Origin of the sequence: Cupriavidus sp. OTU4054, from assembly GCF_038440175.1 — a bacterium.
Taxonomy (GTDB): Bacteria; Pseudomonadota; Gammaproteobacteria; order Burkholderiales; family Burkholderiaceae; genus Cupriavidus; species Cupriavidus pauculus_D.
The window spans coordinates 172,362-284,136 of sequence record NZ_JASATF010000005.1 but is presented as its reverse complement, the minus strand read 5'-3'; the positions used below and the strand labels follow the sequence as shown (position 1 = coordinate 284,136).

Annotated in this window: 112 protein-coding genes, 1 tRNA gene and 1 other RNA gene (2 of these 114 only partly in view); 59 read left to right on the top strand and 55 right to left on the bottom strand. The window is 66.2% G+C overall.

Annotated features, from left to right (window positions below; all coding sequences use genetic code 11):
- The 4 genes from AAHB16_RS09235 to hemW all read left to right on the top strand — a co-directional run.
- On the top strand, positions 1-41 hold the final stretch of the coding sequence (locus AAHB16_RS09235; RefSeq protein ID WP_342050677.1) for a PP2C family protein-serine/threonine phosphatase. 874 nt of this gene lie to the left of the window's left edge; 41 of the gene's 915 nt are visible here — the last part of the coding sequence; its start codon lies off the left edge, out of view; the stop codon is at positions 39-41.
- Between the two features lie 74 nt (positions 42-115).
- Complete coding sequence (rph, locus tag AAHB16_RS09230) at positions 116-832, top strand: ribonuclease PH (protein WP_150371055.1); 717 nt, start codon at positions 116-118, stop codon at positions 830-832.
- A gap of 17 nt (positions 833-849) precedes the next feature.
- Positions 850-1,464, top strand: coding sequence for an RdgB/HAM1 family non-canonical purine NTP pyrophosphatase (gene rdgB / locus AAHB16_RS09225; RefSeq protein ID WP_150371054.1), 615 nt, complete (start codon positions 850-852; stop codon positions 1,462-1,464).
- Entirely contained in the window at positions 1,461-2,699 is a 1,239-nt protein-coding gene (hemW, locus tag AAHB16_RS09220; RefSeq protein ID WP_342050676.1) for a radical SAM family heme chaperone HemW, read from the top strand. Before rdgB ends, hemW begins: the two co-directional genes overlap by 4 nt.
- 19 nt (positions 2,700-2,718) lie before the next feature.
- Here hemW and AAHB16_RS09215 read toward each other — a convergent pair whose 3' ends face one another.
- Positions 2,719-3,231 carry a glycine zipper 2TM domain-containing protein gene (locus AAHB16_RS09215; RefSeq protein ID WP_342050684.1) on the bottom strand — a complete coding sequence of 171 codons (513 nt, stop codon included), beginning with the start codon at positions 3,229-3,231 and terminating at the stop codon, positions 2,719-2,721.
- Positions 3,232-3,473: 242 nt separating this feature from the next.
- On the opposite strand from AAHB16_RS09215, the gene AAHB16_RS09210 reads away from it, so the two are divergent.
- The 3 genes from AAHB16_RS09210 (at position 3,474) to AAHB16_RS09200 (ending at position 6,283) form a co-directional block, all read left to right on the top strand.
- Positions 3,474-3,563: transfer RNA gene (locus AAHB16_RS09210), tRNA-Ser, on the top strand.
- 198 nt (positions 3,564-3,761) lie between these two features.
- Positions 3,762-4,514: a FadR/GntR family transcriptional regulator gene (locus tag AAHB16_RS09205; RefSeq protein ID WP_150371051.1), complete on the top strand. Its 753-nt coding sequence runs from the start codon at positions 3,762-3,764 to the stop codon at positions 4,512-4,514.
- 191 nt (positions 4,515-4,705) lie between these two features.
- Positions 4,706-6,283, top strand: coding sequence for an aldehyde dehydrogenase (NADP(+)) (locus AAHB16_RS09200; protein WP_150371050.1), 1,578 nt, complete (start codon positions 4,706-4,708; stop codon positions 6,281-6,283).
- Positions 6,284-6,352: 69 nt separating this feature from the next.
- Here AAHB16_RS09200 and AAHB16_RS09195 read toward each other — a convergent pair whose 3' ends face one another.
- The 4 genes from AAHB16_RS09195 to AAHB16_RS09180 are packed head-to-tail and all read right to left on the bottom strand — an operon-like array spanning position 6,353 to position 9,876.
- Positions 6,353-7,501: an osmoprotectant ABC transporter ATP-binding protein OsmV gene (locus AAHB16_RS09195; protein WP_150371049.1), complete on the bottom strand. Its 1,149-nt coding sequence runs from the start codon at positions 7,499-7,501 to the stop codon at positions 6,353-6,355.
- Entirely contained in the window at positions 7,498-8,148 is a 651-nt protein-coding gene (locus tag AAHB16_RS09190; RefSeq protein ID WP_342050675.1) for an ABC transporter permease, read from the bottom strand. Before AAHB16_RS09190 ends, AAHB16_RS09195 begins: the two co-directional genes overlap by 4 nt.
- A 25-nt stretch (positions 8,149-8,173) precedes the next feature.
- Positions 8,174-9,148 carry a glycine betaine ABC transporter substrate-binding protein gene (locus tag AAHB16_RS09185; RefSeq protein WP_342050674.1) on the bottom strand — a complete coding sequence of 325 codons (975 nt, stop codon included), beginning with the start codon at positions 9,146-9,148 and terminating at the stop codon, positions 8,174-8,176.
- A 14-nt stretch (positions 9,149-9,162) separates the two neighbouring features.
- Positions 9,163-9,876, bottom strand: a complete 714-nt coding sequence (locus AAHB16_RS09180) for an ABC transporter permease (protein WP_150371046.1) — start codon at positions 9,874-9,876, stop codon at positions 9,163-9,165.
- Positions 9,877-10,395: 519 nt separating this feature from the next.
- Between AAHB16_RS09180 and AAHB16_RS09175 the strand changes: the two genes are divergently transcribed.
- From AAHB16_RS09175 to AAHB16_RS09150, 6 genes are all read left to right on the top strand, one after another.
- Complete coding sequence (locus tag AAHB16_RS09175) at positions 10,396-11,322, top strand: pirin family protein (protein ID WP_342050673.1); 927 nt, start codon at positions 10,396-10,398, stop codon at positions 11,320-11,322.
- Positions 11,323-11,576: 254 nt separating this feature from the next.
- Positions 11,577-13,142 carry an ABC transporter ATP-binding protein gene (locus AAHB16_RS09170; protein ID WP_342050672.1) on the top strand — a complete coding sequence of 522 codons (1,566 nt, stop codon included), beginning with the start codon at positions 11,577-11,579 and terminating at the stop codon, positions 13,140-13,142.
- Positions 13,135-14,229: an ABC transporter permease gene (locus AAHB16_RS09165; RefSeq protein WP_342050671.1), complete on the top strand. Its 1,095-nt coding sequence runs from the start codon at positions 13,135-13,137 to the stop codon at positions 14,227-14,229. The genes AAHB16_RS09170 and AAHB16_RS09165 overlap by 8 nt, the downstream gene beginning before the upstream one ends.
- Before the next feature lie 16 nt (positions 14,230-14,245).
- Complete coding sequence (locus tag AAHB16_RS09160; protein WP_150371042.1) at positions 14,246-15,166, top strand: ABC transporter permease; 921 nt, start codon at positions 14,246-14,248, stop codon at positions 15,164-15,166.
- A gap of 34 nt (positions 15,167-15,200) precedes the next feature.
- Positions 15,201-16,340 (top strand): BMP family ABC transporter substrate-binding protein, encoded by a 1,140-nt coding sequence (locus tag AAHB16_RS09155; RefSeq protein ID WP_150371041.1) that lies wholly within the window; start codon positions 15,201-15,203, stop codon positions 16,338-16,340.
- A gap of 95 nt (positions 16,341-16,435) precedes the next feature.
- A complete protein-coding gene (locus tag AAHB16_RS09150; protein ID WP_121490629.1) occupies positions 16,436-16,729 on the top strand; it encodes a YkvA family protein in 294 nt (97 codons plus the stop codon).
- Positions 16,730-16,772: 43 nt separating this feature from the next.
- On the opposite strand, the gene AAHB16_RS09145 is transcribed toward AAHB16_RS09150, so the two are convergent.
- The 3 genes from AAHB16_RS09145 to AAHB16_RS09135 are packed head-to-tail and all read right to left on the bottom strand — an operon-like array spanning position 16,773 to position 18,921.
- On the bottom strand, positions 16,773-17,156 hold the full coding sequence (locus AAHB16_RS09145) for a methylglyoxal synthase (protein ID WP_150371040.1): 384 nt from the start codon (positions 17,154-17,156) through the stop codon (positions 16,773-16,775).
- A gap of 17 nt (positions 17,157-17,173) precedes the next feature.
- Positions 17,174-17,962 (bottom strand): SDR family oxidoreductase, encoded by a 789-nt coding sequence (locus AAHB16_RS09140; protein WP_150371039.1) that lies wholly within the window; start codon positions 17,960-17,962, stop codon positions 17,174-17,176.
- 38 nt (positions 17,963-18,000) lie between these two features.
- On the bottom strand, positions 18,001-18,921 hold the full coding sequence (locus AAHB16_RS09135; RefSeq protein ID WP_150371038.1) for a DMT family transporter: 921 nt from the start codon (positions 18,919-18,921) through the stop codon (positions 18,001-18,003).
- A gap of 176 nt (positions 18,922-19,097) precedes the next feature.
- Between AAHB16_RS09135 and AAHB16_RS09130 the strand changes: the two genes are divergently transcribed.
- Both AAHB16_RS09130 and upp read left to right on the top strand, forming a co-directional pair.
- Positions 19,098-20,120 (top strand): Bug family tripartite tricarboxylate transporter substrate binding protein, encoded by a 1,023-nt coding sequence (locus tag AAHB16_RS09130; RefSeq protein WP_150371037.1) that lies wholly within the window; start codon positions 19,098-19,100, stop codon positions 20,118-20,120.
- A gap of 148 nt (positions 20,121-20,268) precedes the next feature.
- On the top strand, positions 20,269-20,919 hold the full coding sequence (gene upp / locus AAHB16_RS09125) for a uracil phosphoribosyltransferase (RefSeq protein WP_150371036.1): 651 nt from the start codon (positions 20,269-20,271) through the stop codon (positions 20,917-20,919).
- 52 nt (positions 20,920-20,971) lie between these two features.
- On the opposite strand, the gene AAHB16_RS09120 is transcribed toward upp, so the two are convergent.
- Together AAHB16_RS09120 and AAHB16_RS09115 are read right to left on the bottom strand one after the other, a co-directional pair.
- The gene (locus AAHB16_RS09120; RefSeq protein WP_150371035.1) at positions 20,972-22,078 is read right to left on the bottom strand and encodes a porin; all 1,107 of its coding nucleotides are present in this window, start codon (positions 22,076-22,078) and stop codon (positions 20,972-20,974) included.
- Positions 22,079-22,414: 336 nt separating this feature from the next.
- Complete coding sequence (locus AAHB16_RS09115; RefSeq protein WP_342050670.1) at positions 22,415-23,968, bottom strand: helicase HerA-like C-terminal domain-containing protein; 1,554 nt, start codon at positions 23,966-23,968, stop codon at positions 22,415-22,417.
- Between the two features lie 146 nt (positions 23,969-24,114).
- On the opposite strand from AAHB16_RS09115, the gene AAHB16_RS09110 reads away from it, so the two are divergent.
- The 12 genes from AAHB16_RS09110 (at position 24,115) to AAHB16_RS09055 (ending at position 34,904) form a co-directional block, all read left to right on the top strand.
- Positions 24,115-24,840, top strand: a complete 726-nt coding sequence (locus tag AAHB16_RS09110) for a YebC/PmpR family DNA-binding transcriptional regulator (RefSeq protein WP_109580443.1) — start codon at positions 24,115-24,117, stop codon at positions 24,838-24,840.
- Between the two features lie 83 nt (positions 24,841-24,923).
- Positions 24,924-26,192: a phosphoribosylamine--glycine ligase gene (purD, locus tag AAHB16_RS09105; RefSeq protein ID WP_150371033.1), complete on the top strand. Its 1,269-nt coding sequence runs from the start codon at positions 24,924-24,926 to the stop codon at positions 26,190-26,192.
- A gap of 147 nt (positions 26,193-26,339) precedes the next feature.
- A complete protein-coding gene (gene hemF, locus AAHB16_RS09100) occupies positions 26,340-27,269 on the top strand; it encodes an oxygen-dependent coproporphyrinogen oxidase (RefSeq protein ID WP_342050669.1) in 930 nt (309 codons plus the stop codon).
- On the top strand, positions 27,266-27,997 hold the full coding sequence (locus AAHB16_RS09095; protein ID WP_342050668.1) for a nicotinate-nucleotide adenylyltransferase: 732 nt from the start codon (positions 27,266-27,268) through the stop codon (positions 27,995-27,997). The genes hemF and AAHB16_RS09095 overlap by 4 nt, the downstream gene beginning before the upstream one ends.
- Positions 27,998-28,010: 13 nt before the next feature.
- Positions 28,011-28,790, top strand: coding sequence for a ribosome silencing factor (gene rsfS, locus AAHB16_RS09090; RefSeq protein ID WP_191002174.1), 780 nt, complete (start codon positions 28,011-28,013; stop codon positions 28,788-28,790).
- A 39-nt stretch (positions 28,791-28,829) separates the two neighbouring features.
- Entirely contained in the window at positions 28,830-29,306 is a 477-nt protein-coding gene (gene rlmH, locus AAHB16_RS09085) for a 23S rRNA (pseudouridine(1915)-N(3))-methyltransferase RlmH (protein WP_150371030.1), read from the top strand.
- Positions 29,307-29,345: 39 nt separating this feature from the next.
- Positions 29,346-29,966, top strand: a complete 621-nt coding sequence (locus AAHB16_RS09080; RefSeq protein ID WP_150371029.1) for a Maf family protein — start codon at positions 29,346-29,348, stop codon at positions 29,964-29,966.
- 45 nt (positions 29,967-30,011) lie between these two features.
- The gene (gene rng / locus AAHB16_RS09075) at positions 30,012-31,475 is read left to right on the top strand and encodes a ribonuclease G (protein ID WP_150371028.1); all 1,464 of its coding nucleotides are present in this window, start codon (positions 30,012-30,014) and stop codon (positions 31,473-31,475) included.
- Positions 31,476-31,537: 62 nt separating this feature from the next.
- Positions 31,538-32,386: a phosphonate ABC transporter ATP-binding protein gene (gene phnC, locus AAHB16_RS09070; protein WP_342050667.1), complete on the top strand. Its 849-nt coding sequence runs from the start codon at positions 31,538-31,540 to the stop codon at positions 32,384-32,386.
- A gap of 68 nt (positions 32,387-32,454) precedes the next feature.
- On the top strand, positions 32,455-33,456 hold the full coding sequence (gene phnD / locus AAHB16_RS09065) for a phosphonate ABC transporter substrate-binding protein (RefSeq protein ID WP_150371027.1): 1,002 nt from the start codon (positions 32,455-32,457) through the stop codon (positions 33,454-33,456).
- 76 nt (positions 33,457-33,532) lie between these two features.
- The gene (gene phnE / locus AAHB16_RS09060; RefSeq protein ID WP_150371026.1) at positions 33,533-34,333 is read left to right on the top strand and encodes a phosphonate ABC transporter, permease protein PhnE; all 801 of its coding nucleotides are present in this window, start codon (positions 33,533-33,535) and stop codon (positions 34,331-34,333) included.
- 34 nt (positions 34,334-34,367) lie between these two features.
- The gene (locus tag AAHB16_RS09055) at positions 34,368-34,904 is read left to right on the top strand and encodes a phosphonate degradation HD-domain oxygenase (protein ID WP_342050666.1); all 537 of its coding nucleotides are present in this window, start codon (positions 34,368-34,370) and stop codon (positions 34,902-34,904) included.
- Positions 34,905-34,918: 14 nt separating this feature from the next.
- Here AAHB16_RS09055 and phnN read toward each other — a convergent pair whose 3' ends face one another.
- The 4 genes from phnN to phnF form a co-directional block, all read right to left on the bottom strand.
- Entirely contained in the window at positions 34,919-35,512 is a 594-nt protein-coding gene (gene phnN / locus AAHB16_RS09050) for a phosphonate metabolism protein/1,5-bisphosphokinase (PRPP-forming) PhnN (protein WP_342050665.1), read from the bottom strand.
- Positions 35,509-36,228, bottom strand: a complete 720-nt coding sequence (locus AAHB16_RS09045) for a DUF1045 domain-containing protein (protein ID WP_342050664.1) — start codon at positions 36,226-36,228, stop codon at positions 35,509-35,511. Before AAHB16_RS09045 ends, phnN begins: the two co-directional genes overlap by 4 nt.
- 11 nt (positions 36,229-36,239) lie before the next feature.
- Positions 36,240-37,451, bottom strand: a complete 1,212-nt coding sequence (locus AAHB16_RS09040) for an alpha-D-ribose 1-methylphosphonate 5-triphosphate diphosphatase (protein WP_342050663.1) — start codon at positions 37,449-37,451, stop codon at positions 36,240-36,242.
- Positions 37,452-37,541: 90 nt separating this feature from the next.
- Positions 37,542-38,276 (bottom strand): phosphonate metabolism transcriptional regulator PhnF, encoded by a 735-nt coding sequence (phnF, locus tag AAHB16_RS09035; protein WP_342050662.1) that lies wholly within the window; start codon positions 38,274-38,276, stop codon positions 37,542-37,544.
- A 191-nt stretch (positions 38,277-38,467) separates the two neighbouring features.
- Here phnF and phnG point away from each other — a divergent pair, with 191 nt between their 5' ends.
- From phnG to AAHB16_RS08995, 8 genes are all read left to right on the top strand, one after another.
- Positions 38,468-38,974 carry a phosphonate C-P lyase system protein PhnG gene (phnG, locus tag AAHB16_RS09030; protein ID WP_342050661.1) on the top strand — a complete coding sequence of 169 codons (507 nt, stop codon included), beginning with the start codon at positions 38,468-38,470 and terminating at the stop codon, positions 38,972-38,974.
- Between the two features lie 34 nt (positions 38,975-39,008).
- Positions 39,009-39,644, top strand: a complete 636-nt coding sequence (gene phnH, locus AAHB16_RS09025; RefSeq protein WP_342050683.1) for a phosphonate C-P lyase system protein PhnH — start codon at positions 39,009-39,011, stop codon at positions 39,642-39,644.
- 1 nt (position 39,645) lies between these two features.
- Positions 39,646-40,839 (top strand): carbon-phosphorus lyase complex subunit PhnI, encoded by a 1,194-nt coding sequence (locus tag AAHB16_RS09020; protein ID WP_342050660.1) that lies wholly within the window; start codon positions 39,646-39,648, stop codon positions 40,837-40,839.
- The gene (locus tag AAHB16_RS09015; RefSeq protein WP_342050659.1) at positions 40,836-41,741 is read left to right on the top strand and encodes an alpha-D-ribose 1-methylphosphonate 5-phosphate C-P-lyase PhnJ; all 906 of its coding nucleotides are present in this window, start codon (positions 40,836-40,838) and stop codon (positions 41,739-41,741) included. Before AAHB16_RS09020 ends, AAHB16_RS09015 begins: the two co-directional genes overlap by 4 nt.
- Positions 41,738-42,514, top strand: a complete 777-nt coding sequence (gene phnK / locus AAHB16_RS09010; protein ID WP_342050658.1) for a phosphonate C-P lyase system protein PhnK — start codon at positions 41,738-41,740, stop codon at positions 42,512-42,514. Before AAHB16_RS09015 ends, phnK begins: the two co-directional genes overlap by 4 nt.
- 5 nt (positions 42,515-42,519) lie before the next feature.
- Positions 42,520-43,254, top strand: a complete 735-nt coding sequence (phnL, locus tag AAHB16_RS09005) for a phosphonate C-P lyase system protein PhnL (RefSeq protein WP_342050657.1) — start codon at positions 42,520-42,522, stop codon at positions 43,252-43,254.
- 22 nt (positions 43,255-43,276) lie between these two features.
- Entirely contained in the window at positions 43,277-44,491 is a 1,215-nt protein-coding gene (locus AAHB16_RS09000; protein ID WP_342050656.1) for an alpha-D-ribose 1-methylphosphonate 5-triphosphate diphosphatase, read from the top strand.
- A 227-nt stretch (positions 44,492-44,718) separates the two neighbouring features.
- Positions 44,719-45,141, top strand: coding sequence for a hypothetical protein (locus tag AAHB16_RS08995; protein WP_223851468.1), 423 nt, complete (start codon positions 44,719-44,721; stop codon positions 45,139-45,141).
- A 13-nt stretch (positions 45,142-45,154) separates the two neighbouring features.
- Here AAHB16_RS08995 and AAHB16_RS08990 read toward each other — a convergent pair whose 3' ends face one another.
- Both AAHB16_RS08990 and msbA read right to left on the bottom strand, forming a co-directional pair.
- Positions 45,155-45,766 carry a peroxidase-related enzyme gene (locus tag AAHB16_RS08990; RefSeq protein WP_342050655.1) on the bottom strand — a complete coding sequence of 204 codons (612 nt, stop codon included), beginning with the start codon at positions 45,764-45,766 and terminating at the stop codon, positions 45,155-45,157.
- Between the two features lie 64 nt (positions 45,767-45,830).
- On the bottom strand, positions 45,831-47,588 hold the full coding sequence (msbA, locus tag AAHB16_RS08985; protein ID WP_150373709.1) for a lipid A export permease/ATP-binding protein MsbA: 1,758 nt from the start codon (positions 47,586-47,588) through the stop codon (positions 45,831-45,833).
- A gap of 191 nt (positions 47,589-47,779) precedes the next feature.
- Here msbA and AAHB16_RS08980 point away from each other — a divergent pair, with 191 nt between their 5' ends.
- Positions 47,780-48,565: a glycosyltransferase family 2 protein gene (locus AAHB16_RS08980; RefSeq protein ID WP_342050654.1), complete on the top strand. Its 786-nt coding sequence runs from the start codon at positions 47,780-47,782 to the stop codon at positions 48,563-48,565.
- On the opposite strand, the gene AAHB16_RS08975 is transcribed toward AAHB16_RS08980, so the two are convergent.
- Positions 48,495-49,745 (bottom strand): glycosyltransferase, encoded by a 1,251-nt coding sequence (locus tag AAHB16_RS08975; protein WP_342050653.1) that lies wholly within the window; start codon positions 49,743-49,745, stop codon positions 48,495-48,497. The two genes, AAHB16_RS08980 and AAHB16_RS08975, sit on opposite strands and share 71 nt — an antisense overlap.
- Positions 49,738-53,262, bottom strand: a complete 3,525-nt coding sequence (gene dnaE, locus AAHB16_RS08970; protein WP_150371010.1) for a DNA polymerase III subunit alpha — start codon at positions 53,260-53,262, stop codon at positions 49,738-49,740. Before dnaE ends, AAHB16_RS08975 begins: the two co-directional genes overlap by 8 nt.
- A gap of 164 nt (positions 53,263-53,426) precedes the next feature.
- On the opposite strand from dnaE, the gene AAHB16_RS08965 reads away from it, so the two are divergent.
- Positions 53,427-54,278: a sulfurtransferase gene (locus AAHB16_RS08965; RefSeq protein WP_150371009.1), complete on the top strand. Its 852-nt coding sequence runs from the start codon at positions 53,427-53,429 to the stop codon at positions 54,276-54,278.
- Positions 54,279-54,293: 15 nt separating this feature from the next.
- Here AAHB16_RS08965 and AAHB16_RS08960 read toward each other — a convergent pair whose 3' ends face one another.
- The 5 genes from AAHB16_RS08960 to rpsP form a co-directional block, all read right to left on the bottom strand.
- Positions 54,294-54,977: a CoA pyrophosphatase gene (locus AAHB16_RS08960; protein ID WP_342050652.1), complete on the bottom strand. Its 684-nt coding sequence runs from the start codon at positions 54,975-54,977 to the stop codon at positions 54,294-54,296.
- A 115-nt stretch (positions 54,978-55,092) separates the two neighbouring features.
- Complete coding sequence (rplS, locus tag AAHB16_RS08955) at positions 55,093-55,485, bottom strand: 50S ribosomal protein L19 (RefSeq protein WP_150371007.1); 393 nt, start codon at positions 55,483-55,485, stop codon at positions 55,093-55,095.
- Positions 55,486-55,557: 72 nt separating this feature from the next.
- Positions 55,558-56,340: a tRNA (guanosine(37)-N1)-methyltransferase TrmD gene (gene trmD, locus AAHB16_RS08950; RefSeq protein WP_150371006.1), complete on the bottom strand. Its 783-nt coding sequence runs from the start codon at positions 56,338-56,340 to the stop codon at positions 55,558-55,560.
- Between the two features lie 16 nt (positions 56,341-56,356).
- Complete coding sequence (gene rimM, locus AAHB16_RS08945; protein WP_342050651.1) at positions 56,357-57,019, bottom strand: ribosome maturation factor RimM; 663 nt, start codon at positions 57,017-57,019, stop codon at positions 56,357-56,359.
- Between the two features lie 17 nt (positions 57,020-57,036).
- A complete protein-coding gene (rpsP, locus tag AAHB16_RS08940) occupies positions 57,037-57,294 on the bottom strand; it encodes a 30S ribosomal protein S16 (protein WP_150371004.1) in 258 nt (85 codons plus the stop codon).
- A 507-nt stretch (positions 57,295-57,801) separates the two neighbouring features.
- Here rpsP and AAHB16_RS08935 point away from each other — a divergent pair.
- Together AAHB16_RS08935 and AAHB16_RS08930 are read left to right on the top strand one after the other, a co-directional pair.
- Entirely contained in the window at positions 57,802-58,233 is a 432-nt protein-coding gene (locus AAHB16_RS08935) for a hypothetical protein (RefSeq protein WP_150371003.1), read from the top strand.
- A 101-nt stretch (positions 58,234-58,334) separates the two neighbouring features.
- Positions 58,335-58,847, top strand: a complete 513-nt coding sequence (locus AAHB16_RS08930; protein ID WP_342050650.1) for an NINE protein — start codon at positions 58,335-58,337, stop codon at positions 58,845-58,847.
- Positions 58,848-58,859: 12 nt separating this feature from the next.
- Here the strand turns inward: AAHB16_RS08930 and AAHB16_RS08925 are convergent, their stop codons facing one another.
- On the bottom strand, positions 58,860-60,062 hold the full coding sequence (locus tag AAHB16_RS08925) for a PA0069 family radical SAM protein (RefSeq protein ID WP_342050649.1): 1,203 nt from the start codon (positions 60,060-60,062) through the stop codon (positions 58,860-58,862).
- Between the two features lie 77 nt (positions 60,063-60,139).
- Complete coding sequence (locus tag AAHB16_RS08920) at positions 60,140-60,646, bottom strand: Lrp/AsnC ligand binding domain-containing protein (protein WP_150371000.1); 507 nt, start codon at positions 60,644-60,646, stop codon at positions 60,140-60,142.
- Positions 60,647-60,765: 119 nt separating this feature from the next.
- Here AAHB16_RS08920 and AAHB16_RS08915 point away from each other — a divergent pair, with 119 nt between their 5' ends.
- Positions 60,766-62,070 (top strand): D-amino acid dehydrogenase, encoded by a 1,305-nt coding sequence (locus AAHB16_RS08915; protein WP_150370999.1) that lies wholly within the window; start codon positions 60,766-60,768, stop codon positions 62,068-62,070.
- A 72-nt stretch (positions 62,071-62,142) separates the two neighbouring features.
- On the opposite strand, the gene AAHB16_RS08910 is transcribed toward AAHB16_RS08915, so the two are convergent.
- From AAHB16_RS08910 to AAHB16_RS08880, 7 genes are all read right to left on the bottom strand, one after another.
- On the bottom strand, positions 62,143-63,912 hold the full coding sequence (locus AAHB16_RS08910) for an acyl-CoA dehydrogenase (RefSeq protein WP_342050648.1): 1,770 nt from the start codon (positions 63,910-63,912) through the stop codon (positions 62,143-62,145).
- A gap of 91 nt (positions 63,913-64,003) precedes the next feature.
- A complete protein-coding gene (locus AAHB16_RS08905) occupies positions 64,004-64,939 on the bottom strand; it encodes an electron transfer flavoprotein subunit alpha/FixB family protein (RefSeq protein ID WP_342050647.1) in 936 nt (311 codons plus the stop codon).
- Between the two features lie 17 nt (positions 64,940-64,956).
- The gene (locus AAHB16_RS08900) at positions 64,957-65,706 is read right to left on the bottom strand and encodes an electron transfer flavoprotein subunit beta/FixA family protein (protein ID WP_342050646.1); all 750 of its coding nucleotides are present in this window, start codon (positions 65,704-65,706) and stop codon (positions 64,957-64,959) included.
- Positions 65,707-65,962: 256 nt separating this feature from the next.
- Entirely contained in the window at positions 65,963-66,763 is an 801-nt protein-coding gene (locus AAHB16_RS08895) for a MetQ/NlpA family ABC transporter substrate-binding protein (protein WP_342050645.1), read from the bottom strand.
- A gap of 37 nt (positions 66,764-66,800) precedes the next feature.
- Complete coding sequence (locus tag AAHB16_RS08890; RefSeq protein WP_109580407.1) at positions 66,801-67,457, bottom strand: methionine ABC transporter permease; 657 nt, start codon at positions 67,455-67,457, stop codon at positions 66,801-66,803.
- On the bottom strand, positions 67,447-68,481 hold the full coding sequence (locus tag AAHB16_RS08885; protein ID WP_150370994.1) for a methionine ABC transporter ATP-binding protein: 1,035 nt from the start codon (positions 68,479-68,481) through the stop codon (positions 67,447-67,449). The genes AAHB16_RS08890 and AAHB16_RS08885 overlap by 11 nt, the downstream gene beginning before the upstream one ends.
- 168 nt (positions 68,482-68,649) lie before the next feature.
- Complete coding sequence (locus AAHB16_RS08880; protein ID WP_150370993.1) at positions 68,650-69,573, bottom strand: histone deacetylase family protein; 924 nt, start codon at positions 69,571-69,573, stop codon at positions 68,650-68,652.
- Positions 69,574-69,667: 94 nt separating this feature from the next.
- Between AAHB16_RS08880 and mltB the strand changes: the two genes are divergently transcribed.
- Positions 69,668-70,804: a lytic murein transglycosylase B gene (mltB, locus tag AAHB16_RS08875; RefSeq protein ID WP_342050644.1), complete on the top strand. Its 1,137-nt coding sequence runs from the start codon at positions 69,668-69,670 to the stop codon at positions 70,802-70,804.
- A gap of 12 nt (positions 70,805-70,816) precedes the next feature.
- Here mltB and cysM read toward each other — a convergent pair whose 3' ends face one another.
- The 3 genes from cysM to AAHB16_RS08860 form a co-directional block, all read right to left on the bottom strand.
- Positions 70,817-71,719 carry a cysteine synthase CysM gene (cysM, locus tag AAHB16_RS08870; protein WP_150370991.1) on the bottom strand — a complete coding sequence of 301 codons (903 nt, stop codon included), beginning with the start codon at positions 71,717-71,719 and terminating at the stop codon, positions 70,817-70,819.
- Between the two features lie 100 nt (positions 71,720-71,819).
- Positions 71,820-73,139, bottom strand: a complete 1,320-nt coding sequence (locus tag AAHB16_RS08865; RefSeq protein WP_150370990.1) for a solute carrier family 23 protein — start codon at positions 73,137-73,139, stop codon at positions 71,820-71,822.
- A 106-nt stretch (positions 73,140-73,245) separates the two neighbouring features.
- Positions 73,246-73,665, bottom strand: coding sequence for a ComEA family DNA-binding protein (locus AAHB16_RS08860; protein ID WP_342050643.1), 420 nt, complete (start codon positions 73,663-73,665; stop codon positions 73,246-73,248).
- 338 nt (positions 73,666-74,003) lie between these two features.
- Here AAHB16_RS08860 and AAHB16_RS08855 point away from each other — a divergent pair, with 338 nt between their 5' ends.
- From AAHB16_RS08855 to AAHB16_RS08820, 8 genes are read left to right on the top strand one after another with little or no spacing between them, the layout of a single operon-like run.
- On the top strand, positions 74,004-75,146 hold the full coding sequence (locus AAHB16_RS08855; RefSeq protein WP_191002223.1) for a branched-chain amino acid ABC transporter substrate-binding protein: 1,143 nt from the start codon (positions 74,004-74,006) through the stop codon (positions 75,144-75,146).
- A 48-nt stretch (positions 75,147-75,194) separates the two neighbouring features.
- A complete protein-coding gene (locus AAHB16_RS08850) occupies positions 75,195-76,124 on the top strand; it encodes a branched-chain amino acid ABC transporter permease (RefSeq protein WP_150370988.1) in 930 nt (309 codons plus the stop codon).
- Positions 76,125-76,128: 4 nt separating this feature from the next.
- Positions 76,129-77,298 (top strand): branched-chain amino acid ABC transporter permease, encoded by a 1,170-nt coding sequence (locus tag AAHB16_RS08845; RefSeq protein ID WP_150370987.1) that lies wholly within the window; start codon positions 76,129-76,131, stop codon positions 77,296-77,298.
- Positions 77,295-78,077: an ABC transporter ATP-binding protein gene (locus tag AAHB16_RS08840; RefSeq protein ID WP_150370986.1), complete on the top strand. Its 783-nt coding sequence runs from the start codon at positions 77,295-77,297 to the stop codon at positions 78,075-78,077. Before AAHB16_RS08845 ends, AAHB16_RS08840 begins: the two co-directional genes overlap by 4 nt.
- Positions 78,074-78,781, top strand: coding sequence for an ABC transporter ATP-binding protein (locus AAHB16_RS08835; protein WP_150370985.1), 708 nt, complete (start codon positions 78,074-78,076; stop codon positions 78,779-78,781). Before AAHB16_RS08840 ends, AAHB16_RS08835 begins: the two co-directional genes overlap by 4 nt.
- Before the next feature lie 48 nt (positions 78,782-78,829).
- On the top strand, positions 78,830-80,119 hold the full coding sequence (locus AAHB16_RS08830) for an amidase (protein ID WP_342050642.1): 1,290 nt from the start codon (positions 78,830-78,832) through the stop codon (positions 80,117-80,119).
- A 49-nt stretch (positions 80,120-80,168) separates the two neighbouring features.
- Positions 80,169-81,497 carry a M20 family metallo-hydrolase gene (locus AAHB16_RS08825; RefSeq protein ID WP_342050641.1) on the top strand — a complete coding sequence of 443 codons (1,329 nt, stop codon included), beginning with the start codon at positions 80,169-80,171 and terminating at the stop codon, positions 81,495-81,497.
- Complete coding sequence (locus tag AAHB16_RS08820; protein WP_342050640.1) at positions 81,484-82,155, top strand: helix-turn-helix domain-containing protein; 672 nt, start codon at positions 81,484-81,486, stop codon at positions 82,153-82,155. Before AAHB16_RS08825 ends, AAHB16_RS08820 begins: the two co-directional genes overlap by 14 nt.
- Before the next feature lies 1 nt (position 82,156).
- Here AAHB16_RS08820 and rfaD read toward each other — a convergent pair whose 3' ends face one another.
- From rfaD to gyrA, 14 genes are all read right to left on the bottom strand, one after another.
- Positions 82,157-83,164: an ADP-glyceromanno-heptose 6-epimerase gene (gene rfaD / locus AAHB16_RS08815; RefSeq protein WP_150370982.1), complete on the bottom strand. Its 1,008-nt coding sequence runs from the start codon at positions 83,162-83,164 to the stop codon at positions 82,157-82,159.
- 48 nt (positions 83,165-83,212) lie between these two features.
- Entirely contained in the window at positions 83,213-84,151 is a 939-nt protein-coding gene (rfaE1, locus tag AAHB16_RS08810) for a D-glycero-beta-D-manno-heptose-7-phosphate kinase (RefSeq protein WP_150370981.1), read from the bottom strand.
- Positions 84,152-84,165: 14 nt separating this feature from the next.
- Positions 84,166-85,539 (bottom strand): UDP-glucose dehydrogenase family protein, encoded by a 1,374-nt coding sequence (locus AAHB16_RS08805; RefSeq protein WP_150370980.1) that lies wholly within the window; start codon positions 85,537-85,539, stop codon positions 84,166-84,168.
- A 42-nt stretch (positions 85,540-85,581) separates the two neighbouring features.
- Positions 85,582-86,832: a lipopolysaccharide assembly protein LapB gene (lapB, locus tag AAHB16_RS08800; RefSeq protein WP_342050639.1), complete on the bottom strand. Its 1,251-nt coding sequence runs from the start codon at positions 86,830-86,832 to the stop codon at positions 85,582-85,584.
- Between the two features lie 3 nt (positions 86,833-86,835).
- Complete coding sequence (locus AAHB16_RS08795; protein ID WP_150370978.1) at positions 86,836-87,183, bottom strand: LapA family protein; 348 nt, start codon at positions 87,181-87,183, stop codon at positions 86,836-86,838.
- A 179-nt stretch (positions 87,184-87,362) separates the two neighbouring features.
- The gene (locus tag AAHB16_RS08790) at positions 87,363-87,785 is read right to left on the bottom strand and encodes an integration host factor subunit beta (RefSeq protein ID WP_150370977.1); all 423 of its coding nucleotides are present in this window, start codon (positions 87,783-87,785) and stop codon (positions 87,363-87,365) included.
- Positions 87,786-87,818: 33 nt separating this feature from the next.
- Positions 87,819-89,513 (bottom strand): 30S ribosomal protein S1, encoded by a 1,695-nt coding sequence (rpsA, locus tag AAHB16_RS08785; RefSeq protein ID WP_150370976.1) that lies wholly within the window; start codon positions 89,511-89,513, stop codon positions 87,819-87,821.
- Positions 89,514-89,668: 155 nt separating this feature from the next.
- On the bottom strand, positions 89,669-90,328 hold the full coding sequence (gene cmk, locus AAHB16_RS08780) for a (d)CMP kinase (protein WP_150370975.1): 660 nt from the start codon (positions 90,326-90,328) through the stop codon (positions 89,669-89,671).
- 59 nt (positions 90,329-90,387) lie between these two features.
- On the bottom strand, positions 90,388-91,701 hold the full coding sequence (gene aroA, locus AAHB16_RS08775; RefSeq protein WP_342050638.1) for a 3-phosphoshikimate 1-carboxyvinyltransferase: 1,314 nt from the start codon (positions 91,699-91,701) through the stop codon (positions 90,388-90,390).
- A gap of 32 nt (positions 91,702-91,733) precedes the next feature.
- Entirely contained in the window at positions 91,734-92,633 is a 900-nt protein-coding gene (locus AAHB16_RS08770; protein WP_150370973.1) for a prephenate dehydrogenase, read from the bottom strand.
- 12 nt (positions 92,634-92,645) lie between these two features.
- Positions 92,646-93,785, bottom strand: coding sequence for a prephenate dehydratase (pheA, locus tag AAHB16_RS08765; RefSeq protein WP_150370972.1), 1,140 nt, complete (start codon positions 93,783-93,785; stop codon positions 92,646-92,648).
- A 76-nt stretch (positions 93,786-93,861) separates the two neighbouring features.
- Entirely contained in the window at positions 93,862-95,034 is a 1,173-nt protein-coding gene (gene serC, locus AAHB16_RS08760) for a 3-phosphoserine/phosphohydroxythreonine transaminase (protein WP_342050637.1), read from the bottom strand.
- A gap of 144 nt (positions 95,035-95,178) precedes the next feature.
- Positions 95,179-95,763: a DUF2059 domain-containing protein gene (locus AAHB16_RS08755; protein ID WP_150370970.1), complete on the bottom strand. Its 585-nt coding sequence runs from the start codon at positions 95,761-95,763 to the stop codon at positions 95,179-95,181.
- Positions 95,764-95,915: 152 nt separating this feature from the next.
- Positions 95,916-98,660: a DNA gyrase subunit A gene (gyrA, locus tag AAHB16_RS08750; RefSeq protein WP_342050636.1), complete on the bottom strand. Its 2,745-nt coding sequence runs from the start codon at positions 98,658-98,660 to the stop codon at positions 95,916-95,918.
- 434 nt (positions 98,661-99,094) lie between these two features.
- Between gyrA and ompA the strand changes: the two genes are divergently transcribed.
- The 4 genes from ompA to ssrA all read left to right on the top strand — a co-directional run bounded on the left by ompA (position 99,095) and on the right by ssrA (position 101,681).
- A complete protein-coding gene (ompA, locus tag AAHB16_RS08745) occupies positions 99,095-99,754 on the top strand; it encodes an outer membrane protein OmpA (protein ID WP_109580381.1) in 660 nt (219 codons plus the stop codon).
- 79 nt (positions 99,755-99,833) lie between these two features.
- Positions 99,834-100,574, top strand: coding sequence for a bifunctional 2-polyprenyl-6-hydroxyphenol methylase/3-demethylubiquinol 3-O-methyltransferase UbiG (gene ubiG / locus AAHB16_RS08740; protein WP_150370968.1), 741 nt, complete (start codon positions 99,834-99,836; stop codon positions 100,572-100,574).
- A gap of 5 nt (positions 100,575-100,579) precedes the next feature.
- Positions 100,580-101,242 (top strand): phosphoglycolate phosphatase, encoded by a 663-nt coding sequence (gene gph, locus AAHB16_RS08735; RefSeq protein ID WP_342050635.1) that lies wholly within the window; start codon positions 100,580-100,582, stop codon positions 101,240-101,242.
- 81 nt (positions 101,243-101,323) lie between these two features.
- Positions 101,324-101,681: a transfer-messenger RNA gene (gene ssrA, locus AAHB16_RS08730) on the top strand.
- 308 nt (positions 101,682-101,989) lie between these two features.
- On the opposite strand, the gene AAHB16_RS08725 is transcribed toward ssrA, so the two are convergent.
- From AAHB16_RS08725 to AAHB16_RS08700, 6 genes are all read right to left on the bottom strand, one after another.
- On the bottom strand, positions 101,990-103,153 hold the full coding sequence (locus AAHB16_RS08725; protein WP_342050634.1) for a hypothetical protein: 1,164 nt from the start codon (positions 103,151-103,153) through the stop codon (positions 101,990-101,992).
- Positions 103,154-103,325: 172 nt separating this feature from the next.
- Complete coding sequence (locus AAHB16_RS08720) at positions 103,326-103,766, bottom strand: LacI family transcriptional regulator (protein WP_342050633.1); 441 nt, start codon at positions 103,764-103,766, stop codon at positions 103,326-103,328.
- Positions 103,763-105,124 carry a recombinase family protein gene (locus AAHB16_RS08715; protein ID WP_342050632.1) on the bottom strand — a complete coding sequence of 454 codons (1,362 nt, stop codon included), beginning with the start codon at positions 105,122-105,124 and terminating at the stop codon, positions 103,763-103,765. The genes AAHB16_RS08720 and AAHB16_RS08715 overlap by 4 nt, the downstream gene beginning before the upstream one ends.
- A complete protein-coding gene (locus AAHB16_RS08710) occupies positions 105,121-105,633 on the bottom strand; it encodes a DUF2924 domain-containing protein (RefSeq protein ID WP_342050631.1) in 513 nt (170 codons plus the stop codon). The genes AAHB16_RS08715 and AAHB16_RS08710 overlap by 4 nt, the downstream gene beginning before the upstream one ends.
- A 504-nt stretch (positions 105,634-106,137) precedes the next feature.
- Positions 106,138-107,052 carry an ImmA/IrrE family metallo-endopeptidase gene (locus AAHB16_RS08705; protein ID WP_342050630.1) on the bottom strand — a complete coding sequence of 305 codons (915 nt, stop codon included), beginning with the start codon at positions 107,050-107,052 and terminating at the stop codon, positions 106,138-106,140.
- Positions 107,049-107,372: a helix-turn-helix domain-containing protein gene (locus AAHB16_RS08700; RefSeq protein WP_047840202.1), complete on the bottom strand. Its 324-nt coding sequence runs from the start codon at positions 107,370-107,372 to the stop codon at positions 107,049-107,051. Before AAHB16_RS08700 ends, AAHB16_RS08705 begins: the two co-directional genes overlap by 4 nt.
- A 207-nt stretch (positions 107,373-107,579) precedes the next feature.
- Here AAHB16_RS08700 and AAHB16_RS08695 point away from each other — a divergent pair, with 207 nt between their 5' ends.
- The 6 genes from AAHB16_RS08695 to AAHB16_RS08670 form a co-directional block, all read left to right on the top strand.
- Entirely contained in the window at positions 107,580-108,809 is a 1,230-nt protein-coding gene (locus AAHB16_RS08695) for a hypothetical protein (protein ID WP_047840201.1), read from the top strand.
- Positions 108,772-109,779 (top strand): hypothetical protein, encoded by a 1,008-nt coding sequence (locus AAHB16_RS08690; protein WP_342050629.1) that lies wholly within the window; start codon positions 108,772-108,774, stop codon positions 109,777-109,779. The genes AAHB16_RS08695 and AAHB16_RS08690 overlap by 38 nt, the downstream gene beginning before the upstream one ends.
- A gap of 182 nt (positions 109,780-109,961) precedes the next feature.
- On the top strand, positions 109,962-110,174 hold the full coding sequence (locus AAHB16_RS08685) for a helix-turn-helix domain-containing protein (RefSeq protein WP_082193712.1): 213 nt from the start codon (positions 109,962-109,964) through the stop codon (positions 110,172-110,174).
- Positions 110,171-110,641 (top strand): hypothetical protein, encoded by a 471-nt coding sequence (locus AAHB16_RS08680; RefSeq protein WP_342050628.1) that lies wholly within the window; start codon positions 110,171-110,173, stop codon positions 110,639-110,641. The genes AAHB16_RS08685 and AAHB16_RS08680 overlap by 4 nt, the downstream gene beginning before the upstream one ends.
- Positions 110,642-110,646: 5 nt before the next feature.
- A complete protein-coding gene (locus tag AAHB16_RS08675; protein ID WP_034379030.1) occupies positions 110,647-110,961 on the top strand; it encodes a hypothetical protein in 315 nt (104 codons plus the stop codon).
- Positions 110,958-111,775 carry the 5' portion of an ATP-binding protein gene (locus AAHB16_RS08670; protein ID WP_342050627.1) on the top strand. It continues 58 nt past the right edge of the window, so 818 of the gene's 876 nt are visible here — the first part of the coding sequence; it begins with the start codon at positions 110,958-110,960; its stop codon lies beyond the right edge, outside the window. Before AAHB16_RS08675 ends, AAHB16_RS08670 begins: the two co-directional genes overlap by 4 nt.

Below are 111,775 nucleotides of genomic sequence, written 5' to 3'. Positions count from 1 at the left end.
TCCGCGCCGCCATCGACAAGACCAGCAATTTCATGCGGTAAGCGGCCTCTGGCAGCACGCATACCCGGGCGGCGTTAGAATCGCGGTCTCAATCGATTCCACGAAAGACTCCCCCATGCGACCGAGCGGCCGCGCAGCCGATGCGCTGCGACCTGTCACCCTGACCCGTCATTACACGCGCCACGCCGAAGGCGCCGTGCTGTGTGCTTTTGGCGATACCAAGGTCCTTTGCACGGCCAGCGTGCTCGCCAAGGTGCCGCCGCACAAGAAGGGCTCCGGCGAAGGCTGGGTCACCGCCGAGTACGGCATGCTGCCCCGCGCCACGCACACGCGCTCGGACCGCGAGGCCGCGCGCGGCAAGCAGACCGGCCGCACGCAGGAGATCCAGCGCCTGATCGGCCGCGCGATGCGCTCCGTGTTCGACCTCGCCGCGCTCGGCGAGTACACCATCCACCTCGATTGCGACGTGCTGCAGGCCGATGGCGGCACGCGCACGGCCGCCATTACCGGCGCGTTCGTGGCCGCGCACGACGCCGTGAGCAAGATGCTGGCCGCCGGCCAGATCGCCGCGAGCCCGATCCGCGACTTCGTGGCGGCGGTGTCGGTCGGCATGGTCGATGGCATGCCCGTGCTGGACCTCGACTACGCTGAGGACAGCACCTGCGATACCGACATGAACGTGGTCATGACCGGCAGCGGCGGTTTCGTCGAGGTCCAGGGCACGGCCGAAGGCGCGCCGTTCGTGCGTGCCGATCTCGATGCGATGACGCGGCTCGCGGAAGCCGGCATCGCCGAACTGGTCCGCCATCAGCGCCAGGCGCTGGGACTCTGAAACGCGTGGGAGGCAACATGCAACGTCTGGTCCTCGCTTCGAACAACGCCGGCAAGCTTCGCGAGTTCGGCGCCCTGCTCGCGCCGTTCGGCTTCGACGTGGTGCCGCAGGGCGAGCTCGGCATTCCCGAGGCCGAGGAACCGCATGCGACGTTCATCGAGAACGCGCTGGCCAAGGCGCGCCATGCCAGCCGCCTGGCCGGGATGCCCGCCCTTGCGGACGACTCGGGCATCTGCGTCGATGCGCTCGACGGCGCGCCGGGCGTCTACTCGGCGCGCTACGCGCAATGCGTGGGCAAACCCAAGTCGGACGCGGCCAACAACGCGCACCTGATTTCGCAACTGGCGGGCAAGCTCAACCGCCGCGCGCAGTACTACTGCGTGCTGGTCCTCGTGCGGCATGCCGACGACCCGCGTCCGCTGATCGCGGAAGGCACGTGGGCCGGCGAGGTCGTGGATGCGCCGCGCGGCAGCGGCGGCTTCGGTTACGACCCGCACTTCATGCTGCCCGGCATCGGCAGGACCGCCGCCGAACTCAGCGCGGAAGAGAAGAACACCGTCAGCCATCGCGCGCTGGCGCTGCAGGGGCTGGTGGCCCGCCTGCAGACGCACGGCATGCGGATCGGTACATGATTCCGATCGTTCCCGCTGGCAGCGCAAAGCCCGCGACGCTCTCCCCCGCCGACAATCAGCAGCTGTGGCTCAAGCCCGGGCAGATCGCCCTGCCGGGGTCGCCGCCGCTGTCGCTGTACGTGCATATCCCCTGGTGCGTGCGCAAGTGCCCGTACTGCGATTTCAATTCGCACGCGGCACCGGGCGGCACGCACGAGATTCCCGAGGCGATGTACCTCGACGCGCTGCGCGCGGACCTCGAGCAATCGCTGCCGCTCGTTTGGGGCCGCCCCGTGCATACGGTGTTTATCGGCGGCGGCACGCCGAGCCTGCTGTCGGCTGCCGGCATGGACCGCCTGCTGTCCGATATCCGCGCGCTGCTGCCGCTGGACGCGGACGCCGAGATCACGATGGAAGCGAACCCCGGCACGTTCGAGGCCGAGCGCTTCGCGAGCTTCCGCGCGAGCGGCATCAACCGGCTGTCGATCGGCATTCAGAGCTTCAGCGACCGGCATCTGCAGGCGCTGGGCCGCATTCATGGCGAGCGCGAAGCCCGCGCGGCGATCGAGATCGCGTTGCGGCACTTCGACAACGTCAATCTGGACCTGATGTACGCGCTGCCGCAGCAGACGCTGGACGAGTGCCTGCACGACCTCGAGTCGGCGCTGGGCTACGGCACCACGCATCTGTCGATGTACCACCTGACGCTCGAGCCGAATACGCTGTTCGCGAAATATCCGCCCGCGCTGCCGGACGAGGACATCGCGTACGAGATGCAGGACCTGATCGAGGCGCGCACGGCGCAGGCCGGCTTCCGCCACTACGAGACGTCGGCGTATGCGCAGCCGCATCGCGAGGCGCGGCATAACCTCAACTACTGGCGTTTCGGGGATTACCTCGGCATTGGCGCGGGCGCGCACGGCAAGCTGTCGTTTCCGCATCGCGTGCTGCGGCAGATGCGCTACAAGCATCCGGCCACGTATATGGAGAAGGCGCTCGCGGGCGAGGCCGTGCAGGAATCGCGCGACGTCGACGCTAAGGAACTGCCGTTCGAGTTCATGCTCAATGCGCTGCGGCTCACCGACGGTGTGCCCGCATCGAGCTTCCACGACTACACGGGATTGCCGCTGCATGCCATCAGCAAGCAACTGGCGGCGGCGGAGAAGAAGGGACTGCTCGAGGCGGACCTGACGACGATCCGCCCGACCGAGCTGGGACGGCGCTTTCTGAACGACCTGCAGGAGATGTTCCTGTAGGCCGTCCGGGCGCTGACGGTCAGTAAGGCATGGCCATGTCGTTGGCCACGCGCGCGCGATCGCCGATGCGCAGTGCGCCGACGTCGCGCTGCGTCACGCTGGCCATGCGGCCATCGTCCAGACGCACGTTGACGCGATACACGGTGCTCGTATTGCTGCCCGTGCGCTTTTCCACCTGATTGCCGGCGACGGCACCCACCACGGCACCGCCGATGGTGGCCGCGGTACGCCCGCGTCCGCCGCCGATCTGGTTGCCCAGCAGACCGCCGGCCGCACCGCCGATCACCGTGCCGAGAATACCCGAGCTGTTCTGTTCGGTCGTGATCGGCTCGATCGACTCCACGCGGCCCGTGAACACGGAGCCCGCGGGGGCCTGATAGGTCGCCGGTCCCTGTTGCTGGTAGCCGGGCTGCTGGCCATAGCCGGGCTGGTTATAGCCGGGCTGGTTGTATCCCGGCGGGGGCGGCGCGTTGTAGGCCGAGTTGCCGTAGCCGCCCGGCTGGGCGCAGCCGGCGAGCGCGGCGGCGGCCATGACGGTGGCGATGATGGCGCCATGCCGATAGGCGCCGTGTCGATGGGTCTTGTTGGAAGTGCGCATAAGGGATCCCTCCTCTGTCATTGATCGATGCGTAACCCATTCAGGGGTCCACGTCGGGTAAGAGACCTTCGCACACCACAAGGTTCCGCGCTGTCCGACGGAGACTGACACGGCGGAAGCGTCGTTTTATTCATGCGCATGATTGTATAATGCGCGCTCTTCTCTGCAGTCCCGATGGAAGCGTGGCCGAGTGGTTTAAGGCAGCAGTCTTGAAAACTGCCGATGGGGTGACCCATCCGTGAGTTCGAATCTCACCGCTTCCGCCAGCCTTCCGCCACCTGTCTTCCGGCATTTCCCGAGTCGTCCCACCGTTGCCATAATCCTTGCCAACCGGCAAGATCGCGCATACGCTAGGTGTGCGTTATCGGTCGTCGTATGACCTATGACAACGTATAATGGAGCGTCGTCTCCGCCGTCTGAACGCCCGCTTTCGTCGAATCTCCGCCGAATCTCCGCTGAATATCATGTCCAACGCCACGATCGCCCCTCCCGCACCGCTGCGCCGCCGCGGCCGCACGCTCGCCGAGGAAGTGGTCGGCAATCTCTCGGAAAGCATCCAGCAGGGCCAGCTCAAACCCGGCGACAAGCTGCCGACCGAATCCGAGATCATGGCGACGCTGGGCGTGAGCCGCACCGTGGTGCGCGAAGCGCTGTCGCGGCTGCAGGCGAGCGGCATGGTCGAGACCCGTCACGGCATCGGCACGTTCGTGCTGGCGCGTGCGGCCGAAACCCACTCGCCGTTCCGCATCGATCCGTCCGCGATGATCACCGCGATGGACGTGCTCGCGATGCTCGAGTTCCGCGTGAGCCTCGAGGCCGAGGCCGCAAGCCTGGCTGCGTCGCGCCGTACCGACGAGCATCTGGACGCGATGCGCCGCGCGCTCGACGAACTCAAGCGCAATGCGGCCGCGGGCAACGATGCGGTGCGCTCGGACTTCGAATTCCATCTGTCGATCGCACGCGCGACCGGCAATCGCTATTTCACGGACATCATGGGCCATCTGGGTACCATGGTGATCCCGCGCAGCCGGCTGCAGGTGAATACGCCGGAGCGCGAGCAGTATCTGGAGCGCGTCAATTTCGAGCACGAGAGCATCTACGATGCCATCGAGCGGCGCGATCCCGAGGCGGCCAAGGCCGCGATGCGCATGCACCTTACCAACAGCCGCGAGCGGCTGCGCAAGGCGTCGTCGATGGCCGCCGGGACGGGCGCCTGAATGCGCGCGGCGCGGCCCCGGCCGCGCGGTTGCGATCCGGCCCGCCATGTCATATGATGTCCTATGACGACCGTCCCATGTCGATAATGCAAAGCTGATTTTCCCGGGGCGCGCCGCATGCGCCTGTATGCTTGCCTCCCACGCGGAACGCTTCCGATTTCCTCCCCTTCTTTCCAGCAGGACTTCCCATCATGACGATTACCGGCGAATTGCTGATCGGCGCCAGCGCAGTGCGCGGCACCGCAGACACGTTCCAAGCCATCAACCCGGCCACCGGCGAGGCGCTGACCCCGACGTTCCATGGTGGCGGCACCGCCGAGGTGGACCGCGCCTGCACGCTGGCCGAAGCCGCGTTCGACACGTTCCGCGCGACGTCGCCGGAACAACGCGCCAAGTTTCTCGAGCTGATCGCCGACAACATCGAGGCGGTGGGCGACGAACTGCTCCAGCGCGCCAATGCCGAGACCGCGCTGCCGCTGGCGCGCCTGACCGGCGAGCGTGGCCGCACGACGGGCCAGCTGCGCCTGTTCGCACGCCTGCTGCGTGACGGCCGCTGGCAGAACGCCACGCTCGACAGCGCGCTGCCCGAGCGTACGCCGCCGCGTCCGGACCTGCGCATGCAGAAGATCGCGATCGGCCCCGTGGCCGTGTTCGGCGCCAGCAACTTCCCGCTGGCCTTCTCGGTGGCCGGCGGCGATACCGCTTCCGCGCTGGCCGCGGGCTGCCCCGTCGTCGTGAAGGCGCACCCGGCGCATCCGGGCACGTCCGAACTCGTGGGCCGCGCGATCCAGAAGGCCGTGGCGGACGCGGGCCTGCCCGAAGGCGTGTTCTCGATGGTCGGCGGCGCGAGCATCGCGGTCGGCACCGCGCTCGTCGCACACCCGGCCATCCAGGCCGTGGGTTTCACGGGCTCGCGCGTCGGCGGCCTCGCCCTGACGCAGGTCGCCAACAACCGTCCGCAGCCGATTCCGGTCTACGCCGAGATGAGCAGCATCAACCCCGTGTTCCTGCTGCCCGAAGCACTGGCCGCGCGTGGCGAGTCGATCGCGAAGGATCTCGTGGATTCGCTGGTCATGGGTGTGGGTCAGTTCTGCACGAACCCCGGCCTGCTGCTCGCGATCGAAGGCCCGGCACTGGACAAGTTCCGCGCGGCGGCCACCGCGGCGATCGGCGGCAAGCCCGCCGCGACGATGCTGACCCCGGGTATTCACGGCGCATTCGAGAAGGGTGTGGCCAAGCTGGCCGATATCAACGGCCTGTCGCAGGTCGGCTGCGGCCTCGAGGCCACGGGCCCGAACCAGGCGCGTCCGGCGTTCTTCGAAGCATCGGCCCAGCAGTTCCTGGCCGACGAGCGCATGCACGCCGAAGTGTTCGGTCCGTCGACCGTGCTCGTGACCTGCCGTAACGCCGACGACCTCGTCGCCGTGGCGCGTGCCGTCGAGGGTCAGCTGACCGTGACGGTGCAGGCCGACGCCGGCGACCACGCCCTGGCCGCCCGCCTGCTGCCCACGCTCGAGCGCAAGGCGGGCCGTATCCTGTTCAACGGCTATCCGACCGGTGTGGAAGTGTGCTTCGCGATGGTTCACGGCGGCCCGTTCCCGGCCACGTCGGACACGCGCACGACCTCGGTGGGCACCACCGCGATCGATCGCTTCCTGCGTCCGGTCTGCTATCAGAACGTGCCGGCCGACCTGCTGCCGGAAGCCGTGAAGGATGGCAATCCGCTGAACCTGTGGCGCCTGAAGGATGGCGAACTGGGTCACGCATAAGCGACCCTCGGCGGGCCCTAGCGCGACGCCTCGAAGCCCCGCTTCCTCACGGAAGCGGGGCTTTTTGCATCATGCGGCCATCGCCAGCTTTGCGCCGCGCGACTTGCCCGAGCTCAGGTAGTCGGCAATCGACTCCTGCGTGACCTCGCCGAGGTACGTGCCATCGGCATCCACCACCGGCAGCCAGCTCGTGTTGTGCTGATACATGCGCGACAGCACGATGCGCAGATGCTCGTCGAACGCGGCCGTTGCCGCGAACGGCCGCAGCACCTCCGCACAGGTCCCGCCGCCGGTCATGCCCGCGCGCGCGTCGCGCCGCGAGACATATCCCACCGCCCTGCCCGCCTCATCGACCACCGGCAGATGCCGCACGTCGGCGTCGTCCATCACGCCGAACGCCTGCGCGAGCGTGGTGCCCGGTGCCGCGCTCGGCGGCATCGTGGCCGCATCGCCCGCGCGCACCAGCAGCAGGCGCTTGAGCGTGTTGTCGTGGCCCACGAACGCCTGCACGAAATCGTCCGCGGGATGCGCAAGCAGCGCGTCCGGATGATCGAACTGCACGAGCTGGCCGCGACGGAACACGGCAACCTTGTCGCCAAGCTTGATCGCTTCGTCGATATCGTGCGACACCATGATCACGGTCTTGCCAAGTTGCCGCTGCATCTGGAAGAACTCGTTCTGGATGCTCTCGCGGTTGATCGGATCCACCGCGCCGAACGGCTCGTCCATCAGCAGCACGGGTGCATCGGCCGCGAGCGCGCGGATCACGCCGATACGCTGCTGCTGGCCGCCCGACAGCTCGCGCGGATAGCGGCCAAGCATGCGGTCCGGGTCGAGCTGCACCATGGCCATGAGCTCGCGCGCGCGCTCGCGGCTGCGGCGCTTGTCCCAGCCCAGCAGGCGCGGCACGACCATGATGTTTTCCTCGATGGTCATGTTCGGGAACAACCCGATCTGCTGGATCACGTAGCCGATCTTGCGGCGCAGCGCCACGCCGTCGATCGCGGCGGTATCCTCGCCATCGATGCGCACGGTGCCCGACGTCGGCTCGATCAGCCGGTTGATCATCTTGAGCGTGGTGGTCTTGCCGCAGCCGGACGGACCGAGGAACACACAGATTTCCCCGCGCGGGACCTCGAGCGAGACGGCATCCACGGCATTGGAGCGCGTGCCGTCCTTCTGCACGAATGTCTTGGTGAGTTTGTCGAGTTCGATCATAGTCGGATTCCTTTCGGTGTCAGCGCGCGCTGCAGGCGCTGCAGGCACAGGTCGGCGACGATGGCGAGCACGCTCACGAGCGCCGCGCCGACCGCAAGCTTGCTCATGTTGCTCTGGCTGATGGCCTGGAGGATCAGCACGCCGAGGCCGCCCGCGCCGATCAGCGCGGCGATCGTCGTCACGCCGATGTTCATCACCACGGCCGTGCGCACGCCGCCGAGGATCACGGGCACCGCGAGCGGCAGATCGACGAGACGCATGCGCTGCCACGTCGTCATGCCGATACCGCGGCCCGCCTCCTGAATGCCGGCGTCGACATTGACGAGCGCGGTGTACGTATTGCGCATGATCGGCAGCAGCGAGTACAGGAACACGGCGGTCACGGCCGGCAGATAGCCGAGCGCGTGGCCGAAGCGCGCGAAGATCGGGATCATCAGCCCGAACAGCGCGATGGAAGGCAGCGTGAGCACGATGGTCGCCAGCGCGAGCAGCGGCGTGGCGAGCCAGCGATGGCGCGTGATCAGGATGCCGAGCGGCACGCCGATCACGATGGCCAGCGTCACGGCGGCACCGACGAGCGCGAGATGCTGCCCCGTGAGCCGCAGCAGCGTGGGCCAGCTGTGTTGAAGGTAGGCAATCAGGTCCATGGGTTCCTCATGTCACGTCGTCACGTCAGATCAGGCCGTTGGCGCGCAGGAAATCCCCGGCCACCTTGTCGACGGGCTGCTGCCCGATATCGACCTGATAGTTCATCTCGGTCATCGCGGCGTTGTCGAGCTTCGACGACAGCGCGTCGAGCAGCCCCGCCAGTTCCGGATGGGCGTCGAGCACCGCGCGGCGCACCACGGGCACCGCGTTGTAGGGCGGGAAGAAATGCAGGTCGTCCTCGAGCAGCGCGAGGTCGAAGCCCTTGACGCGGCCATCGGTCGTGTAGACGAGGCCCAGTTCCACCTGATCGTTCTTGAGCGCCGTGTACACGAGGCCCGGATCGAGCTGGATGACATCCTTGCGTGTGAAGGGCAGCTGGTAGGCGGCCTTGAGCGGCTCGAGACCGTCGGGGCGCGCCGCGAATTCCATATCCACCGCGAACGGATGCTTGTCGTCGGGGCTGGCGCGCATCTTCGCGGCAAGCGCCGACAGCGTGGTCACGCCGGCCGCCTCCGCCCGCGCGCGCGGCATGGCGAGCGCATAGGTGTTGTTGATACGCGAAGGCGCGAGCCACACGAGGCCCTTCTCGCCGTCGAGCGCCTTCACGCGCGCATAGCTCTCGGGGCCATCGAGCTTCTCTTCCACGTGGTTGAAGACGATCAGCGCGGTACCGGTGTAGTCCCACACCACGTCGAGCTGCCCCGACTCGAGCGCCTGCCGCATCAGCGTGCTGCCGAGGCCCGACGTCAGTTCGGCGCCGAAGCCCTTGGCGCGCAGGTACTGCGTGGTCATCGAGGACAGGATCAACTGCTCGGTGAAGTTCTTGCCGCCCACGCGCAGGGGCGTGGCGTTTGTGGCGGCGTTCGCGTTGGTGCCCACATCGGGCTGCGACGCCTGCGCGTGCGCCGGCGCGGTGCCGAGCAGCAGCGCGGCGAAGATCGCTCCAACGATCGCGAAGATCCAGAACGTCTTGCGCTCCGTTTCCGGATTCCATGCCATGAGTACCGACTCCTTCAATTCGCCAGCCCGCGGCGACGCAGATACACGTGCCCCGCATACGCGAACAGCGCATCGAGCACGAGCGCGAGCAGCGCGGTGGCCGCCGCGCCAAGCAGCAGCAGCGACTGGTTGTTCAGGTAAATGCCCGGGAAGATCAGCTCGCCCAGGCTGTTCGCGCCGATCAGGAACGACAGCGGCACCGTGCCGACATTGATCACCAGGCTGATGCGCACGCCCGCGAGCACCACGGGCAGCGCGTTCGGGAATTCGACGCGCGCGAGACGCTGCAGCGGCGTCATGCCGATACCGCGCGCGGCTTCGCGCAGCGCGGGCGACACGTTGCGCAGCCCTTCGTACGTATTGCGCACGATCGGCAGCAGCGACGCGAGCCACAACGCGAGGATCGCGGGACGCTCGCCGATGCCGAGCACCGCGAGCGCCAGGGCCAGCACGGCCAGCGACGGCACCGTGTTGCCGATGTTGAAGACCTGCATCAGCCGGTCCGCCCAGCGGCGCATGCACGGCCGGGAGAGCGCGATGCCCGCGGGAATGCCCGTGGCAAGCGCGAGCACCATCGAGATCGCCACGAGGCGCAGATGATCGGCAAGGTCGTACAGCAGGCGATCGCGATGGGCGGCGATGACGTCCGGGCCGATCCAGGCGATCAGGCCGGCCAGTGCAATGGCAATAAGCCCACCCCATGCGAGGCGAGCGGCTTGTCTGGTCATGGGGTCCTTTTCCTTGAAGCCAAAGGTGGTCCATGGCACTCCATGAGCACGGAGCGCCACACGACGACAGCGAAAAACAATAGGTCCGAGGCGGACATGTCCGCCGGAGCCAGGTCAGATTGCATTGCCGCCATGACCGGCATGGGCGCCGGCGGACGGACTATCGGGGCTTCGCCTCAGGGTCTTGGGCGGAGCACCTCTTTGGATGGAGCGGCCACAGGGCAGCGTGGTCGTTCCGGTAGCGGCGCAAGAAGCCGGGCAGCACACGTGGTTGTGGTCGGTGCGCCGGCCTCGATGGCCATCGGGATTGTTGCGATCTCTGCGCAACGTGTGACAAACAGGCGGCTATTCTACACAATTTCTGCAATCCTGTCGAACGACCGGATTCGCCCCGCCCGCCGGGCCACGTTGCTGCCCCGTTCCGCCAACGGAACAATCTTTTGCCCTTGAGGCCTCTACCGGATTTCCGCCAAACCCTTACATTGCATGGGTATGCAAGCACCTCAACCGGAGAACGACATGGAAACCCGCACCCCCGCCACCGCCGCAGAGACCGTTACGCGCTCGCGCACGGTCGATCGCGTCGTGCGCGGCATTGCCACGTCCGACGGCGCCGGCGTCAAGCTGACCCGCGTCCTCACGCAGAACCTGCAACGCCGCCTGGACCCGTTCCTGATGCTCGACGCATTCGGCACGGACAACCGCGACGACTATATCGGCGGCTTCCCCGACCACCCGCACCGCGGCTTCGAGACCATCACGTACATGCTGGCCGGCCGCATGCGCCATCGCGACAGTGCGGGCCACGAAGGCCTGCTCGAGAATGGCGGCGCGCAATGGATGGTCGCGGGCTCGGGCGTCGTGCACTCGGAACTGCCCGAGCAGGAAGACGGCCGCATGGAAGGCTTCCAGCTCTGGCTGAACCTGCCCGCCGCCGACAAGATGACCACGCCGTGGTACCGCGACGTGCCATCGCGCGATATCCCGACCGTCGCGCTGCCCGGTGGTGACACGGTGGGCGGCACGGTACGGGTGATCGCCGGGTCGTCGCATGGCATCGCGGGCGCCGTCACGCGACCCGTGACCGAGCCGCTGTACCTCGACGTCCATCTGCCGGCCGGCGCGCGCTTTGCGCAGACGCTGCCGGCGGGGCACAACGCGTTCCTCTACGTGTATCGCGGAGAGGTCACGGTTGGCGATGGAGAGAACGCCGCCGTCGTGGAAGCGCAACGCATGGGCGTGCTCGACAATGCGGGCGTGAGCGACGGCGTGGTGATCCACGCCACCGCCGAAGCGCGCTTCCTGCTGATCGCGGGGCAACCGCTGAACGAGCCCATCGCGCAGTACGGCCCGTTCGTGATGAACACGCAGGACCAGATCTACCAGACGCTGGCCGACTACCGCGACGGCCGCTTCGCGAAGATCCCGGCCGAGAATCACGGCTGACGTATCTCCTGCGTGCTTTCCCCAAGGCCACGGCGCAATGCCGTGGCCTTTTTTGTTTCCGGCATGCGACTTGCAACCTCCCGCCAGCCGTTGCAGGGCGCGGCAAGTCGTGCAAAACGCGCGGCCAGACCCCTGCACACTTATATAATCCGGAGCAAATATTGGGCATACGTCAACCATGATGATGGCGCGCGTGTCCGGCCCTAGGTTTCTGACCTAGGAAAGTTGCTGCCACAACAATTCGAGCCGCCTCAGTGACATTACAAACCCCTCCCAGGCTGGCGCTTGCCCACATCACCAAGCGCTATCCCGGCGTGACCGCCAACGACGACGTCAGCCTGTCCGTCGCGCCCGGCGAGATCCATGCCGTGCTCGGCGAAAACGGCGCCGGGAAATCGACCCTCATGAAGATCATCTTCGGCGCGGTAAGGCCCGATGCCGGCGAGGTGCACTTCAACGGGGCGCCGGTCTCGATCGCCAGCCCGCACGATGCGCGCAACCTGGGCATCGCGATGGTGTTCCAGCATTTCTCGCTGTTCGACACGCTCACGGTCACCGAGAACATCGCGCTGGGCCTGCCGCCCAGGGATGCCGGCAACATGAAGCAGCTGGCCGCCCGCATCCGCACGACGGCGGAACGCTACGGCCTGCCGCTCGAGCCGCAGCGCCACGTGCACACGCTCTCCGTGGGCGAGCGGCAGCGCGTGGAGATCGTGCGCGCGCTGCTGGCCAATCCGCAGCTGCTGATCCTCGACGAGCCGACCTCGGTGCTGACCCCGCAGGCCGTGGAGACGCTGTTCGTCACGCTGCGCCAGCTTGCGGCCGAGGGCACGAGCATCCTGTACATCAGCCACAAGCTCGACGAGATTCGCGCGCTGTGCCATCGCGCCACCGTCATGCGCATGGGCCGCGTGACGGGCGTGTGCGATCCGCGCGAAGAAAGCGCGGCGTCCCTCTCCCGCCTGATGATCGGCGGCGAACCCCCGCGTGAAGCGCGCGTGGCCGCCGAACGCGGGCCGCTGCGGCTCACCGTTCGCGACCTGTCGCTCCCGCGCTCGCACGCCTTCGGCACCGCGCTGGAACGCATTGCGCTCGACGTGCATGGCGGCGAGATCGTCGGTATCGCCGGCGTGTCCGGCAACGGCCAGCAGGAGCTGCTCGCGGCCCTGTCCGGGGAGGATGGACGGCAAACGGGCGGCGCGGTGCAGATCGACGGCCGCGCGGTGGGCCGGCTCGGCGCGCGAGAACGCCGCCGCGCGGGCCTCGCCTTCGTGCCCGAAGAACGCCTTGGCCGCGGCGCCGTGCCCGGCATGAGCCTCGCCGCGAATACGCTGCTGTCGCACCAGTCGCCGCCGTTCGTCCGCGGCGGGCTGATCTCGCCCAAGGCCGCGGCGGGACTCGCGGCCACCGTGATCCAGCGTTTCCGCGTCAAGGCCAACGGTCCGGAAGCGCTCGCGCGCAGCCTGTCCGGCGGCAACCTGCAGAAATTCATCGTGGGGCGCGAGATTGCTTCGGGCCCGAAGGTGCTGATCGTCGCGCAGCCGACGTGGGGCGTCGATGTCGGCGCGGCCGCGCAGATCCATAACGAGATGCTCGCGCTCAAGGCAACGGGCTGCGCGGTACTGGTCGTCTCCGAAGAACTCGACGAACTGTTCGCGATCTGCGACCGGCTGCACGTGATCGCCAAGGGCCATCTGTCGCCGTCGATGCCCGTGGAGACCGCCACGCGCGAACAGGTGGGCCTGTGGATGAGCGGGTTATGGCCCGGCGGGCCCGCGACCGAGCGGGACAAGGCCAACGCGGAGGTGAGCCATGGCTGAGTTCCGCCTGCCGTTGTCGCTCGTGCCGCGTGGCACGCCCTCGCGCGCGATGGCCTATGCCTCGCCGTTTATCGCGCTCGCGCTCACGTTGCTGTTTGGCGCGCTACTGTTCGTGGCTCTCGGCAAGGATCCCGCGTCCGCGCTGAAGGTGTTTCTCGTCGATCCGCTGCGCGACAAGCGCGCGATCGGCGAGGTGCTGCTGAAGACCGTGCCGCTCGTGCTGTGCGCGCTCGGCCTGGCCGTCTGCTATCGCGCCAACGTCTGGAATATCGGCGCGGACGGACAGCTGATTCTCGGCGGCATCTTTGCCGGCGCCACCGTGCTCTACTTCGACGTGCCCGGTCATACGATCGGCGGCCTGCCGATACTCGTGCTGGCGTCGCTCGCCGGCATCATCGGCGGCATGCTGTGGGCCGCGATCACCGCGCTGCTGCGGGACCGCTTCAATGCCAACGAGATCCTCGTCTCGCTGATGCTCACGTATATCGCGCAGCAGCTCATCCTCTGGGTCGTCAACGGTCCGCTCAAGGATCCGCAGGGCATGAACTTTCCGCAGTCCAAGGTGTTCTCGTCCGAGTTCCTGCTGCCGAACCTGCTGTCGGGCTCGCGCCTGCACGCGGGCTTCGCGGTGATGCTCGTGCTCGTGGCCATCATGACCGTGTTCGTGTTCCGCAGCTTCGCGGGCTACCGGCTCCAGGTCGGCGGCACCGCGCCGGCGGCCGCGCGCTACGCGGGTTTTTCCGCGCGCGGGTCGCTCTGGAGCGCGCTGCTGATCTCGGGCGCCACGGCGGGCCTCGCGGGCGCGTTCGAGGTAACGGGGCCGATCGGCCAGCTGCTGCCATCGATCTCGCCGGGGTACGGATTCACGGCCATCATCGTCGCGTTCGTCGGCCGCCTGCATCCCGTGGGCACCGTGTTCGGCGGCATCGTGATGTCGCTGTTCTATATCGGCGGCGAGATGGCGCAGTCGCGCATCGGCCTGCCCTCGGCACTCGGCTGGGTGTTCCAGGGCATGCTGCTGTTCTTCCTGCTGGCGTGCGACACGCTGATCGACAACCGCCTGCGCTGGCGCGCCACGGCCGCCTGAGGGAGTTCACAAGAACATGGAACAACTCGCTCCCCTGATCGCCACCGCGATCAATGCCGGTACCCCGCTGCTGCTGGCCGCGCTGGGCCTGCTCGTCAACGAGCGCGCCGGCGTGCTCAACCTCGGCGCCGAGGGCATGATGCTCGTGGCCGCGGCCTTCGGTTTCATGGTCGGCTACCAGACGCAGTCGCCGATGCTCGGCTTTATCGCCGGCGCCGGTGCCGGCATGCTGATGGCCACGCTGTTCTCGTGGCTCGCGCTGGTCCTCGCCACCAATCAGGTCGCCACCGGCCTCGCGCTGTCGATCTTCGGCACGGGCCTCTCCGCGTTCATGGGCCAGCGCTTCGTCGGCTACGCGATGCCCGCGCAGGCGAAGGCCGTGCCCGGCCTCGCGGACATCCCGTTCATCGGCCCCGCGTTCTTCCAGCAGCACTGGATGGTGTACTTCAGCCTGCTGCTGTGCGCGGCCATCATGTGGTTCCTGTTCCGGACGCGCGCGGGCCTGACGCTGCGCGCAATCGGCGAATCGCCCGAGTCCGCGCACGCGCTCGGCTATCCCGTGCGCTGGATCCGCTTCGGTGCGCTGCTGTTCGGCGGCGCCTGCTGCGGACTGGCGGGCGCGTATCTGTCGCTGGTCTACACGCCGATGTGGGTGGAGAACCTCGTCGCGGGCCGTGGCTGGATCGCGCTGGCGCTGACGACGTTCGCGACCTGGCGTCCGGGCCGCGTGCTGATCGGCGCGTGGCTGTTCGGCGGCGTGACGATCCTGCAGTTCTATCTGCAGGGCGTGGGCATCGCGGTGGCGCCGCAGTTCCTGTCGATGCTGCCCTATGCCGCGACGATCGTCGTGCTCGCACTGATTTCGCGCAATCCGGCCTGGATCCGTCTCAACATGCCGGCATCGCTGGGCAAGCCGTTCCGCCCTGGCAATGCATAAGAAGTCTTATCACAACATCACATAAGGAGAGATCATGAAGATCACACGCAGAACGACGCTGGCGGCCCTCGCGGCGACCACCGTGCTCGCGCTTGCGGGCTGCGGCAAGAAGGAAGAAGCGCCGGCCGCCTCGGCGGGTCCCGCTTCCGCCCCCGCTGCCGCGGCAGGCGAGCCGCTCAAGGTTGCGTTCGTCTACATCGGCCCGGTCGGCGATGCGGGCTGGACCTATGCGCACGACGCCGGCCGCAAGGCGGTGGAAGCAAAGTTCGGCGACAAGGTGAAGACGTCGTTCGTCGAGAACGTGCCCGAGTCCGCTTCGGACGCCGAGCGCGTGTTCCGCGATCTGGCCAGCCAGGGCAACAAGCTGATCTTCGGTACCACGTTCGGCTATCAGGAGTCCATGCTCAAGGTGGCGAAGGAATTCCCGGACGTGAAGTTCGAACACGCCACGGGCTTCAAGACCGCCGACAACCTCGCGCAATATGACGTCCGCACCTACGAGGGTGCGTACCTCGCCGGTCTGGTCGCGGGCAAGATGAGCAAGAGCGGCAAGATGGGCGTGGTGGCTTCGGTGCCCATTCCCGAGGTCATCCGCAATATCGATGCGTTCACGCTCGGCGCGCGCAGCGTGAATCCGAATGCGACGGTCAAGGTGGTGTGGGTCAACAAGTGGTTCGATCCGGGCAAGGAACGCGAGGCCGCGACCACGCTGATCGGCCAGGGCGTGGACATGCTGATGCAGAACACCGACTCGGCGGCCGTGGTCCAGACCGCGCAGGAGAAAGGCGTCTACGCGTTCGGCTGGGACAGCGACATGAGCAAGTTCGGCGAGAAGGCACACCTCGCGGCGTCCGTGATCGACTGGGGCGTGTACTACACGAAGGTCGTCGATGACGTGCTGAAGAACCAGTGGAAGAACAGCACGATCTGGTGGGGCCTGAAGGAAGGCATGATCGACCTCAAGGGCTTCAACGCCGTCGTGCCGGCGGACGTCAAGGCGCTCGTGGAAGAACGCAAGAAGGGCATCGCCGACGGCTCGGCACCGATCTGGAAGGGTCCGATCAAGGACAACGCCGGCAAGGAACAGGTTGCCGCGGGCCAGACGGCCGACGACGCGTTCCTGCATAACGTGAAATTCTATGTGGAAGGCGTGGAGGGCAACGTGCCGGGTTGATACCGCGCGCGGAACTTGAAGCAGTGAAGAACGGCCCAAGCTAATTGCCTGGGCCGTGTGCTTTGCACGGTCCGCGTGATCGAGGAGGCCCTTCCATGTGGAAACGTTTTTCCGCCTTGTGGACTATGATCCGCCGCGACGGGCGGATGCTCTGGTTTGCGCTGCGGCACCCTGACGCGCCCGTATGGCTGCGTCCGGCGACCATCGCGCTGCTGGTCTATGCGGTGTCGCCGATCGACCTGATTCCCGACTTCGTCGCGGGCCTCGGCATCGTCGATGACGTGGTACTGATTCCGCTCGCCGTTCATCTGATGCTGAAGCGCCTGCCGCCTCACATCCTGCGGCAGGCCAGCCTGCGCGCGACCGCCACCACGGTCAGGCCGCGCTAATACCGCTAATACCGCGCTAATACCGCGCTGGGCCCCGCTCCCCTCAGTGACTGTCCTGCGAGAGCTGCGCGATCAGCAGCTCCGCGGTGGCGAGGTTCGTCGCGCACGGCACGTTGTGCACGTCGCACGCGCGCACGAGCGCGTTGATATCGGGCTCGTGCGGCTGCGGTGTCATCGGGTCGCGCAGGAAGATCACCGCGGTGACGCGCCCTTCCGCCAGCTGCGCGCCGATCTGCAGATCGCCGCCCCACGGTCCCGACAGCATGCGCGTGACGGTCAGGCCCGTCTCGTCGGCAATGCGGCCGCCGGTGGTGCCGGTGGCCAGCAATTCGCATTGCGCGAGGAACGCGCGATGCCGCCCCGCGAACGCCACGATGTCGTCCTTCTTGTGATCGTGCGCGATCAGCGCGATACGTGGACGTGCCATCTCGTTCCGCTCCTGCGTCACATGGTCCCGGGGAACGCGCCGCCGTCGAGCAGCAGGTTCTGGCCCGTAATGAAGCCCGCCTGCTTGCTGGCGAGGAAGGCGCAGGCCGCGCCGAACTCGGCCGGCTCGCCGAAGCGGCGGGTCGGGTTGGCGGCCGCACGGCGCGCCGACACTTCGTCGATGGTCAGGTTGGCCTTCTTGGCCGCGCCTTCCATCGTCTTGTACAGGCGATCCGTATTGAACGGCCCCGGCAGCAGGTTGTTGATCGTCACGCCATGCTGCGCCACTTCGCGCGAGAGGCCGGCGATAAAGCCCGTCAAACCCGAGCGCGCGCCATTGGACAGGCCCAGCACGTCGATCGGCGCCTTGACCGCACCGCTCGTGATATTGATCACGCGACCCCACTTGCGCGCGATCATGCCGTCGATGGTCGCCTTGATCAGCTCGATCGGCGTCAGCATGTTGGCGTCGATCGCGGCGATCCAGTCGTCACGCTCCCAGTCGCGGAAGTTGCCCGGGGGCGGGCCGCCGGCGTTGTTCACGAGGATATCGAGCTGTCCGAGCTTGGCCACCGCGTCGAGCGCCAGCTTGCGGCCCTCGGGCGTGGTGATGTCGGTCGCCACCGCGATCACGCGGCGGCCGTGGCGCGCGCGCAGATCGGCCGCGGCCTTCTCCAGTGCTTCGGCACCGCGCGCGACGATGACCACATCGACGCCTTCCGCCGCGAGCGCGTCCGCGCACGCAAAGCCGAGACCCTTGCTGGCGCCGCACACCAGCGCATGCTTACCGCGCAATCCGAAATCCATGTCTTCTCTCTCCGTTGGGTGTTGTCTGGTGAAACAAATCAGGCTTTGCGCGCGGACAGCAGGTACATGCCGCCGAGCACGAGCGCGCTCCCCGCAAGCTGCACGCCGGTGACGGGCTCGCCGAGCAGCCAGAACGCCAGCGCGAGCGTGGACACCGGGCCGATCATGCCAGCCTGCGAGGCCATGGGCGCGCCGATGCGCGCCACCGCGACCATCGTCATCGAGACGGGCAGCACGGTGCAGAACACGGCATTCACGACGGACAGCCAGAGGACCGGCGCGGGCTGCGCCAGTTCGGCCAGCGGCCGGCCCAGCACCACGTACTGGATCGCGCAGCACGCGGTGGATACGCACATCGCATACGCGACGAGCCGCAGCGATCCCACGCGCTGCACGAGCTCGCCGCTCAGAATCAGATACACACCATACGACAACGCACTGCCGAGCACCAGCCCGCCGCCGAGCCAGACCTGCGACCCGCTCACGTCGAGGTCGTGCGCGAACACGAGCACGATGCCCGCATAGGCCAGCAGCAGCGAGATCCACTGCCGCGCGTGGATGGGCCGCCGGAACAGGAACGCGGTGGTCAGCAGCACGAACGACGGCGTGAGGAACAGGATCAGCCGCTCGAGCCCCGCCGTGATGTATTGCAGGCCGACGAAGTCGAGGAAGCTCGACAGGTAATAGCCGATAAAGCCGAGGAACACCACGCGTCCGCGATCGGCCCACGACAGCGCGGGCAGCTTGCGCGCCTGCCACCAGCCGATGGCCATGAACAGCGGCACCGCGAACAGCATGCGCAGCGTGATGACCATGACGGCATCCACGTTGTAGCGGTACATGAGCTTGGCGACGATCGCCTTGGCGGAGAACAGCACGGCGCCGACGGCGGCGACGGCCAGCCCATAGCGCTGCGCGGCGGGGACATCGAGGGGAAGGGTTTTCTGGGAAGCGGGCACGGGCGGCGTTCGGTCAGGCGGGCCGGCGCCGGGTAGGCCGGGGCGCCGGGACCCGCCGATTGTATGTCAAAAGGCGCAAGCACGAGGGCGGCCCGATCCCCTACAATGGCTCGCGCCCGGCCCGCGTCACAAGCGCGGCCCGGCGCCAAGACAACTATCCAGGAGACATTCGAGTCATGCCGTACACCCTTCGCCCGGCGCACCGCCGCGCGCGCGTCCGCCGCACGCTGATCCAGTCCGCCCTCGCCCTGCCCGTCGCGCTCGCGCTGCCCTTCTCCGTCCTGACCGCGCGCGCCGCCGACGCCTATCCGGCCAAGCCGATCCGCTTCGTCGTGCCCTACGCGGCCGGCGGCACCACCGACCTCGTCGCACGCACGGTGGGCCAGCGCGTGGCCGAGAAGCTGGGCCAGCCGGTGGTCATCGAAAACCGGCCTGGCGCGGGCGGCAATATCGGCATGGACGCGGTGGCCAAGGCCGCGGCCGACGGCTACACGATCGGCTTCGGCGCGATCTCGACCAACGCGCTGAATCCGCATATCTACAAGCATGTGCCGTTCGACCCGCGCAAGGACTTCACGGCGATCAGCCTGCTGGGCACCTCGACCATCGTGCTCGAGGTCAGCGAGAGCCTGCCCGTGAAGACCGTGCCCGAGCTGGTCGCCTACGCGAAGGCGCATCCGGGCCTGACGTACGCGACCGCCGGCACCGGCACCTCGATGCACCTCGCCGGCGCGATGTTCTCGCAGATGACGCAGACAGGGCTCGTGCACGTGCCGTACAAGGGCAGCAGCCCGGCCATCAACGACATGCTCGGCGGCCACCTGCAGGTGATGTTCGACAACCTGCCGGCCTCGCTGCCGCATATCCAGGCGGGCAAGCTGCGCGCGCTGGCGGTGGCGGGCAAGACGCGCTCGCCGTCGCTGCCGAACGTGCCGACGCTTGCCGAGGCGGGCCTGGCCGGTTACTCGGTGGAGCCGTGGTTCGGCGTCTACGGGCCGGCGAACCTTCCCGCGCCGGTGGTTCAGGCGCTCAACGCCGCGTTCGTGGAGGCGCTGGCGCGGCCGGACGTGCGCGACAAGCTGGTGGCGGCGGGCTTCAATCCGAAGGGATCGAGCGCGGCCGAGCTGCAGTCGCTGACGCAGACCGAGTACGAGCGTTTTGGCAAGGTCGCGAAGGAAGCCGCCATTACCGTGGACTGAGCGGTGGACCGGGCGTCCGGTGGCGCGGTTGTGACCGTCCGGCGGTCAATGCCATTACAATCGCGCTGCATCGGGTCCGCGCCGGCATGCCGCGCGGCGCCCGCTCCTCATTAGCCGAGTCCCCTCGGCGGGACTCCAGACTGCCAGCATGAAACAAGATCCGCGCTTCCCCAACCTGTTCATCCTCGACCACCCGCTGATCCAGCACAAGCTCTCGCACATGCGCGACAAGGAAACGTCCACGCGCACGTTCCGCGAACTGCTGCGCGAGATCACGCTGCTGATGGGATACGAGATCACGCGCGACCTGCCGCTGACCACGCGCCATATCGAGACGCCGCTGACACCGCTGGAAGCGCCGGTCATCGCCGGCAAGAAGCTCACGATCGTCCCGGTACTGCGCGCGGGCGTGGGCATGAGCGACGGGCTCGTGGAACTGGTGCCGTCGGCGCGTATCGGCCATATCGGCGTGTATCGCGACGAGCAGCACCGCCCCGTGGAATATCTGGTGCGCCTGCCCGATCTCGAGGACCGCAGCTTCATCCTCTGCGATCCGATGGTCGCCACGGGCTACTCGGCCGCGCATGCGGTGGACGTGCTCAAGAAGCGGGGCGTGAAGGATGACGCCATCACGTTCGTGGCGCTCGTGGCCGCGCCGGAAGGCGTGGAGGTTTTCCAGAAAGCGCATCCGGGCGTCAAGCTGTTCGTGGCATCGCTGGACAGCCACCTGGACTCGCACGCCTACATCGTGCCCGGCCTCGGCGACGCCGGCGACCGTCTGTTCGGTACGAAAAACTAGCATCGCGCGGGCGAGCGGCCACATCCCGCCTGCCCGCGCCGACCTCAGGCCATCAGAACTTGTGGCGCAGGCCGATGGTCGAGCCGAACTGGCTCTGGCCGATGGCGGCCGACCCGTAACCGCTGCCGCCGATGCCCACACCTGCCACGCCCATCGTGGACCGTTCGCGGTTCATCGCATAGCTGAGGTTCCAGTACATGTCCGTGCGCTTGGAGAACGCGTAGTCGCCGGACACGACGAAGGTCCACGGATCGGAACCCGAGCCGCGCACGTCCTGATAGTAGGCAGCGCCCGTCAGCGACAGGGCCGGCGTGACCTGATACCCCAGGCCCAGCCAGTACAGGTTCGATGCGTTCTTGCCATCGGTACCCGGCAGCGTGGCGAAGCTGTAGGCCTTGGCCCAGCGATAGCCCGCATACATCTTGACCGGACCGATCGCGTACGACCCGCCCAGCGCCGCGCGGCGGATCTTCATGTCTTCCGAATTCGGCATCCGGGCAACCGTACCATTGGGCTGACCCACGTTGAGCTGGTCCACGACCGCGCCCACGGCAAACGGGCCCGACGCATAGCCGAGGCCGAGGCTCGTCTCCGCGCCCAGCTTCGCCTTGCCCGGCACTTCGCCCCAGCCGCCGCCGCCCGTGTTCGCGCCAAAGCTGTAGAGCGCGCTCACGGTCAGCCCGTTGAAGTTCGCCGCGTACTTGACGGCATTGTCGGCACGGCCCGCGAACGCGCCGTCCTGCGTGGCCAGCGAGTAGTTGGCGAGCCCCATCGGATCGAACTGCAACGCAAAGTCGAAGGCCGGAGTTTCCTGACGGCCCAGGGTCAGCTGGCCCCAGTTGCCGGCCAGGCCCAGATAGGCCTTGCGGCCGAAGAGGCGGTTGTTCTGGCCCGATTTCCCGGTGTCGATATCGAAGCCGCTTTCCAGCACGAAGACGCCCTTCAGCCCACCGCCGAGGTCTTCCACGCCGCGCAGGCCCCAGCGGCTGCCGGCGAGGCCGCCGGACGTCATGCCGAGCACGGACTTGCCGCCCACCGGCGTGTTGGTACGATATTCGATGCCCGCATCGAGCACGCCGTACAGCGTAACGCTCGACTGCGCGAATGCCGACGTGGAAAGCAGGGCTGCGGCAGCAATAGGCAGAACCTTCAATTTCATAAATATGCTCTCTTATATTTTCGCAAGCCAATTCTTGCGAGCGAGCCAATTATGAAATCATCGATTTGATATGCTCAATGGCATCCGGGGCCATTGTTGCATCCGGACAAACCGCTTTTATCTAAATTTATTCCTTACAAATCAAGGATATGGATCTATATAAACGAAAATAAGACAAAGCGTTTCACTTAAATAAGGTTTGGCTTATTCATTCCGCGCCACAAGGAAAATACGATTCGCTTCGGGCATTTTCATCGATGCTCAACTTTCCTTGCAGCAAAAACAAGGGCCGCCCGAAAGGCGGCCCTTGTTCCATTTGGCGAAGCGGATGTCGCGCTATTTCTTGCGCCCCGATCCCAGCAGGCTGCCCAGCACGCCGCGAATCAGTTCGCGGCCCACCTGCGACCCGACCGTGCGCGCCGCGGACTTGGCCATCGACTCGAGGATGGAATCGCCGCGGCCGCTCTTGCCCGTGCCGCGCGTCAGCGTGCCGAAGATATCGCCGGCCTGGCCGAGCCAGCCGCCTTCCTCGGACGGGGCTTCCGGCGGGGTGCCGGCGGTCGTGCCGGCGGGCGCTTTCGCGGACGGCGCGGCGGTCTTGCCGCGGCCGCCATTGGCCGCTTCCCCACGCAGCTTCTCGTACGCCGACTCGCGATCGATCGCCTGCTCGTAGACGCCCGCCACGAGCGACGTGGCGATCAGCTGCTTGCGCTCGTCGTCGTTGATCGGGCCGATACGGCTGCCCGGCGCCAGCACCCACGCGCGCTCGGTGATGCCCGGCGTGCCCTTGGCATCGAGGCACGAGACCAGCGCCTCGCCCACGCCGAGCTCGCCGATGGCCTGTTCCAGCGACAGCTTGGGGTTCGCGCGCATCGTCGTCGCGGCCACCTTCACGGCCTTCTGGTCGCGTGGCGTGAACGCGCGCAGCGCGTGCTGGACGCGATTGCCGAGCTGGCCGAGCACCGTATCGGGAATATCGAGCGGGTTCTGCGTGACGAAGTACACGCCAACGCCCTTGGACCGCACGAGCCGCACCACCTGTTCGATCTTGTCGAGCAGCCCCTTGGGCGCGTCGTTGAACAGCAGATGCGCCTCGTCGAAGAAGAACACGAGCTTGGGTTTTTCCAGATCGCCGGCCTCGGGCAGCTTCTCGAACAGCTCCGACAGCATCCACAGCAGGAACGTCGCGTACAGGCGCGGGGCGTTCATCAGCTTGTCGGCGGACAGGATATTGACGACGCCCTGCCCCTTTTCGGTCTGGATGAAGTCCTCGAGGTTCAGCATCGGCTCGCCGAAGAACTGGTCCGCGCCCTGCGACTCGAGCGCGACGAGGCCGCGCTGGATCGCGCCGATGGACGCCGCGGAGATATTCCCGTACTCGGTGGTGAACTGCGCGGCGTTGTCGCCCACGTACTGGAGCATCGCGCGCAGGTCCTTGGCGTCGAGCAGCAGCAGGCCGTTGGCGTCGGCAATGCGGAACACGAGGTTCAGCACGCCCTGCTGGGTGTCGTTGAGCTCGAGCATGCGCGACAGCAGCAGCGGCCCCATGTGCGAGACCGTGGCGCGCACGGGATGCCCCTTCTCGCCGAAGACGTCCCACAACGTGGTCGGGCAGCCGCCCCATACCGGCTCCGGCAGGCCATGCTCGGCCAGCCGCGCCTTGAGTTTCTCGGATGCCTGTCCGGGCTGGGATATGCCGGTCAAGTCACCTTTGACGTCGGCCATGAACACTGGAACGCCCAGCCGCGAGAACCCCTGCGCGAGCGTTTGCAGGGTGACGGTCTTGCCGGTGCCCGTGGCGCCGGTGATCAGGCCATGCCGGTTGCCCATTTCGGGCAGCAGCACCAGTTCGTGCTCGGCATTCTTGGCAAGGAGGATGGGATCGGCCATGGCAGTCTCTGGAAGCACGTGCGGCCGTCAGGGAGAGTTGGCCGCGTGATAAAATCCTGCGCTGATTATAGCCAGCAGATTGGCACATCCATCACATGGCGCGCTGGCCGCGCCGTCACGCGTTTCCGCCTCGGAGAGAAGAAATCATGGCCGGTCATTCCAAATGGGCCAACATCAAACACAAGAAAGCCGCCGCTGACGCCAAGCGCGGCAAGGTCTGGACGCGACTCATCAAGGAAATCACCGTGGCCGCCAAGCTCGGCGGCGGCGATGCCGATTCCAACCCGCGCCTGCGCCTGTCGATCGACAAGGCCATGGACGCCAACATGCCCAAGGACAACATCCAGCGCGCGATCCAGCGCGGCGTGGGTGGCCTCGAGGGTGCCAACTACGAAGAAATCCGCTACGAGGGCTACGGCCTGGCCGGCGCGGCGATCATCGTGGACTGCCTGACCGACAACCGCACGCGGACCGTGGCCGAAGTCCGCCACGCCTTCTCGAAGCACGGCGGCAACATGGGCGCGGAAGGCTCCGTGGCCTTCATGTTCACGCATTGCGGCCAGTTCCTGTTCGCCCCGGGTACGCCCGAGGACAAGCTCATGGAAGCGGCGCTCGAAGCCGGTGCCGACGATGTGGTCGGCAACGAGGACGGATCGATCGAAGTCACCTGCCCGCCCAACGATTTTTCGGCGGTGAAGGCGGCGCTGGAAGCCGCGGGCTTCAAGGCCGAGGTGGCGGACGTCGTGATGAAGCCGCAGAACGAGGTGAGCTTCACGGGCGACGATGCCGTGAAGATGCAGAAGCTGCTGGACGCCATCGAAAATCTGGACGACGTGCAGGAAGTCTTCACCAACGCGGTCATCGAGGAGTAACGCCTCGGCGCGACTCGACCCCCGAAAACTCCCGAAACGGCCGCAGTCCCTCCGCGCATCCGTTTCTTATCTGGCAGTGGAACATGAAAGTATTGGTAGTCGGCTCCGGTGGCCGTGAACATGCGCTGGCCTGGAAGTTGGCCCAGTCGCCCAAGGTGCAGGTCGTCTACGTGGCGCCCGGCAATGGCGGGACGGCGCTCGACAAGCGCCTGCAGAACGTGCCGCTGACCGACCCGGAAGTGCTTGCCGCATTCGCCGAGCGCGAAGGCGTGGCCTTCACCGTGGTGGGCCCCGAGGCGCCGCTGGCCCGCGGCATCGTGGACGTGTTCCGCGCGCGCGGCCTGCGCATTTTCGGGCCCACGCGCGCGGCGGCGCAGCTCGAGTCGTCGAAGGACTTCGCCAAGGCCTTCATGCACCGCCACAACATTCCCACCGCCGCGTACGAGACGTTTTCCGACGCCACGCGCGCGCATGCCTATATCGATGCGCAAGGCGCGCCGATCGTGATCAAGGCCGACGGCCTGGCCGCGGGCAAGGGCGTGGTCGTGGCGATGACGCTCGAAGAAGCGCATTCGGCCGTGGACATGATGCTGGCCGACAACAAGCTCGGCGATGCCGGCGCGCGTGTCGTGATCGAGGAATTCCTCGAGGGCGAGGAAGCGAGCTTCATCGTGCTGGTCGATGGCAAGAACGTGCTCGCGCTGGCCACGAGCCAGGATCACAAGCGCCTGCTGGACGCCGATGCCGGCCCCAACACGGGCGGCATGGGCGCCTACTCCCCCGCGCCGGTGGTCACGCCCGCGCTGCATGCGCGCGCGCTGCGCGAGATCATCATGCCGACCGTGCGCGGCATGGAGAAGGATGGCATTCCGTACACGGGCTTCCTGTACGCGGGCCTGATGATCGACAAGGACGGCAACCCGAAGACGCTCGAGTTCAACTGCCGCATGGGCGATCCGGAAACGCAGCCGATCATGGCGCGCCTGAAGACCGACCTCGTGGACGTGATGGAAGCCGCGGTGACCATGCGCCTCGACGAAGTCGAGCTCGACTGGGACCGCCGGACCGCGCTGGGCGTGGTGATGGCCGCGTACAACTATCCCGACACGCCGCGCAACGGCGACGAGATCACCGGTATTCCGGCCGAGACCGCCGACGCCGTGACGTTCCATGCGGGCACCACCCTCCAGGACGGCAAGCTGCTGACCTCGGGCGGCCGCGTGCTGTGCGTGGTGGGCCTCGCGGACACCGTCAAGGCCGCGCAGAAGAACGCCTACGCGGCCGTGGAACAGATCCGGTTCGACGGCATGCAGTACCGGACCGACATTGGCTACCGCGCCATCCGCCGCTGAGGCGGCCGGACACCTTCCCGACCGGCGAGCGCTCCACGGCACGTGGGGCCAGCCCAGCCGGTACAATCGTGACACCACGATGACCGCCGACGCAGTGGATGCCATCCGTCGGCGGTTTTGTTACCGGCCCCTACGATCTTTTCGATCATGATCGATACTCAGGCAGTCCGTGCCTATCTGCTCGGTCTGCAAGACCGCATCACCGATGCCATCGCGGCCGTGGATGGCCAGGCGTTCCTGACCGACGCCTGGGAGAAACCGCCCACCGAACGCCTGCGTGGCAGCGGCCGGACGCGGATTCTCGAAGGCGGCGCCGTGATGGAACGCGCGGGCGTGGGCTTTTCCGACGTGCGCGGCGACACGCTGCCCCCTTCGGCCACGGCCAACCGCCCCGAACTCGCGGGCCGCAGTTTCGAGGCCACCGGCGTTTCGCTGGTGTTCCATCCACGCAATCCGTACGTGCCGACCGTGCATATGAACGTGCGCTGCTTCGTGGCCGTGAAGCCCGATGCGGAACCGGTCTGGTGGTTCGGCGGCGGCATGGACCTGACGCCCTACTACGGTGAAACCGACGATTGCGTGCATTTCCATCGCACGTGCGAACGCGCGCTCGCGCCGTTCGGCGACGACCTGTATCCGCGCTTCAAGCAGTGGTGCGACGAGTATTTCTTCCTGCGCCACCGCGGCGAGGCGCGCGGCATCGGCGGCGTGTTCTTCGACGACTTCTCCGCGCTCGGTTTCGACCGCAGCTTCGCGATGATGCAATCGGTGGGCGACGCGTTTCTGGATGCCTATCTGCCGATTCTGACCGCACGCAAGGACACGCCCTATGGCGAGCGCGAGCGTGAATTCCAGGCTTATCGCCGCGGCCGCTATGTGGAGTTCAATCTCGTCTTCGACCGCGGCACGCTGTTCGGGCTGCAATCGGGCGGACGCGCGGAATCGATCCTGATGTCGATGCCGCCGCAGGCGAGCTGGCGCTACGACTGGCAGCCGGCGCCGGAAACCCCCGAAGCCGCGCTATACAGCGACTTCCTGCCCCCGCGAGACTGGGCGGCACTGGGCGCGGTGCGATGACCCATCCGAATTCCGCATTGCAGCGTCCCGCATTGCAACGACCCTACCGTCTCGGCATTCTCGGCGGCACATTCGATCCGCCCCATCGCGGCCACGTCGCGCTCGCGCAACTGTTTATCGAACACCTCGGGCTCGACGAGCTCGTCTGGATTCCCACGGGCCAGTCGTGGCAGAAAGGCGACGATGTGACGCCCGCCGCCGACCGGTTCGCGATGACGGAACTGGCCGCCGCGGCCGTGGGCGAGACCGCCGCCGTGGTCGGCGTGAGCCGCATGGAGGTCGATCGCGCGGGCCCCAGCTACACCATCGATACCGTACGGCAGCTGCGCGAGCAGTACGGCCCGGAAGCGTCGATGTCGTGGCTCATGGGCGCCGACCAATTGCTGCGCCTGCACACGTGGCACGGATGGGAAGACCTGTTCGAACACGTGCACCTGTGCGTGGCCACACGGCCGGGATTCGACCTCGCCACGCTCGAGGGACCGGTGCGCGCCAGCATGGGCGCACGGCTGGCGGACAGGCACCTGATACAATCCACGCCCTCCGGCCACATGTGGCTCGATCAGACGCTTGCCGTCGATCTGTCGTCCACCGGCCTGCGCGCCCGTCTGGCCAGTGGTGACACTGCGGATGACCAGTTACCGGACGGCGTGGCACACTACATCGCGAGTCACGGTCTTTACCACAAGGCCCGGAGCGACTCGCCTCCCAACTCGAATCAAGGCTGAACAAGAACACACCATGGATATTCGCAAACTGCAACGCGCCATCGTCGACGGGCTCGAGGATGTCAAAGCGCAGGACATCAAGGTGTTCGACACCACTCACCTGACCGAGCTGTTCGACCGGGTGGTGATCGCCAGCGGCAGTTCGAATCGGCAGACGAAGGCGCTGGCCGCCTCGGTCCGCGACACGGTCAAGGATGCCGGCGGCCATATCGTGGCCGTCGAGGGCCTGGAAACGGGCGAGTGGGTACTGGTGGACTGCGGCGACGCGGTCGTCCATATCCTGCAGCCGCAGCTGCGCCTCTACTACAACCTCGAGGAAATCTGGGGTGACAAGCCGGTGCGCATGAAGCTCGCGAGCGGCAAGGGCCTGGCCAAGGCCAGCGAGCCGATGGACGAGGACGACGAGGACACCGCCGAGCGTGCGCCGCGCGCCAGGCGTGCGACCAACCTCAAGCCGGCGCTGGCGCGCCTGCCCGAGGGCATGAAGGAACCGTCGCCGCCGATGGGCCACGAGGACACCGATCCGGACGCCCTGGCGACGATGGGCCGCAGGCCCGTCACGCGCAAGGCCTCGACGGGCGTGCCGGTCAAGGGACCGGTGACGGCGCCGGCGCGGAAGGCGGCCGGCAAGACGGCGGGCACCCCGGCACGCAAGACGGCGACGAAGACCGCGACCAAGACCGCCACCAAGACGACGGCGGGCACGGCCACGCGCAAGACGGCCACCAAGACGGCAACCAAGACAGCCGCCAAGGCACCGGCCAAGACGGCCGCACGCAAGCGTACGGCCTGACCGAACAGGCGGCATCCGTAACGATCGGGCGACTTCCGCATGCAACTCGTGATCGTGGCCGTCGGCCACAAGATGCCTGCCTGGATCGAATCGGGCTTTGCAGAATATGCCAAGCGGATGCCGCCCGAGCTGCGTATCGAACTGCGCGAGATCAAGCCGGAAGCGCGTTCCTCGAGCAATAACGCCGCCACGGTGATGCAGCGCGAGGCGGCCCGCATCGAGGCCGCGCTGGGCGCGCTGACGCGCCCGCGCATCGTCGCGCTCGACGAACGCGGCAAGGACCTCACCACGGTCAAGCTGGCCGAGCAACTGACCGGCTGGCAGCGCGAGGGCGGCGACGTCGCCTTCCTGATCGGCGGTGCCGATGGGCTCGATCCGGCTTTGAAGGCGCGCGCCAGCACGCTCATCCGCCTGTCGAGCCTGACGCTGCCGCACGGCATGGTGCGCGTGCTGCTGGCCGAGCAGCTGTATCGCGCGTGGTCCGTCACGCAGAACCACCCCTATCATCGCGTTTGAGGCGCCGTGCCCGACCGGCATGGTGCCAGGCCTCTTCCCATGCCCATCGACCTGTCCCTCTACGACATTCTCTACCTCGCCTCCCAAAGCCCGCGCCGCCGCGAACTGCTGACGCAACTGGGCGTGCGCTATGAACTGTTGCTGGCCGATGCGGCCGAAGATGCCGAGGCGCTCGAGGCCGTGCTGCCTGGCGAGTCGCCCGACGCCTATGTCCAGCGCGTGTGCGCGCTCAAGGCCGAGGCCGCGTTGCAGCGCCGTCAGCGACGGGGCCTGCCCGCGCGGCCGATCCTGACTTCGGACACCACGGTCTGCCGCGGCGGCGACATTCTCGGCAAGCCCGCGGACGCCGCCGAGGCGACCGCGATGCTCGCCGCGCTCTCGGGCACCACCCACCGCGTGCTGACCGCGGTATCGGTGGTATCGGTGGCCGGCACGCGCCATGCGCTGTCGATCTCCGACGTCACTTTCCGCAAGCTCGGCGCCGACGAGATCGAGCGCTACGTGGCGAGCCGCGAACCGCTCGGCAAGGCCGGCGCATATGGCATCCAGGGCCGCGCCGCCGAGTTCATCGAACGTATCTCGGGGAGCTATTCGGGTATCATGGGCCTGCCCCTGTTCGAGACGGCCGCGCTGTTGCGCGAGGCAGGATTGCGGTTCTGAGACTTGCGGTCTGAGACTTGCGGTTCTGACACGTTTCCCATCGCCATGACTGAAGACATCCTAGTCAACATCACACCGCAGGAAACCCGCGTCGCCATCGTGCAGCAAGCCGCCGTCCAGGAGCTGCACGTCGAACGCACGCTCACGCGCGGGCTCGTCGGCAACATCTATCTGGGCAAGGTCGTGCGCGTGCTGCCTGGCATGCAGTCGGCCTTCATCGATATCGGACTGGAACGCGCGGCGTTCCTGCACGTGGCCGATATCTGGCACCCGCGCGACCCCGACAACAAGAACGGCGTGCAGCTCGCGATCGAGAAGACACTGTACGAAGGCCAGGCGCTGATGGTGCAGGTCATCAAGGACCCCATCGGCACCAAGGGCGCGCGGCTGTCGACGCAGGTCAGCATCGCGGGCCGCACGCTCGTGTATCTGCCGCAGGACCCGCATATCGGTATCTCCCAGCGCATCGAGGGCGAGGTCGATCGCGAGGCGCTGCGCGCGCGCGTGCAGGGCCTGGTCCCTACCGACGAGCGTGGCGGCTTTATCGTCCGCACGATCGCGGAGGAAGCCAGCAACGACGAGCTCGGCAACGATATCGCGTATCTGCGCAAGATCTGGTCGGCGATCAAGCTCAACGCCACGACGCTGCCGGCGCCGAGTCTGCTTTATCAGGATCTGAATCTCGCGCAGCGCGTGCTGCGCGATTTCATCAGCGAGGCCACGGGCTCGATTCAGGTGGACTCGCGCGAAAACTACCTCAAGCTCGTCGAGTTCGCGCAGGAGTACACCCCCGCCGTGCTGCCCCGCCTGTCGCACTACACGGGCGAACGGCCGATCTTCGATCTGTTCAATATCGACGCCGAAATCGAGCGCGCGCTGTCGCGGCGCGTGGACCTGAAGTCCGGCGGCTACCTGATGATCGACCAGACCGAGGCGATGACGACGATCGACGTCAACACGGGCGGCTACGTCGGCGCGCGCAATTTCGACGACACGATCTTCAAGACGAACCTCGAAGCCGCGCACACGATCGCGCGGCAGCTGCGCCTGCGCAATCTCGGCGGCATCATCATCATCGACTTCATCGATATGGAGAACGCCGAGCATCGCGAGCAGGTGCTCTCCGAACTGAAGAAGGCGCTCTCGCGCGACCGTACGCGCATCACGGTCAACAACTTCTCGCAGCTCGGCCTCGTCGAGATGACGCGCAAGCGCACGCGCGAATCGCTCGCGCACGTGCTGTGCGAGCAATGCCCGGTTTGCACCGGCAAGGGGCAGGTCAAGACGCCGCGCACGGTCTGCTACGACATCCTGCGCGAGATCATGCGCGAGTCCCGCCAGTTCAACCCCCGCGAGTTCCGCATCCTCGCCTCGCAGGAAGTCATCGACCTCTTCCTCGAGGAAGAAAGCCAGCATCTGGCGATGCTCGGCGATTTCATCGGCAAGCCCATCTCCCTGCAAGTGGAGTCGACGTTTCATCAGGAACAGTACGACATCATCCTGATGTAGCCGTCATCGTTCTGTCATCCGCTCCCTCCAGAATGCGCCGTGTCATTCAACGAGGAGTGGACATGACGCATGCCATCGAGGTCCGCGGACTCTCGAAAACTTTCCGGGCCGACCGCAAGGCGCTCGACGACGTCACGCTGCAGGTTGCGCCCGGCGAAATGGTGGCGCTGCTTGGCGCTTCGGGGTCCGGCAAGTCAACCCTGCTGCGGCACGTGGCCGGATTCATCACGGGCGATGCCGGCGCGGGCGAGATTCTCGTCAATGGCCGCATCGTCCAGCGCAATGGCCGCCTGGCGCGCAATGTGCGCAGCGTGCGCGCCGAAATCGGCTTCGTATTCCAGCAATTCAATCTGGTGGGCCGTCTGCCCGTGCTGACCAATGTGCTCGTCGGCATGCTCACGCGTGTGCCGAAGTGGCGCAGCCTCCTGCGCATTTTCCGTGCCGCAGAAGTGCAGGCCGGCCTCGATGCCCTTGCTCAGGTTGGTATAGACGACTATGCGTTTCAGCGGGCATCGACGCTGTCGGGCGGACAGCAGCAGCGCGCCGCCATTGCCCGCACGCTCGTGCAGAACGCCAACGTGATTCTGGCCGACGAGCCCATCGCCTCGCTCGATCCCGAGTCCTCGCGCCGTGTAATGACGCTGCTCTCGCAGATCAATCGCACGCGCAAGGTGGCCGTGGTCGTTTCGCTGCATCAGGTGGACGTGGCCATGCGCTACTGCCCCCGCGTGGTGGCGCTGCGCCAGGGCAAGGTGGTCTACGACGGCCCTTCCGCCGCGCTGACCGCGTCGATGCTGCGCGATCTCTACGGCACGGAAGCCGACGAGCTGCTGCACGACACGCACCACGGTGCCCATGACGGCAAGGCCGGCGCCGACGAACGCGTGCCCGCCGCTGTGATGGCCGTCTGATCGATGGCCGCCTGAACCAGCTTCTTTTCCTGCGCTTTTACCCCAACGTTTTCACACCGGAGTCACCCATGCTTCGCAGAACCTTCTTCGCCGCGGCCGCGGCCGTGACCGTCGTGATGGCTGGCACCGTTGCCACGCCCGCGCTGGCACAGGACGCCAAGGTCCTGAACATCGGCTTTATCTCGACGGAGTCGTCGTCGAACCTCAAGAATGCCTGGCAGCCCGTGATCGACGACCTGAGCAAGGCGCTCGGCGTGCAGGTCAAGCCGTTCTTCGCATCGGACTATGCCGGCATCATCGAAGGCATGCGCTTCAACAAGGTGCAGGTGGCCTGGTTCGGCAACAAGGCCGCCATCGAAGCGGTGGACCGCGCCAACGGTGAAGTGTTCGCGTCCGTGATCGACAAGGACGGCAATCCGGGCTACTGGTCGGTGCTGCTCGTGAACAAGGACAGCGAGCTGAAGTCCGTCGAGGACGTGATCCGCCGCGGCAAGGACCTGTCGTATGGCGCCGGCGATCCGAACTCGACGTCGGGCACCGCGGTGCCGGGCTACTACCTGTGGGCCGCCAACAAGGTCGAGCCGAAGACGCTGTTCAAGGCCGTGCGCATCGCCAACCATGAAACCAATCTGCTGTCGGTGATGAACAAGCAGGTGGACGTGGCGATCGCCAACACCGAGGCGATCGAGCGCTATCGCATCAGCACCGGCAAGAACGCGCTCGACCAGGTGCGCGTGCTGTGGAAGTCGCCGCTGATCCCGGCGGATCCGCTGGTCTACCGCAAGGATCTGCCGGCCGATACCAAGGCCAAGATCAAGTCGTTCTTCGTGAACTACGGCAAGGGTCCCGACGCCGCGCGCGAGAAGCAGCTGCTTGCCACGCTGACGTATCAGGGCTTCCGTCCTTCCACCGACGCCCAGCTGGTGCCGATTCGCCAGCTCGACCTGGCCAAGGAAAAGGCCAGGATCGAGCAGGATGGCTCGCTCGCCGCCGCCGACAAGGACAAGCAGCTGGCCGACGTCTCCCGCCGCCTGGCCGAGCTCGACAAGCTCGCCGCCAGCGCGCAGTAACGCCGCCATCGGGCGTGGCGCCGCGTTGCGCCGCGCCCGATGTGCGCTGATTCACCCGAATCCCCCCACTCCCGCCATGTCCCTGACCGCCACGCCCACCAATCCCCCGACGGCCCGCCCGCCGCGCACGTCGCTCGCCGTGATGCTGATCTGGGCCATCCTGCTGGCGACGCTCGTCGTATCGTGGAATGGCGCGGACATGCGTCCGCTCGACCTGCTGAACGACTCCGGCAACATGGCGAAATTCGCCGCCGACTTCTTCCCGCCGGACTTCCGCGATTGGCGCCACTACCTCGACGAGATGTTCGTCACGGTGCAGATCGCCGTCTGGGGTACCGCGCTCGCCGTCGTGCTGGCGGTGCCGCTGGGCCTGCTGTGCGCGGCCAATATCGTGCCGCCGTGGATCTACCAGCCGGCGCGTCGCCTGATGGATGCGTGCCGCGCGATCAACGAGATGGTCTTCGCGATGCTGTTCATCGTCGCGGTGGGCCTCGGCCCGTTCGCGGGCGTGCTGGCCATCTGGGTCCATACGACCGGTGTGCTGGCCAAGCTGTTCGCCGAGGCCGTCGAGGCCATCGATCCGCGCCCCGTGGAAGGCGTGCGCGCCACCGGCGCCGGCCCGATCGAAGAGATCGTCTACGGCGTGATCCCGCAGGTGCTGCCGCTGTGGCTCTCGTTCGCGCTCTATCGCTTCGAGTCCAACGTGCGCTCGGCCTCGGTCGTCGGCATCGTCGGTGCCGGCGGCATCGGCACCGTGCTGTGGGAAATCATCCGAAGCTTCCAGTACGGGCAGACCTGCGCGGTGATGATCATCATCGTGCTGTTCGTGACCGCCATCGACATGCTGTCCGCGCAGATCCGCAAGGTGCTCGTGTAACCCACGCCATCGCGCAACAAGAACCAACGTCCCCATGCTGACACTCGACCAGATCGAAACGCTGTTCGCCAACCACGGCACCAACTACTACGGCGACGAGGCCATCAGCCAGACCGCGCATGCGCTGCAATGCGCGCAGCTGGCCGAGCAGGCCGGCGAGCCCGAGGCGCTGATCGTCGCCGCGCTGCTGCACGACGTGGGCCACCTGATGCTCGCCGAGAGCTCGACCACCGATATGCGCCATCAGGAAGCCGCGGCGGGCGCGCTCGCCGAACTGTTCGACGACGCCGTGACGGAGCCCGTGCGCCTGCATGTGGCCGCCAAGCGCTATCTGTGCGCGCGCGATGCCGGGTATCACGACACGCTGTCGCCGGCATCGGTGCACAGCCTGGTGCTGCAAGGCGGGCCGTTCGACGCGGCGCAGGCCGACGCGTTCGCGCGGCAGCCGCATGCACTGGCCGCGGTGCGCCTGCGCCGGTATGACGATCTCGCGAAGATCGTCGATCTGCGGACGCCGCCGTTGTCGCACTACATGGAGATGGCCGCGCGCTGCGTGCGCGCTTCGGCCTGACGCGTCGGGAGAAGTCAGCTGGCGACGATCGTCGCCAGCCGCTCGACAGCGTCGTCGAGATTGCCACTGTTGTCGAGCTCGACGAGCCAGCACTCCGCCGGCACATCGAACGGCTGCGTCGCGCGCGCCAGGCGCGCCGCGATCGCATCCTCGGACTCGCGGCCGCGCTGGCGCAGCCGCTTGCCCAGCACCTCGGGCCGCACGCGCACATGCACCGCGCACAACGCCGGATAGCGCGCCACCGCATGGCGCAGATATTCGCGCGAACCATTGACGACGACACGCAGGCCCTGCGCGAGCCATGTCTCGATCTCGATGCCGATGCCGTAGTGCAGGCCATGGCTATGCCAATGCAGCGCCATGCAACCGAGCGCCTCGCGGCGATGAAACTCCTCGGGCGACAGCGCGACCGATGCCTCGTTGGCATCGGCCTCGCGCGTGATATAGCGATGCGCGATCACGATACGGTCGTCGTGGCCGAGCCGCTCGCGCAGCGCGCGCAGCAGCGAGTCCTTGCCGCTGCCCGACGGGCCCATGACGTAGAACAGCCCACTGCCCCGGCTCGGACCCTGCATGGGTGCGGCGACCTGCCGCGCGGCACCCGTCATGACACCATGTACGCGGCGCCCGCGCCATCGGTCACGGCGCCGTCGAACGCGTAGTGCCGCGCGATCGTGAAGTCCTCGCCACGCTGCGGCTGCACGAAGATCGCAATGCCATCGACATGCAGCGGCACACCGCGCAGCGGTGCCGTCAGGCGCTCGAGCAGCGCCATCGCATCGCGCTGCTCCGCTTCCGGCACCATGCCGGTCAGCGTGATATGGAACGTGAACGTCTCGAACAGATAGGGATAGCCCCACTGCGCGAGCATCGCGCGCTGGGCGTCGTTCAGCAGTGCCGGATTGCGGCGCGCGAGTTCCGCTTCGGTGGCGGGCGCGCGAAAACGCTCGAATGCGCGCACCGCATCGTCGGCCAGCGCATGCATGGGCTGAACGCCATGCTCGCCGAGGCACCATGCGATAAAGCCGCGCAGCGCGTGCAGTTCGAGCGAGGCGTCGAACGCGGTGCGCCCGTGCGCGAACGCGCGCGCGGCGGCGTCGAGCATCGTGGCATCGGTGCCTTCGGCGAGCCGGAATGGCGGCTTCAGCGTGGCGTGCAGCCCGTAATGCGCGGGCGCCTCCACCCATGCCGCGCGGCGCGGGTCGTCGAACGCCGGCGTCAGGCCTGCGCGACCCGCATCGGGGCAACGGCCGAGCCACTGCGCGCCAATCGTGCGATACGGTTCCGCGGGCGCGAGATAGATCGCGTAGCGATGTGCCTGCATACCGCCCTCGCTCAGGCCGCGAGGCTGGCGGTACCGTCGGCGATCGCGCCTGCTTCCACGAGCGGCAGCGGCAGCGTCGCGTGGCGCAGCTGGCCCCCGACGATGGCGGCGCACACGCGCGGGAGGCCGGGCTGGCTGTCATCGACGAGGATCGCATCGGCACGCAGGCCGGGCAGCAGCACGCCACGATCGGTCAGGCCGCCCGCGCGCGCGGGATTGCGCGACACGAGGTTCCAGGCGCCGGCGAGGTCCACGACGCCAAGCTGCGCAAGCTTGAACGCGGCCTGCAGCGGCGCCGGGTAGTAATAGTCGGAGGCCAGCACCGTGCACAGCCCCGCGCCGACCATCTCTGTCGCATTGGGGGCACCGGTGTGGCTCTGCCCCCGCATGACGTTCGGCGCGCCGAACACGGTCTCGTTGCCAAGCTGGCGCGCCGTGCGCGCGGCATCGACGGTCAGCGGGAACTCGGCGATCGCGCAGCCCTGCTGATGGTAGTGCTGCCGCGTGGCCACATCGGGATCGTCGTGCGAGGCCACGGGCAGGCCGGCCGCGCGCGCGGCGGCGATCAGGCGCGACATCGCCGCCGGTACGTCGGGGGCATGGCGGCTGGCCGTGCGCAGGCGCTCGCGGAACGTCTCCACATCGCACTCGGCGCGATCGGCGTACTGGGCCATCTTGCGCTCGTCCGTCATGCGGCGCGCCGTCGTCGGCAGGTGATCGTTGATCGCGAGCAGGCCCACGCGGCCATCGGCAATCCACGACATGGCGGTGTCGAGGCCGGACAGGTGATACGCCTCGAAGCGCAGATGCACGCGGTGCGAGGCACCGAGCACGTGCTGCAGCTGCGCCAGCGCATCGAACATGCGCAGCGCATAGGCTTCTCCACGCAGTCCGCCCTCCCACGACAGCGTAACGCCGTGGAACTCGGTCGTGATGCCGTGCGCGAGCAGCTGGCGATCGACGTCGATCAGCGCGCTCGCGTACGGAAAGCTCACACCGGGCCGCGGCATCACCGCGCGCTCGAACGCATCGCCGTGGATATCGACGATGCCGGGCAGCACGAGCAGGTTGCCCGCATCGATGCAGGCACCGCCGCGCGCGGGCTGCTCGGCGAGGCGCGTGCCGTCGATACCGAGCGTTGCGGGGCCAATGCCGCCGGTGCCAAGCACGCGGCGGCCCGTGATGCCGGCAAGCGGCTGATGGGTGTAGGAGGTCGTATGCATGAACGTCACGTTATTCCTGAGACATGACAAGCAGATGTCTAGACCAATATGCCGGGCATGCAGCACATGCCGCGCGCCCGCAAGGCGTTTCTACTCGGTGTCGCTGACGGTCAGCTGCACCCAGTCTCCCGCAAAGCGGGTCATGCTGTACTGCAGCGGCTGGCCGTCGAGATCGACGTTGAGTGCCTCCACCTGCAGTACCGGCCGCGTCTTCGGCTGGCTCAGCAGGCGCGCGACGGGCGCGGAAGGCATGGCCGCCGTGATGCGCGACCATTTGCGGGTGTAGTCGGCAATGCCGTAATGCGCGAGCGCGCGCGAGATCGAGTTCGTCTCGTGCAACCGCTCCGCAAGCCCGGGAAACCGTGCGGGATCGAAGTAGTGTTCGGCCACATCGATCGTCCGGTCCTCGGCCTTGCCGATCATCTGCACATGCAGGACCTGCGCGGTACGCGGAAGCCCCAGATGCCTGGCCACTTCCGGCGCGCGCAGCAGCTGCGACTCGACGATTTCGAGATGCCCGCGCATGCCCTGCGCGGCAAGGTTGCGCGAGAAGCGCGTGCGGCGGCCGATCGCATAGTCGATCGCATGCTCCTGCACGAACGTGCCGCGCCCCTGCTCGATGCGGACCAGCCCGCTCAGCTCCAGCTCGCCCATGGCGCGGCGAATCGTGTGGCGATTGACCGAGAAGCGCGTGGCCAGCTCGGGTTCGGGCGGCAGCTGCTCGCCCGGCCCGTAAAGCTTGTTGCGAATGTCATCCGCCAGCGCTTCGCCTATCTGGCGCCACACGGCCACACCCGAGCCGCGTTCGACTTCCCGTTCAGACATCTCGTCCCGCCTCGTGTCATCAAGCATTCATCAAAACCATGCGATTGTGCCTCAGCGCGGCGACGGCCGCGAGCCGGTGTGCGGGGTGGAAAGGATCGTCGGGCGCGTCATCAAAGCGTCATCCCTGTGTGGTCTAGTAGCGCCCAGTTGTGATAGTGTACATCTAAACGTATAGACGTATAGGGGTAAGAATGAAGACCCAAGATTCCGGCGATACCAACGTGGCGAATGCAGCGAATGCCGCCCGCGCCGCATGGATGCGCACGCTCGCGCTGTCGGGCCCGGACGCACTGGACACCGCATGGGACCGCCTGCTCGCCGACGGCGCGCAGATGCCCGCCTACCGCTTCCTGCGCAAACCCGAGAGCGGGATGACGATGGTCCGCGCGCGCGCCGGCGGCACCGGGGCGCAGTTCAACCTCGGCGAGATGTCCGTCACGCGCTGCGCCGTGGTGCTCGACACCGATGGTGTCGCGGGCGTGGCCTATCTGCAAGGCTGCGGCGGCCGTGGCGCGCGCCATGCGGAGCGCGCGGCGGTGCTCGATGCATTGCTGCAACTCCCCGCGTGGCATGACCGTATCCACGCGTCGGTGATCGCGCCGCTCGACGCGGCACTTGCCGCGCGCGCCGCGCGCGAGGCCGCCGAGGCCGCGCGCACGCGCGTGGAGTTCTTCACGATGGCACGCGGCGAGGACTGACATGACCCCTATCGATACCCACGACACCACCACGATGGCCTCCCTGTCCGCTCGGGTCGATGCCACGACGGGCCCGTCGCTGCTGCCCGGCTTCGACAACCCCGTCGACGACGCCCAGCAGGTCTTCCGCGCGGCGCTCGACGCGTTTGCCCATCCCGGCACGCTGCAGGCCCTGCCCGCCGCCAGCACGGGACTGCCGGACGGCCTGTCCCCGGCCATGACCGCCCTGCTGCTCACGCTCGCGGACAGCGACACGCCCGTCTGGCTGCCCGCCGATATCGGCTCGGCCGCGCGCGCGTTCCTGCGTTTCCACTGCGGCTGCCCGCTGGCGGAGACCCTGGGGCAGGCGACCTTCGTGTGCGTGCCCGCGGGCCACGCCGTGCCGCCGCTCGCGCAATGCGCGCAGGGCGACCCCGCTTACCCCGATCGCTCGGCCACGCTGCTCGTGGAAGTGTCGTCCCTCGCGAACACGGCCGCGCCCGACGACACGTTCGTGCTGCGCGGCCCCGGCATCGAGATCACGCAAGCGCTGTACGCGAGCGGCCTGCCCACCGATTTCCCCGCGCAATGGCGCGCCAACAACGCGGGCTTCCCGCTCGGCGTGGATCTGTTGCTGACCGCTGGCGACCGCTTCTGCGCGCTGCCGCGCACCACGCATCTGGAGGCCTGACATGTACGTAGCCGTCAAGGGTGGCGAACGCGCCATCCTCAACTCGTACCGCCGGCTCGACGCCTATCGGCGCGGCAACGTCGCGGTTCCCGAACTCACGCTCGCGCAGATTCGCGAGCAGATGCCGCTCGCGGTCTCGCGCGTGATGGCCGAAGGCTCGCTCTACGATCCGCACCTGGCCGCACTGGCCTTGAAACAGGCGGCCGGCGATCAGGTCGAGGCAATCTTCCTGCTGCGCGCCTATCGCACCACGCTTGCGCGCTTCGGCTATACGCAACCGCTCGATACGGGCGCGATGCGCCTGCACCGCCGGATCTCGTCGACGTTCAAGGATGTGCCCGGTGGACAGGTCCTCGGGCCGACCTACGACTACACGCAGCGGCTGCTCGATTTCTCGCTGGAAGTCGAAGGCAATGCCGAGCCCCATATCGAAGCCGGCACCGCTGCTGCCACCGCTGCTCCCACCACTGTCGCGACCGGCAAACCCGCCGCCTCCATGCCGCGCGTCACGACGCTGCTCGAAGCCGAATCGCTGGTGGAGATCGATGCGATTCCGCCCGGCGATCCCGCACCGCCCGACCTCACGCGCGAACCGCTTACGCTGCCCGCCGGCCGCGCCGCGCGCCTGCAGAACCTCGCGCGCGGCGACGAAGGCTTTCTGCTGTCGATGGGCTACTCGACGCAGCGCGGCTACGGCAATACGCATCCGTTCGCGGCCGAGATCCGCTATGGCAACACCGAGGTCGAACTGTTCGTCGAGGAGCTCGGCTTCGCCGTGACCATCGGCGAGATCGAAGTGACCGAATGCCAGATGGTGAGCCAGTTCGCGGGCAGCGCCAACGAGGCGCCCCGCTTCACCCGCGGCTATGGCCTCGTGTTCGGCTATGGCGAGCGCAAGGCCATGTCGATGGCACTGGCCGACCGCGCGATGCGCGCGGCGGAGCTCGGCGAAGCCGGCGACGCACCGGCCAACGATATCGAGTTCATGCTCTATCACAGCGACAACGTCGAGGCCTCGGGCTTCGTCCAGCATCTGAAGCTGCCCCACTACGTCGACTTCCAGGCCAACCTCGAACTGCTGCGCCGCCTGCGCGCGGAACAGGCCGACGCGTCGGCGCCGGCCTCGCGGCAACCGCTCGCGGCCGACACCGACACCCCTATCGCTCCCCAGCCGCAAGAGGAGACGCTCGCATGAGCCAGTCCGTGAATCCGTTCAGCGACCGCGAAGCCGCCGCCACCAAGGTGGCGCGCGACGACCACTACAACTTCGGCTACCTCGACGAATCGACCAAGCGCATGCTGCGCCGCGCACTGCTGAAGGCCGTGGCCATCCCGGGCTATCAGGTGCCGTTCGGCAGCCGCGAGATGCCGCTGCCGTATGGCTGGGGCACCGGCGGCATCCAGGTGACCGCCGCGATCATCGGCACGCGCGATGTGCTGAAGGTCATCGACCAGGGGTCCGACGACACCACCAACGCCATCAACATCCGCCGCTTCTTCGGCCGCGTGACGGGCGTCGCCACCACGGAACGCACGCACGACGCGACGATCGTGCAGACGCGCCACCGCATTCCCGAAACGCCGCTGCGCGCGGGACAGGTCATGGTGTTCCAGGTGCCGATTCCCGAGCCGCTGCGCTGGCTCGAGTCGAGCGAAGCGGAAACGCGCACGATGCATTCGCTGGCCGAGTACGGCGCGATGCACGTCAAGCTCTACGAGGACATCTCGCACCACGGCCATATCGCGACGACGTACGACTATCCGGTTATCGTCAACCAGCGCTACATGATGCGTCCCTCGCCGATTCCCAAGTTCGACAACCCCAAGCTGCACAACAGCCCGGCGCTGATGCTGTTCGGCGCGGGCCGCGAGAAGCGCGTCTACGCGGTGCCGCCCTATACGTCGGTCAAGAGCCTCGACTTCGTCGATCACCCGTTCACGGTCGAAAAGTGGTCGAGCTGCTGCGCGCAGTGCGGCGCCACCGACAGCTATCTGGACGAGATCATCACCGACGACGCGGGCACGCGCATGTTCGTGTGTTCGGACACCGAGTACTGTGCGGAACGCCGCCAATCCATCGAAGGAGCCGCAGCATGAGCGCGACGCCCCTCCTCTCGGTCCGCGACGTGAGCCGCACGTGGGACGGCATTCACGGCTGCCATGACGTCAGTTTCGATCTCTATCCGGGCGAAGTGCTCTGCGTGGTCGGCGAGTCCGGCTCCGGCAAGAGCACGCTGCTGCAGGCACTGTCGATGCAGGCCGCCCCGCAGCGCGGCAGCGTCTGGTACGACGTACGCGAACAAGGGCTGACCGATCTGGCCACGCTGTCGAGCGCGCGCATGCGATTGCTCGCGCGCACGGACTGGGGCTTCGTTCGCCAGCATGCGCGCGATGGGCTGCGCATGCAGGTCAGCGCGGGCGCGAATATCGCCGAGCGCCTGATGGCCGTGGGCGAGCGCCACTATGGCGACCTGCGCGAAATCGCCGGTGCGTGGCTGGAGAAGATGGAGATCGACCTCGCGCGTCTCGACGACATTCCCGCGACGTTCTCGGGCGGCATGCAGCAGCGCCTGCAGATCGCGCGCAACCTCGTCACGCATCCGCGCCTCGTGTTCATGGACGAACCCACCGCGTCGCTCGACGTCTCGGTGCAGGCGCGCCTGCTGGACCTGCTGCGCCGGCTCGTGAACGACCTCGGGCTCGCCGCCATCCTCGTCACGCACGATCTCGCCGTGGCGCGCCTGCTCGCGCACCGGACCATCGTGATGCAGGGCGGCCGCGTGGTCGAGCAGGGGCTGACCGACCAGATTCTCGACGATCCGCAACACCCGTACACGCAGCTGCTCGTGTCCTCCATCCTGCAAGGCTGATCGCAATGCACGACGACTCCCAACGCATGTTCGAGGTCCGTGGCCTCGGCAAGATGTTCACGCTGCACAACCAGGGCGGCATCCGCCTGCCCGTGCTGCAGGCGATCGACTTCGATGCGGCCCGCGGCGAATGCCTCGTGCTGTCCGGCCCCTCGGGCACGGGCAAGAGCACGCTGCTGCGCTGCCTCTATGGCAACTACCTGGCCACGGAAGGTTCCATCCGCCTGCGCGACACCGCGCAGGAAGGCGCCCCGTGGATCGAGCTGACCGATGCGCCCGAGCAGCACGTGCTGCGCCTGCGCCGCGACGTCATCGGCTACGTGAGCCAGTTCCTGCGCGCGATTCCGCGCGTCAGCACGCTCGACGTGGTGGCGGAGCCGCTGCAGCAGCGCGGCACGGCCCTGCCCGAGGCGCGCGAACGCGCCGCGGCACTGCTCGCGCGGCTCAACGTGCCGCGCCGCCTGTGGGACCTGCCGCCCGCGACGTTCTCGGGCGGCGAGCAGCAGCGCGTGAATATCGCGCGCGGCCTGATCGGCAACCACCCGATTTTGCTGCTCGACGAGCCGACCGCATCGCTGGACGCCGACAACCGCGCGGTCGTGGTGGCGCTTATCCGCGAAGCGCTCGACGCGGGCCGCTGCCTGATCGGCATCTTCCACGACGAAGCCGTGCGCGACGCCGTGGCCACACGCCTGCTGCCGTTGCAGCCCGCCGTGCATGCCACCGGCGCGGCGGCCTGACCCCTTCTTCGGACCTTCCGACATGTCCACAAGCTACCTCACGCACGCCACGCTCGTGCTGCCGGACCGGCTGCTCGCCGACAGCGCGCTGCTGATCGACGACGGCCATATCGTCGCCATCGAACCCGATGCCGCACAGGTGCCGTCGCGCGCCAGCGTGATCGACCTGCGCGGCCATACGGTCATGCCCGGCCTGATCGACGTGCACTGCGACGCCATCGAGAAGGAAGCCGAACCGCGCGCGGGCGTGCTGTTTCCGCTCGACTTCGCCGTGGCGCAGGTCGATCGCCGCAACGCGGCGGCCGGCATCACCACGCCGTATCACGCGCTGTCGTTCGCGAGCAACCAGTTCGGCGTGCGCAACAACGACACGGCCGCGACGCTCGTACGCACCGTGGCCGCATTCAACGCGCACAGCCTCGTCGATAACCGCATCCACTGCCGCTACGAAGTCACCGATCCGGCCGCCGTACCCGTGCTCGAGGCGCTGATGGACGAAGGCGCGGTCGATCTGCTGTCCGTCATGGACCACTCGCCGGGACAGGGCCAGTTCAAGACGCTGGATGCCTACCTGGCGTACATGATGGGCAACCACGGCATGACGCGCGAGGAGGCGGCGGACGCCGCCGCGAAGAAGCAGGCCGAACTCGAGGGCGCGCCCGAGCGCGTCAACCGCCTGCTGGACCGTGCGCGCCTGCACGGCATTCCGACCGCGAGCCACGACGACGATTCGCCTCAACGCATCGCCGCCATGCATGCGCTCGGCGTGCGGATGAGCGAGTTCCCGATCAACGTGGACACGGCGCGCGCCGCGAGGGATGTGGCGCTGCCCACGATCCTGGGCGCGCCCAATGTGCTGCGCGGCAGGAGCCAGAGCGGTTCGATGCGGGCGCTCGATGCGATTCTCGCGGGCGTGGCCAGCATCCTGTGTTCGGACTACCAGCCTTCGACGCTGATCGCGGCCGCGTTTGCGGCGGCGCGTCAGGCCGAACTGCCGCTCGACGCGGCACTGGCACTGGTCACGGCCAACCCGGCCGATGCCTGCGGGCTGGCGGACCGCGGCCGCCTGCGCGCCGGCGCACGCGCGGACGTCATCGCGGTCAGGACGGTGGCCGGGCAGCCGCTGGTCACGCATACGTGGTCGGCGGGACGGCTGGTGTTCGCGGCGGGATATCCGAACGAGCGTATGGAAAGCGAAAGCGTTCGGCAACGGGAGTCGCAGGCGGCTGTCGCCTGACGTCGCCGGCGCATCCTCTGACTATAGACGGCTACCCTGACGCCGCCTCTAGGATAATCACCGACGCCGGCACCCATCCCATTCCCCGGCGCGCCCCCTATAACTGATCATGTAGGGGCCGTCGAGGAGTCGTCATGCCATCCCGTCTTACCGCGCCAGCCGTGCTGCTGGCCACGCTGCTCTGCGCCGCGTGCACGCCGCCGATGCTCGCCGACCGCTCGAAGCCCATGCAGGGCCCGAGCGCGCCCAAGACTTACCCACCCGCGCCCGAAACCCGGTCGACCCCGATTCCCGCCCGCGTCATCGACATGGCCGGAGACTGCAAGCGGACCGAAGAAGACGGCTTTCGCGAGGACGCCATGATGCGCATCTCGCACAACGACGTGAAGACGCTGAGCTGGAAGCTATGGGTGTCGAAGCGCGGCTCGTGCGAATTCAATCTGTCCGAATTCAAACAGACGCAGCAGACACCGCATATCGAACTCGTCGCGCTCGATGGCAGCGGCTGCAAGCTGATGGTCTGGCAGGATCCGCGGCGCGTCACACTCGCGCATGCGCGCTGCGAAAAGCATTGCACGGCCGGCATCTACGAGCAGGCGTGGCCCGTGCTGTTCGACCCGCGCAGCGGCAACTGCGCGGACATCAAATAGGACGGCGCACCGGCTACTTTGCCTTGGGCACGCGCCCCATGAGGTAGAACTCGTCGTTCGGACGCATGGCGATCGTATTGGCCATGCGGTTGGAGAGCCCGAAGAACGCCGTGATGGCCGCGATGTCCCACGCGTCCTCGTCGCTGAAGCCGTGTTCCCGCAGCGCATCATAGTCGGCTTCCGAAACGCCGCGCGAGTCCTCGCAGACCTTCATCGCGAAGTCGAGCATCGCGCGCTGGCGCGGCGAAATATCGGACTTGCGGTAATTGGTGGCCACCTGATCCGCGATCAGCGGCTTTTTCTCGTAGATGCGCAGCAGCGCGCCATGGGCGACCACGCAGTAGAGACATTGATTGGCGCCCGACGTGGCCACCACGATCATCTCGCGGTCGCCCTTGGTCAGGCTGCCCGTCTCCTTGAGCATCAGCGCGTCGTGGTAGGCGAAGAACGCGCGAAACTCGTCGGGACGGTGCGCGAGCGCCAGAAAGACGTTGGGGACGAAGCCCGCCTTTTCCTGCACCTCGACGATCCGCGCGCGGATATCGTCGGGCAGGTCCTTCAGTTCGGGGACGGGAAACCGGCTAACGGGAAATCCGCTAACAGGAAGTGGGCTGATGGCGGTCATGCGAGTCTCCTCGGGGTATGGTCCCCGTCTGAAGCCGCATCTTACCGCCATCCGGCGCGGAGGCTTACTGCGACGTCGCGAACTGAATCCGATGCAGCCCCGCATAGAGGCCGTTGGCCGCCAGCAGTTCCGCATGGCTGCCCTGCTCGGCCACACGGCCATGTTCGAGCACGACGATGCGATCCGCGTTCTCGATGGTGGAGAGCCGGTGCGCGATCACGAGCGTGGTGCGGCCGACCATCAGCGACTCGAGCGCGGCCTGCACCTGGCGCTCGGACTCCGAGTCCAGCGCCGACGTGGCTTCGTCGAGGATCAGGATCGGCGCATCCTTGTAGATCGCGCGCGCGATGGCCAGACGCTGGCGCTGGCCGCCCGACAGTTTCATGCCGTTGTCGCCGATATTGGTCTCCAGACCTTCCGGCAGACCGCTGACGACATCCGTCAGGTAGGCCGCCGCCAGCGCGCGCTCCACGCGCGCCATGTCGATCTGCTCGCCCGGATGCACGCCATAGGCAACGTTCGCGGCGACGGTGTCGTTGAACAGCACCACGTCCTGGCTCACGAAGGCAATCTGGCGGCGCAGATCGGCCAGCGCGAACGCGTCGATCGACTGGCCGTCCAGCAGGATGCGGCCTTCGGTCGGATCGAAGAAGCGGGGCACGAGGTTGACCAGCGTGGTCTTGCCGCTGCCCGAAGGCCCGACCAGCGCCACGACTTCGCCGGCCGAGGCCCGGAACGCGACGTTCGACAGCGCCGCGCGTCCCGCATCGCCATAACGGAAGCCCACGTTCTCGAACGCGAGATCGCCCTTGGCGCGCGCAAGCGGCAGTCCGCCCTGCTGCGGCTCGATCGGTTCGTCGATCAGCCCGAAGATCATCTCCGCGGCCGTCACGCCGCGCTGCAGCGGCTGGTTCAGGTCGGTCAGGTGCTTGAGCGGCGAGATCAGCAGCAGCATGGCCATCACGAAGCCCGTGAAGCCGCCCACCGTGGTCTGGCTGGCCTGCGACTGCACCACGGCGATAGTCAGGATCACCGACAGCGCCAGCGACGCCAGGAATGCCGTCACGGGCTGATTCAGGCCGCCCGCCACGGCCATGCGCATCGAATAACCGCGCAGGCGCTCCGCCATGGTCTGGAAGCGATCCATCTCGTACGCCTCGCCGCCGTGCAGCTTGACGACCTTGTAGCCGCCGGCCGCTTCCTCGACCACATAGGCCGCGGTGTTTGTCATCGCCTGGTGTTCGCGATTGAGCTTGCGCAGGCGACGATTCACGCGCGACATCACGAAGCCGATGGACGGCAGCAGCACGGCCACCACGAGCGTCAGGCGCCAGTTCGTGTAGAACAGGTAGATCAGCAGCGCGAGCACGGTCAGCGAATCGCGCACGAGCGTGATGAGCACGCCTGTGAGAATCTGCATGACCTGGTTGACCTCGAACACCACCGCGTTGATCAGCGAGGCCGCGGTATTGCGGTGATAGAACAGCGCCGGCGCATGGAGCATGCGCTCGAACATCTGCAGCCGCATCGTCTTGAGCACGTTGTTGGACACGCGGCTCAGCAGGTAGCCCGACGTGAACTGCGCCACGCCGCGGATCAGCGCCACGCCAGTCAGCAGCGCCGGCACGTGCCAGAGCTTGCCCGCGTACGCGCCGCCAAAGCCCTTGTCGAGCAGGTCGTTGACGATCTTCGGGATGATGCCCTCGCTGGCCGCCACCACGCCCATCGCCAGAATCGCGAGGAGGAAGGTACGCAGCTCGGGCCGCAGGTAGGTCCAGACGCGGCGGAGCGTATCGCGCTCCTGCAGCGACGTCTTGACCAACGATGATTGTGCTTGCTTGTCTTTCACATTGACTCCACCCCGTTTGCGCGGGGAGTGCTTCTTAATCCGGGGGCATCGGCCGAAGGCCGATCGCAGGGGCGCGGTGGAGGACACAAGTCCCGCTAGAATAGCGGGTCTGTGGGAGCGCCCTCGCCGAACCGGTCGGGCCGGGCTCCATCGCCACCATCTCTATGAAAATCTCTGCCGTCCTGATCACCAAGAACGAGGCTCACAACATCGCCGAGTGCCTGGCGTCCGTTTCCTGGTGCGACCGCGCGATTATAGTGGATTCGGGTAGCACGGACGGCACCGTGGAGATCGCGCGCTCGCTCGGCGCGGACGTCTATCAGACCGATACGTGGCCCGGCTTCGGCCCGCAGAAAAACCTCGCGCTGTCGAAGGTCCAGACCGAATGGGTGCTGTCGATCGATGCGGACGAGCGCGTCACGCCCGAACTGCGCGATGAAATCCTCGCCGCGATCGAATCCGGCAGCGCGGATGCCTATGAAATGCCGCGTCTTTCCCGGTTCTGCGGCCGCTTTATCCGCCACGGCGGCTGGTATCCCGACTATCTGACGCGCGTGTTCCGCGTGGGCAAGGCCCGCTTCACCGACGACCTCGTCCACGAGAACGTGGTCGCCGACCAACCCGTGGCAAGGCTGCGCACGCCGCTGCTCCACTATACCTACGACGATTTCTCGCAGGTCCTGCGCAAGATCGACCAATACTCGACCCTGGGCGCCCAGCAGGCGTTCCGCCGCGGCAAGACGGCCACGGTAGCCAGCGCGCTCGGCCACGGCGTCTGGGCGTTCCTGCGCACGTGGGTATTCCGGCGCGGCTTTCTCGACGGCGCGCAGGGGCTCGGCGTGGCGCTGATGAACGGCCAGGCCAGCTACTACAAGTACGTCAAGCTGTGGCTGCTGTGCCGGCAGGCGCGGCAACCGGACGACCGGTCAGCGACGCCACCACGCGGCTGAACGCCTCGGCGGTCGGCGCCAGGCCCAGGCCCGCGACAAACCCGCGCGCGTGGTCCAGCAGCGTCTGACGCAGCGCCGCATCGCGCAGCGCGCGCGTCATGGCATCGGCCAGCGCATCGACGTCGCCCACGGGCACCAGCAGCCCCGCGCGGCCATCGTCGAGCATTTCGCGCGGCCCCACGGGGCAGTCGGTGCTCACCACCACCTGATCGAGCGCCAGCGCCTCCACGAGGACATTGCCCAGCCCTTCCATGCGCGAGCTGAACGCCATCAGCCTTGCATGACGCATCCATGGGAAAGGATTGGACTGAAAGCCCGCGAAGCGCACGCGCTCGGCGAGGCCGAGCTCGCGCGTCAGTGCCTCCAGTTGCGCGCGCGACGCGCCCTCGCCGACGATGACGAGATCTTCGGCGACCCCATCGCGCACGAGCCGGGCATAAGCCTTCAGCAGCGTCGTGAAGTCCTTCTGGCTCTCTTCCAGCCGTCCCACGGAAACGATGTACGGCGCCGTCGGCAACTCGGGCAGCGCCACATCGCCCAGCGAGCGGATACGCGAGAGATCGAATGCGTTGTAAAGCTTCACGAACTTGTCGGCGGCTTCGGGAATCAGCCGCTTCGCGTCCGCGAGCATGCTCTCGTTGAGCATGACCACGCGATCGTAGTCCACGCGGCACTGGTGCCGGAGCTTGCGCAGCTTGCGGCCATGGCCCTGCGCGAGGTGCGCCACGCTGAAATGCTGATAGCCGATCATCGGCACGGGCAGGCGCCCAGTCAGCCGCGACAGCGACATGTCGTAGTCCACCACGACCTCGTACGCCCGGTCGGACAGGGTCTTCCGGAAGCGGCGATTCATCAGCGGCTTGCGCACCGGCGGCAGCAGCACCTCTTCGTACAGCTTGCCGAGCGGCCCGAGCTTGCGTGCCTTCTTGAGCTGACGGCAATGCGACAGCCAGCGTTCGGGGGCAAGCACGTGCACCTTCACATGCGAAGGCAGCCGCGCGCGAAAGTGGTTCTCCAGCGCGTCCGACGGATAGGTCACGGTCAGTCCGACGTCGAAGCGAGCCGGATCGAGCGAAGCAAGCAGCGAGACCAGCGCGGTCTCGATACCGCCATGCAGGAAGTGCGTGACGTGGAACAGGATGCGTGTGCGGGGGTCGCGATGGCCCAATGCGTCAGCCATAGATCATCCGCACGCCGTCGCCACCATCGTTGGAGAGCGCATTGCGGAAGCTCGTCAGCGCATCGTCGGACGGCGTGATCTGCCACTGCGCGCCGAGCGTCGCCTCGCACTGCGCATTGCGATTGGTATAGCGAATGCGCACGGGCACGCCGGGCGTGCGCGATACGTTCGCCAGATACGGCGTCAGCAGTTCGCGCAGCCGCTCGGTCGAGGCATTGCCATTGAAGGCCAGGCAGACCGCATCGGCGTATTCGGCGCGCGCGGACACGAGGTCCATCACGGACTCGGCCGTGAAGCGCACACCGCCCGTGAACGTATCGTGGCGCGCATTGCCCTTGGCGATCAGCAGTTCGTCCTCGCGGAACATATGCCGGTTGGCGTCGAACAGCTCGTTGAACACCGTCATCTCGACCTGCCCGGTGCCGTCGTCGATCACCACGATCAGCATCTTGCCGCGCTGCGTCATCTGCGTGCGGATGCCCGCGATCACGCCCGCGATGGTCTTGCCGCGCACGTCGCGGCCGTAGCCGCCGCCGTTGCCCTGCACCTCCTTCTCGAGGTTGCCGAGCGTGCCCTTGACGAAGCGGCGCACTTCCTCGCGCCATGCATCGAACAGGTGGCCGGAGAAGTAATAGCCGAGCGCCTGCTTCTCTTCCTGCAGCGTGCGCTTCATCGACCAGCGCGGCTCATCGACGAGCTCGGGCCGGTGCGCTTCCGCGGACGCGTCGTCCATCAGGTCGAACAGCGAGACCTGGTTGGCCGACTCCGCCTTCTGCTCGGCCGCTTCCATGGCGATGGACACCGACGCCAGCAGTTGGCCGCGATTGTCGTTGAGGCTGTCGAACGCGCCCGCGCGGATCAGCGCTTCGATCGTGCGGCGGTTCACCTGCCGGCGATCGACGCGCTCGCAGAAATCGAACAGGTCGCGGAACGGCGCCTCTTCGCGCGCGCGCAGGATATCCTCGATGGCGCCCTGCCCCGATCCCTTGATGCCGCCCAGGCCGTAGCGGATGGTCTTGGCATCGGTCGGCGCGAAGCGGTACTCACTGGCATTGACGTCCGGCGGCAGCACCTTGATGCCGTTGACGCGGCAGTCCTCGTACAGGATCTTGACCTTGTCCGTGTCGTCCATGGCCAGCGACATGTTGGCCGCCATGAATTCGGCCGGATGATGCGCCTTGAGCCACGCCGTGTAGTACGCGAGCAGCGCATACGCGGCCGCGTGCGACTTGTTGAAGCCGTAGCCCGCGAACTTCTCCATCAGGTCGAAGATATCGTCGGCCTGCTGCGACGAGAGGCCGTTCTTGGCGGCACCCTCGCGAAACAGTTCGCGATGCTTGGCCATTTCCTCGGCCTTCTTCTTGCCCATCGCGCGGCGCAGCAAATCGGCGCCACCGAGCGAGTAGCCGCCGATGATCTGCGCCATCTGCATCACCTGCTCCTGGTAGACCATGATGCCGTAGGTCTCCTTGAGCACGGGCTCCACGCGCGGATCCGGATACTCGACCTTCTCGCGGCCGTGCTTGCGCGCGCAGAAGCTCGGAATCAGATCCATCGGGCCCGGACGATACAGCGCCACGAGCGCGATGATGTCCTCGAAGCGGTCGGGCCTGGCGTCCTTGAGCATGCCCTGCATGCCGCGGCTTTCCAGCTGGAACACGGCGACCGTGTTGGCCGTCTTGAGGATGTCGAACGCGGGGCCGTCGTCGAGCGGAATATGGCTGCAGTTCCAGTCGGCCTTCGATGGATCGAGCCGGCGGATATAGCGCTCGGCCCAGTCGAGGATCGTCAGCGTGGTCAGGCCCAGAAAGTCGAACTTCACGAGGCCGGCGGCTTCGACGTCGTCCTTGTCGTACTGGCTCACCACGCCGCTCATGCCGTCGTTCTGCGCGCCCTGCGTGTACAGCGGGCAGAAATCGGTGAGCTTGCCCGGGGCGATCAGCACGCCGCCCGCGTGCATGCCGACGTTACGCGTCATGCCCTCCACGCGCTGCGCGAGCTCCAGCAGCTGGCGGACTTCTTCCTCGTTGTTCTCGCGCTCGGTCAGCAGCGGCTCTTCCTTCTTGGCCTCCTCGATCGTCACGAGCTTGCCGGGCTTGAACGGAATGAGCTTCGCGACGCCATCGACGAAACCGTAGCCGAGGTCGAGCACGCGGCCCACGTCGCGCACCGCGGCCTTGGCCGCCATCGTGCCGAACGTCGCGATCTGCGATACCGCGTCCTTGCCGTACTTCTCCTTCACGTACGTGATCACGCGATCGCGGCCGTGCTGGCAGAAGTCGATATCGAAGTCGGGCATCGAGACCCGTTCCGGGTTCAGGAACCGCTCGAACAGCAGCGCGTACTTGAGCGGATCGAGGTCGGTAATGCCAAGCGCGTATGCCACGAGCGAACCGGCGCCCGAACCCCGGCCGGGCCCGACAGGCACGCCGTTGTTCTTCGCCCAGTTGATAAAGTCCGCCACGATCAGGAAGTAGCCCGGGAACCCCATCTTGATGATGGTGCCGGTCTCGAAGTCGAGCCGCGCGTGGTACTCGGCGCGCTTGGACTCGCGCACCGTTTCGTCGGGGTACAGCACCTCGAGCCGGCGCTCGAGGCCTTCGCGCGCCATCAGCACGAGGTAGTCGTCCAGCGACATGCCGTCGGGCGTCGGGAACAGCGGCAGACGCGGCTTGCCGAGCTCCAGCGTCAGGTTGCAGCGCCGCGCGATCTCCACGGCGTTCTGCAGCGCGGACGGGATATCGGCGAACAGTTCGCACATCTCGTCCTGCGTCTTGAAATACTGGTCCGTCGTGAACTTGCGCACGCGGCGCGGGTTCGCGAGCAGCTCGCCCTCGGCGATACACACGCGCGCCTCGTGCGCGGTGAAATCGTCGGGCGTCATGAACTGGACCGGATGCGTGGCCACCACGGGCAGCTGCATCGATGCGGCCAGCTGCACGGCCTGCTGCACGTAGGCATCGGTGCCGGGCAGGCCCGCGCGCTGCAGTTCGATGTAGAAGCGCTGCGGGAACACGCGCGCCCAGTGCTGCGCGGCGCGCCGCGCGCCTTCCACATTGGCGTTGGCCAGCGCGAGGCCGATATCGCCGCCCATCGCGCCGGACAGCGCGATCAGGCCCGTGGAGAGCGGCAGGCCCTCTTCGCCCGGCTCGTCGAACCATCCCGCCTCCAGCTCCGCGCGGCCGCGGTGCTGATTGCCGAGCCATGCGCGCGACAGCATCGTGCACAGGTTCAGGTAGCCGCGCTTGTCCTGCACGAGCAGCAGCAGCCGCGACGGCTTGTCGCGGTCGTCGCCATTGGCGATCCAGACGTCGGCGCCGACGATCGGCTTGACGCCGCCGCCGCGCGCTTCCTTGTAGAAGCGGATCAGGCCGAAGGCGTTGGCGAGGTCGGTCAGCGCGAGCGCGCCCATGCCGTCGGCGGCGGCGGCCTTGACGGCATCCTCCAGGCGGACGATGCCGTCCACGATGGAGTATTCGGAATGCAGGCGGAGGTGTACGTAGCGGAGCGCGGACATTGGCGGGCAGGGAATCTCAGGCCGACATTGTACCGGCAGCCCCCGCCCGCGGGGACCGCGATTTTTGTCCCCGATCATGCGGCGGGCGCGCCCGAAGCGTATAATTTCGCGTTTCCAATCAGGCAGTTACTACGTGCGCAGGCTCGTGGTCGAGCAGTGTTCCCATGCAGATCGTCAACATTTCCGCTTACAAATTCGTCTCCATCGACGATATCGAACCGCTGCGTTCGGAAATGCGCGCGCGCTGCGAGGCGCTCTCGCTCAAGGGCACGATCCTGCTGGCGCCCGAAGGGATCAACATGTTCCTGGCCGGCCCGCGCGAGGCCATCGACGGCTTTATGGCGTGGCTGCACGCCGATGCGCGCTTCGCGGACATCGCGCCGAAGGAAAGCCTGTCCGAGAACCAGCCGTTCAAGCGGATGCTGGTCCGGGCGAAGAAGGAAATCATCACGATGAAGATGCCGCTGATCCGGCCCGAAGCCGGACGCGCGCCGTCTGTCAGCCCCGTCGATCTCAAGCGCTGGCTCGACCAGGGCCACGACGACGCCGGGCGCCCCGTGGTGATGCTCGACACGCGCAATGCGTTCGAGGTGGCCGTGGGCACGTTCGAGGCCGCCGTCGAGTACGACATCGCCAAGTTCAGCGACTTCCCGCCGGCCGTCGCCGAGCACCGGGCCGATTTCGAAGGCAAGACCGTGGTGTCGTTCTGCACGGGCGGCATCCGTTGCGAGAAAGCCGCGATCCATATGCAGGAAGTCGGCATCGAGAACGTCTACCAGCTCGAGGGCGGCATCCTCAAGTATTTCGAGGAAGTCGGCGGCAGCCACTATCGCGGCGACTGCTTCGTGTTCGACTATCGGACCGCGTTGAACCCGAACCTCGAGCCGTCCGGCCCGGTCCAGTGCTTTGCGTGCCGCGCCGTGGTGACGGCCGAGCAGCAGCAGGATCCCGCGTATGTGGTCGGCAAGAGCTGCCCGCAGTGCGCCTCGGTCGCAACCGCCGGCGCCGCAGCCTGAACCTGAACCTGAGCTTCAGGCGGCCAGCAGCAAATAAAGATTCCGCAGCATCGCCGCGGTGGCGCCCCAGATAAAGCGGTGGCCACCCTCCTCGCGCGGATACGGCATCGCGTAGAACTTCCGCTCGCCATCGACCCAGCGCAATAACCGGCGCTCGTGGCGCGCCGGATCCATCAGGAACGCGAGCGGCACCTCGAAGACTTCCGCCACCTCGCCCGCATCGGGGCGCAGCACGTAGCCGGGACGCATCAGCCCGACCACGGGGCTCACGTGATAACCGGTACCCGTGATGTAGTCCGGCAGCGTGCCGAGCACCTCGACGTAATCGGGGCCGACGCCGATTTCTTCTTCCGTCTCCCGCAGCGCCGTGGCCACGCGATCGGCATCGTATGCCTCCTGCCGTCCACCGGGAAAACTGATCTGCCCCGCATGCGCGTTGAGGTTGGCATTGCGCTGCGTAAAGAGGACCCAGAGCCCATCCTCGCGCGCCACCAGCGGTACGAGCACGGAGGCATTGCGCAGCGCGCGCGATTTGTCGTAGACGCGCGATTCGTCCGTCAGCAGCGGCTCCCAGGCCGGTGGCGGGGACTGCAGCCGGCGCCGGATGAATTCCGGCTCCATGCGGGCGTGGGAAAGGGGAATGCCGCGGATGTCGGTGTCGATGACAGGCAGCGTTTCGGGATCGAATATCGGGCGCATAACGGAGCAAGTATGACAGAGCGCCGCGCGCGGTGCAGGGACCAACAAAAAAGGCACCCGAAGGTGCCTTTCGCAACGCCATGCGCCGCCGGTTGCCCGGCGGGGATGCCGGTCCTTACTGTGCAGCCTTTGCAGCGGCAGCAGCCTTCGACACCAGCTTTTCCTTGATACGCGCGGACTTGCCCGAGCGCTCACGCAGGTAGTACAGCTTCGCGCGACGCACGTCGCCGCGACGCTTCACCTCGATGCCAGCGATCAGCGGCGAGTACAGCTGGAACGTACGTTCCACGCCTTCGCCCGACGAGATCTTGCGCACGATGAACGACGAATTCAGGCCACGATTGCGCTTGGCAATCACGACGCCTTCATAAGCCTGCACACGCTTGCGGTTGCCTTCGACCACGTTCACGCTGACGATCACGGTATCGCCGGGGGCGAATGCCGGAATGGTCTTGTTGGCGGTCAGACGGGCGATCTCTTCCTTCTCGATCTGCTCGATGATGTTCATCGTTTTCTCCTTGACCATCGTGCCGGCGTTAAATGCCCCGGATTTTCCGGGCCCCGGCAGAGGATGGGGTTATCACTTGGCGGGAGCAGGCTCCCGCCCTTCTTTCGCAGCCCATTCCGACAGGAATTTCTCGTCGGCACGGGTCAGCAAACCTTGCCCGCGCGCGGCCTCGATCAGGTCGGGACGCTTGCGCACGGTATTGGCCAGCGCCTGCTGGCGCCGCCATTTCTCGATCTCGGCATGATGGCCGCCCAGCAGTATATCGGGCACCCTCACACCTTCATATTCTTCCGGCCGCGTGTAATGCGGGCAGTCCAGCAGTCCGTTGACAAAGCTGTCCTGCACGGCCGACTGCGCATCGCCGAGTACCCCCGGCAGATGCCGCACCACCGCGTCGATCAGCGCCATCGCGGGCAGTTCGCCCCCGGACAGCACGAAATCGCCGAGGCTGATTTCCTCGTCCACGCGGCGGTCGATCAGACGCTGGTCGATCGCCTCGTAGCGCCCGCACAGCAGCACCAGTCCGGGCCGTTGTGCCAGCGACATCACCTTTGCATGCGTCAGCGGCGCACCCTGCGGCGACATCAGCACCACATGGGGCTTGTCCACGCCGGCCTGCGACTGCGCCGCGCCAGCCGCGTCAATCGCGTCCTCGAGCGGCCTGGCCAGCATGACCATCCCGGGACCGCCACCATACGGCCGATCGTCGATCGTACGGTAGTTGTCTACGGTAAAGTCGCGTGGATTCCACGTGCGCAGCGCGTAACGCTGCTGCTTGGCCGCCCGGCTGGTGATACCCCAGTCGGTCAGCGCACGAAACATCTCGGGAAACAGCGTGATCACATCGAACTGCATCCGCGCCTCCCTTGCTTCAGTAGTCGAGTCCCCAGTCCACGACGATCCGCTTGCCGGCAATATCGACGGTACGCAGATAGACGTCCACGAACGGGATCAACCGCTCGTCGGCACTGCCATCGGCACCTTGATACGCCACCTGCAGAATCTGGTGGGCACCGTTGTCGATCAGGCCCGACACTTCGCCAAGCGCCTCGCCCTGTTCGTTGAACACGGCGCAGCCGATCAGATCGACCCAGTAGAACTCGTCTTCTTCCGGTGCCGGAAAGTCCGACCGCCGGATCCAGACACGGCGGCCCTTGAGCGCTTCGGCCACATTGCGGTCCGAGACACCCGTGGCCTGGGCCACGACGGTACCGCTGTGCTCGCGCGATTGCGCGATCTTCAACGCGACCCTGACACCGTCGGGTTGCGGGGTTGCCGGCAGCAACCACCAGCGCCGCGCATGGAGCAACGCGGAGGCGTCGTCCGCATGCGGCTGAACCTTGATCCAACCCCGAATGCCATACGCGGCGGCGACGTAGCCGACCTCGATGAGATCATCGGGCAACGGCTCCGTGTACAACAGTGCCTGCGGTAATGCTTTCGGCTGACCGCCTGCGCGATCCTCGCCCGCGGACGACCGGGGCGGCAGATTCAGTGGCTTGCGCGCGGGGCGCCCACTTTCCGAAGCCGACACGTACGCGCCTTGATCAATCAGGCAGCGACGGTGGCCTTGGCGGCTTGCTTCACCAGACGGGCAACGGTCGGCGACAGTTGCGCGCCAACGCCTTCCCAGTACGTCAGGCGGTCTTGCGCGACGCGCAGGCTTTCTTCCTTGCCAGCGGCCAGGGGATTGTAGAAGCCGATGCGTTCGATGAAGCGGCCGTCACGACGGTTGCGCGAATCGGTAGCAACGATGTTGAAGAACGGGCGCTTCTTGCTGCCGCCGCGAGCCAGACGGATTACGACCATGGGTTATTCCTCGAAAAAAACGGGGGGTGTGCGAACACGAAACGCAAGAGTATAGCCCATTAACCGACCCCGAACAAACAAATAGCCGCCCCGGCGTCAAACGCGCCGGCCCGTGCGGCGCATAGCCGACAACGCGGGTCTGGATGTCGCGCCGGGTGTAGCGCCGGTGTGGCGTAGGAACGACGGGCCGGCCGCACGCGCGCCGCCTGCCATGTTTCGGCGGAATCGGCGCCCCGCACTGCCGTCGAAACGGTCGCCGAAACGGCCGCCGAACGCCCGCCCAAACGCCCGCAGAAACGCCCGCCGAAACGCGTCCTGCCGCGGCCTTGCCATCGATCGTGAAACCGGCCACCACGGCGCGATTCCGGTGCCTCCGGCAACGGGGAAACAATCCGTTACACCGGTAACGGGATTGGCATAGGCGGTCACGCGGACGCATGCGTAACATGAACCCATCGCCCGGTTTTTTCATTTTGGATATCTGTGTTCGGGCTTACTGGATTTCGCATGTTTGACCGCTCTCGCCTTCGCAGACTGGTGGCGGGCAGCCTGGTCGCCACCGGGCTGCTCGGCGGAATTGCCGCCAGTCATGCGCAAGTCTCCTTCTGGCAACACCTCCGCCACGCCGCGGGGGGCAATACCACGCACGGCACCGCGCACGGTCCCCGCGTGGCCGGTGGCATGGAGGTCGCCAGCGTGCGCGCCGAAAGCCGCGACCATGTGCGCGCGCAAATCGAACGCATGGAAGCGCGCGCACGCGCCGACGACCGTCTGAGTGGCCGCCCCGATCCGGACCGCCGCGACGATGGCCGCGGCGACGGACGTGCCGCGCGCGCGCCGGACCGCTCGGCGCAGGCCGATGCGCAAGGCGGCAACGACCCGCGCCCCACGGGCATGGGCCCCGGCTGGCAGGCGCGCAGCCGCGACGGCGGGCGGTAGTCCGATCCCGCGCCATCCCTGCATCCCGTGCGGCGCCCGCGGGCGGCCGGCGTACAATGTGCGCCAATGCCGCTCTGGGCGGCGCTTCCCTCGCCGCAACGATGCCTGTCGCCAGCCCCCGCCCTTCCGGTGCGCCTTCCGGTGCGTCCCCCGCGTTCGCGCCGGCCGTCCAGCCCCGCGGAAAATCCAAGCTGATCACCGTCGCGCTGGCCTTCGTGGCCGGCAGCCTGGGCGCGCATCGTTTCTATCTGAAGGGTGTTGGCGACAAGTTCGGCTGGCTCCATCTGCTCGCTACGGTGGCCGGCGCGATCGGCTTCGCCTCGCTGCTGCTCGACACCGGCAATCCCGCAATGAACTGGACGTTCGCCGTTGCCGGCGGCATCTCCGTGATCAGCGCATTCCTGACGGCCATCGTGTTTGGCCTGCGCCCCGACGAACAATGGGACGCACGCTACAACCCGCATGGCCAGCCGACCCGCTCGGGCTGGCCCGTCGTGATCCTCGTGATCCTGTCGCTGCTGATCGGCACCGGCCTGCTGATGGCCGGGCTCGCGATCAGCTTCCAGACGTTCTTCGAATCGCAGGTGGAAGCCGCCAAGGCGCTGTCCCAGTAATCGAGACGGCCGCTAGAACAACGACCCCTGCGCGCCGTCAGCGGCGGCCTGCGGCGCGCGCACCGGCGCCTTGGTGACGGTTGGCGGCCGGAACAACGTGGTATCGAGTCCGTAGCGGTCGTAGCGAAAGCCGAGCTTGTCCGCGGCCTTGTAGAAACGCTGCCGCATGAGATCGGCCCAGATCCCGCTGCCCCGCATGCGCGTGGCGAAATCCGCGTTGTACGCCTTGCCGCCGCGCATATCGCGGATGCGGTTCATCACGCGTTCCGCACGGTCGGGAAAATGCGCCTGCAACCATTGCTCGAACAGCGGTTGCACTTCCCAGGGCAGCCGCAGCACGATGTAGTTCGCATACACCGCGCCCGCCTCGCGCGCGGCCTCGAGAATGCGCTCCAGATCGGGCTCGGTGATAAAGGGGATGACGGGCGCCACGCTCACGCCCACGGGTATGCCCGCTTCCGACAAGGTGCGAATCGCGCGCAGCCGGCGGCTCGGCGTGGCCGCACGCGGTTCCAGCGTGCGGGCGATCTCGGCATCGAGCGTGGTGATGGTCAGCGCGGCCACCGCGAGCCGCTTCCGCGCCATCGGCGCCAGCAGATCGATATCGCGCTCGATCAGCGAAGACTTGGTGATCAGCGCGACCGGGTGGTCGCACTCGTGCAGCACCTCGAGAACGCCGCGCGTAATGCGATGCTCGCGCTCGATCGGCTGGTACGCATCGGTGTTGACGCCGAGCGCGATGGTCTCGCATCGATAAGACGGGCGGGCCAGCGTGTCGCGAAGCCGTTCGGCCGCGTTGGTCTTGGCGAATAATCGGGATTCGAAGTCGAGGCCCGGGGACAGGTCCAGGTACGCATGGGTGGGGCGCGCAAAACAGTAGATGCAGCCATGCTCGCAGCCCCGGTAGGGATTGAGCGAAGTATCGAACGGGATATCCGGCGACGCATTATGCGTGAGAATCGATCGCGCGCGTTCGATGGACACCTGCGTGACGAGCCGCGGCGGCGTATTGCCGTTGCCATCGCCGTCGCCATTGCCCCCGCCGCCCTCCGCTTCCGCCCAGCCGTCGTCGAACCGCTCGCGCTGGTCGCGCTCGAACCGCCCCTGCACGTTGGCCACCGCGCCGCGCCCTTTACGAGGCACCTCACGGGGAACGGGCGCCGCGGCGTAGGTATCCGGCGGGGGAAATTCGTCATGCTCGTCATGCGCGTCCATGCACCGATGATACTGTATATTTATACAGTATCCAAGCCATCGCGCGCGATTGCGCAATTGGTGCGATTGCAATCTCCTCAGCCCTGCGGACTGTCGCGCCCTTCCACCATGATCTCGAGCGTCTCCTTGATCTCTTCCATCACCACGTAGCTCTTCGACTGCGCCGCGCCGGGCAGCTGCAGCAGGATGTCGCCGAGCAGCCGCCGGTATTCCGCGATCTCCCGGATGCGCGCCTTGATCAGGTAATCGAAGTCCCCGGACACCAGATGGCATTCCAGCACCTCCGGAATGCGCAGCACCTCGCGCCGGAACTTGTCGAACATGTTCCCGGCCTTGTTGCCGAGCGAGATCTCCACGAATACGAGCAGCCCGCTGCCGAGCAGCGTCGGATTGAGCCGCGCGTAATACCCCATGATCACGCCGTCGCGCTCCAGCCGCTTCACGCGCTCGATGCACGGCGTGATGGTCAGTCCCACGGCCTCGGCCAGGTCCTTCATCGACATCCGCCCGTCGCTCTGCAGGAGCGTGAGGATGCGCCGGTCGAGTTTATCGAGGCTACGTACGGGTTGACGGCTCGTTCTCATGAACTATTCCTGTTTCCTTGATAAATACGGTAACTCTGACTGGGTTGAACTCAATAATATAGAGATGTTTCCTAAATCCATCCATGAAAGCCTGACAGCCTGGTCGGGGAGAGAAAAAAATGCGAGTTCTGGTCCTTGGCAGTGGTGTGATTGGCGTCACGAGCGCCTGGTATCTGGCCCGCGCGGGTCACGAGGTAACCGTCATCGATCGCGAGGCCGCACCCGCGCTCGGCACGAGCTTTGCCAACGCCGGCCAGATCTCTCCGGGCTACGCCTCGCCCTGGGCCGCGCCCGGCATTCCGCTAAAGGCGATCAAGTGGATGTTCCAGGAACACGCGCCGCTCTCGATCAAGCCGGACGGCACGCTGTTCCAGCTGCAGTGGATGTGGCAGATGCTGCGGAACTGCACCGAGGACCGTTACGCGGTGAACAAGGAGCGCATGGTGCGTCTGGCCGAGTACAGCCGCGACTGCATCCGCACGCTGCGCGCCGAGACCGGTATCTCCTACGAAGGCCGCCAGCAAGGCACGCTGCAACTGTTCCGCACGGCCGAGCAATACGAAGGCGCGGCCAAGGACATCGCGGTGCTCGAGGAAGCCGGCGTGCCCTACGAACTGCTGACCCGCGAGCAACTCGCCGCCTGCGAGCCCGCGCTGGCCGCGGTGAGCGGCAAGCTGGCCGGCGGCCTGCGCCTGCCGAACGACGAAACCGGCGACTGCCAGCTCTTCACGCAGCGCCTGGCCGCGATGGCCGCGTCCATCGGCGTGACGTTCCAGTACAACCGCTCGATCGACGGTCTGCTGACCGAAGGCGATGCCATCACGGGCGCGATGATCGAAGGCAAGCCGATGCAGGCCGATGCCGTCGTCGTGGCGCTCGGCAGCTGGTCGACGCCGTTCGTGCGGCATGTGCTGCCGGGCCTGTCGAACCTGCCGGTCTATCCGCTCAAGGGTTTCTCGATCACGGTGCCGATGACCGACGCGTCGCGCAGCCCCGTCTCGACGGTGCTCGATGAAACCTACAAGGTGGCCATCACGCGTTTCGACGATCGTATCCGCGTGGGCGGCATGGCCCAGATCGTTGGCTACGACCGCACGCTCGACCCGGCCAAGCGCCGCACGCTCGAGCATGTGGTGACCGATCTGTTCCCGGGCGCCGGCGATGTGAGCCGCGCGACGTTCTGGACCGGCCTGCGTCCGATGACGCCCGATGGCACGCCCGTCGTCGGGCCGGCCGGTATTCGCGGCCTGTGGCTCAATACGGGCCACGGCACGCTGGGCTGGACCATGGCATGCGGCTCGGGCAAGCTGCTCTCGGATCTGGTGTCCGGCACGCGCCCCGCGATTCGCGCCGACGATCTGTCGGTGGATCGGTATCGCAAGGTGCCGCGCTCGCAGGGCAATCTGCGTCCGGTACCGGCCTGATTGCCTGCCCGATCGCACCCGCCGAATGACAAAGGGCCCCTTGCGGGGCCCTTTGTCTTTGGGGCGCGCGCCTCAGAACTGGTCTTCGGTCAGCGCGTTGACCGAAGCCGCGCCCTCGACGATCGCATCGCGCAACGCCGTCGCCTGCGGCAGCAGATGCTGCGCATAGAACTGCGCGGTGGCAATCTTGGCATCGTAGAACGACGGATCGTCGCCCCGGCGCGCTTCGGCGGCCAGCAACGCACGCGCCATCTGCCAGCCCGAGAACACGATGCCGCACAGCCGCAGATACGGCACGCTGCCCGCGAACACCGCATTGGGATCGGCCTTCGCGTTCTCCACCACGAACGCCACCACATCGGCCAGCGCCTCGCGGCCACGCGCGAGTTGCCTGCGCACGGCCGGATGCCCGCTTAGCGCGGCCTCCGTCTCGGCGATGCGCGACAGGATGTCACGCGCCACCGCGCCGCCGTCGCGCAGCGTCTTGCGGCCCACGAGGTCGTTGGCCTGGATGGCCGTCGTGCCTTCGTAGATCGGCAGGATGCGCGCGTCGCGATAGTGCTGCGCCGCGCCCGTCTCCTCGATAAAGCCCATGCCGCCATGCACCTGCACGCCGAGGCTCGTCACGTCGATCGACATCTCCGTGCTCCACCCCTTGATGACCGGCACGAGGAATTCATAGAACGCCTGGTTGCGCGCGCGTTCGTCGGCATCGGGATGATTGTGCGCGGCATCGCTTGCGGCGGCGCCCACATAGGCCACCGCGCGCGCGCCTTCGGTCAGCGCGCGCATCGTCATCAGCATGCGCTTGATATCGGGATGATGGACGATGGTCACGGCCTGGCGCGCCGAGCCATCGACAGGCCGGCTCTGCACGCGTTCGCGCGCATAGGCCGCGGCCTGCTGGTACGCGCGCTCGGACACCGCAATGCCCTGCATGCCCACCGAGAAGCGCGCGGCATTCATCATGATGAACATGTACTCGAGGCCGCGATTCTCCTCGCCGACCAGCGTGCCGATCGCGCCGCCATGATCGCCGAACTGCAACACCGCAGTCGGGCTCGCCTTGATGCCGAGCTTGTGCTCGATCGACACGCAATGCACGTCGTTGCGCGCGCCGAGGCTGCCGTCAGCGTTGACGAGGAACTTCGGGACGATAAACAGCGAGATGCCCTTGACGCCCTCGGGCGCGTCGGGCGTGCGGGCGAGCACCAGATGCACGATGTTCTTCGCCATGTCGTGCTCGCCGTACGTGATGAAGATCTTGGTGCCGAACAGCTTGAACGTGCCGTCGCCCTGCGGCTCCGCGCGCGTGCGTACCGCGGCGAGGTCGGAGCCGGCCTGCGGCTCCGTGAGGTTCATCGTGCCGGTCCACTCGCCCGAGATCAGCTTCGGCAGGAACGTCGATCGCTGCGCCTCGGTGCCGGCGGTCAGCAGGGCCTCGATCGCGCCATCGGTCAGCAGCGGGCACAGCGCGAACGACAGGTTCGCGGTGTTGAGCATTTCGTTGCACGGCGTCGCCACGAGCTTCGGCAAACCCTGTCCGCCGAATTCGGCCGGATGCAGCACGCCCTGCCAGCCGCCCTCGCCGAACTGGCGGAACGCATCGCGAAAGCCGGGCGTGGTCCGGACCTCGCCGTCCTTCCAGCTGCTCGGATCGGTGTCGCCGATGCGGTTCAGCGGCGCCACCACCTGTTCGTTGAAGCGCGCGGCTTCCTCGAGCACGGCCTGCACGGTATCGGGCGTGGCCTCCTCGAAGCCCGGCAGCTGGCTCACGGCCTCGAGCCCCGCCAGCTCGTTCATCACGAACAGCATGTCCTTGAGCGGTGCGCGGTAGGTCATCGATGTCTCCTCGTCCTCGGTATGAACGTATAAAAAAGCCGCTCGCGGGACGCGCCCGGAACGGCTATTTTTTTCTTCTTGTGCCGGTGGATCAGCCCAGCGCGGACACCAGCTCCGGCACCACGGTGTTCAGGTCGCCCACGAGGCCGTAGTCGGCCACCGAGAAGATCGGGGCTTCGGCGTCCTTGTTGATCGCGACGATCACCTTGGAGTCCTTCATGCCGGCCAGATGCTGGATCGCACCCGAGATACCCACCGCGATATACAGCTGCGGCGCGACGATCTTGCCGGTCTGGCCGACCTGATAGTCGTTCGGCACGAAGCCCGCGTCCACGGCCGCGCGCGAGGCGCCCAGCGCCGCGTTCAGCTTGTCCGCCAGCGGCGTCAGCACCTTGGTGTAGTTCTCGCCCGACCCCACGCCACGGCCACCGGACACGATGATCTTGGCGGCGGTCAGTTCAGGACGATCGCTCTTGGTGACTTCGCGCGACACGAATTGGGAGATGCCCGCGTCGGCCACGGCCTGCAGCGTATCCACGCTGGCCGAGCCGCCTTCCGTCGCGGCCGGGTCGAACGCCGTGCCGCGCACGGTGATCACCTTGATCTTGTCGGCCGACTTCACGGTGGCAATCGCGTTGCCAGCGTAGATCGGACGCTCGAACGTGTCGGGCGAATCCACCCTCGTGATATCCGACAGCTGCGCGACGTCGAGCTTGGCGGCCACGCGCGGCAGGATGTTCTTGCCGTACGCGGTTGCCGGCGCCAGGATGTGCGAATAGTCGCTGGCGATCGCGAGCACCTGCTCGGCCACGTTCTCGGCCAGGCCGTCGGCGAAGTACGGCGCGTCGGCCAGCAGGACCTTGCTCACGCCCGCGATCTTCGCGGCGGCGTCGGCGGCGGCCTTGGCATTGGCGCCGGCGACGATCACGTGAACGTCGCCGCCGCACTGGGCGGCAGCCGTCACGACGTTGAGCGTGGCGGCCTTGATCGATTGATTGTCGTGTTCAGCAATGACGAGTGCAGTCATGTTTTCTCTCTCCGCGCTCAGATAACCTTGGCTTCGTTCTTCAGCTTTTGCACCAGCGTCGCGACGTCCGGCACCATCACGCCCGCGCTGCGCTTGGGCGGCTCCACGACCTTCACGGTCGAGAGGCGCGGCTTGACGTCCACGCCGAGGTCTTCCGGCTTGACGGTTTCGAGCGGCTTCTTCTTCGCCTTCATGATGTTGGGCAGCGTCACGTAGCGCGGCTCGTTCAGGCGCAGGTCGGTGGTCACCACGGCCGGCAGCTTCACCGAAATGGTTTCGAGACCGCCATCCACTTCACGCGTCACGGAAGCCTTGCCGTCCGCGACCACGACCTTCGAGGCGAACGTCGCCTGCGGCAGGCCGGCCAGCGCGGCCGCCATCTGGCCAGTCTGGTTGGAGTCGTCGTCGATGGCCTGCTTGCCCAGGATCACGAGCTGCGGCTGTTCCTTGTCGATCAGCGCCTTGAGCAGCTTGGCCACGGCCAGCGGCTGCAGGTCTTCGGCGGATTCGACCAGAATGCCGCGGTCGGCGCCGATGGCCATCGCGGTACGCAGCGTTTCCTGGCACTGCGTCACGCCGCACGACACGGCGATCACTTCGGTCACCACGCCGGCTTCCTTCAGACGGACCGCCTCTTCCACAGCGATCTCGTCGAACGGGTTCATGCTCATCTTCACGTTGGCCAGGTCAACGCCCGAGCCATCCGACTTCACGCGGACCTTCACGTTGTAGTCCACCACCCGCTTGACTGCGACGAGTACTTTCATGCGCTCACTCCACTGATTGCTGGATAGTCAAAGATTTGAAATCGCCCGCCATTATACCCACCGGCTTCAGGCCGATCCGGTTTTCCGAACGATCGTACTATTTTTCCGGCTAAGATTGCCGGGCATCGCCCGGCAGATCCAGATTCGCCGACCATTGTGCCGCAGGTTCCGGCCCGTGGACAGCGTTTCGACGAAAACCTCGGTTGCCTTCAGGGAAAACCCGAGGGCCCGAGGCATGCCGCTCGCCGGTGACGGATCACCAGGCCGCGATGACCGATTCCTTGAACGTCGTCGTGATGTACTGCTTCACTTCCGGCGAGTGGTAGGCCTTGACCAGCCTGGCGACCCACGGCTTGTCCTTGTCCGCGGTGCGCACGGCCAGCAGGTTCGCGTACGGGCCCTTCGGACCTTCCGTGGCGATCGCGTCGCGCGTCGGCGAGAGGCCGGCCGATTCGGCGTAGTTGCCGTTGATCGCGGCGGCGTCGAGGTCATCCAGCGAACGCGGCAGCTGCGCGGCGTCCAGTTCGACGATCTTGATCTTGCGCGGGTTCTCGACGATATCGAGCGGCGTGGCCTTCAGGCCCGCGTCCGGACGCAGCTTGATCAGGCCCTTGGCCTGGAGCAGCAGCAGGCCGCGGCCGCCGTTGGTCGGGTCGTTGGGCACGCCGACGCGCGCGCCGTTCTTGAGCTGGTCGAGCGACTTGATCTTCTTGGAGTACACGCCCATCGGGAACGTCACCGTGAAGCCCACGTTGCTGAACTTGTAGCCGCGGTCCTTGATCTGCGCCTCGAGGTACGGCAGATGCTGGTAGCTGTTGGCATCGAGGTCGCCGGCCTGCAGCGCGGCGTTCGGCTGGATGTAGTCGCTGAACTCGACCACCTGGATATTGAGGCCGTCCTTGGCGGCGACCTTCTTCACCTGCTCCATGATCTGCGCGTGCGGACCGCCTGTCACGCCGACCTTGATCGGCTTTTCCTGCGCGTTCGCGCCCGTGGACAGCACCAGCGATGCCGCGCCCAGCGCGACGACGGTCTTCAGCATGTTGCGACGTTGCATGTCGATTTCTCTCTAGCTTGATGATGTGATGCGTTGATCAGCGATGACTGATGCGGCGAACCAGCCAGTCACCGAAACTCTGCACGGCCTGCACGAAAACGATCAGGATGATCACCACCGCGACCATCACCTCGGTGATATAGCGCTGGTAACCGTAGCGGATGCCGAGGTCGCCCAGACCGCCACCGCCGATCGCGCCGGCCATCGCCGAATAGCCGACGAGGCTCACGAACGTGATGGTCAGTCCCGCGACGATGCCGGGCATCGCCTCGGGCAGCAGCACCTTCCAGACGATCTGGCGCGTGGTCGCGCCCATGGCCTGCGCGGCCTCGACGAGGCCCTTGTCCACTTCGCGCAGCGCCGCTTCCACGAGGCGCGCGATAAACGGCACCGCAGCGATGGTCAGCGGCACGACCGCGGCCGTGGTCCCGATGGAGGAGCCCACGATAAAGCGCGTGAACGGAATGACGACCACCAGCAGGATGATGAACGGAATGGAGCGCACCGCGTTGACCACCACGCCGATGGTGCGGTTGAACAGCGGGTGCGACAGCACGCCGCCGCGGTTGGTCAGGTGCAGCAGCACGCCGAGCGGAACGCCGAACAACGCGCCGACCACGCCCGAGATGCCCACCATCAGCAGGGTCTCGCCGAACGATCCCAGAAACAGGTCCAGCAATTCTTCAGACCACATGATCGATCTCCTCCACCACCACGCCCTGCGTGCGCAGGTATTCCATGGCCGCCCGCACATCCTCGGGTTCGCCGGTCGCCATGATCGCGAGCGAGCCGAAGGCCTGGCCCTGGATCTCGTCGATATGGCCGTGCAGGATATTGAAGTCGAGCCCATGCTGGCGAATCGCCTGCGCGAGCACGGGCTGATCGACGTTCTCGCCCGTGAAGGCCAGGCGATAGACGTGGTCGCGCCCATTGCCGAGCCGCGACTCCACGCGCTTGAGCACGCTCTGGGGCAGCTCCTGCGCGATCACGTCGCCGATCATCGCGCGCGTGACCTCGTGCTGCGGCCGCAGGAACACGTCGATCACGCGGCCCGTCTCGACCACGCTGCCGGCCTCGAGCACGGCCACGCGATCGCAGACCTGCTTGATGACCTCCATCTGGTGCGTGATCATCACAATGGTCAGACCCAGCTCGCGATTGATCTTGCGCAGCAGTTCGAGAATCGAGCGCGTGGTTTCGGGGTCGAGCGCGGACGTGGCCTCGTCGGAGAGCAGCACCTTGGGCTTGCTGGCCAGCGCGCGCGCGATACCCACGCGCTGCTTCTGCCCGCCGCTGATCTGCGCGGGATACCGGTCGCGCAGCGCGGACAGGCCGACGAGCTCGAGCAGCGGCAGCACCGTCTCGGCGATCTCGCGCTTCGACTTGCCCGCCAGCTCCAGCGGCAGCGCCACGTTGTCGTAGACGGTGCGCGACGACAGCAGGTTGAAGTGCTGGAAGATCATGCCGATCTCGCGCCGGGCTTCGCGCAATGCGGCCGTGTCCAGCGCGGTCAGGTCCTGGCCGCCGACGATCACGCGGCCCGCGGTCGGGCGGTTCAGCAGATTGATGGCACGCACGAGCGTGCTCTTGCCCGCGCCGCTGCGGCCGATGATGCCGAAGATCTCGCCCGCGGCAATGCCGAGGCTGACATCCCGTAGCGCATGGACTTCACCGGACCCGCCGGGGAAGCGCTGCGAGAGTCCTTGCAGTTCGATCATGAGAAATGAAAACGGCAACAGGCGAGACGGGCTCGAGCGCTGTTGCCGCACTTGGATTTGGCGAAGCCCGCATTTTATGCGAACGCCTTCATACCTCAAACGAGATTTTTTCGATGCCCTTATGCATAGATGGCATATAAAACACCATAAAGTGCTTTATATGCATCTTTAGGTTTCCAGCAGGACCTTCAGGTGGGCCAGCACGCTGCGGCCCAGCGCGCTGAGGTTGTAGCCGCCCTCCAGACAGCTGACGATCCGGCCGCGCGCATGGGTCCGCGCCACGGCGATCAGCTGCGCGGTGATCCATGCATAGTCCTGCTCCACGAGCCCCATCTGGCCGAGGTCGTCCTCGCGGTGCGCATCGAAGCCGGCGGAGATAAACAGCATCTCGGGCTTGAATTCGTCGAGCCGCGGCAGCCAGATCGTTTCCACCACCTCGCGCACGGCCATGCCGTTGCTATACGCGGGCAGCGGAATGTTCGACATGTTGGGCGCGACGTTGTCCGTGCCGCTGTACGGATAGAACGGATGCTGGAAGAAGCTGCACATCAGCACCTGCGGATCGTTGCGGAACGCGGCCTCGGTGCCGTTGCCGTGGTGGACGTCGAAGTCGATGACCGCGACGCGCTTCAGCCCATGGGCCGCCAGCGCATGGCGCGCGGCGATGGCCACGTTGTTGTAGAAGCAGAACCCCATCGCGCGGCCGGGCTCGGCGTGATGGCCCGGCGGGCGGACGCAGCAGAACGCGTTCTCGAGCTCGCCCGCGATCACCGCGTCGGTGGCCGCCACGGCCGCGCCGGCCGCATGGGTGGCGGCGGTCAGCGTATGGCGGTTCATCGCGGTATCGGGATCGATCTGGAAATACCCCTCGGCGGGGCTGATCGACGCCAGCCCGCTCACGTAGTCGGGCCGATGCACGCGCTCGATCTGCTCGCTGGTGGCCGCCGGCGCCTCGCGGTGGTCGAGCAGGCCGTCCACCGCGTGCGAGATCAGGTGGTCCTCGATCGCCTGCAGCCGCTCCGGGCATTCGGGATGGAAATGCCCCATCTCGTGCAACAGGAACGCCGGGTGAGTGTAATAGCCCGTTGGCATCGTGTTTGTGGGTTCAAGTTTGTCTCCGAACGTTACGTTAGCACAGGACGTCGGATGGGTCCGTTATACTCGTCCGCGACTGGCAAAGGACAACATGAACGAGAAACAGCGAACCCCGCGACGCCCGTCTCATCGACGTACCTCTCATCGACGGACGTTATTGGGCGCCGCGCTCGGTGCGGCCGCAATGGGCCTCTCCGGCCTCTCTCCTACCCTGCTGGCCGCCGGCAAGCGCCGCGTCAGCGTACGGGAAGAGGAGATCGATCCGGGCCGTTATCAGAATCATCCGCAGGCTCGGGCGTTTATCGACGATATGGTCGCGCGCAACGGCTTCGCGCGCGCGGACATCGAGGGCTGGTTTGCCCAGACCGCGTACTCCGCCACCGTGGCGCGGCTGATCATGCCGCCGACCACGCCCGGCAAGAAGAGCTGGCGCGCGTACCGTTCCCGCTTTATCGAACCCATCCGCATCAATGCCGGCGTCCGGTTCTGGCAGCAGAACCGCGAGACGCTGCGCCGCGCGGAAGCCGAGTTCGGCGTGCCCGCCTCCGTCATCGTCGGCATTATCGGCGTCGAGACGATCTACGGCCGCGACATGGGCTCGTTCCGCGTGATGGACTCGCTCTCGACGCTCGCGTTCGACTATCCCGACACGCCGAATCGCGACGCGCGCACGAAGCTGTTCCGCGACCAGCTGGCCGACTACTTGCTGTGGTGCCGCGACACGCGCACCGATGTGTTCTCGGTGACGGGCTCGTACGCGGGGGCCATCGGCATTCCGCAGTTCATGCCGACCAGCCTGCGCGAATACGCGATCGACTACGACAACGACGGGCATATCGACCTGCGCAACAGCCCGGTCGATGCGATCGGCAGCGTCGGGCGCTTCCTGCAGCTGCATGGATGGGAACAGGGCCGGCCCGTGGTCTGGCGCATCGCCGGCGACGACGGCAGCCGCGGCGTGGCGATTGCCGCCGCCGACGGCGAGCCGTGGCCCACGCGCACGCTGAATCAGCTCACGCGCGCGGGACTGCGGGTGGACGAGCCGATCGATACGGCGCGCGAAGGCGAGACCGGCGTGCTCGTGGTGGACCTGCCCACGCCGGACCAGCCCACCGAGTACATGATCGGCCTGCGCAATTTCTATGTGCTGACGCGGTACAACCGCAGCTTCTTCTATGCGCTGGCCGTCTACCAGCTGGGCGAAGCCGTCAAGGCCGCGATGGCCTGATCGGGCCGCCGATCAGGCCGGGAACACGCCCGTGGAAAGGTAACGGTCGCCGCGGTCGCACACGACGAACACGATCGTCGCGTTTTCCACTTCCTCGGCGACCCGCAGCGCCACGCATAGCGCGCCCGCGGCCGAGATGCCGCAGAAGATGCCTTCCTCGCGCGCCATGCGGCGGGCCATGTGCTCGGCATCGGCCTGGCTCACGGGTTCCGTGCGATCGACGAAAGTCGCGTCGTAGATCTTGGGCAGGTACGCTTCCGGCCACTTGCGAATGCCCGGAATGCGCGAGCCTTCGGCCGGCTGCGCGCCGACGATCTGGATCGCCGGATTCTTTTCCTTCAGGTAACGCGACACACCGGTGATGGTGCCGGTGGTGCCCATCGCCGACACGAAATGCGTGATGCGGCCTTCGGTATCGTTCCAGATCTCGGGGCCGGTCGTCTCGTAATGCGCGAGCGGATTGTCGGGGTTCGCGAACTGGTCGAGGATCACGCCCTTGCCATCGCGCTCCATCGAGTCGGCGAGGTCGCGCGCGTATTCCATACCGCCCTTGACGGGGGTGAGGATGATTTCCGCGCCGTATGCGGCCATGCTCTGGCGGCGCTCGAGGCTCAGGTCCTCGGGCATGATCAGCACCATGCGGTAGCCGCGGATCGCTGCCGCCATGGCGAGCGCGATGCCCGTATTGCCCGACGTCGCCTCGATCAGCGTGTCGCCGGGCTTGATGCGGCCGCGCTCCTCGGCGCGGCGAATCATCGAGACCGCGGGACGATCCTTGACCGAGCCTGCGGGATTGTTCCCCTCCAGCTTGCCAAGGATCACATTGCCGCGCGCTTCGAGCGCGGCACCAGGAATGCGTTGCAGCCGGACCAGCGGCGTGTTGCCGATGGTGTCCTCAATCGTCTTGTAGGCCATGTGATGCGCTATTTGGGGGTTCGGCGGCCATTGTAATGCACCACAAACACCCCCGCAGCCAGCACGGATATGTGGCCCACAGCGCGACCTACAGCACGACCTACAGCGCGGCGTCCTTCGCCGACTTGCCTTCGCCCAGCACGTGATACAGCAGGATGGCCCCGAACGTGGCCGTGCCGATGCCGCCGAGCGTCAGCCCGCCGAGCCGCAGCGTGAGGTCGCCGGCCGCCACGGTGAGCGTGGCGCCCACGGTGATCAGGTTGCGCGAGCTCGAGAAGTCCACGTTGTTCTGCACCCAGATGCGGCCCGCGGTGGCCGAGATCAGGCCGAACACGACGATCGTGAGCCCGCCGATGACCGCACCCGGAATCGTCAGGATCAGCGCGCCGAACTTCGGCGAGAAGCCGAGCAGGATCGCGACGATCGCGGCGACGATAAAGATCAGCGTCGAGTAGATGCGCGTCACCGCCATCACGCCCATGTTCTCGGCGTAGGTGGTCACGCCGGTACCGCCGCCGCTTGCGGACAGCATCGTCGCCACGCCGTCGCCGATGAACGCGCGGCCGATGTACGGGTCCAGATTGCGGCCCGTCATCACGCCGATGGCCTTGATATGGCCGAGGTTCTCGGCCACGAGCACGACCGCGACGGGCGCGATCAGCAGCATCGCGCCCGCATCGAACACGGGCGCCGTAAACGCCGGCATGCCGAACCACGCGGCCGATGCCACGCCCGAGAAGTCGATCGGCTTGCCCATGCCCATCAGGTTCGTCGCCACGAAGTAAGCGAGGTAGCCGGCCAGGCCGCCGAGCAGCACAGGCAGCCGGCCCGCCATGCCGGGCGCGCGCACCGCGACCAGGCCCACGGCCAGCACGGTCAGCAGGCCGATCCATGTGTCGAGCGGCGCGGCGCTGACGGCCTTGACCGCCACCGGCGCCAGATTCAGGCCGATGGCCGCGACGATCGCGCCCGTCACCACCGGCGGCATCAGGCGCTCGACCCAGCCATAGCCCACGGCCTGCACGATCAGGCCGATGACCGTATATAACGCCCCGGCCGCGATGATGCCGCCGAGCGCGAGCGGGATATTCGCGTTGGGACCGCTGCCGCCGTAGCCCGTGGCCGCGATGACCACCGCGATGAATGCGAAGCTCGAGCCCAGGTAGCTGGGCACGCGGCCGCGCACGCAGAGGAAGAAGATCAGGGTGCCGATGCCCGAGAACAGGATGGCGATATTGGGCGCGAAGCCCATCAGGATCGGCGCGATCGCCGTGGAACCGAACATCGCCACCACGTGCTGGATACCGGCCAGGATGGTCTGCCCCGCGGGCAGGCGCTCATCGGGCGCGATCACGCCTTCTGTCTTGAGCCGCCATGTCGGCAGGAACCCGCCGTCGTCTGCACGCTCGCCATTGCTCATGTTTTTCTCCCTGTCTTCGCTGGCTATGGTTATGGCGCTGTCGGGCGCGGAGGATCGCCCCGGCCGTCAGCGCCCGCATGATACCGCGCGTCCGGACATCGGCACATCAGCGCTTGCCGGCGGCCGAGGTCCCGCCCCTCCCTTCGCTCCTCCCGTCGCTCCTCCCTTCGCTCCTTGCCGCACCCTTCCCCGGTGGCGCCGCGCCGGTCTTGCCGAAGGTCAGCCCCGCAGCCTGCAGGTTCGCCGCGGACTTCGGCCCCACACCGGCCACGCGGTCCACGAGGTCGTCGGCATCGCGAAAGGCCCCGCCCTGCGCGCGCGCCTCGACGATGCGCCGCGCCATGGCCGGGCCAATGCCGCGCACATCGGTCAGCGCGGCCTCGGTGGCCGTATTCACGTCCACGCCCGCGAATGCCGGCACGGCGGGCCCAGCGCACGACAGCACCATGGCCGCCGCCAGCCGGCACAACTGCCGCGTTGCCAGCTGTTTTGCCAGCTGTTTTGCCAGCGTCAGCCTCTTGCTCATATCGAACATCGGAACGTTCTCCTTGCATTGGATTGAACGAGGGCGCACGACAGCATAGGTCCATGCCGCGCGATCGGACGCGTCCGACACAAACTGCCACGCAGGCGATGTGGATAGGTGTCTGCCCGAGACTGGTGCGCGCTGCACTGCGCGCGCGTCGCATGCGTGCAGAACATGGTGCAAAACGCGGGCGACCGCGTGGCACGCTTGTTGCGACCCCTGCCATTCAAGTGACTTGAATGCCTTGAATGTCCCTGTACTTCAGCGCAAGTCGCTTGAGTCCATTCTCGATCAAGGGGAGCAGCGTGCGAAAGATTCAATACGGAGTTGCGGCGGCGATGCTGGGTACGTCGGTGGCACTGGCCATCGCGTCGATGCCGGTGTCGGCCAAGGAAGTCGTCAAGATCGCGTTCGTCGGGCCGCTCACGGGCGGCGTGTCGTCGATCGGCCTGGGAGGCCGCAACTCGGCGGACCTCGCGGTGAAGCTGCGCAATGCCGATCCACAGACCAAATACACCTACGAACTCGTGACGCAGGACGACGAGTGCAAGCCCAACGTCGGCGTGCAGGTGGCCACCAAGATCAGCGCGGACCGCGGCATCGTGGCCGGCGTCACGCATTTCTGCTCCGCGGTGGCGATGGGCACGGTGGGCGTCTACAACCGCTTCGGCCTGCCTGTGGTGGTCTGGGGCGCGGTGCTGCCGGACATCACGTACGGCAACAACTTCAAGGAGATCCATCGTGTCAACGGCACGATGATCAACCAGAGCGAAGTGGCCGCCAAGTTCATGACGGGCCTCGGCTACAAGAAGTGGGCGATCATTCATGACACCACCGATTACGGCAAGGGCCACAACAAGTACTTCAGCGAATTCCTGAAGCGCGACGGCGGCACCGTCGTCGGCACGTTCGGCGTGACCGCCGACCAGCAGGACTTCACGAGCGAGCTGACCAAGATCCGCGAACTCAAGCCCGACGTCGTCTACTTCGGCGGCCTGACGCCGCTCGGCGTGCGCATCCGCACGCAGATGGAGAAGCTCGGCATCAAGGCGCAGTTCGAAGGCACCTCCGGCATCAAGTCCGATGCGTATATCGAAGGCACGGGCAAGCAGCTGTCCGAAGGCTCGCTCGCATTCATCGAAGGCGCTCCGTGGGAGAAGCTGCCCGGCGGCCTGTTCTTCACGGGCAAGTACCAGCAGCAGAAGTACGGCGAGCCGCCCGAGGCCTATGGCGTGTTCGCGTTCGCCGCGACGAACCTGATCATCGATGCCATCGAGAAGGTCGGCCCGGACCGCAAGAAGGTGCGTGACGTGCTCAACGGCACGCGCGACGCGGACACGGTCATCGGCAAGGTCACGTTCGACGACCATCGCCAGAACGTGGTGCCGCTGGTCACCAAGTATGTCGTCGAGGACGGCAAGTGGGTGATCTGGGAAGACAGCAGCTACGGCAAGGGCAAGAAGAAGCTCGCCGGCCTGTAAATCGATCCACCGGGCGGCCTTGCGCCGCCCCACCCTACCGGAATTCCGATGAGCCTGATTGCCCAATACGTGTTCAACGGCCTGATGCTCGGCATGATCTACGCGATGGTCGCCGTTGGCTTCACGCTGTTCTTCGGCGTGCTCGACGTCATCAAGTTTTCGCACGGCGACACGCTGATGGTCGGCGCGTTCGCGGGCCTGGCCGCATCGGCCGGCATGGTGATGCTGCATATCGATGCGCCATGGCTGCAGCTGCTGGCCGTGGTCGTCTGCGCGGTCTGCGTGACCGGTCTGCTCGGCGCCGTGATCGCGCGCTTCCTGATCCTGCCGCTGCGCAAGGCGCCGCCGCTCAATACGTTGCTGGCCACGCTGATGCTGGGCACGGTGCTGCGCGAATGCGTGCGGCTGTTCTATCCCGACGGCTCGAACCCCAAGCCGTTTCCGCCGCTGCTGCCCACCGCGTCGATCGACCTCGGCGGCTTTGCACTGCGCGCGGACAACGTGATCCTGCTGGGCACGGGCATCGCCATCATCGCGGGCGTGCATCTGCTCATCACGCGCACGCGCTTCGGCATGGCCATTCGCGCGGTGGCGCAGGATGGCGAGACCGCGACGCTCATGGGCATCAACTTCGAGGCCGTGGTGCTGCTGACCTTCGCGCTGGGCTCGTCGATGGCCGCGCTGGCCGGCGTCATGAACGGGCTCTATTACAACGAGATCAACTTCAACGTCGGGCTGCTGCTCGGCGTCATCGGCTTCGCCGCGGCCATCCTCGGCGGCCTCGGCAATATCTACGGCGCCATCATCGGCGGCTTCCTGTTCGCGGCGCTGCAGGTCTTCGGCAGCGCGCTGCTGCCCGCGCTCGTCCCCGACATCCCGAGCGCGTACAAGGACGTGTTCGCGTTTGCCGCGGTCATTCTGCTGATGGCGTGGAAGCCCACCGGGCTGATCGCCGAAAAATCCAGTGAACGGGTCTGACATCATGCGGACATCCCTGCGTTCCCCCAAGACCGTGCTCGCGCTGGCAAGCGTCGTGCTCACGGTGTACCTGTGGTCGTTCCTGCATGCCGAATCGCAGCTCGCGGTCGGCGTGCTGCTGGCAGTGGCCGTGGTGGCCACGCTGGCCGGCCGCCGCGTCGGCGCCATCGCCGCCATCGAGCAGGCCGGCGCCCGGCATCCGGGCCTGGCCGCGCTGTGGGCGCTCGGCGGCGCGCTTGCGCTGATCGCCGCGTTCTTCGATACGCACTTCGCGCTGCTGATGGTCTGCACGGTGCTGCTCTACACCACCGCGTGCCTGGGCCTCACGCTGCAGTTCGGCTTCTCCGGCGTGGCCAACTTCGCCGGCGCCGCGTTCTTCGGTATCGGCAGCTACGCCACCGCCGTGCTCGCCACGCATACGGGCCTGCCGCAGCTGCTGATCATCGTGATCTCGGGCCTGCTCGCGGCGCTCGTGGGCTCGCTGCTGATCACGCCCGTGCTGCGCACGCGCGGCCATTACGCGGCACTGGTCACCATCGCGTTCGGCATCCTGTTCCGCACGTTCATCGAGGTCAACGACGTGCTCGGCGGTCCGCAGGGCATGCAGGTGCCTGGCATGACGACGTTCGGCTATGCGTGGAACGACGGCTTCACGCTGTTCGGCGTGGAAGCCTCGTTCTACGTGAGCTACGCGCTGCTGAGCCTCGGCATCTGCGCGGGCGTGTTCGCGCTCGTGAAGTCGCTCGAGCGGTCGTGGGTCGGCCTGGCCATGGATGTCGTGCGCACGGACGAGACCGCGGCCGCGACGTTCGGCCTGCATATCGCGCGCTGGAAGGTCGTGGCCTTCATGCTCGGCAACTTCTTCGCCGGCGTGGCGGGCAGCGTGTACGGCATGGTCACGGGCTTCGTCGCGCCGAACAACTTCACGTTCGCGGATTCGCTGCTGATGCTGTCGATCGTGATTCTCGGCGGGCTCGGCAATGCGGTGGGCCTCATCCCCGCCGCAATCATCGTGCTCGTCCTGCCCGAAAAGCTGCAGTTCATCCAGGAGTACCGCTTCCTGTTCTACGCGGCGCTCGTGATCGTCATCCTGCTGTTCCGCCCCGACGGGCTGCTGCCGCGGCGCACGCGGCTGTTCTTCGGCGCGCGCGCGCCGCGAGGAGAATCGCAATGACCCAGACCCTGGCGGAAGTCCGCGACCTCACCATGCGCTTCGGCGGCCTGACCGCGCTCGATGGCCTGAACATGTCCATCCGCACGGGCGAGGTGCTCGGCCTGCTCGGCCCCAACGGCTCCGGCAAGACCACGTTCTTCAATGTCCTGACCGGGCTCTACAAGGCCACCAGCGGCACCATTGCCTATGACGGCAGCAATATCATCGGCAGGACGCCGCAGGAGGTCTACCGCGCCGGGGTTGCGCGCACGTTCCAGCGTTCGCGCCTGTCGCTGCCGCTGACCGTGTTCGACAATATCGTCATCGGCGACTACCAGCGCATGGATCACGGGCTCGTGTTCAATCTGCTGCGCCGCAAGGCGTTCCGCGCGCAGTACGACATGTACGTGGAGAAGGTGCTCGGGCTGTTGCGCATCTTCAGCCCGCCGCTGGCCGAGCGGCTGTTCGAACCGGTGGAAACGTTCAGCATGATCGACCGCCGCCGCATCGAGGTCTGCCGCGCGCTGATCAGCCAGCCGCGCCTGCTGCTGCTCGACGAGCCGTCCGCCGGCATGACGCACGACGAGACGCATGCGCTCATGCGCGACATCCTCGATGTGCGCGCGAAGCTCGGCAACCTGACCGTCGTGCTGATCGAACACGAGATGAACGTGATCGAACGCATCACCGACCGCTGCGTGGTGCTCAACTACGGCCGCAAGATTGCCGAAGGGACCTACGCGGAAATCACGGCGGACCCGGCCGTGCAGACCGCCTACCTCGGGGAGGATGCCGCATGAACACGCTCAGCGTCCGTGGACTGACCACGGGATATGACAAGGTCAACGTGCTGCACGATGTGTCGATCGACGTGCCCGATGGGAAGATCACCTGCATCCTCGGCGCCAACGGCGCGGGCAAGAGCACGCTCATTCGCGCGATTCTCGGCCTGACGCCGCCGCGCGCGGGCCAGGTCATGTGGGACGGGCAGGATCTGGCCGGCCGCCGCACGCACGACATCATCGCGCGCGGCATCTCCTGCATTCCCGAAGGCCGCAAGGTGTTCCCGCGCATGACCGTGGCCGAGAATCTCGCGCTCGGGGCATTCCTGGAGAAGGATGCTCCGCGCGTGCGGGAACGGCTCGAGCAGGTGTACGAGATCTTTCCGCGGCTGCGCGAGCGCGCGAAGCAGCTCGCGGGTACCATGTCCGGCGGGGAGCAGGCGATGGTGTCGATCGGCCGCGGCCTGATGGCGCAGCCGCGGCTGCTGGTGATCGACGAGCCTTCGCTCGGCCTCTCGCCGCTGTACGTGAAGGAAAACTTCAAGGTGATCGAGCGCATCAACCAGCTCGGCATCACGGTGCTGCTCGTGGAGCAGAATGCGCGCCAGACGCTTGCGATCTCGCACTACGGTTACGTGCTGTCGCAGGGCCGCGTGGTCGCGCACGATACCTGCGACGCGCTCTCGCGCAACGATGAAGTGCGCGCCGCTTATTTTGGCTGAACCGGATTTGGCTGAACCGGCTTTGACGGAACGTAGACGAGGAACGCCATGGATGATCTGCTGACCCTGCCCGCCCGCATGCTTGCCATCCGCCTCGCGCGGCGCGAACTGCGCGCCGAGGACGTGGTGCGCGCGCACCTGGACCGCATCGCGGCGCGCGAACCCGATGTGCGTGCCTGGACCGCGATCGATGCCGACGGCGCGCTCGCGGCCGCGCGCCGGCTCGATGCGGGTCCCGTGACGGGCGCGCTGCACGGGCTGCCCGTCGGCGTGAAGGACCTGATGGACACGGCCGATCTGCCGACCGCCTATGGCTCGCCGATCTACGCCGGCCATCGGCCGCAATACGACGCGGCCATCGTGGCCGCCACGCGCGAGGCGGGCGCGGTGATCCTCGGCAAGACCGTGACCACCGAGTTCGCAACCTATCAGCCCGGGCCCACGCGCAATCCGCGTGCCCCCGCCGATGCCCCGCATACGCCCGGCGGCTCGTCGAGCGGATCCGCCGCGGCCGTTGCCGCCGGCATGGTGCCGCTGGCCTTCGGCACCCAGACCGCCGGGTCGATCATCCGCCCGGCCGCGTTCTGCGGCGTGGTCGGGTACAAACCCACGCACGGCACGCTGCCGCTCGCGGGCATCAAGCCGCTGGCGCCGAGCCTCGATACCGTCGGCGTGCTCGCGCGCGGCGTGGACGATGCCGCGTTCTTTATCGGCACGCTCGCGCGGCTGCCGCTGACGCCTCAGGCACCGCGGTCGCTCCGTGTGGGGCTGTTCCGCACGCCACACTGGGATCGCGTCGACGCCAGCGGCCGCGGCGCGTTCGAGACCGCCGCGCGCGCGTTCGAACGCACGGGCGCGACGGTCGCCGATCTGACGATTCCGGCCTTTACCGCCGACCTGACACAGGCGCAGATCGACATCATGGCGATCGAGGCGGCCGCCGCCTTTGCGCCCGAGGCGCGCGCGCACGCGGACGGCTTCAGCACGGGATTTGCGTCGCTGCTCGCCAGCGGCAACGCGCTCGAGGGCACGCGCCATGCCGCCGCTCGCGCGCATGCGGCCGAGGTGCGGCGCGCGCTGGCCGAAACGTTCGCGCAGGTCGATGTGATCGTCGCCCCGAGCGCGCCCGGTGAAGCGCCTGCCGGGCTCGAGGCCACCGGCGATCCGCTGTTCAATCGCATGTGGACCTTGCTCGGCGTGCCGTGCGTGCACGTGCCGACGGGCGTCGGCGCCACGGGCATGCCGGTCGGCGTCACGGTCATCGCGCCAGCCCATGGCGATGCCGCCGCGCTATCCGCCGCGTACGCGCTGGAGCGCGCGCTCGCGCACGACCTTTGATGCCATCCCCGACACGACCACGCCTCACCGTCACCCACGGAGTCCCGGCTTGAATTCCCCCCGCATTCCCGCTTCCTCCGCCAGCACCGGCGCCTCGTCCGATCTCGCCGCCGCGCGCGCGCAGGACCACGTCGATGACGCCCGCCTGCAGCGCGCCATCGCCGACCTCGCCGCCTTCGGGGCGCGCGACGACGGCGGCGTATCGCGCCAGACGCTGACGCCCATCGACCTCGCCGCGCGCCGCCACCTGATCGATCGTGCGCGCGCGCTCGGCTGCGAAGTCGGCATCGACGCGTGCGCAAACCTGTTCTTCCGCCGGCCCGGTCTCGACGACACGCTGCCGCCGGTCCTCACCGGCAGCCATGCCGATACCCAGCCCGTGGGCGGCAAGCTCGACGGCGCATATGGCGTGATCGCGGGACTCGAGGTGATTGCCGCGCTCAACGATGCGGGCATCCGCACGCCGCGTGCGATCGAGGTCGTGGCGTGGACCAACGAGGAAGGCAGCCGCTTCGGTCCGGGCTGCATGGGGTCGAGCGCGTTCGTCGATCCGGCCCGGCTCGACGGCTTCCGTGCGTCGGCCGATGGCGACGGCGTGCGCTTTGGCGACGCGCTCGATGCCGCGCTTGCCGAGGTGCCGGACGTACCGGTGCTGCCGATGGCGCGTCCGATGGCGTCCTGCGTCGAACTGCATATCGAACAGGGCCCCGTGCTCGAGCGCGCGAACGTGCCGCTCGGCGTCGTCACCGGCATCCAGAGCGTGCGCTGGTATCGCGTGACCTGCATGGGCCAGATGGCGCATGCGGGCACCACGCCGATGGACGAGCGCGCCGACGCCATGGCCCGCGCGGTCTCGCTCGCGCATCGGCTCTATGCCCATGCCGCGGCCGAGGCCGCCACGCAGTTGCGCCTGACGCTGGGCCGCTGGCTGGTGGCACCGAATTCCGTCAACACGATTCCCGGCAGCGTCACGTTCACGGTCGATGCGCGCTGCGTCGATGAAGCCGTGCTCGATCGCTTCGAGCAGGCATTGCACGCGGCCATCGCCGAGGTCCGCACACCGCGCCAGGACATCACGGTCGAAGGGTTCTTCCGGCAGGCGCCGACGCATTTCCCGGCCGCGATGCAGACGCTCGTCGAGGCCGCCTGCACGCGCGCGCTGGCGCAAGGGGGACATGGCGCGCCGGTGCGGCTGACGTCGGGGGCGTTCCACGACGCGATGTACCTCGCGGGGCATTGCCCCACGGCGATGATCTTCGTGCCGAGCCGCAATGGCATCAGCCACAACGCGGCGGAGTTCACCGACGCGCCGTCGCTGCTGCTCGGCGCGCAGGCACTTGCCTATACCGTGACGGCGCTTGCCTATGCCGACCGTTAAGCCCTCGCCGACATCCGCGGCCAAATCCGCGGCGAAATCCACGGCCGGATCCGCACCGGCACGCAAGCCCGCCGCAAGGAAACCGCGGGCGCCGACAGCGGGGCCCGCACCGAGCCCGACCGCGACGCTCGGCCTGCGACTCAAGCACGCGCGCCTCGTGGCCGGCCTCACGCTGCTGCAGGTCGCGCGCAAGGCCGACTGTTCGGAGAGCCTGCTCTCGAAACTCGAACGCGGACTGGCCACGCCATCGCTCGCGATGCTGCACCGGCTCGCGGTCGCGCTCGATACCAATATCGCCGCGCTCACGAGCGAGGAGGCCCCGCTCGACAGCCCGATCCGCCGCGCCGGCGAGCGGCACGTGATCCGCGCGGGCGGCATCGCGCTGGAGCGGCTCGTGCTGCCGCAGCGCGGCGGCCTGCTACAGGCGAATATCCATATCGTGTCGCCCGGCGAGGCGAGCGACGGGCAGATCGTGCATGCGGGGGAAGAAGTCGGCTACGTGCTGGAGGGCACGCTCGAGCTGATGCTCGGCGACGAGACGTACGTGATTCAGGCGGGGGACGCGTTCCACTTCCCGAGCCACGTCGCGCATGGGTATCGCAACGTGGGCACGGGTATCGCGCGCGTCCTGTGGGTCAATTCACCGGCAACGTTCTGAATCAGGCCGCGCGTTCGAGCAGCCACTTGCAGTAACGCGCCACGCCTTCCTGCACCGTGAGGAACGGCGCCTCGTAGCCGGCCGCGCGCAGGCGCGACACATCGGACTGCGTAAAGCACTGGTACTTGCCGCGCAGCGCGTCGGGGAACTTGATGTATTCCACCAGCCCTTCCTGCACCATGTCGTCGAGCGACAGGGGCGGCTTGTCGTCGGCTTCGCGCAGCGTGTTGACCACGGTCTGCGCAATATCGTTGAACGGCTGCGCGCGGCCCGTGCCGAGGTTGAAGATGCCCGACTTGCCCGGATGGTCCAGGAAGAACAGGTTGACCTTCACCACGTCCTCGACGGACACGAAGTCGCGGCTGTGCATGCCGGGGCCGTAGCCGCCGTACTCGCCGAACAGCTTGACCGTGCCTTCCGCGCGAAACTGGTTGAAGTTGTGGAACGCCACGGACGCCATGCGGCCCTTGTGCGCCTCGCGCGGACCGTAGACGTTGAAGTAGCGGAAACCCACCACCTGCGACATGCCCGTCGCGCGCGCCGACGCCAGCCGCCGGCGCACCACCTGATCGAACAGGAACTTCGAGTAACCGTACACGTTGAGCGGACGCTCGAACTCGCGCTCCTCGCGGAACGTGGTCGAGGCACCGTACGTGGCCGCCGACGACGCGTACAGGAACTGCGTGGCCTGCTCGAGGCAGCTCTCCATCAGCGCCAGCGTGTAGCGGTAGTTGTTCTCCATCATGTAGCGGCCGTCGGTCTCCATCGTGTCGGAGCACGCGCCCTCGTGGAACACCGCGCGGACCTTGCCGAAATCGCCGCGCGCGAAGCGCGCGAGGAATTCCTGCTTGTCCACGTAGTCCGCAATCTCGCAGTCCACGAGGTTGTTGAACTTCTCGGCGCGCGTGAGGTTGTCCACGGCGATGATGTCGGACTCGCCGCGGTCATTGAGACCCTTGACGAGGTTGCTGCCGATCAGGCCGGCGGCACCGGTGACGATGATGGTCATGATGAATGCTTGAGTGAACCGAACAGCCTTGTTTAACCGAACAGCCCTTTAACCGAACAGCTCGGGATAGGTGACAACGGCGGTGCCGAGCTTGCCGACGACGATACCGCCCGCGCGGTTGGCATGCTGCACGGCTTCCTTGAGCGGCACGCCCGCGCCGAGCATCGTGGCCAGCGTGGCGATCACGGTATCGCCCGCACCCGATACATCATAGACCTCGCGCGCCTGCGCCGACACGTGCAGCACTTCGGCCTCCGTGTACAGCGTCATGCCTTCTTCCGAGCGCGTAAGCAGCAGCGCTTCCAGCTGCAGCGCGCGCCGCAGGTTCTGCGCGCGAATGGTCAGGTCCGCTTCGGTCTTCCACGCGCCCACCACCGCGCGCATCTCGGCGCGGTTCGGGGTAATCAGCGTGGCGCCGCGATAGCGCGAGTAGTCGTCGCCCTTAGGGTCGATCAGCACGGTACGGCCCGCGGCCCGGCCCGCCTCGACCATACGGCCGACGTGCGTCAGGCCACCCTTGCCGTAGTCGGACAGCACGAGCACCTGATAGTCGCCGACGAGCGCCTGAAAGCGATCCTGTACCGAAGCGAGCACCTCGGTCGCCGGCGCATTCTCGAAATCGACGCGCAGCAGCTGCTGCTGATGCGCGACCACGCGCAGCTTGATCGTGGTGTTGAGCGTCGGGTCGCGATGCAGGTAAGGCTGCACGTGGCTTTCCGCGAGCAGCGTCTCGAGCGTATGGCCGGGCTCGTCGTCGCCGATCACGCCCAGCATGCCCACCTGTGCACCGAGCGCCGCCGCGTTGCGCGCCACGTTGGCCGCGCCGCCCAGGCGCTCCTCGCTGCGCTTGATCTGCACCACGGGCACCGGCGCTTCCGGCGAGATGCGGTCCACGCTGCCGAACCAGTAGCGGTCCAGCATCATGTCGCCGACCACCAGGACCTGTGCCTGCTGAATCTGTTCCTGCGGGATTTGGATTCTGCTCATGCGATGTCCGCGTATCAGCGCGTCAGGGTCGGACGCCCGATCGCGTGGTATTCGATGCCGGCCTGGACCATGGCATCGGGTTCATAGAGATTGCGGCCATCGAAGATGACCGGCTCCTTGAGCTGGCTCCGGATCTGCGCGAAGTCGGGGCTGCGGAATACCTTCCACTCGGTAACGATCACGAGCGCGTCGGCACCGTCGAGCGCATCCATCTGCTGCTGGCAGAAGTGTACGCGCGCCATGCCACCGGCGATGTCGGCCAGATCCGTTTCCAGCACGCGCCGCGCCTCTTCCATCGAGACGGGATCGTGCACGCGCAGCGACGCGCCGCGCGACACCAGCTCGCGCGCGAGCACGCGCGACGGCGCTTCCCGCATGTCGTCGGTGTTCGGCTTGAACGCCAGGCCCCACACCGCGAACGTGCGGCCGCTCAGGTCCTCGCCGAAGCGCGCCACGACCTTCGCGCCGAGCACCTGCTTCTGGCTGTCGTTGACGGCCTCCACGGCCTCCAGCACGCGCATCGGCTTGCCGTACGACGACGCCGTGCGCATCAGCGCCTGCACGTCCTTGGGGAAGCACGAACCGCCATAGCCGGCGCCCGCGTACAGGAAGCTGTAGCCGATGCGGGGATCGGAACCGATGCCGAGCCGCACGAGCTCGATATCGGCGCCGACCTCGTCGGCCAGGTTGGCCAGCTCGTTCATGAACGAGATACGCGTGGCCAGCATCGAGTTGGCCGCGTACTTGGTGAACTCGGCCGAGCGCACGTCCATGTAGAACGTCCGCTCGTGATTGCGGTTGAACGGCGAGTACAGCTGGCGCATGATCGCCTGCGCATGGCGGCCCGCGGCATTCGCGTCGCAGCCCAGCACGATGCGGTCCGGCCGCATGAAGTCTTCCACCGCCGCGCCTTCCTTGAGGAACTCGGGGTTCGACACGACCGAGAACTGCAGGTCCTCGAGGCCGCGCGCGGCCAGTTCCTCGCGAATGACCGCGGCAACGCGGTCGCCGGTACCCACGGGCACGGTCGACTTGTCCACCACGACCTTGAAGCCGGTCATATGGCGGCCGATATTGCGCGCGGCGGCCAGCACGTACTGGAGGTCGGCCGAGCCGTCCTCGTCGGGCGGCGTGCCCACGGCGATGAACTGCACGTCGGCATGCTCGACGCTCGCGGCCACGTCGGTGGAGAACGTCAGGCGTCCCGCCGCGCGGTTGCGTTCGATCAGTTCCTTGAGGCCCGGCTCGTAGATCGGCACGCCGCCCGCATTGAGCAGCGCGATCTTGCGTTCGTCGACGTCGAGGCAGAACACCGAGTTGCCGAGTTCGGCCAGACAGGCGCCAGTGACCAGGCCGACATAGCCGCTACCAATAATTGTGACTTTCATAGCAGAATTTCCAGAAGCAATGGGCTAGTGTGCGTATAACGCTCAGCCGAGGGCTTCGGTACGACGCGGTGCATAAGTTTCCCAACGGTTACAGCCCGGGCACTGCCAGTAGAACAGCCGCGCGCGGAACCCGCACTCGCGGCAGGTATAGCGCGCGAGGTTGCGCGTGCGCGCCTGCAGCAGGTCGCGAATCGCGGCGGTCTCCTGCGAGGTCTCCTGCGAGGTCTCCTGCGAGGTCTCCTGCGAGGTCTCCTGCGAGGTCTCCTGCGAGGCTTCCGGCGATTGTCCCTCCGGCGCGGTCGCGCTGGCCTGCTCGGCCTGCGCCTCGAAATACTTGGTCAGCGCCAGCAGCGTCGGCTGACGGCGCAACTGCTCGCGCATCAGCGTCGCGGCCGCGACCGGACCGTTCACTTCCAGTTCGGTGCGATACGCGGTGTCGAGCAGTTCCGCGGCAAGGTTGCCCTTGAGCAGCTCGCGCAGCCACGCCAGCGCCTGACCCTGCTCGCCGAGCGTCGCATAGGCCTTGACCACGCGGTCCGCCACCAGCGGCAGGAACGAAGCGTCCTGCTGCTCGATACCGAGCCAGTGCGACAGCGCGCCACGCGCATCGCCGGCCGCCATCGCCACGTCGCCGAGCAGGATCGGCGCGCGCACGTTGGCGGGATTCTCCTGCGTCGCCTTGCGCAGCCATTCGACGGCGTCTTCGGGACGCTTGCGCTGCAGCGCATCCTGCGCGAGTTCGCAGCAGAACTGCGCAATCTGCACGCGATAGTCCTTCTGCTCGAGCGTCTGCAGTTCGCGCGCGGCCTCGATGGCCTTCTGCCACTCCTTCTCGACCTCGTACAGTTCCAGCAGCACCCGCTTGGCGGACGCCGCATACGGTCCCGACATCAGCCGGCGCAGCGACTCCTCGGCGCGATCGAGCAACCCCGCGCGCAGGAAGTCCTGACCCAGTTCATAGAGTGCGTGCTCACGTTCGGGTTCCGGCAAATCGGGACGCGTCGCCAGGTTCTGATGTACGCGGATCGCGCGTTCGGTCTCGCCACGGCGGCGGAACAGCGCGCCGAGCGCGAAATGCAGCTCGGTGGTTTCCGGATCGAGACGTGCCACCTCGATAAAGGCGTCGATCGCCTTGTCCGGCTGCTCGTTGAGCAGGAAATTGAGGCCCTTGAAATAGGAGCGCGGCAGCGCGCCCTGCTCGCTCAGCAGCTGGCGCAGGTCGAAGCGCGCGGCCATCCATCCCAGGCCGAAGACGAGCGGCAGCGCGAGCAGCCACCAGGTTTCAAACATCATCGGTCAGACTCTCGGGCCGCTCGGGCCAATAACGTTGTAAGGAGATACCTGCGCCTCCGGCGGCGGATTGCCGCCCGGGCCGGGTGTGCCGGCGGGCGCCTTCGCGCGCGCGTCGTTGAGCGCGCGGCGCAGTCTCGCCACTTCCATGCGCTGGCGCATCAGCCCCGGCGCAACCGCCGCGAGGCCCGCGACGATGCCAAGGCCGAACGCGGCCAGCAGGATCAGGATCAGCGGCGCATGCCATACCGCCCCGAAGAACAGCTGGAGCGTGGCGTCATCGGTATTGCGCAGCGCGAGCACGAACAGGAGGGCGAACAGGACGATACGGATGATCCAGGCGACTAGTCTCATGCAGTGGCAGCTAGCGGTTGGCGGTGCGGTTGGCGAACCCCGGCATTGTAGCGGAATCACTTCTGGCAAACGGTAACCAGTCGCTTCACGCCCGATAAGTGCGGGCGCAGGCGCGGCACCAATGAAAAAGCGCCCCCGGAGGAGCGCTTTCCAAAGACATCCAGCATTGCAGACGCGTGTCAGGACCGCACGAGGTTCAACTGGCTGTCCTCGTCGAGCGTACCCGACGCGGCAGCCGGGCCATGCGCCGCGGCGGACTTGTCCGAAGACAATCCCACCGCGCCAATGACCTTGCCGTTGACCATGCCACCCTGCGGCGGCATCGGGCGATCCACGCGTTCCCGTAACTCCTTGCCCGCCTTGAAGTGCGGCACCCGCTTTTCAGGCACCAGCACCCGTTCGCCGGACTTGGGATTACGGCCCACACGCGGCGGCCGCCGGTTCAGACCAAAGCTGCCGAAGCCGCGAATCTCGATGCGATGGCCATCGGCCAACGCCTCGGACATCGCGTCGAGGATCGTTTTCACCGAGATGTCCGCATCCCGCAGCAGCAACTGCGGGAAGCGGGCAGCCAGTTTTTCGACGAGCTCGGACTTGGTCATGGCGGTTCCGCGCGGGGTTCGGACCTGCGGTGATTACTGGTTGTCCTGGCCGAGCTTGGCCTTCAGCAGTGCGCCGAGGTTGGTCGTGCCAGCCGTGCCGGTGTCGGCCTGGAACTTCTGCATCGCTTCCTGCTGCTCTGCGCTGTCCTTGGCCTTGATCGACAGGTTGATGTTGCGGGCCTTGCGGTCCACGTTCACAACCAGAGCGGTGATCTGCTCGCCTTCCTTCAGCACGTTGCGGGCGTCTTCCACGCGGTCTGCGGAGATTTCCGAAGCGCGCAGGTAACCTTCCACGTCGTCAGCCAGCTGCACCACGGCGCCCTTGGCGTCCACGGTCTTGATCGTGCCTTGCACGAGCGAGCCCTTGTCGTTGGCCGAGATGAAGTTGTTGAACGGGTCGCCCGACAGTTGCTTGATGCCCAGCGAGATGCGTTCCTTGTCGACGTCGATGCCCAGTACAACGGCTTCCACTTCGTCGCCCTTCTTGTACTTGCGAACGGCTTCTTCGCCGGCTTCCTGCCACGACAGGTCGGACAGGTGCACCAGGCCGTCGATGCCGCCAGGCAGACCGATGAACACGCCGAAGTCGGTGATCGACTTGATCTGGCCCGTCAGCTTGTCGCCCTTCTTGTGGTTGCGGCTGAAATCGTCCCACGGATTCGCCTTGCACTGCTTCATGCCCAGGCTGATACGACGCTTGTCTTCGTCGATATCCAGAACCATGACTTCGACTTCGTCGCCCAGCTGGACAACCTTCGACGGGGCCACGTTCTTGTTGGTCCAGTCCATTTCCGACACGTGGACCAGGCCTTCGATACCGGCTTCGATCTCGACGAACGCGCCGTAGTCGGTCAGGTTGGTCACCTTGCCGAACAGGCGGGTGCCTTGCGGGTAACGACGCGAGATGCCCACCCACGGATCTTCGCCCAGCTGCTTCACGCCCAGCGAAACGCGGTTCTTCTCTTGGTCGAACTTGAGGATCTTGGCGGTGATTTCCTGACCAACCGACAGCACTTCGCTCGGGTGGCGGACACGGCGCCATGCCAGGTCGGTGATGTGCAGCAGGCCGTCGATACCGCCGAGGTCCACGAACGCGCCGTAGTCGGTGATGTTCTTGACGATACCGTTGACGATCGCGCCTTCCTTCAGCGTTTCCATCAGCTTCTGACGCTCTTCGCCCAGCGTGGCTTCCACCACGGCGCGACGCGACAGCACGACGTTGTTACGCTTGCGGTCGAGCTTGATGACCTTGAATTCGAGGGTCTTGCCTTCGTACGGCGTGGTGTCCTTGATCGGACGCACGTCCACGAGCGAGCCCGGCAGGAACGCGCGGATGCCATTGACCATCACGGTCAGGCCGCCCTTGACCTTGCCGGTCACGGTACCCGAGATGATTTCGCCGTCTTCCAGCGCCTTCTCGAGGTTGAGCCACGACGCCAGGCGCTTGGCCTTGTCGCGGGACAGAATGGTGTCGCCATAGCCGTTCTCGAGCGCATCGATGGCCACGGAGACATAGTCGCCGGCCTGCACTTCGAGTTCGCCCTGGTCGTTCAGGAACTCCTCCACCGGCACAAACGCCTCGGACTTGAGGCCGGCGTTCACGACCACGAAATTGTGGTCGATACGCACGACTTCGGCGGAGATCACTTCGCCAGCCTTCATGTTGGAGCGGGCGATCGATTCCTCGAACAGTGCGGCAAAGGATTCGTTGGATTGCAGGTCGGACATAAACGTAGGGTTATCAATCCGCGGTACACGGGCCGGCGCGAGGATCGCGCGCAGTCTGCCAAGTGCAGCGGGGTCAGGTGAGCCAACATCCGCAGGCAGGCCATATCAAAGACCATACGAACCTGCATGCGGACACCATGGTGCCTACAGCTTGATCATCGCAAAGCGTTGAACCACTGCAGCACCTGCGCGACCGATTGTTCCACCGTCATATCGGAGGTATCGAGCAGTCGCGCATCCTCCGCGGGACGCAGCGGGGCGGCGGCACGGGAACGGTCCCGCGCGTCGCGCGCCTCGAGGTCACGCAAAAGGTCTTCGATATTAGCAGAAATTCCCTTATCAATCAATTGTTTATAGCGCCTCCGGGCGCGCGCCTCGACACTTGCGGTCAGGAACACCTTGAGGCGGGCATCCGGAAAGATCACGGTGCCCATGTCGCGGCCGTCGGCCACGAGGCCCGGAAGTTTGCGAAAGTCGCGCTGCAACTGGGTCAGCGCGTCGCGGACGGGCTGGTAGACGGCAATCGCGGAGGCGCGGTTGCCGATCGCCTCGGCGCGAATCGCATGGCTCACTTCCTCGCCGGACAGCCAGACCCGGTCCGGGCCGAACTTCACATCGAGGCGCATGGCCATTTTTGCAAGGGCGTCCACGTCGTCCTGCGCCACGCCGGCGCGGTCGCTCGCGAGCGCCACCAGGCGATACAGGGCGCCGCTGTCGAGCAGATGGAAGCCCACGGCGTCGGCGACGCGATGCGCCACGGTGCCTTTGCCGGATGCAGTTGGTCCGTCTATCGTTATGACGTCGATGATAGTCATTAGTTATTCATGGCTTGGACGAGGCGTCTCCTTTCAAGCGCCTCTGTCTCAATGTATGCCTACCGTGCCACGTCGGCAAAGACGGAGAAATACTCGGGGAACGTTTTTGCCACACAGCCCGGATCGTTGATCCGGACCGGCAGCGGGCCAAAGGCGGCCAGCGAGAAGCACATCGCCATGCGATGGTCGTCATAGGTGCCGATGCCGTCGGCCGGCGTACGCCAGTCCGCGGCGGATGCCGGCGGCGTCACACGCAGGTAGTCGGCACCCTCTTCCACTTCGGCGCCGAGCTTGCGCAGCTCGGTGGCCATCGCGGTAATACGGTCGGTTTCCTTCACGCGCCAGCTCGCGATATTGGTCAGCGTGGTCGTGCCCTCGGCGAACAGCGCCGCTACCGCGAGCGTCATCGCGGCATCCGGAATGTGGTTGCAATCGAGCTCGATGCCGTTGAGGCGGCCGTCGTCGCGCTCGGTCCCGCGTACCTCGATCCAGTTGTCGCCGGCCATCACATTGGCGCCCATGCGGTTCAGCGCATCGGCAAAGCGCACGTCGCCCTGAATGCTGGAAATGCCCACGCCTTCCACGCGCAGGGGACCGCCGCCGATCGCGCCGGCGGCCAGGAAGTACGACGCGGTGGACGCATCGCCCTCCACGTAGATCTCGCCGGGCGAGCGGTACCGCGCGCCCGCCGGCAGCACGAAGCGCTCCCAGCCCTGACGCTCGACGTCGATGCCGAAGCGCGCGAGCAGGTTCAGCGTGATCTCGATATACGGCTTGGAGATCAATTCGCCCACGACCTCGATCTCGATACGGCCGGCCGGCGCCGAGGCCATCGGCAGCGTCATCAGCAGCGCGGTCAGGAACTGGCTCGACACGTCGCCGCGCACGCGGATCGGCGCATCGATACGCAGCGAGGCCTGACCGATCGCCAGCGGCGGGTAGCCCTCGGTACCGAGGTAGTCCACGCTGGCGCCGATCTGGCGCAGCCCATCGACGAGATCGCCGATCGGCCGCTCGTGCATGCGCGGCACGCCGCTCAGCCTGTACTCGCCGCCCTGCAGCGCGAGCGCCGCGGTCAGCGGACGGATCGCGGTCCCCGCGTTGCCCATGAACAGGTCGGCCGACTTGTTCGGAAAGTCGCCCCCCACGCCGGTCACGATGCAGTCGCCGCCCTCGCGGCGCCACGTCACGCCCAGCACGCGCAGCGCGTCGAGCATGACGCGCGTGTCGTCGGAGTCCAGCAGGTCGCGCACGCGCGTCTCGCCCGTGGCGAGCGCGGCCAGCAGCAGCACGCGGTTAGAGATGCTTTTCGAACCCGGCAGGCGGACCGTGCCGGCGGCACGGGTCAGGGGACCAAGCGTGAGGTGTTCCATGATGGGCGACTCAGGTAAGACTCAGATAAGACTCAGGGTTCGACATTGCGGGCCGCATTGCGCGCGGCGCCCCATTTGAGGCGTGCTTCGCTGGCGCGCGCGAACACGCGTTCGAGCGCCGCGCCGTCGCCTTCGCGAATCTGCTTGCGCAGGTGTCCGAGCACGGCCTCGTACGTATCGAGTTCGCGCAGCAGCGCGTCCTTGTTCGCGATGCAGATATCGCGCCACATCTCGGGGGACGACCCCGCGATCCGCGTGAAGTCGCGAAAACCGCCGCCCGCGAAGTCGAGCTTCATCGATGCATCTTCGGCATTGGCGATCTGGGCCACGAGCGCGAACGCGAGCAGGTGCGGCAAATGGCTGACCGCCGCGAACACGGCGTCGTGCTGGACCGCGGAAATGACATGGCATTCGGCGCCCGTCGATTCCCACATCGCGCGCACCGCGGCCACGTCCGCGCGGCTGTTCTCCTGCAGCGGACAGAGCATGACCTTCTTGTCCAGATACAGGTCGTTGAGCGCCGCTTCCACGCCGCTGAGCTCGCGGCCCGCGATCGGATGCGCGGGCACGAACTGCGCGACCTTGTCGCCGAGCGCGGTCTTGGCCGCCATGATCACGTCGGACTTCGTGCTGCCCGCATCGGTCACGATGGTGCCGGGCTCCAGATGCGGCTCGAGCGCGTGCAGCAGCGCGAAATTCTGTGCGACGGGCGCGCACAGCACGATCACGCTCGCGCCGCGCGCGGCCGCTTCGATGGACGGGGCAATCTCGTCGATCACGCCCAGCGACTTCGCGCGTTCGAGCGATGCGGCCGAACGTCCGACACCGACGACGGTACCGACCACGCCGGCCCGCTTGAGCGACAGGGCCAGCGAGCCGCCGATCAGGCCGACGCCGACGATGACTACCCGGGAAAAATGCAATGCGTTCACTGGGTCGGTCTCCTACCGGCTCGACGGATACGAGCCGAGCACCTTCATGTAGGCGGCGTTGCGGCGCAGTTCCTCGAGCGCGCGAGCCACGGCCGGATCGTGCTGATGGCCTTCGACGTCCACGTAGAAGTAGTACTCCCACGCACCGCTGCGCGCGGGGCGCGACTCGAAGCGGCACATCGACACGCCATTCTGCGCGAGCGGCGCCAGCAGCTGATAGACCGCGCCGGCCGTGTTCGGTACCGACAGGATCAGCGACGTCTGGTCGCTGCCCGACGGCTCGGTCTCGTAGCGGCCGATCACGGCGAAGCGCGTGCGGTTGTGCGGATCGTCCTGGATATGCGTGCGCACGATATGCAGGTGGTAGCGATTGGCCGCCGCCTCCGCCGCGATCGCCGCGACGGTCGGATCCTCGCTGGCCATGCGCGCGGCTTCGGCGTTGCTCGAGACGGCCTGGCGCTCGAGATGCGGATAGTTCGCGGTGAGCCAGTGCTGGCACTGCGCCAGCGCCTGCGGATGCGCGCGTACGACCTTGACGCCCTGCATGTCCGGCGTGGAGGCCATCAGGTTGTGGTGCACCTTGATCGCGATCTCGCCGCTGATCTTGAGCGAGGTCTGCAGGAACAGGTCGAGCGTGCGCGACACCGCGCCCTCGGTGGAATTCTCGACGGGCACCACGCCGTATTCGACCGTGCCGGCTTCCACCGCGCGGAACACCTCGTCGATGCTCGGGCACGGCACGCCGGTCACCTCGTGGCCGAAGTGCGCGTACAGCGCCTGCTCGGAGAACGTGCCGGCCGGGCCAAGAAATGCAATTTCCAGCGGCTTCTCGAGGCCGCGGCACGCGGACATGATCTCGCGCCAGATGGAACCGACGCTCTCGCCGAGCAGCGGACCGGGGTTGGCGCCCTGCACCTTGCGCACGACCTGCAGCTCGCGCTCGGGCCGGAAGATCGGCGCGCCGTACTTCTTCTTGACCTCGCCCACGTCGAGCGCGAGTTGCGCGCGGCGATTGAGCAACGCAAGCAGTTCGCGGTCCACGGCATCGATCTGGCCACGCAGGGGGGCGAGGTCCGCCGACAGCGCGCGTTCCTGTTCGCTCGGTCCGGCGCTGCCGTTCGCGCCAGCGTCTTGCTTGTCTTCGCTTGTCATGATGAAAACCTGAACGGCCATGCGCGGGCATGGCCGGTGGGGTGAATCGAGCGCGAGTGCGTCCGCGCGCCGTCGCTTACGCGGACGTCCGCTCGAACTCGCGCATGAATTCGATCAGCGCGGAAACGCCTTCCAGCGGCATCGCGTTATAGATGCTCGCGCGCATTCCACCCACGGACTTGTGGCCCTTGAGCTGCACCAGGCCATTCGCGCGCGCCTGGGTCAGGAACGCTTCGTTGCGCGATTCGTCGCGCAGGATGAACGGTACGTTCATGCGCGAACGGCAGGCCGGATCGATATCGTTACGGTAGAACTCGCTCTGGTCCAGGAAGTCGTACAGCGCTTTCGCCTTCGCGATATTGCGCTGCTCGATCGCGGCCACGCCGCCCTGGCGCTTGAGCCATTGGAACACGAGCCCCGCGATATAGATCGCGTAGGTGGGCGGTGTGTTGAACATCGAATTGTTGTCGGCGACGATGCGCCAGTTGAATGCCGAAGGACAGTGCTGATGCGCAAAGCCGAGCAGGTCCTCGCGAACGATCACGAACGTCACGCCGGCCGGGCCGATATTCTTCTGCGCGCCGCCGTAGACCACCTGCACGCGCGACCAGTCGATCGGGCGCGACAGGATATGGCTCGACGCATCGGCCACGACGATGCGGCCCTGGTCGTGCGTGCCGGTCTGGCCGACATCGGGAATCTCGTGGAACTCCACGCCGCCGATCGTCTCGTTCGTGCACAGATGCAGATACGCGGCATCGTCCGACAGGTTCCACGACGCGACGTCGGGGATATTGCGGTAGTTGCTCTCCACGCTCGTGGCGGCGATATGCGTCGTGCCGTAGCGGCGCGCTTCCTGCTCGGTCTTCACCGACCACAGCCCGGTCATCACGAGATCGACCTTCGGCTGCGGCGCCTTCGCACCGAGCCGGCCGATCAGGTTCATCGGGACGATCGCGTTCTCGCCGATCGCGCCGCCCTGCAGGAACAGCACATGGAAGTTGTCGGGAATCTTCAGCAGCTCGCGGAAGTCGGCAAGCGCTGCGTTGTGGATGCCCTCGAACTCCTTGCTGCGGTGGCTCATTTCCATGACCGACACGCCCTTGCCCTGCCATGACAGCATTTCCTCGGCCGCCTGCTGGAGCACCTCGGCGGGCAACGCCGCGGGACCCGGGGAGAAGTTGTACACGCGCTCGGCCAACGCGCGCTGCATGAGGCCGGCAAGGGCGGGAGTCTGTGGATCGTTCATGGAGTGGAAATGGAACTACAAAGGGAGCGGCAAAAGGAAAAATGGCTGCCGGTTGGAGCCAGGCAGCCATTATCCCTCAAACACGCGCGCAGTTGGACCTGCGCCCGATAGCCGATCCGCTAGTCGATCCGCTATCGGACGTGCTTACTTCGAAGCAGCGGCGATTTCCTTCTCGGCGGCGTCGCGCATCGACTTGCCAACCTGCGGGCCGTACTTCTGCATCATCGAACCCCAGATTTCCTGCGTCGCCTTGCCCTGGTTGGCCATGAACTTCTGGCCGGTCGGCGACTTCAGGAACGTCGTCAGGTCCTTGATTTCCTGCGTCGTGTAGTACTTGCCGAACGCGTCGTAGTGCGCCTTGAGGGCGTCCTGACGGAAGCCGTCGGTCGAGAACTGCGAGCCCGCGCCGTCGACCATGCGCTGCACGGCACCGTTCTTCTTGAGCTTCTCGACGGCTGCCTGCTTCTTCTTGTCGTCGAGCGTCTTGTTCTCTACCAGCACCTGCTCCAGCACCAGCGGCGCTTCCTGCTTGGCGCCGGCCTGCCAGTTCTCGGCCTGGCCCTTGACGGCCTGGTCGGCTTGCATGACGGACAGCAGTTCCTTGATGGCTGCCGTCTTGTCCTTGTCAGCGCCGGCGGCGCTGGCGTCCTGCGCATGGGCGCCCTGCGCGACCATGAACACGGGAACGAAAGCAGCCAGAACAGCGATACGTCGATACGTTTTGAGCATTATGACTCCCTGGAAAATATGTCCCATTAGTCCGACGGCCCATGAGTGAGTTCCGGGCCGTCGGGCTACTGTTTCATCTGATTACGATTTACGGTGATTTGCGATGTAATCCGGGCGATAACGAGACGCCTATCGGGGAAATTACGACGAAATTAGGATTCGGCGCTCGCGTCGGGGGTATCCGCGGAGCCGTCCGCCGCGCCGCCCTCCGTGCCACCTTCCGTGCCACCCTCGGCACTGTCGATCGCCCCCTCGGCGCCTTCGGCATCGTCCGCGCCGCCGTTGTCGGCGTCGCTCTCGACGATACGTTGCAGGCCGGAGAGGCGCGTGCCCTCATCCACGTTGATCAGCGTCACACCCTGCGTGGCGCGGCCCATCTCGCGGATCTCGGCCACGCGCGTGCGGATCAGCACGCCACCGGTCGTGATCAGCATGATCTCGTCTTCCGGCGACACCAGTGCGGCAGCCACCACACGGCCATTGCGCTCGCTCGTCTGGATCGCAATCATGCCCTTGGTGCCACGGCCGTGTCGAGTGTACTCGGAGATCGGCGTGCGCTTGCCGTAGCCATTCTCCGTCGCGGTCAGCACGCTGCCCACGGTGGCGACGCTGGCCGTGGCGCTCGCGCCCTCCGCGCCTTCGGCTTCGGCATTCTCGGCCGGCGCCACGAGCATCGCGATGACCGTCTGGCTCTCGTCGAGGTTCATGCCGCGTACGCCACGTGCCTGACGGCCCATCGGACGCACATCGTTCTCGTCGAAGCGCACGGCCTTGCCCGCATCCGAGAACAACATCACGTCATGCTGGCCATCGGTCACGGCGGCACCGATCAGGTAGTCGCCCTCGTCGAGGTCGACCGCGATGATGCCGGCCTTGCGCGGATTCGAGAATTCCGTGAGTGCGGTCTTCTTCACGGTACCGCGCGCGGTGGCCATGAAGACGAAGTGCTCGGCGTCGAACTGGCGTACCGGCAGGATCACGTTGATCTTCTCGCCGTCGGAGAGCGGGAACATGTTCACGATCGGGCGGCCCCGCGCGTTGCGCGAGCCCTGCGGCACTTCGTAGACCTTGAGCCAGTAGAGACGGCCGCGGTTGGAGAAGCACAGGATGTAGTCGTGCGTGTTCGCGACGAACAGCGTGTCGATCCAGTCGTCTTCCTTCGTGGCCGTCGCCATCTTGCCGCGACCGCCGCGCTTCTGCGCGCGATATTCGGAGATCGGCTGGCTCTTCATATAGCCGCTGTGCGACAGCGTGACCACCATGTCCTGCGGGGTGATCAGGTCCTCGGTGTCGAGTTCGGTCGCATTGAGCTCGATCTGCGAACGGCGCGCGTCACCGAATTCGGCGCGGATCGCTGACAGTTCGTCGGAGATGATCGTCGTGATCCGTTCCGGACGCGCGAGGATATCGAGCAGATCGGCGATGACCGCCATCACTTCACGGTATTCCTGGACGATCTTGTCCTGCTCGAGGCCCGTCAGGCGTTGCAGGCGCATCTGCAGGATTTCCTGCGCCTGGCCATCGGACAGGCGGTACAGGCCGTCGGGCTGCATGCCGAACAGGGCCGGCAGGCCGTCCGGACGATACGATGCGCGGCCGCCGGCGGTCTCGCTTTCCGCGCGCGCGAGCATTTCGCGCACGAGGCTCGAGTCCCACGACTTGGCCATCAGTTCCTGCTTCGCGATCGGCGGCGTCGGCGCGGCCTTGATGATCGCGATGAACTCGTCGATGTTCGCCAGCGCCACGGCCAGGCCTTCGAGCACGTGACCGCGCTCGCGCGCCTTGCGCAGCTCGAACACGGTGCGGCGCGTGACCACTTCGCGGCGATGCGAAAGGAACGCGTCCAGCATCTGGCGCAGGTTCAGCAGGCGCGGCTGGCCATCGACCAGCGCCACCATGTTCATGCCGAACGTGTCCTGCAGCTGCGTATTCTTATAGAGGTTGTTGAGCACGACCTCCGGCACTTCGTTGCGCTTGAGCTCGATGACCACGCGCATGCCGGACTTGTCAGACTCGTCGCGGATATCGGAGATGCCCTCGACCTTCTTTTCGGTGACGAGCTCGGCGATGCGCTCGAGCAGCGTGCGCTTGTTCACCTGATACGGCAGCTCGTCGACGATGATCGCCTGGCGCTGGCCGCGGTCGATATCCTCGAAGTGCGTCAGGGCGCGCATCACCACACGGCCGCGGCCGGTGCGGTAGCCCTCGCGGACGCCCTGGATACCGTAGATGATGCCGGCCGTCGGAAAATCGGGCGCGGGCACGATCTCGATCAGTTCGTCGACGGTCGCACTGGGATTCCGCAGCAGATGCAGGCAGGCATCGACCACTTCATTCAGGTTATGCGGCGGGATATTGGTCGCCATGCCGACCGCAATACCCGACGAGCCATTGATCAGCAAATTGGGAATACGCGCGGGCAGAATACCGGGCTCTTTTTCCGAACCGTCATAGTTCGGTTCGAAATCCACGGTTTCCTTGTCGATATCCTGCAGCATTTCATGCGCGATCTTCGACAGGCGGATTTCCGTATAACGCATGGCCGCGGCGTTATCGCCGTCGACCGAACCGAAATTGCCCTGACCGTCGACGAGCATGTAGCGCAGCGAGAAATTCTGCGCCATCCGCACGATCGTGTCATAAACCGCGGTATCGCCGTGCGGGTGATACTTACCGATCACATCACCGACGATACGCGCCGACTTCTTGTACGGGCGGTTCCAGTCGTTATTGAGCTCATGCATCGCATAGAGCACGCGTCGGTGTACTGGTTTCAGGCCGTCCCTGACATCGGGCAACGCGCGCCCGACGATAACGCTCATCGCGTAATCCAGGTACGAGCGGCGCATTTCCTCTTCCAGCGATACCGGAAGAGTTTCTTTGGCGAATTGATCCATTGCGGCGTGGTTATGCGGCAGGTTTAAGCGAATGAAGCCCGATTCCCGCCGGGCGGAAGACCGCGCTGCGAGGGATGGGCAACGCGCCATTCTATCACGCGCGAACACCCCTCCCCGACCCCCTTCCACTGCCTCGGCGGTGCCCTTCCGGTGAGCACCCCCCATCGCCGGTAAGCCAGACGGGACAAGGGTTTGCGGGCGTCGCAAGTGCGATGTTGCACAAACACCACAGGCCTAAAACGCCTTGGTTGAATCGAATATATTTACTTCTTAGGAAACGAGCCTTGTGGCACAATTCCCCAGCGAAGAGCCAGACGTTGTTCGAAGTGGAGCATCCACCACATCGAGAATGTTATACTCCGAAGAATGTATGACTTGTTTTCGTCCATTTGCTCGCAGTAACCCTGCGGTGATCTCATCCTGAGAGGAGAAATATGAAAAAATTTGCCAAGCTCGCGCTCGTTGCAGCTACCGCAGTAATGGCTGCATCCGCTCAAGCCCAATCCGTTCCCTACGAAAAGAAGGCAGTGAACGACAACTGGGGCAACGGTACGAGCGAGTACGTGTGGAAGAACGGCACGAACGAGCTCTGCTGGCGCGACAGCTCCTGGACCCCGGCTACGGCAAACGCCCTGTGCGATGGCGCCCTGGCCCCGGCCGCGGCACCCGCTCCGGCGGCTCCGGTGGCTCCGGCAGCACCGGTGGTGTCGAGCGAGAAGGTTACCTTCGCAGCTGACACGCTGTTCGACTTCGACAAGGCTGTCCTGAAGCCCGAAGGCAAGGCCAAGCTGGACGATCTGGTCTCGAAGCTGCAAGGCATCACCCTCGAAGTGATCATCGCCGTTGGCCACACCGACTCGTTCGGTTCGGACCGCTACAACGATCGCCTGTCGATCCGTCGTGCCGAATCCGTCAAGGCCTACCTGGTGAGCAAGGGCGTGGAAGCCAACCGCGTCTACACCGAAGGCAAGGGCAAGCGTCAGCTGAAGGTCGATCCGAAGTCGTGCAAGGGCAACCGCACCGCTCAGATCGCCTGCCAGCAGCCGAACCGCCGCGTGGAAGTGGAAGTGGTCGGTACGCGCAGCGCACGTTAATCGGATTTTTTCCGATGAAGAAAGCCCAGCGAAAGCTGGGCTTTTTTTTTGCTATCCCGTTTTTTGGTACAGTTGCCCGATGTCGCCTTCCTCCGTCGCTACCCCCTCCTCCCCCGTCTCCGGCCGCAATGCGGATCCCAAAGAGATCGACAAGTTCAGCGAGCTCGCCCACCGCTGGTGGGACCCGAACAGCGAGTTCAAGCCGCTGCACGAGCTGAACCCGCTGCGCCTGGGCTGGATCGATGGCATTGCGCGGCTGGCCGGCAAGCAGGTGATCGACGTGGGCTGCGGGGGCGGCATCCTGTCGGAGAGCATGGCGCGCACGGGCGCGACCGTCCGTGGCATCGACCTGTCGTCCAAGGCGCTCAAGGTCGCGGATCTCCATAGCCTGGAATCCGGCGTTGCCGTGACATACGAAGAGATTCCGGTGGAAGACCTCGCCGCGCGCATGCCGGCCAGCGTCGATGTGGTGACCTGCATGGAGATGCTCGAGCATGTGCCCGATCCGCAGTCGATCGTGCGCGCGTGCGCCACGCTCGTGAAACCGGGTGGCCTCGTGTTCTTCTCCACCATCAACCGCAACCTCAAGGCGTACGCGCTGGCGATCCTCGGTGCCGAATACGTGCTGAACATGCTGCCGCGCGGCACGCACGACTATGACAAGTTCATCACGCCGTCCGAGCTCGCGCGCTTTGCCCGCAATGTGGGGCTCGAGCTCGTCGAGATGCGCGGCATGACCTATAACCCGCTGACGCAGGTGTACGCGCTCGGCAAAGACACCGACGTGAACTACATGATGGCGTTCCGTCGTCACGCCTGAGACCCATGCGATCCTTCGACGCTGTCTTCTTCGACCTCGACGGGACGCTGGCCGATACCGCGCCCGATCTGGCCGCGGCCGCCAACCGGCTCGTGGTCGAGCATGGCCATCCGCCGGTGCCGTATGAAACGTTACGGCCCGTGGCATCGCATGGCGCACGCGGCCTGATCGGCGCCGCATTCGGCAAGCGGCCCGAGGACCCCGAGTTTCCCGCGCTGCGCGATACGTTCCTCGACTACTACGAGGCGGACATCGCGGTGCATACGCGGCTGTTCGAGGGGATGGACGACGTGCTCGCGCGCCTCGAGGCCGCCGATATCCGGTGGGGCATAGTAACCAACAAGATCGCGCGCTTCACGGTGCCGCTGGTCGCGAAGATCGGGCTGACGCCGCGCGCGTCGGCGATCGTGAGCGGCGACACCACGCCGCACGCAAAGCCGCACCCGGCCCCGCTGCTGCATGCGGCCGAGGTCAGCGGCGTGGCGCCGCAGCGCTGCGTCTATGTGGGCGACGACCTGCGCGATATCCAGGCCGGCAAGGCGGCCGGCATGATGACGGTTACGGCCGCCTACGGGTATTGCGGCGAAGGCGTGCCGCCCGAGGCCTGGGGCGCGGACCATCTGATCCGCCATCCGAGCGAACTGATCCCCCTGCTCGCGCTTTCCTGAAATGTGCCCCGCCCGGGCTTGATCCGGGCGGAGATGTCCACACATAGGGAACTGAAGCGGGTACAATCCGTCTTCTTCATTGGGGCCGACCTGGTTTCGACGTGGGTTGCGAAGCAGTGAGGGCATACCGAGGACCCGTCACCTCGTTAATCAATGGGAATGCAATAACTGCTAACGACGAACGTTACGCACTGGCAGCCTAAGGGCCGCCGTCCTCGCACTGGCTCGCTGACGGGCTAGGGTCGCAAGACCACGCGAGGTCATTTACGTCAGATAAGCCCCCGGAGTGTCACGGGCTGGGGGACGAAAACTTAGTGACTCGCCGTCGTAGAGCGTGTTCGTCCGCGATGCGCCGGTTAAATCAAATGACAGAACTAAGTATGTAGAACTTTCTGTGGAGGGCTTGCGGACGCGGGTTCGATTCCCGCCGGCTCCACCAATATTGAAGCCCCAACTGTTCTCAGTTGGGGCTTTTTCTCGTCTGATAGCGACAGTTCCTGCGTGTCTGCGCAGGTTCTTGCGGAAACCTGCGGACTTCGCCGGTTGGCCATCTGACCCATTCTTGGGCACCTTTCGCTCTCTCCTGGCCATTCTTCTCTCCGGCCTCGCTCTCCGAGAATGGCCCGAAGTCCGCAAAGGGCTGGCCCAGCGCCCTTACAGATCAACAGGTTACGTGCGGACGGTTCAAGCGGTTGGATTGCGTCATTGCCTACCCGGAGGGGAACAACTTAGGCCAGGATGCCGTCTCTACCGTCCTGGCTCCGCGGCGGCGGCCTGCTGAATCCGCTCGAACAGATCCTGCGCGGTCTCCCTGGCAGCGGCATCTTGCTCCGCACTGAGAGGATCGAGATCTACACCGTCGCGGCCCGCGACATAGGCGGGACCGCCGACGTCATCGTCGTACTCCGAGCCGTCCTCGTTGATCGCGTAGTGCGCGTCCTTGGTGAGGTCCGTGCCGACCAGCCGGGACAGATACACCCAAGTCCAGCACCGAGCCAGATCACCTTGATCGTGTTCCTCGATGAGGCGGAGCATGGCGTCCGTGTCCCCGCTCTCGGCAGCGACGGTAAGCCATTGCTTCGCATCAGCCATGCGGCCCAATCGTTCGGCGATTTCGGCAATGGCCGATGGATCTGCATCGACATCGTGACGTGGCTGCTCGAAAAAGGACGGGTCGCCAAACCGCTCCGCCAAGTCGAGGAGCGCATGTTGATTGCCGAGTCGACCAGCCTCGCGAAGATGGCGGGCGTACTTTTCCGCTTGAGTGAGCCGAGCCGCATGGGCGTCTGCCCACTCCTTTTCCACGCCTGTCAGCACACGACCTTGTTGTGCCTGGGAATGCCAGTAGGAGCTCCCGGTATTCTGGTCGACGTCTTCATCGTCGGGGGAATGGATCAGTGCCAGTGCGTAGTGAGCGAGGGCGTTGCCCTTGCTGGCCGCCGCTTCCAACCCATCCAGCAAGAGCGGTGCGAAATCACCCTCGTCACCATCTGACCATTGAGGAGCAAGTCGATCGTCCTGCTCGTCGCCGAACTGCTCGGTGTCGTCGCCAATCGGATCGTCGTCTAGGCTGGACCAGTCCCCTCGCAGTTGGCTGATCAACGCCGAAATTCGCACGACGCCGATCTGGCGCTCCGCCAGGAAAGACCCTAGCGTTACAGAGACCAGATCCGCGTTTTCGGGTGGGTACCCAAGCTCGATGCAGCGTCGCCTGACGAAAGTGTTGTGCGAGGCGATGCGCTTGTCGTCCGGGCGTTGCTGCGTGAGGACGGTATCAACTCCGAGTGCGGCGTAGGAGTTGAAGCCAAATGAGGCTGCCAGCAGCTCGTAGATGTGGCCTCTCTTGAGAGAGCTACCCGTGCTGGCCTGGAGTTGTTGCTGCGCAGAATACGCGAGCTCTTTGATTGTCATGACGAACCTTTCCTGTATGCCACGCCGATTTCGGGTCAGGCGCACACGTTTAAGTCCCCGACGACGAGGCTCAAAGAGAGGTTTTCAATGACAGTGAGGCAACGCCTTTTTTTACTCGTGTGCAAGTAAGGTGGGCACCTGACGACATTTTATCGTCGGCAGGCCGAATGGTCTACCTGAGCCGGGCGCGTTGGTCTTCCCACAGCGCGGGCGGATCAACCGCCAAGTCAAACAGCGTGATGTGGTCCGGCATGGCGTCATCCAGGAGGGCGGCCACGATGTCCGGCGCCAGCGTGGTCAGGTTGACCATGCGGCTGACGTAGCTGTTGTCGATCCCTTCCCGTGCTGCGATCTCCTTGAGGGACTTGGCCTCGCCCGACTCGAGCATGGCTAGCCAGCGGTGACCTCTGGCTAACGCCAGTTGCAGCGGTGTGGTCGCGGTATCCCAGGGCCGGGCCTTGGCGGTTTCGCCTGTCACTGGGTCGATGGGCAGTGTGACCAGCTTGCGCCCGCTCCGCCGCTTGATCTGGATCGGCACCGACAAGGTCAGCCGGCCATCGCTGGCCTTGATGACGTCTGGTTCGCCCGTCTTCTGGATGCGGATCTCGCTCATGCCAGTGCCTCCTCTGGTTGGGCCACACCCGTTGGCTGCGGCTGCAGTTCCAGCACCAGGCGCTCGATGCCATTGGCGCGCAGTCGCACCTCAAGGTCGTTGGGCGACACGATCACCTTCTCGACCAGCAGCTTGACGATGCGCGTCTGCTCGGCTGGAAAGAGCTGGTCCCAAATGGTGTCGAGCCGCGTCATGGCGACGGTGACCTTGGCCTCGTCGAGGTTGGGGTCCAGTTCGATTGCACGCGGCAGGACATCAACCAGGAGATCTGGCGATCGCAGGACCGCGCGCAGTTGGTCCAGCACGGCGGATTCAAGCTCTGCGGCCGGCAGCCGTGGCAGCCCAGACGCGCCCGCGTGCTCTTTGTTCTCGCGCTGCGGCACGTAGTAGCGGTAGCGGCGGCCGTTCTTCTTGGTGGTGTGAAACGGCGACAAGGCGCGACCGTCGTTGCCGAACACGATGCCCTTGAGCAGGTACGGCACCGTGGCCCGCGTGGCGTTGCCGCGAACCCGACCGTTGGTGGCGAGGATGGCGTGGACCTGGTCCCACAACTCGCGGTCGATGATGGGTGGATGCTCGGCCTGGTACCACTGCTCCTTGTGGCGCAGCTCGCCCAGGTAGGTCCGGTTGTTGAGCAGCTTGTAGATCAGCCCCTTGTCGATCGGCTTGCCGTCGCGGGTCTTGCCGTCCTGCGTGGTCCACGCCTTGGACGTCACGCCGTCCAGCTTCAGCTCCTTGAACAACATCGTGCCGGAGCCCAGTTCAACGAAGCGCTGGAAGATGTGCCGGATGAGCTTGGCTTCGCGTTCGTTGGGCACCAGTCGGCGGTTATCGACGTCGTACCCGAGGGGTGGCACACCGCCCATCCACATGCCCTTGCGCTTGCTGGCGGCGATCTTGTCGCGGATGCGTTCGCCGGTGACCTCGCGCTCGAACTGTGCGAAGGACAGCAGGATGTTCAACATCAGCCGCCCCATTGACGTGGTGGTGTTGAACTGCTGGGTGACTGACACGAAGGACACGCCGTAGCGCTCGAACACCTCGACCATCTTGGAGAAGTCCGCGAGGCTGCGCGTCAGGCGGTCGATCTTGTAAATGACGACCACATCGATCTTGCCGGCCTCGATGTCGGCCATCAATCGTCGCAACGCCGGGCGTTCCATGTTGCCGCCGGAAAAGGCCGGGTCGTCGTAGTCGTCTGCGACCGGAATCCAACCCTCGGCGCGCTGGCTAGCGATGTAGGCATGCCCCGCATCGCGCTGGGCGTCGATCGAGTTGTATTCCTGGTCCAGCCCCTCGTCGGTGGACTTGCGCGTGTAGACGGCGCAGCGCATGCGGCGCTTCAAAACCTCGCTCATCGCCGGGCTCCCTTCTTCGCCGCTGTCTTTGGAGTGGCTGGTGCCTTGAGCCCGAAGAACAAGGGCCCGGACCACCGCGTGCCGGTGATCTCGCGGGCGATCATCGACAGGCTCGGGTACATCCGGCCCTGGAAGTCGTACTGGCCGTCCTGGGTCACGATCACGCGGTGCTCAACGCCCTGGTACTCACGGGTGAGCACGGTCCCGGCTGCTGGCCGGTAGTCACGGTCACGCTTCTTGACCTTGCCGGTCTCGACCAAGGATGCGATGCGGCGTTTGTTGCGCTCCAGCAGGTTCGCGTCGATCTTGCGGAACTCCACCTCCTGCAGGCGATAGGCAATGCGCCGCTCCAGGAACTGGCGGTTGTGGGTGGGCGTGTCGGCTCCGAAGAGTCTCTGCCAGAGCGCTTTGATTTCCGGCATAGGCAGCTCGGGCAATCGTGCGATCAGTGAGGCCACCGATGGTGGCGCGGTGAAGTTGCCGGTGTTGGCTTTGAGGGGCGTGCTCATCAGGACTCCGTTTCTGTGTTGTTGGCGGGGTCTGAATGAACGCGCTGGTGGCCGGAAAAGCCAAGCTCAAACTCGTTCTCCGAAGTCCGTCTTGCGGACGGGCGACAGTCGGCGCTGCGAAGGCGGACGATCCCATTTGCGAGCAACGACGCGATCTCGCGCCGACGCTGCTCTGGGGTCATCCGGTCGGGAGGAACTTGGTTGATTTCATGCATCGGTATCGGTCCTGTCCATCAAACTCGCTTGAATGGCGAAATTCTCCGGACGAACCCTCGCCGACACCAGGAGGGAGTTTCGAGCGCCTGCGTGCTGGCGCTGGCTCCTGCGAATACGCAGTATCGGCGCAGCCAAAACTCGACTGAATCAGGCCGTCAGGTGAGAGGCCAGGACGGTCTTCATGAGCTGGGTGCCAGCCGGCATCGAAGCCAGCAGATCCCTAAGCATGACGGCGGAAGCGGGACGTGAACTGCCATTTGTGCCTGGTCATGATCGGTTGGTCATGAGCTACCGCACGGGATACTGGCCGTTGCGGGTGAAGCGATCAAAGGTGTCCTCCTCGGGCTCGCCGTCGTCATGCTGTGGCCGCTGCCACTCGGCATCGGGCATCAACAGCAGCGTCAGCGAATAGTCGTATTGGCCCGCGACCTTGGTCATTTCGGTCAGTGGCATGGACGCTGGTTCGCGCGGAAACCAGGTCTGCGCACGTGTCGATTGCATCTGGGCGTCAACATCCAAGAGGTTGTTGCTGTGCGCTAAAGCGTCCTGCGGCAGTTCGATGGTGTTCTTGCGCGTTGCGAAGTAGGCGCCGGACCTGAAGGCCGCCTGGTTCGACTTTGACCACAGAAGGTGGTCGTCGCGGCTGGCCACGAGGACGGCGCGCTTCTCGGCGATCTCCGTCCAGCGCAGTGCGGCGGCGGTCAGGGACACGCCATAGCGTTCGGCGCAGTGACCCAGGAGGTCAAAGCTGACGGGGTGGCCATTGACTTGCTTCCTGAAATCGTCCAGCGGCATCAGCAAGGTCGACGCAAATTTGTCGGCCTCAGTTTCGATGTCTCGCTCGTTGTCGTCACCCGTCTCGATCTCGTCATCGCCGCACTCGAACCGGTCCTGGTCATGGCGGTGCAGGATGTAGTGACCGAATTCGTGCGCAATCGTGAAGCGCTTGCGTCCTTCGGACCGGACGGCGCTGTTGTAGACGATCAACCACTTCGAGCGCGACCTGTTGGCGGCGAGCATCCCTTCCAGGCCGTCCAGATCCTCACCGTGAACCTTGTCCACGGGCGAATCGGCGAAGCACTGCCGGGAATACTCCAGCGCAACCTCGTCGACCTTGACCGGAAAGCGGTTCGCTCCCAGCACCATGTTGAGCATGGACGAGATGCGGTTGGCCTCCGCCATCGGTTGCTTGTGTTCGGTCACTCGTCGTCATCCCAGGCGTCGAGGATCTTACGCAGCCGCTTCTTGGTGTCGTCCGGCATGCTCTTGTACTTGCGGAAGAAGGCCTCGTCGATGACCTCTTCACCAGGGGATGCAGTCGACTCGGTGAGCAGGAACTCGGTTGTGACCTCGAGCACCGATGCGATCTTGCCGATCTTGTCGGCCGACGGCTTCGGGTCGTCCTTGTTCTCCAGCTCCCAGATGTAGCTCTTGCTGGATTCGGTCAGCTCTGCCAGTTGATCAAGGCTGAGCTTTTTCTGCTTCCGCAGTGCGCGGATCTTGTCGCCCAGGGGTGATGGCACTGATTTCTCCTACTTGGTCTGCTCCAAGTCGAAAATAATACCATCATACCGAACGAAATCGTACCTGCTTGACAAACCCATATCCGACCAGAAATAATTCCAATCGTTCGGTGCACCGAACATAATCGGTCTGCAAACCCCAAGAACAAGACGGGGCGGCTCGGGCTGGTGCCAACCCGATCAATACCTTGCGAAGGGGGAATGTCAATGAACGATGCTGAAAACCTGTCCAAGCTGCTCGGCCACCTGCCGCCGGCGGTCTTCCGTGAATTCATGGTGGGGGAGTTCGGTCTGGCGATGCCCGATCTGGACAAGAAGCAGGGCAAGCAGGAACAGCGCGCTGTCATGGAGCCAGTCCTGTCGGCCCTGGATGTGAGCGCGCGGCGGAAGATCGAGGAAGTGGCTGAGCGCATCGTGCTGCTCTCGGACGGCGCCGGGCAAGACGTCATCGAAGGCATCAGTCAGGACATCGTCGGTGACGATGCCAAGGCCGCGTTTGCAGCCATCCCGAACCAGTACGAACGCGCGCTGTGGCTGCACCTCAACGCGCCCGCACTCTTCGAGGAGGCGTTGAACGCCCGCCAGGCGGATGTCTTCCGCCAGAGCGCGTCCTGCTATTCGGGCTATGTTGCGCCTAAGGATCTGACGGTCCTGGATGACACGGCAGCTCGGCAGGCTTTCCACCAGGCCGTGGCGCAGCAGCTTGGCTGTGCAGCGGATACCGTTGCCGTTCAGGTTTTCAAGCGGCTGCGCCCCGACACCCTGACCGGCGAAGACGTCGACCTGTACCAGGTCAGCGTGCATCACAACCGCCCGCCCGAGATCATCGATCGCGTCCAGGCCAGCGAGCTGGTGCCGCAGGAGGTGATCCGTGCTGTGTCCTCGCACATCACCTACGAGCCAGCGAATGGCCATCTGGAGGTCTTGTCCAAAGACACCGACGGTCGCGAGGCGCTGGCGCGCATCGTGGCGGACTCGCTGCTGCAGTCGCCCATCACCGGCGACAAGATCCCTCTGAAGCAGTATGACTACCAGAGTCTGGCCGCGCCCCGCAGCTTTGATCTGACCGGCGAGGACGTGGCATCGGTCAAGGTGATCGAACTCGGCTACACCACGGCCAACCACCGCTCCTTGCTGGTGAAGATCTGGGCCAAGGACGTCGACGACATTTACACGGCCGCACGTTCACTGATCTCGCTGTCGTTCGACTTCCACCACCACCACATCAACTACGCGAAGCTGTCCATCCGCATCAAAAAAGTCGGCAAGGAACGTGCGCGCACGATCGCCGTGATCCTGCGCGACGACAACAAGTGCAACATCAAGACCAAGCGCGAAAAGGATCGGGCGCTGTGCGACCGCTTGCTGGCCAAGTGGCAGTTGGTGAAGGAGATCGGCGATGTCGCAGAAGAGCCTGTCGACGCGCTCGCTGCTTGACCTGATCGATCTCTTCGAGCGATCGATCCACGCAGTCGTCGATGGCGCTGGCCAGCGCCTGCGTGGCGTGCCCGGTTGGGAGCTGTCACGCCGGGTGGCGCTGTCCGACCGCGATCTCGCGGCATGGACCGAACGTATCGGCTTTGCGGGCAGCTATCTGGCAGCCCATGGCGATGAGCGCGTTCCGGTCGACATCGAGGAAGACGATGACCCCGGGCGGTATCGCTACCGCTGCCCCGAGACCTTTCGCACCAAGTACGTCTCGGCCGAGCTGATAGGCGTTCATGCCGTCAGTGACGAGAAAGTGCTGAACTACCTGGCGGACCTGCTCGGAGTTCCCCAGGCGCAACGCAGCGGCATCACGGCGCCCACGATCGATGGCGTCCTGTGGCGCCTCGGCAAGATGCGCATTGCCGACGCGCAAGTAGACGCCTGGCTGGTCCGGGGACTCTCGACATCGACCGACAAGGTGTTCGAGCATTTCCGTACTGCGCCGCTGCCTGACCAGGGAGTGATCTTCACCACCGGCCAGTCTCTGCCCGACATCGTTCTGCCGCCCCGCGCCTACCGCATCGTCCCGATCGCGAGCGCACTGGTCGACCACGCCATCAAGCCGCACTTCGACATCGACTTGATCCACCGTCAGCTGCTGGCCCCATCAGGCAACAAGGTGGAAAAGTCTCTACCGGTTCGCTTCGACCGGTACTCCAACACGCTGGTCATCGCCACCAAGTCCGACAAGCCATGGGCGATCAAGGGCCCCAGGCAGGTCGCTGTGGTCAGCCATCTGTTCGAGCAGTTCGAAAACGGGCGGCGGTGGGTTCCTGCCCACGAAATACTGGACGCCGTGTACGGGCCGCAGAAATCCGGGCGCAGCCAGCGCATCCAAAACATCTTCAGTGGCAACTCGATCTGGGAGGACTACATCGCTGGCGACGGCAACGGCCACTACGGATTCAATCTGGACTGACCAGCAGCAGCCAGACGCACCACGCACAGCCGCCTTCGGGCGGTTTTTTGCTTTCTGTGGCTCGTTTTCTCGCGCCGTGGCTGAGCCCGCACATCAGCCCGTACATGGCGGTGGCAGACGCCCGTACATGCCGAATTTGAAGATTACCTCACGTTTTCGCAATCACCTGAAAGGAGAAAAACGTGAGTGTCAAACACCTCAACCAACGCCAATTGGCGGACCGTTGGGACGTCAGCGAAGCCACACTGGAACGCTGGCGGTCCGAAGGAATCGGTCCGGTCTTTCTGAAACTGCAAGGGCGAGTTCTCTATCGCGTTGAGGACGTCGAGGCCTTCGAGTCCGACAGCCTGCGCAAGAGCACTTCCGAGCGCGTCGATGCGGGAGGTGCGGCATGAGCCACCTCCCCCCCGATCAAGTGCTGGCCACGCCAGCCGGCGAACTCGCCCAGCGGTCCAGCGAGTCGCTCTTCCAACTGAAGAACGACGCCGCCGATCTACTGGCCGCCGCCAAGGCCATCGTCGAGCACGTCGATCGCGCTCTGGATCTCCGGTACGCCCAGCGCGCCCACCAACTGCGTCTGGCGGCCGGCAAGGACACCGGTGTCGTGCATTTCGATGACGGCCACGTCCGTATCACGGCCGACCTGCCCAAGAAGGTCGAGTGGGACCAGACCAAGCTGAACGACATCACCCGCCGCATCGCCGCCAACGGCGAAGACCCCAGCGAGTACGTCGAGATCAGCTACCGCATCTCCGAGACCAAGTTCAACGCTTGGCCCGAGACGCTGAAGAGCGCGTTTGCCCCGGCGCGAACGCTCAAGACCGGCAAGCCCGGGTTCCGCCTCGCACTGATTCAGGAGTGATCCCCATGAAAACCAAATCCACGCTGATCGAGCTGCTGCTCAAGCAGTCCGAGATGTACCTGCGGGACCTGCCGGAGACGATCCGCATCCCGGCCCTCGATGGCAATCGTGCCGATGAAGTGGTGCGCCCGCTGGAGGACGCGACTGTCGACGACCTGGCCTTCGCGATTCAGGGAATGGAGGCCGAGTCCCGCGTCCACCACCGCCGCCTGCAGGGTCTGCGCGATCTCTATGACCTGGCCCGCAAGCGCGGCGCACTGGGCGTCACCACGGTGGCTGCTGCATTCGCCGATCTGGGCGGTGAAGGGGGACGGAAATGAGCCTGCCCATCATCACCGCCGACCAACGCCTCACTGAGCGCCGTGGCGTCAAGGGCGTGCTCGTTGGCAAGAGCGGCATCGGCAAGACCTCGCAGCTCTGGACGCTGAAGCCGACGGCAACGTTGTTCTTCGACCTCGAGGCTGGCGATCTCGCCGTCGAAGGTTGGGCCGGCGACACGATCCGCCCCCGTACTTGGCAGGAGTGCCGTGACTTCGCCGTCTTCATCGGTGGCCCGAACCCGGCACTGCGCGAGGACCAGCCCTACAGCCAAGCCCACTTCGATGCCGTGTGCGCGCGCTTCGGCGATCCGTCGGTCCTGGACAAGTACGAGACCGTCTTCGTCGACTCGATCACCGTGGCCGGACGTTTGTGCCTGCAGTGGTGCAAGGGGCAGCCGCAGGCCTACTCGGAGAAGACCGGCAAGCCCGACAGCCGTGGCGCCTACGGTTTGATGGGCCAGGAAATGATCGGCTGGCTCACGCACCTGCAGCACACGCGCCGCAAGAACGTGTGGTTCGTCGGCATCCTGAACGAGGCCCTGGATGACTTCAACCGCCGGGTCTTCTCACTGCAGATCGACGGCTCCAAGACCGGGCTCGAACTGCCCGGGATCGTTGACGAGGTCGTGACCCTCACTGAACTCAAGGCTGACGACGGCAGTGGCTACCGGGCATTCGTCTGCCACACGCTGAACCAATGGAATTTCCCGGCCAAGGACCGTTCCGGTCGGCTTGATGCCATCGAGGAGCCGCATCTCGGCCGCCTCATGGAAAAGATCGCCGGCCCGGCCAAGCCCGCCACCGAGCGACTCGA

Coding starts and splice junctions, on each gene's coding strand:
- rph (WP_150371055.1), top strand. CDS start 116: ATGCGACCGAGCGGCCGCGCAGCCGATGCGCTGCGACCTGTCACCCTG.
- rdgB (WP_150371054.1), top strand. CDS start 850: ATGCAACGTCTGGTCCTCGCTTCGAACAACGCCGGCAAGCTTCGCGAG.
- hemW (WP_342050676.1), top strand. CDS start 1,461: ATGATTCCGATCGTTCCCGCTGGCAGCGCAAAGCCCGCGACGCTCTCC.
- AAHB16_RS09215 (WP_342050684.1), bottom strand. CDS start 3,231: ATGGCCGCCGCCGCGCTCGCCGGCTGCGCCCAGCCGGGCGGCTACGGC.
- AAHB16_RS09205 (WP_150371051.1), top strand. CDS start 3,762: ATGTCCAACGCCACGATCGCCCCTCCCGCACCGCTGCGCCGCCGCGGC.
- AAHB16_RS09200 (WP_150371050.1), top strand. CDS start 4,706: ATGACGATTACCGGCGAATTGCTGATCGGCGCCAGCGCAGTGCGCGGC.
- AAHB16_RS09195 (WP_150371049.1), bottom strand. CDS start 7,501: ATGATCGAACTCGACAAACTCACCAAGACATTCGTGCAGAAGGACGGC.
- AAHB16_RS09190 (WP_342050675.1), bottom strand. CDS start 8,148: ATGGACCTGATTGCCTACCTTCAACACAGCTGGCCCACGCTGCTGCGG.
- AAHB16_RS09185 (WP_342050674.1), bottom strand. CDS start 9,148: ATGGCATGGAATCCGGAAACGGAGCGCAAGACGTTCTGGATCTTCGCG.
- AAHB16_RS09180 (WP_150371046.1), bottom strand. CDS start 9,876: ATGACCAGACAAGCCGCTCGCCTCGCATGGGGTGGGCTTATTGCCATT.
- AAHB16_RS09175 (WP_342050673.1), top strand. CDS start 10,396: ATGGAAACCCGCACCCCCGCCACCGCCGCAGAGACCGTTACGCGCTCG.
- AAHB16_RS09165 (WP_342050671.1), top strand. CDS start 13,135: ATGGCTGAGTTCCGCCTGCCGTTGTCGCTCGTGCCGCGTGGCACGCCC.
- AAHB16_RS09160 (WP_150371042.1), top strand. CDS start 14,246: ATGGAACAACTCGCTCCCCTGATCGCCACCGCGATCAATGCCGGTACC.
- AAHB16_RS09155 (WP_150371041.1), top strand. CDS start 15,201: ATGAAGATCACACGCAGAACGACGCTGGCGGCCCTCGCGGCGACCACC.
- AAHB16_RS09150 (WP_121490629.1), top strand. CDS start 16,436: ATGTGGAAACGTTTTTCCGCCTTGTGGACTATGATCCGCCGCGACGGG.
- AAHB16_RS09145 (WP_150371040.1), bottom strand. CDS start 17,156: ATGGCACGTCCACGTATCGCGCTGATCGCGCACGATCACAAGAAGGAC.
- AAHB16_RS09140 (WP_150371039.1), bottom strand. CDS start 17,962: ATGGATTTCGGATTGCGCGGTAAGCATGCGCTGGTGTGCGGCGCCAGC.
- AAHB16_RS09130 (WP_150371037.1), top strand. CDS start 19,098: ATGCCGTACACCCTTCGCCCGGCGCACCGCCGCGCGCGCGTCCGCCGC.
- upp (WP_150371036.1), top strand. CDS start 20,269: ATGAAACAAGATCCGCGCTTCCCCAACCTGTTCATCCTCGACCACCCG.
- AAHB16_RS09120 (WP_150371035.1), bottom strand. CDS start 22,078: ATGAAATTGAAGGTTCTGCCTATTGCTGCCGCAGCCCTGCTTTCCACG.
- AAHB16_RS09115 (WP_342050670.1), bottom strand. CDS start 23,968: ATGGCCGATCCCATCCTCCTTGCCAAGAATGCCGAGCACGAACTGGTG.
- AAHB16_RS09110 (WP_109580443.1), top strand. CDS start 24,115: ATGGCCGGTCATTCCAAATGGGCCAACATCAAACACAAGAAAGCCGCC.
- purD (WP_150371033.1), top strand. CDS start 24,924: ATGAAAGTATTGGTAGTCGGCTCCGGTGGCCGTGAACATGCGCTGGCC.
- hemF (WP_342050669.1), top strand. CDS start 26,340: ATGATCGATACTCAGGCAGTCCGTGCCTATCTGCTCGGTCTGCAAGAC.
- AAHB16_RS09095 (WP_342050668.1), top strand. CDS start 27,266: ATGACCCATCCGAATTCCGCATTGCAGCGTCCCGCATTGCAACGACCC.
- rsfS (WP_191002174.1), top strand. CDS start 28,011: ATGGATATTCGCAAACTGCAACGCGCCATCGTCGACGGGCTCGAGGAT.
- rlmH (WP_150371030.1), top strand. CDS start 28,830: ATGCAACTCGTGATCGTGGCCGTCGGCCACAAGATGCCTGCCTGGATC.
- AAHB16_RS09080 (WP_150371029.1), top strand. CDS start 29,346: ATGCCCATCGACCTGTCCCTCTACGACATTCTCTACCTCGCCTCCCAA.
- rng (WP_150371028.1), top strand. CDS start 30,012: ATGACTGAAGACATCCTAGTCAACATCACACCGCAGGAAACCCGCGTC.
- phnC (WP_342050667.1), top strand. CDS start 31,538: ATGACGCATGCCATCGAGGTCCGCGGACTCTCGAAAACTTTCCGGGCC.
- phnD (WP_150371027.1), top strand. CDS start 32,455: ATGCTTCGCAGAACCTTCTTCGCCGCGGCCGCGGCCGTGACCGTCGTG.
- phnE (WP_150371026.1), top strand. CDS start 33,533: ATGTCCCTGACCGCCACGCCCACCAATCCCCCGACGGCCCGCCCGCCG.
- AAHB16_RS09055 (WP_342050666.1), top strand. CDS start 34,368: ATGCTGACACTCGACCAGATCGAAACGCTGTTCGCCAACCACGGCACC.
- phnN (WP_342050665.1), bottom strand. CDS start 35,512: ATGACGGGTGCCGCGCGGCAGGTCGCCGCACCCATGCAGGGTCCGAGC.
- AAHB16_RS09045 (WP_342050664.1), bottom strand. CDS start 36,228: ATGCAGGCACATCGCTACGCGATCTATCTCGCGCCCGCGGAACCGTAT.
- AAHB16_RS09040 (WP_342050663.1), bottom strand. CDS start 37,451: ATGCATACGACCTCCTACACCCATCAGCCGCTTGCCGGCATCACGGGC.
- phnF (WP_342050662.1), bottom strand. CDS start 38,276: ATGTCTGAACGGGAAGTCGAACGCGGCTCGGGTGTGGCCGTGTGGCGC.
- phnG (WP_342050661.1), top strand. CDS start 38,468: ATGAAGACCCAAGATTCCGGCGATACCAACGTGGCGAATGCAGCGAAT.
- phnH (WP_342050683.1), top strand. CDS start 39,009: ATGGCCTCCCTGTCCGCTCGGGTCGATGCCACGACGGGCCCGTCGCTG.
- AAHB16_RS09020 (WP_342050660.1), top strand. CDS start 39,646: ATGTACGTAGCCGTCAAGGGTGGCGAACGCGCCATCCTCAACTCGTAC.
- AAHB16_RS09015 (WP_342050659.1), top strand. CDS start 40,836: ATGAGCCAGTCCGTGAATCCGTTCAGCGACCGCGAAGCCGCCGCCACC.
- phnK (WP_342050658.1), top strand. CDS start 41,738: ATGAGCGCGACGCCCCTCCTCTCGGTCCGCGACGTGAGCCGCACGTGG.
- phnL (WP_342050657.1), top strand. CDS start 42,520: ATGCACGACGACTCCCAACGCATGTTCGAGGTCCGTGGCCTCGGCAAG.
- AAHB16_RS09000 (WP_342050656.1), top strand. CDS start 43,277: ATGTCCACAAGCTACCTCACGCACGCCACGCTCGTGCTGCCGGACCGG.
- AAHB16_RS08995 (WP_223851468.1), top strand. CDS start 44,719: ATGCAGGGCCCGAGCGCGCCCAAGACTTACCCACCCGCGCCCGAAACC.
- AAHB16_RS08990 (WP_342050655.1), bottom strand. CDS start 45,766: ATGACCGCCATCAGCCCACTTCCTGTTAGCGGATTTCCCGTTAGCCGG.
- AAHB16_RS08980 (WP_342050654.1), top strand. CDS start 47,780: ATGAAAATCTCTGCCGTCCTGATCACCAAGAACGAGGCTCACAACATC.
- AAHB16_RS08975 (WP_342050653.1), bottom strand. CDS start 49,745: ATGGCTGACGCATTGGGCCATCGCGACCCCCGCACACGCATCCTGTTC.
- dnaE (WP_150371010.1), bottom strand. CDS start 53,262: ATGTCCGCGCTCCGCTACGTACACCTCCGCCTGCATTCCGAATACTCC.
- AAHB16_RS08965 (WP_150371009.1), top strand. CDS start 53,427: ATGCAGATCGTCAACATTTCCGCTTACAAATTCGTCTCCATCGACGAT.
- AAHB16_RS08960 (WP_342050652.1), bottom strand. CDS start 54,977: ATGCGCCCGATATTCGATCCCGAAACGCTGCCTGTCATCGACACCGAC.
- rplS (WP_150371007.1), bottom strand. CDS start 55,485: ATGAACATCATCGAGCAGATCGAGAAGGAAGAGATCGCCCGTCTGACC.
- trmD (WP_150371006.1), bottom strand. CDS start 56,340: ATGCAGTTCGATGTGATCACGCTGTTTCCCGAGATGTTTCGTGCGCTG.
- rpsP (WP_150371004.1), bottom strand. CDS start 57,294: ATGGTCGTAATCCGTCTGGCTCGCGGCGGCAGCAAGAAGCGCCCGTTC.
- AAHB16_RS08935 (WP_150371003.1), top strand. CDS start 57,802: ATGTTTGACCGCTCTCGCCTTCGCAGACTGGTGGCGGGCAGCCTGGTC.
- AAHB16_RS08930 (WP_342050650.1), top strand. CDS start 58,335: ATGCCTGTCGCCAGCCCCCGCCCTTCCGGTGCGCCTTCCGGTGCGTCC.
- AAHB16_RS08925 (WP_342050649.1), bottom strand. CDS start 60,062: ATGGACGCGCATGACGAGCATGACGAATTTCCCCCGCCGGATACCTAC.
- AAHB16_RS08920 (WP_150371000.1), bottom strand. CDS start 60,646: ATGAGAACGAGCCGTCAACCCGTACGTAGCCTCGATAAACTCGACCGG.
- AAHB16_RS08915 (WP_150370999.1), top strand. CDS start 60,766: ATGCGAGTTCTGGTCCTTGGCAGTGGTGTGATTGGCGTCACGAGCGCC.
- AAHB16_RS08910 (WP_342050648.1), bottom strand. CDS start 63,912: ATGACCTACCGCGCACCGCTCAAGGACATGCTGTTCGTGATGAACGAG.
- AAHB16_RS08905 (WP_342050647.1), bottom strand. CDS start 64,939: ATGACTGCACTCGTCATTGCTGAACACGACAATCAATCGATCAAGGCC.
- AAHB16_RS08900 (WP_342050646.1), bottom strand. CDS start 65,706: ATGAAAGTACTCGTCGCAGTCAAGCGGGTGGTGGACTACAACGTGAAG.
- AAHB16_RS08895 (WP_342050645.1), bottom strand. CDS start 66,763: ATGCAACGTCGCAACATGCTGAAGACCGTCGTCGCGCTGGGCGCGGCA.
- AAHB16_RS08890 (WP_109580407.1), bottom strand. CDS start 67,457: ATGTGGTCTGAAGAATTGCTGGACCTGTTTCTGGGATCGTTCGGCGAG.
- AAHB16_RS08885 (WP_150370994.1), bottom strand. CDS start 68,481: ATGATCGAACTGCAAGGACTCTCGCAGCGCTTCCCCGGCGGGTCCGGT.
- AAHB16_RS08880 (WP_150370993.1), bottom strand. CDS start 69,573: ATGCCAACGGGCTATTACACTCACCCGGCGTTCCTGTTGCACGAGATG.
- mltB (WP_342050644.1), top strand. CDS start 69,668: ATGAACGAGAAACAGCGAACCCCGCGACGCCCGTCTCATCGACGTACC.
- cysM (WP_150370991.1), bottom strand. CDS start 71,719: ATGGCCTACAAGACGATTGAGGACACCATCGGCAACACGCCGCTGGTC.
- AAHB16_RS08865 (WP_150370990.1), bottom strand. CDS start 73,139: ATGAGCAATGGCGAGCGTGCAGACGACGGCGGGTTCCTGCCGACATGG.
- AAHB16_RS08860 (WP_342050643.1), bottom strand. CDS start 73,665: ATGAGCAAGAGGCTGACGCTGGCAAAACAGCTGGCAAAACAGCTGGCA.
- AAHB16_RS08855 (WP_191002223.1), top strand. CDS start 74,004: ATGCTGGGTACGTCGGTGGCACTGGCCATCGCGTCGATGCCGGTGTCG.
- AAHB16_RS08850 (WP_150370988.1), top strand. CDS start 75,195: ATGAGCCTGATTGCCCAATACGTGTTCAACGGCCTGATGCTCGGCATG.
- AAHB16_RS08845 (WP_150370987.1), top strand. CDS start 76,129: ATGCGGACATCCCTGCGTTCCCCCAAGACCGTGCTCGCGCTGGCAAGC.
- AAHB16_RS08840 (WP_150370986.1), top strand. CDS start 77,295: ATGACCCAGACCCTGGCGGAAGTCCGCGACCTCACCATGCGCTTCGGC.
- AAHB16_RS08835 (WP_150370985.1), top strand. CDS start 78,074: ATGAACACGCTCAGCGTCCGTGGACTGACCACGGGATATGACAAGGTC.
- AAHB16_RS08830 (WP_342050642.1), top strand. CDS start 78,830: ATGGATGATCTGCTGACCCTGCCCGCCCGCATGCTTGCCATCCGCCTC.
- AAHB16_RS08820 (WP_342050640.1), top strand. CDS start 81,484: ATGCCGACCGTTAAGCCCTCGCCGACATCCGCGGCCAAATCCGCGGCG.
- rfaD (WP_150370982.1), bottom strand. CDS start 83,164: ATGACCATCATCGTCACCGGTGCCGCCGGCCTGATCGGCAGCAACCTC.
- rfaE1 (WP_150370981.1), bottom strand. CDS start 84,151: ATGAGCAGAATCCAAATCCCGCAGGAACAGATTCAGCAGGCACAGGTC.
- AAHB16_RS08805 (WP_150370980.1), bottom strand. CDS start 85,539: ATGAAAGTCACAATTATTGGTAGCGGCTATGTCGGCCTGGTCACTGGC.
- lapB (WP_342050639.1), bottom strand. CDS start 86,832: ATGATGTTTGAAACCTGGTGGCTGCTCGCGCTGCCGCTCGTCTTCGGC.
- AAHB16_RS08795 (WP_150370978.1), bottom strand. CDS start 87,183: ATGAGACTAGTCGCCTGGATCATCCGTATCGTCCTGTTCGCCCTCCTG.
- AAHB16_RS08790 (WP_150370977.1), bottom strand. CDS start 87,785: ATGACCAAGTCCGAGCTCGTCGAAAAACTGGCTGCCCGCTTCCCGCAG.
- rpsA (WP_150370976.1), bottom strand. CDS start 89,513: ATGTCCGACCTGCAATCCAACGAATCCTTTGCCGCACTGTTCGAGGAA.
- cmk (WP_150370975.1), bottom strand. CDS start 90,328: ATGACTATCATCGACGTCATAACGATAGACGGACCAACTGCATCCGGC.
- aroA (WP_342050638.1), bottom strand. CDS start 91,701: ATGGAACACCTCACGCTTGGTCCCCTGACCCGTGCCGCCGGCACGGTC.
- pheA (WP_150370972.1), bottom strand. CDS start 93,785: ATGACAAGCGAAGACAAGCAAGACGCTGGCGCGAACGGCAGCGCCGGA.
- serC (WP_342050637.1), bottom strand. CDS start 95,034: ATGAACGATCCACAGACTCCCGCCCTTGCCGGCCTCATGCAGCGCGCG.
- AAHB16_RS08755 (WP_150370970.1), bottom strand. CDS start 95,763: ATGCTCAAAACGTATCGACGTATCGCTGTTCTGGCTGCTTTCGTTCCC.
- gyrA (WP_342050636.1), bottom strand. CDS start 98,660: ATGGATCAATTCGCCAAAGAAACTCTTCCGGTATCGCTGGAAGAGGAA.
- ompA (WP_109580381.1), top strand. CDS start 99,095: ATGAAAAAATTTGCCAAGCTCGCGCTCGTTGCAGCTACCGCAGTAATG.
- ubiG (WP_150370968.1), top strand. CDS start 99,834: ATGTCGCCTTCCTCCGTCGCTACCCCCTCCTCCCCCGTCTCCGGCCGC.
- gph (WP_342050635.1), top strand. CDS start 100,580: ATGCGATCCTTCGACGCTGTCTTCTTCGACCTCGACGGGACGCTGGCC.
- AAHB16_RS08725 (WP_342050634.1), bottom strand. CDS start 103,153: ATGACAATCAAAGAGCTCGCGTATTCTGCGCAGCAACAACTCCAGGCC.
- AAHB16_RS08720 (WP_342050633.1), bottom strand. CDS start 103,766: ATGAGCGAGATCCGCATCCAGAAGACGGGCGAACCAGACGTCATCAAG.
- AAHB16_RS08715 (WP_342050632.1), bottom strand. CDS start 105,124: ATGAGCGAGGTTTTGAAGCGCCGCATGCGCTGCGCCGTCTACACGCGC.
- AAHB16_RS08710 (WP_342050631.1), bottom strand. CDS start 105,633: ATGAGCACGCCCCTCAAAGCCAACACCGGCAACTTCACCGCGCCACCA.
- AAHB16_RS08695 (WP_047840201.1), top strand. CDS start 107,580: ATGAACGATGCTGAAAACCTGTCCAAGCTGCTCGGCCACCTGCCGCCG.
- AAHB16_RS08690 (WP_342050629.1), top strand. CDS start 108,772: ATGTCGCAGAAGAGCCTGTCGACGCGCTCGCTGCTTGACCTGATCGAT.
- AAHB16_RS08680 (WP_342050628.1), top strand. CDS start 110,171: ATGAGCCACCTCCCCCCCGATCAAGTGCTGGCCACGCCAGCCGGCGAA.
- AAHB16_RS08675 (WP_034379030.1), top strand. CDS start 110,647: ATGAAAACCAAATCCACGCTGATCGAGCTGCTGCTCAAGCAGTCCGAG.